The sequence below is a fragment of the Bacillus sp. UNC125MFCrub1.1 genome (assembly GCF_000701305.1).
GTDB lineage: Bacteria > Bacillota > Bacilli > Bacillales > Bacillaceae > Bacillus > Bacillus altitudinis.
In genome coordinates this window covers 115344-230686 of record NZ_JNIG01000013.1, presented here as the reverse complement: position 1 = coordinate 230686, position 115343 = coordinate 115344, and the positions used below count along the sequence as shown (strand labels likewise).

At 41.9% G+C, this 115343-nt stretch carries 105 protein-coding genes and 2 riboswitches (2 of these 107 cut by a window edge); of the genes, 76 read left to right on the top strand and 29 right to left on the bottom strand.

What is annotated here, in order from left to right; genetic code table 11:
• The 21 genes from N521_RS11850 to ablB all read left to right on the top strand — a co-directional run.
• A protein-coding gene (locus N521_RS11850) for a LysR family transcriptional regulator (RefSeq protein ID WP_035391454.1) crosses the window boundary here: on the top strand, positions 1 to 16 show its 3' end. Its footprint begins 863 nt before the window's first position; the window shows 16 of its 879 coding nt (coding positions 864-879); its start codon lies beyond the left edge, outside the window; its stop codon occupies positions 14 to 16.
• A gap of 126 nt (positions 17 to 142) precedes the next feature.
• Positions 143 to 244: riboswitch (purine riboswitch) on the top strand.
• Between the two features lie 145 nt (positions 245 to 389).
• Positions 390 to 1715: an NCS2 family permease gene (locus N521_RS11845; RefSeq protein WP_024719393.1), complete on the top strand. Its 1326-nt coding sequence runs from the start codon at positions 390 to 392 to the stop codon at positions 1713 to 1715.
• 206 nt (positions 1716 to 1921) lie between these two features.
• Positions 1922 to 2083 carry a hypothetical protein gene (locus N521_RS19685; protein ID WP_008344307.1) on the top strand — a complete coding sequence of 54 codons (162 nt, stop codon included), beginning with the start codon at positions 1922 to 1924 and terminating at the stop codon, positions 2081 to 2083.
• 18 nt (positions 2084 to 2101) lie between these two features.
• A complete protein-coding gene (locus N521_RS11840; RefSeq protein ID WP_025206857.1) occupies positions 2102 to 2284 on the top strand; it encodes a YezD family protein in 183 nt (60 codons plus the stop codon).
• Between the two features lie 217 nt (positions 2285 to 2501).
• Positions 2502 to 3299 (top strand): hypothetical protein, encoded by a 798-nt coding sequence (locus tag N521_RS11835; protein WP_035391452.1) that lies wholly within the window; start codon positions 2502 to 2504, stop codon positions 3297 to 3299.
• 305 nt (positions 3300 to 3604) lie between these two features.
• On the top strand, positions 3605 to 4159 hold the full coding sequence (locus tag N521_RS11830) for a DUF2179 domain-containing protein (protein ID WP_008344300.1): 555 nt from the start codon (positions 3605 to 3607) through the stop codon (positions 4157 to 4159).
• Positions 4156 to 4356 (top strand): NETI motif-containing protein, encoded by a 201-nt coding sequence (locus tag N521_RS11825; protein WP_008344299.1) that lies wholly within the window; start codon positions 4156 to 4158, stop codon positions 4354 to 4356. Before N521_RS11830 ends, N521_RS11825 begins: the two co-directional genes overlap by 4 nt.
• A 79-nt stretch (positions 4357 to 4435) precedes the next feature.
• A riboswitch (purine riboswitch) is annotated at positions 4436 to 4537 on the top strand.
• 169 nt (positions 4538 to 4706) lie between these two features.
• The gene (gene purE, locus N521_RS11820; protein WP_017359824.1) at positions 4707 to 5195 is read left to right on the top strand and encodes a 5-(carboxyamino)imidazole ribonucleotide mutase; all 489 of its coding nucleotides are present in this window, start codon (positions 4707 to 4709) and stop codon (positions 5193 to 5195) included.
• The gene (purK, locus tag N521_RS11815; RefSeq protein WP_035391450.1) at positions 5188 to 6330 is read left to right on the top strand and encodes a 5-(carboxyamino)imidazole ribonucleotide synthase; all 1143 of its coding nucleotides are present in this window, start codon (positions 5188 to 5190) and stop codon (positions 6328 to 6330) included. Before purE ends, purK begins: the two co-directional genes overlap by 8 nt.
• The gene (purB, locus tag N521_RS11810) at positions 6327 to 7622 is read left to right on the top strand and encodes an adenylosuccinate lyase (RefSeq protein ID WP_008344295.1); all 1296 of its coding nucleotides are present in this window, start codon (positions 6327 to 6329) and stop codon (positions 7620 to 7622) included. Before purK ends, purB begins: the two co-directional genes overlap by 4 nt.
• A 72-nt stretch (positions 7623 to 7694) precedes the next feature.
• Positions 7695 to 8417, top strand: a complete 723-nt coding sequence (gene purC, locus N521_RS11805) for a phosphoribosylaminoimidazolesuccinocarboxamide synthase (protein ID WP_007496901.1) — start codon at positions 7695 to 7697, stop codon at positions 8415 to 8417.
• The gene (gene purS / locus N521_RS11800; protein ID WP_003214349.1) at positions 8410 to 8664 is read left to right on the top strand and encodes a phosphoribosylformylglycinamidine synthase subunit PurS; all 255 of its coding nucleotides are present in this window, start codon (positions 8410 to 8412) and stop codon (positions 8662 to 8664) included. Before purC ends, purS begins: the two co-directional genes overlap by 8 nt.
• Positions 8661 to 9344, top strand: a complete 684-nt coding sequence (gene purQ, locus N521_RS11795; protein WP_017359821.1) for a phosphoribosylformylglycinamidine synthase subunit PurQ — start codon at positions 8661 to 8663, stop codon at positions 9342 to 9344. The genes purS and purQ overlap by 4 nt, the downstream gene beginning before the upstream one ends.
• On the top strand, positions 9328 to 11559 hold the full coding sequence (gene purL / locus N521_RS11790) for a phosphoribosylformylglycinamidine synthase subunit PurL (protein ID WP_008344291.1): 2232 nt from the start codon (positions 9328 to 9330) through the stop codon (positions 11557 to 11559). The genes purQ and purL overlap by 17 nt, the downstream gene beginning before the upstream one ends.
• Positions 11535 to 12965, top strand: coding sequence for an amidophosphoribosyltransferase (purF, locus tag N521_RS11785; RefSeq protein ID WP_017359819.1), 1431 nt, complete (start codon positions 11535 to 11537; stop codon positions 12963 to 12965). The genes purL and purF overlap by 25 nt, the downstream gene beginning before the upstream one ends.
• Before the next feature lie 96 nt (positions 12966 to 13061).
• Positions 13062 to 14102 (top strand): phosphoribosylformylglycinamidine cyclo-ligase, encoded by a 1041-nt coding sequence (gene purM / locus N521_RS11780; RefSeq protein WP_035391448.1) that lies wholly within the window; start codon positions 13062 to 13064, stop codon positions 14100 to 14102.
• Complete coding sequence (gene purN, locus N521_RS11775) at positions 14099 to 14668, top strand: phosphoribosylglycinamide formyltransferase (RefSeq protein WP_008344288.1); 570 nt, start codon at positions 14099 to 14101, stop codon at positions 14666 to 14668. Before purM ends, purN begins: the two co-directional genes overlap by 4 nt.
• A 15-nt stretch (positions 14669 to 14683) precedes the next feature.
• Complete coding sequence (purH, locus tag N521_RS11770) at positions 14684 to 16222, top strand: bifunctional phosphoribosylaminoimidazolecarboxamide formyltransferase/IMP cyclohydrolase (protein WP_007496894.1); 1539 nt, start codon at positions 14684 to 14686, stop codon at positions 16220 to 16222.
• A 12-nt stretch (positions 16223 to 16234) separates the two neighbouring features.
• Entirely contained in the window at positions 16235 to 17509 is a 1275-nt protein-coding gene (purD, locus tag N521_RS11765; protein WP_024719399.1) for a phosphoribosylamine--glycine ligase, read from the top strand.
• Positions 17510 to 17629: 120 nt separating this feature from the next.
• Positions 17630 to 17821: a hypothetical protein gene (locus tag N521_RS11760; protein WP_017359816.1), complete on the top strand. Its 192-nt coding sequence runs from the start codon at positions 17630 to 17632 to the stop codon at positions 17819 to 17821.
• Positions 17822 to 17840: 19 nt separating this feature from the next.
• Positions 17841 to 18686 carry a putative beta-lysine N-acetyltransferase gene (ablB, locus tag N521_RS11755; RefSeq protein ID WP_035391446.1) on the top strand — a complete coding sequence of 282 codons (846 nt, stop codon included), beginning with the start codon at positions 17841 to 17843 and terminating at the stop codon, positions 18684 to 18686.
• Here ablB and N521_RS11750 read toward each other — a convergent pair.
• Positions 18681 to 20339, bottom strand: a complete 1659-nt coding sequence (locus tag N521_RS11750) for a PucR family transcriptional regulator (RefSeq protein ID WP_035391444.1) — start codon at positions 20337 to 20339, stop codon at positions 18681 to 18683. The genes ablB and N521_RS11750 overlap by 6 nt on opposite strands.
• Positions 20340 to 20530: 191 nt before the next feature.
• Between N521_RS11750 and N521_RS11745 the strand changes: the two genes are divergently transcribed.
• The 4 genes from N521_RS11745 to N521_RS11730 are packed head-to-tail and all read left to right on the top strand — an operon-like array spanning position 20531 to position 24515.
• On the top strand, positions 20531 to 21895 hold the full coding sequence (locus N521_RS11745) for an aspartate aminotransferase family protein (RefSeq protein WP_019743752.1): 1365 nt from the start codon (positions 20531 to 20533) through the stop codon (positions 21893 to 21895).
• Positions 21896 to 21907: 12 nt separating this feature from the next.
• The gene (locus N521_RS11740) at positions 21908 to 22594 is read left to right on the top strand and encodes a CoA transferase subunit A (RefSeq protein WP_008344277.1); all 687 of its coding nucleotides are present in this window, start codon (positions 21908 to 21910) and stop codon (positions 22592 to 22594) included.
• A complete protein-coding gene (locus N521_RS11735; RefSeq protein ID WP_035391442.1) occupies positions 22570 to 23235 on the top strand; it encodes a 3-oxoacid CoA-transferase subunit B in 666 nt (221 codons plus the stop codon). The genes N521_RS11740 and N521_RS11735 overlap by 25 nt, the downstream gene beginning before the upstream one ends.
• Before the next feature lie 14 nt (positions 23236 to 23249).
• Complete coding sequence (locus N521_RS11730; RefSeq protein WP_035391440.1) at positions 23250 to 24515, top strand: peptidase; 1266 nt, start codon at positions 23250 to 23252, stop codon at positions 24513 to 24515.
• 195 nt (positions 24516 to 24710) lie between these two features.
• Here N521_RS11730 and N521_RS11725 read toward each other — a convergent pair whose 3' ends face one another.
• On the bottom strand, positions 24711 to 24932 hold the full coding sequence (locus tag N521_RS11725) for a YgaP family membrane protein (protein ID WP_008344274.1): 222 nt from the start codon (positions 24930 to 24932) through the stop codon (positions 24711 to 24713).
• 125 nt (positions 24933 to 25057) lie between these two features.
• On the opposite strand from N521_RS11725, the gene N521_RS11720 reads away from it, so the two are divergent.
• Positions 25058 to 26800, top strand: a complete 1743-nt coding sequence (locus tag N521_RS11720) for an adenine deaminase C-terminal domain-containing protein (RefSeq protein ID WP_007496880.1) — start codon at positions 25058 to 25060, stop codon at positions 26798 to 26800.
• A gap of 531 nt (positions 26801 to 27331) precedes the next feature.
• Positions 27332 to 27646, top strand: coding sequence for a YerC/YecD family TrpR-related protein (locus N521_RS11715; RefSeq protein ID WP_007496879.1), 315 nt, complete (start codon positions 27332 to 27334; stop codon positions 27644 to 27646).
• A gap of 80 nt (positions 27647 to 27726) precedes the next feature.
• Here N521_RS11715 and N521_RS11710 read toward each other — a convergent pair whose 3' ends face one another.
• Together N521_RS11710 and N521_RS11705 are read right to left on the bottom strand one after the other, a co-directional pair.
• Positions 27727 to 28242, bottom strand: a complete 516-nt coding sequence (locus N521_RS11710) for a DUF3916 domain-containing protein (RefSeq protein ID WP_035391438.1) — start codon at positions 28240 to 28242, stop codon at positions 27727 to 27729.
• Between the two features lie 93 nt (positions 28243 to 28335).
• On the bottom strand, positions 28336 to 29916 hold the full coding sequence (locus N521_RS11705; protein ID WP_035391436.1) for an FMN-binding glutamate synthase family protein: 1581 nt from the start codon (positions 29914 to 29916) through the stop codon (positions 28336 to 28338).
• A 139-nt stretch (positions 29917 to 30055) separates the two neighbouring features.
• Between N521_RS11705 and N521_RS11700 the strand changes: the two genes are divergently transcribed.
• Positions 30056 to 30286: a hypothetical protein gene (locus N521_RS11700; protein WP_035391434.1), complete on the top strand. Its 231-nt coding sequence runs from the start codon at positions 30056 to 30058 to the stop codon at positions 30284 to 30286.
• Between the two features lies 1 nt (position 30287).
• Here N521_RS11700 and N521_RS11695 read toward each other — a convergent pair whose 3' ends face one another.
• Entirely contained in the window at positions 30288 to 30680 is a 393-nt protein-coding gene (locus N521_RS11695) for a DUF2283 domain-containing protein (RefSeq protein ID WP_035391433.1), read from the bottom strand.
• 281 nt (positions 30681 to 30961) lie between these two features.
• On the opposite strand from N521_RS11695, the gene N521_RS11690 reads away from it, so the two are divergent.
• From N521_RS11690 to N521_RS11670, 5 genes are all read left to right on the top strand, one after another.
• Positions 30962 to 31654: a heptaprenylglyceryl phosphate synthase gene (locus tag N521_RS11690; RefSeq protein ID WP_035391431.1), complete on the top strand. Its 693-nt coding sequence runs from the start codon at positions 30962 to 30964 to the stop codon at positions 31652 to 31654.
• Positions 31655 to 31711: 57 nt separating this feature from the next.
• Positions 31712 to 33934 carry a DNA helicase PcrA gene (gene pcrA, locus N521_RS11685; protein WP_017366764.1) on the top strand — a complete coding sequence of 741 codons (2223 nt, stop codon included), beginning with the start codon at positions 31712 to 31714 and terminating at the stop codon, positions 33932 to 33934.
• 44 nt (positions 33935 to 33978) lie between these two features.
• Positions 33979 to 35985, top strand: coding sequence for an NAD-dependent DNA ligase LigA (gene ligA / locus N521_RS11680; RefSeq protein WP_017359803.1), 2007 nt, complete (start codon positions 33979 to 33981; stop codon positions 35983 to 35985).
• Between the two features lie 15 nt (positions 35986 to 36000).
• On the top strand, positions 36001 to 37188 hold the full coding sequence (locus N521_RS11675; RefSeq protein WP_017359802.1) for a CamS family sex pheromone protein: 1188 nt from the start codon (positions 36001 to 36003) through the stop codon (positions 37186 to 37188).
• A gap of 272 nt (positions 37189 to 37460) precedes the next feature.
• Complete coding sequence (locus N521_RS11670; RefSeq protein WP_035391429.1) at positions 37461 to 38468, top strand: phosphotransferase enzyme family protein; 1008 nt, start codon at positions 37461 to 37463, stop codon at positions 38466 to 38468.
• Between the two features lie 44 nt (positions 38469 to 38512).
• Here the strand turns inward: N521_RS11670 and N521_RS11665 are convergent, their stop codons facing one another.
• Both N521_RS11665 and putP read right to left on the bottom strand, forming a co-directional pair.
• Positions 38513 to 39205: an MgtC/SapB family protein gene (locus N521_RS11665; protein ID WP_008344247.1), complete on the bottom strand. Its 693-nt coding sequence runs from the start codon at positions 39203 to 39205 to the stop codon at positions 38513 to 38515.
• A gap of 168 nt (positions 39206 to 39373) precedes the next feature.
• On the bottom strand, positions 39374 to 40855 hold the full coding sequence (gene putP / locus N521_RS11660) for a sodium/proline symporter PutP (RefSeq protein WP_035391427.1): 1482 nt from the start codon (positions 40853 to 40855) through the stop codon (positions 39374 to 39376).
• Between the two features lie 412 nt (positions 40856 to 41267).
• Here putP and gatC point away from each other — a divergent pair, with 412 nt between their 5' ends.
• Genes gatC through gatB form a run of 3 tightly spaced genes read left to right on the top strand, consistent with a single transcriptional unit; the run spans position 41268 to position 44474 of the window.
• Positions 41268 to 41558, top strand: a complete 291-nt coding sequence (gene gatC, locus N521_RS11655; protein ID WP_003213898.1) for an Asp-tRNA(Asn)/Glu-tRNA(Gln) amidotransferase subunit GatC — start codon at positions 41268 to 41270, stop codon at positions 41556 to 41558.
• Between the two features lie 14 nt (positions 41559 to 41572).
• Positions 41573 to 43030, top strand: coding sequence for an Asp-tRNA(Asn)/Glu-tRNA(Gln) amidotransferase subunit GatA (gene gatA, locus N521_RS11650; protein ID WP_035391425.1), 1458 nt, complete (start codon positions 41573 to 41575; stop codon positions 43028 to 43030).
• A gap of 13 nt (positions 43031 to 43043) precedes the next feature.
• Entirely contained in the window at positions 43044 to 44474 is a 1431-nt protein-coding gene (gene gatB, locus N521_RS11645; RefSeq protein WP_007496855.1) for an Asp-tRNA(Asn)/Glu-tRNA(Gln) amidotransferase subunit GatB, read from the top strand.
• Positions 44475 to 44656: 182 nt separating this feature from the next.
• Here the strand turns inward: gatB and N521_RS11640 are convergent, their stop codons facing one another.
• Positions 44657 to 45502, bottom strand: a complete 846-nt coding sequence (locus tag N521_RS11640; protein WP_035391424.1) for a TetR/AcrR family transcriptional regulator — start codon at positions 45500 to 45502, stop codon at positions 44657 to 44659.
• A 131-nt stretch (positions 45503 to 45633) separates the two neighbouring features.
• Here N521_RS11640 and N521_RS11635 point away from each other — a divergent pair, with 131 nt between their 5' ends.
• Positions 45634 to 48855, top strand: a complete 3222-nt coding sequence (locus tag N521_RS11635; protein ID WP_035391423.1) for an efflux RND transporter permease subunit — start codon at positions 45634 to 45636, stop codon at positions 48853 to 48855.
• A 227-nt stretch (positions 48856 to 49082) separates the two neighbouring features.
• Here N521_RS11635 and N521_RS11630 read toward each other — a convergent pair whose 3' ends face one another.
• Complete coding sequence (locus N521_RS11630) at positions 49083 to 50036, bottom strand: nucleoside hydrolase (RefSeq protein ID WP_035391422.1); 954 nt, start codon at positions 50034 to 50036, stop codon at positions 49083 to 49085.
• 181 nt (positions 50037 to 50217) lie between these two features.
• On the opposite strand from N521_RS11630, the gene N521_RS11625 reads away from it, so the two are divergent.
• The 3 genes from N521_RS11625 to N521_RS11615 all read left to right on the top strand — a co-directional run bounded on the left by N521_RS11625 (position 50218) and on the right by N521_RS11615 (position 57200).
• Positions 50218 to 51126 (top strand): diacylglycerol kinase, encoded by a 909-nt coding sequence (locus N521_RS11625; RefSeq protein ID WP_007496845.1) that lies wholly within the window; start codon positions 50218 to 50220, stop codon positions 51124 to 51126.
• 61 nt (positions 51127 to 51187) lie between these two features.
• A complete protein-coding gene (gene rlmD / locus N521_RS11620) occupies positions 51188 to 52573 on the top strand; it encodes a 23S rRNA (uracil(1939)-C(5))-methyltransferase RlmD (RefSeq protein ID WP_035391523.1) in 1386 nt (461 codons plus the stop codon).
• Positions 52574 to 52814: 241 nt separating this feature from the next.
• Complete coding sequence (locus tag N521_RS11615; RefSeq protein ID WP_051632383.1) at positions 52815 to 57200, top strand: hypothetical protein; 4386 nt, start codon at positions 52815 to 52817, stop codon at positions 57198 to 57200.
• A gap of 169 nt (positions 57201 to 57369) precedes the next feature.
• On the opposite strand, the gene N521_RS11610 is transcribed toward N521_RS11615, so the two are convergent.
• Together N521_RS11610 and N521_RS11605 are read right to left on the bottom strand one after the other, a co-directional pair.
• The gene (locus N521_RS11610; protein WP_035391420.1) at positions 57370 to 57942 is read right to left on the bottom strand and encodes a hypothetical protein; all 573 of its coding nucleotides are present in this window, start codon (positions 57940 to 57942) and stop codon (positions 57370 to 57372) included.
• A 54-nt stretch (positions 57943 to 57996) separates the two neighbouring features.
• Positions 57997 to 58479: a hypothetical protein gene (locus N521_RS11605; protein WP_035391418.1), complete on the bottom strand. Its 483-nt coding sequence runs from the start codon at positions 58477 to 58479 to the stop codon at positions 57997 to 57999.
• Positions 58480 to 58827: 348 nt separating this feature from the next.
• On the opposite strand from N521_RS11605, the gene N521_RS11600 reads away from it, so the two are divergent.
• The 3 genes from N521_RS11600 to N521_RS11590 all read left to right on the top strand — a co-directional run bounded on the left by N521_RS11600 (position 58828) and on the right by N521_RS11590 (position 62306).
• Positions 58828 to 59964 carry a Rap family tetratricopeptide repeat protein gene (locus tag N521_RS11600; RefSeq protein WP_206677502.1) on the top strand — a complete coding sequence of 379 codons (1137 nt, stop codon included), beginning with the start codon at positions 58828 to 58830 and terminating at the stop codon, positions 59962 to 59964.
• Positions 59965 to 60367: 403 nt separating this feature from the next.
• A complete protein-coding gene (locus N521_RS11595) occupies positions 60368 to 61342 on the top strand; it encodes a tRNA dihydrouridine synthase (protein WP_035391414.1) in 975 nt (324 codons plus the stop codon).
• A 106-nt stretch (positions 61343 to 61448) separates the two neighbouring features.
• Positions 61449 to 62306, top strand: a complete 858-nt coding sequence (locus N521_RS11590; protein ID WP_035391412.1) for an SMI1/KNR4 family protein — start codon at positions 61449 to 61451, stop codon at positions 62304 to 62306.
• A 90-nt stretch (positions 62307 to 62396) separates the two neighbouring features.
• On the opposite strand, the gene N521_RS11585 is transcribed toward N521_RS11590, so the two are convergent.
• Entirely contained in the window at positions 62397 to 62768 is a 372-nt protein-coding gene (locus tag N521_RS11585) for a hypothetical protein (protein ID WP_035391410.1), read from the bottom strand.
• A 181-nt stretch (positions 62769 to 62949) separates the two neighbouring features.
• On the opposite strand from N521_RS11585, the gene N521_RS11580 reads away from it, so the two are divergent.
• Both N521_RS11580 and N521_RS11575 read left to right on the top strand, forming a co-directional pair.
• The gene (locus tag N521_RS11580; protein ID WP_017366776.1) at positions 62950 to 63387 is read left to right on the top strand and encodes an Rrf2 family transcriptional regulator; all 438 of its coding nucleotides are present in this window, start codon (positions 62950 to 62952) and stop codon (positions 63385 to 63387) included.
• Positions 63388 to 63452: 65 nt separating this feature from the next.
• A complete protein-coding gene (locus N521_RS11575; protein ID WP_035391408.1) occupies positions 63453 to 64367 on the top strand; it encodes an NAD(P)/FAD-dependent oxidoreductase in 915 nt (304 codons plus the stop codon).
• Between the two features lie 10 nt (positions 64368 to 64377).
• Here the strand turns inward: N521_RS11575 and N521_RS11570 are convergent, their stop codons facing one another.
• Complete coding sequence (locus N521_RS11570) at positions 64378 to 64578, bottom strand: hypothetical protein (RefSeq protein WP_017360433.1); 201 nt, start codon at positions 64576 to 64578, stop codon at positions 64378 to 64380.
• A 113-nt stretch (positions 64579 to 64691) separates the two neighbouring features.
• On the opposite strand from N521_RS11570, the gene N521_RS11565 reads away from it, so the two are divergent.
• On the top strand, positions 64692 to 65339 hold the full coding sequence (locus tag N521_RS11565; RefSeq protein ID WP_025206888.1) for a DUF3885 domain-containing protein: 648 nt from the start codon (positions 64692 to 64694) through the stop codon (positions 65337 to 65339).
• Between the two features lie 34 nt (positions 65340 to 65373).
• Here N521_RS11565 and N521_RS11560 read toward each other — a convergent pair whose 3' ends face one another.
• Positions 65374 to 66702 (bottom strand): 6-phospho-beta-glucosidase, encoded by a 1329-nt coding sequence (locus N521_RS11560; RefSeq protein ID WP_017366779.1) that lies wholly within the window; start codon positions 66700 to 66702, stop codon positions 65374 to 65376.
• A gap of 204 nt (positions 66703 to 66906) precedes the next feature.
• Here N521_RS11560 and N521_RS11555 point away from each other — a divergent pair, with 204 nt between their 5' ends.
• On the top strand, positions 66907 to 67638 hold the full coding sequence (locus N521_RS11555) for a MurR/RpiR family transcriptional regulator (protein WP_017366780.1): 732 nt from the start codon (positions 66907 to 66909) through the stop codon (positions 67636 to 67638).
• Between the two features lie 13 nt (positions 67639 to 67651).
• Here the strand turns inward: N521_RS11555 and N521_RS11550 are convergent, their stop codons facing one another.
• Entirely contained in the window at positions 67652 to 68854 is a 1203-nt protein-coding gene (locus N521_RS11550) for an MFS transporter (RefSeq protein WP_035391406.1), read from the bottom strand.
• A 146-nt stretch (positions 68855 to 69000) separates the two neighbouring features.
• Between N521_RS11550 and N521_RS11545 the strand changes: the two genes are divergently transcribed.
• On the top strand, positions 69001 to 69480 hold the full coding sequence (locus N521_RS11545; protein ID WP_025206890.1) for an aminoacyl-tRNA deacylase: 480 nt from the start codon (positions 69001 to 69003) through the stop codon (positions 69478 to 69480).
• 32 nt (positions 69481 to 69512) lie between these two features.
• Here the strand turns inward: N521_RS11545 and N521_RS11540 are convergent, their stop codons facing one another.
• Positions 69513 to 70421: a LysR family transcriptional regulator gene (locus N521_RS11540; RefSeq protein WP_025206891.1), complete on the bottom strand. Its 909-nt coding sequence runs from the start codon at positions 70419 to 70421 to the stop codon at positions 69513 to 69515.
• Positions 70422 to 70524: 103 nt separating this feature from the next.
• Between N521_RS11540 and N521_RS11535 the strand changes: the two genes are divergently transcribed.
• The gene (locus N521_RS11535) at positions 70525 to 71724 is read left to right on the top strand and encodes an MFS transporter (protein WP_035391404.1); all 1200 of its coding nucleotides are present in this window, start codon (positions 70525 to 70527) and stop codon (positions 71722 to 71724) included.
• Between the two features lie 63 nt (positions 71725 to 71787).
• On the opposite strand, the gene N521_RS11530 is transcribed toward N521_RS11535, so the two are convergent.
• Together N521_RS11530 and N521_RS19280 are read right to left on the bottom strand one after the other, a co-directional pair.
• Positions 71788 to 72867, bottom strand: a complete 1080-nt coding sequence (locus N521_RS11530) for a DUF3900 domain-containing protein (protein WP_017360425.1) — start codon at positions 72865 to 72867, stop codon at positions 71788 to 71790.
• 200 nt (positions 72868 to 73067) lie between these two features.
• Positions 73068 to 73217: a DUF1540 domain-containing protein gene (locus tag N521_RS19280; RefSeq protein WP_008344201.1), complete on the bottom strand. Its 150-nt coding sequence runs from the start codon at positions 73215 to 73217 to the stop codon at positions 73068 to 73070.
• Between the two features lie 354 nt (positions 73218 to 73571).
• On the opposite strand from N521_RS19280, the gene rfbF reads away from it, so the two are divergent.
• Genes rfbF through N521_RS11505 form a run of 5 tightly spaced genes read left to right on the top strand, consistent with a single transcriptional unit; the run spans position 73572 to position 78353 of the window.
• Positions 73572 to 74336: a glucose-1-phosphate cytidylyltransferase gene (rfbF, locus tag N521_RS11525; RefSeq protein WP_019743935.1), complete on the top strand. Its 765-nt coding sequence runs from the start codon at positions 73572 to 73574 to the stop codon at positions 74334 to 74336.
• A 4-nt stretch (positions 74337 to 74340) separates the two neighbouring features.
• A complete protein-coding gene (locus tag N521_RS11520) occupies positions 74341 to 75312 on the top strand; it encodes a GDP-mannose 4,6-dehydratase (protein ID WP_017360423.1) in 972 nt (323 codons plus the stop codon).
• A gap of 12 nt (positions 75313 to 75324) precedes the next feature.
• On the top strand, positions 75325 to 76236 hold the full coding sequence (locus tag N521_RS11515; RefSeq protein WP_035391402.1) for a putative nucleotide-diphospho-sugar transferase: 912 nt from the start codon (positions 75325 to 75327) through the stop codon (positions 76234 to 76236).
• Positions 76233 to 77423, top strand: coding sequence for a glycosyltransferase family 2 protein (locus N521_RS11510; protein ID WP_035391401.1), 1191 nt, complete (start codon positions 76233 to 76235; stop codon positions 77421 to 77423). The genes N521_RS11515 and N521_RS11510 overlap by 4 nt, the downstream gene beginning before the upstream one ends.
• Positions 77424 to 78353, top strand: a complete 930-nt coding sequence (locus N521_RS11505) for a putative nucleotide-diphospho-sugar transferase (protein WP_007496806.1) — start codon at positions 77424 to 77426, stop codon at positions 78351 to 78353.
• A gap of 34 nt (positions 78354 to 78387) precedes the next feature.
• Here N521_RS11505 and N521_RS11500 read toward each other — a convergent pair whose 3' ends face one another.
• Entirely contained in the window at positions 78388 to 79626 is a 1239-nt protein-coding gene (locus N521_RS11500; protein WP_035391398.1) for an MFS transporter, read from the bottom strand.
• Between the two features lie 145 nt (positions 79627 to 79771).
• On the bottom strand, positions 79772 to 81811 hold the full coding sequence (gene pbp4 / locus N521_RS11495; protein ID WP_035391396.1) for a penicillin-binding protein PBP4(5): 2040 nt from the start codon (positions 81809 to 81811) through the stop codon (positions 79772 to 79774).
• A gap of 232 nt (positions 81812 to 82043) precedes the next feature.
• Here pbp4 and N521_RS11490 point away from each other — a divergent pair, with 232 nt between their 5' ends.
• A complete protein-coding gene (locus N521_RS11490; protein ID WP_035391394.1) occupies positions 82044 to 83474 on the top strand; it encodes an SLC13 family permease in 1431 nt (476 codons plus the stop codon).
• Here N521_RS11490 and N521_RS11485 read toward each other — a convergent pair.
• Positions 83406 to 83819 carry a hypothetical protein gene (locus tag N521_RS11485; RefSeq protein WP_231493311.1) on the bottom strand — a complete coding sequence of 138 codons (414 nt, stop codon included), beginning with the start codon at positions 83817 to 83819 and terminating at the stop codon, positions 83406 to 83408. The two genes, N521_RS11490 and N521_RS11485, sit on opposite strands and share 69 nt — an antisense overlap.
• An 82-nt stretch (positions 83820 to 83901) precedes the next feature.
• On the opposite strand from N521_RS11485, the gene N521_RS11480 reads away from it, so the two are divergent.
• Positions 83902 to 84129 carry a hypothetical protein gene (locus N521_RS11480; protein WP_017360415.1) on the top strand — a complete coding sequence of 76 codons (228 nt, stop codon included), beginning with the start codon at positions 83902 to 83904 and terminating at the stop codon, positions 84127 to 84129.
• Here N521_RS11480 and N521_RS11475 read toward each other — a convergent pair.
• Positions 84110 to 84589 carry an Hsp20/alpha crystallin family protein gene (locus N521_RS11475; RefSeq protein WP_008344182.1) on the bottom strand — a complete coding sequence of 160 codons (480 nt, stop codon included), beginning with the start codon at positions 84587 to 84589 and terminating at the stop codon, positions 84110 to 84112. The genes N521_RS11480 and N521_RS11475 overlap by 20 nt on opposite strands.
• A 65-nt stretch (positions 84590 to 84654) precedes the next feature.
• Between N521_RS11475 and N521_RS11470 the strand changes: the two genes are divergently transcribed.
• Together N521_RS11470 and N521_RS11465 are read left to right on the top strand one after the other, a co-directional pair.
• On the top strand, positions 84655 to 84912 hold the full coding sequence (locus N521_RS11470; protein WP_008344180.1) for a hypothetical protein: 258 nt from the start codon (positions 84655 to 84657) through the stop codon (positions 84910 to 84912).
• Between the two features lie 6 nt (positions 84913 to 84918).
• Positions 84919 to 85152, top strand: a complete 234-nt coding sequence (locus N521_RS11465; protein ID WP_008344178.1) for a hypothetical protein — start codon at positions 84919 to 84921, stop codon at positions 85150 to 85152.
• A 35-nt stretch (positions 85153 to 85187) separates the two neighbouring features.
• Here N521_RS11465 and N521_RS11460 read toward each other — a convergent pair whose 3' ends face one another.
• Together N521_RS11460 and N521_RS11455 are read right to left on the bottom strand one after the other, a co-directional pair.
• Positions 85188 to 86579, bottom strand: coding sequence for a branched-chain amino acid transporter BcaP (locus N521_RS11460; RefSeq protein ID WP_008344176.1), 1392 nt, complete (start codon positions 86577 to 86579; stop codon positions 85188 to 85190).
• 178 nt (positions 86580 to 86757) lie between these two features.
• Positions 86758 to 87831, bottom strand: a complete 1074-nt coding sequence (locus N521_RS11455) for a tetratricopeptide repeat-containing glycosyltransferase family 2 protein (RefSeq protein ID WP_017360413.1) — start codon at positions 87829 to 87831, stop codon at positions 86758 to 86760.
• 133 nt (positions 87832 to 87964) lie between these two features.
• Between N521_RS11455 and N521_RS11450 the strand changes: the two genes are divergently transcribed.
• Complete coding sequence (locus N521_RS11450; RefSeq protein WP_025206900.1) at positions 87965 to 89857, top strand: ABC-F family ATP-binding cassette domain-containing protein; 1893 nt, start codon at positions 87965 to 87967, stop codon at positions 89855 to 89857.
• A 28-nt stretch (positions 89858 to 89885) separates the two neighbouring features.
• Here N521_RS11450 and folE2 read toward each other — a convergent pair whose 3' ends face one another.
• Positions 89886 to 90782, bottom strand: a complete 897-nt coding sequence (folE2, locus tag N521_RS11445; protein ID WP_035391391.1) for a GTP cyclohydrolase FolE2 — start codon at positions 90780 to 90782, stop codon at positions 89886 to 89888.
• 143 nt (positions 90783 to 90925) lie between these two features.
• Between folE2 and N521_RS11440 the strand changes: the two genes are divergently transcribed.
• Together N521_RS11440 and N521_RS11435 are read left to right on the top strand one after the other, a co-directional pair.
• Positions 90926 to 91351 carry a MerR family transcriptional regulator gene (locus N521_RS11440; RefSeq protein WP_017366797.1) on the top strand — a complete coding sequence of 142 codons (426 nt, stop codon included), beginning with the start codon at positions 90926 to 90928 and terminating at the stop codon, positions 91349 to 91351.
• Positions 91352 to 91610: 259 nt separating this feature from the next.
• Complete coding sequence (locus N521_RS11435; protein ID WP_035391389.1) at positions 91611 to 92801, top strand: MFS transporter; 1191 nt, start codon at positions 91611 to 91613, stop codon at positions 92799 to 92801.
• Positions 92802 to 92848: 47 nt separating this feature from the next.
• On the opposite strand, the gene N521_RS11430 is transcribed toward N521_RS11435, so the two are convergent.
• Positions 92849 to 94402, bottom strand: coding sequence for an ABC-F family ATP-binding cassette domain-containing protein (locus N521_RS11430; protein WP_007496783.1), 1554 nt, complete (start codon positions 94400 to 94402; stop codon positions 92849 to 92851).
• Between the two features lie 152 nt (positions 94403 to 94554).
• On the opposite strand from N521_RS11430, the gene N521_RS11425 reads away from it, so the two are divergent.
• The gene (locus tag N521_RS11425; RefSeq protein ID WP_035391387.1) at positions 94555 to 95697 is read left to right on the top strand and encodes a DEAD/DEAH box helicase; all 1143 of its coding nucleotides are present in this window, start codon (positions 94555 to 94557) and stop codon (positions 95695 to 95697) included.
• 37 nt (positions 95698 to 95734) lie between these two features.
• On the opposite strand, the gene N521_RS11420 is transcribed toward N521_RS11425, so the two are convergent.
• Together N521_RS11420 and N521_RS11415 are read right to left on the bottom strand one after the other, a co-directional pair.
• Positions 95735 to 96739: an NADP-dependent oxidoreductase gene (locus tag N521_RS11420; RefSeq protein WP_035391385.1), complete on the bottom strand. Its 1005-nt coding sequence runs from the start codon at positions 96737 to 96739 to the stop codon at positions 95735 to 95737.
• Positions 96740 to 96860: 121 nt separating this feature from the next.
• A complete protein-coding gene (locus N521_RS11415) occupies positions 96861 to 97238 on the bottom strand; it encodes a YfmB family protein (RefSeq protein WP_017366799.1) in 378 nt (125 codons plus the stop codon).
• 222 nt (positions 97239 to 97460) lie between these two features.
• On the opposite strand from N521_RS11415, the gene N521_RS11410 reads away from it, so the two are divergent.
• The 12 genes from N521_RS11410 (at position 97461) to N521_RS11355 (ending at position 113520) form a co-directional block, all read left to right on the top strand.
• A complete protein-coding gene (locus N521_RS11410; RefSeq protein ID WP_035391383.1) occupies positions 97461 to 97808 on the top strand; it encodes a YflT domain-containing protein in 348 nt (115 codons plus the stop codon).
• Between the two features lie 1140 nt (positions 97809 to 98948).
• On the top strand, positions 98949 to 99605 hold the full coding sequence (locus tag N521_RS11405) for a class I SAM-dependent methyltransferase (RefSeq protein ID WP_035391380.1): 657 nt from the start codon (positions 98949 to 98951) through the stop codon (positions 99603 to 99605).
• Positions 99606 to 100122: 517 nt separating this feature from the next.
• Positions 100123 to 100848: a GTP cyclohydrolase II gene (locus tag N521_RS11400; protein WP_017360404.1), complete on the top strand. Its 726-nt coding sequence runs from the start codon at positions 100123 to 100125 to the stop codon at positions 100846 to 100848.
• Positions 100849 to 100880: 32 nt separating this feature from the next.
• Positions 100881 to 101684: a formylglycine-generating enzyme family protein gene (locus tag N521_RS11395; protein WP_024718589.1), complete on the top strand. Its 804-nt coding sequence runs from the start codon at positions 100881 to 100883 to the stop codon at positions 101682 to 101684.
• Between the two features lie 4 nt (positions 101685 to 101688).
• A complete protein-coding gene (locus N521_RS11390) occupies positions 101689 to 103446 on the top strand; it encodes a WD40 repeat domain-containing protein (RefSeq protein WP_035391378.1) in 1758 nt (585 codons plus the stop codon).
• A gap of 281 nt (positions 103447 to 103727) precedes the next feature.
• Positions 103728 to 104810 carry a bifunctional diaminohydroxyphosphoribosylaminopyrimidine deaminase/5-amino-6-(5-phosphoribosylamino)uracil reductase RibD gene (gene ribD / locus N521_RS11385; RefSeq protein ID WP_035391375.1) on the top strand — a complete coding sequence of 361 codons (1083 nt, stop codon included), beginning with the start codon at positions 103728 to 103730 and terminating at the stop codon, positions 104808 to 104810.
• A gap of 116 nt (positions 104811 to 104926) precedes the next feature.
• Complete coding sequence (locus N521_RS11380) at positions 104927 to 106798, top strand: exosporium glycoprotein BclB-related protein (protein WP_081832192.1); 1872 nt, start codon at positions 104927 to 104929, stop codon at positions 106796 to 106798.
• Positions 106799 to 106939: 141 nt separating this feature from the next.
• On the top strand, positions 106940 to 108535 hold the full coding sequence (locus tag N521_RS11375) for a sensor histidine kinase (protein ID WP_035391373.1): 1596 nt from the start codon (positions 106940 to 106942) through the stop codon (positions 108533 to 108535).
• A gap of 3 nt (positions 108536 to 108538) precedes the next feature.
• The gene (locus N521_RS11370) at positions 108539 to 109237 is read left to right on the top strand and encodes a response regulator (RefSeq protein ID WP_025206910.1); all 699 of its coding nucleotides are present in this window, start codon (positions 108539 to 108541) and stop codon (positions 109235 to 109237) included.
• A 2-nt stretch (positions 109238 to 109239) separates the two neighbouring features.
• Positions 109240 to 110217, top strand: a complete 978-nt coding sequence (locus tag N521_RS11365) for a tripartite tricarboxylate transporter substrate-binding protein (RefSeq protein WP_025206911.1) — start codon at positions 109240 to 109242, stop codon at positions 110215 to 110217.
• 191 nt (positions 110218 to 110408) lie between these two features.
• A complete protein-coding gene (locus N521_RS11360) occupies positions 110409 to 111707 on the top strand; it encodes an Mg(2+)/citrate complex secondary transporter CitM (RefSeq protein ID WP_008341779.1) in 1299 nt (432 codons plus the stop codon).
• A 181-nt stretch (positions 111708 to 111888) separates the two neighbouring features.
• On the top strand, positions 111889 to 113520 hold the full coding sequence (locus N521_RS11355; protein WP_035391370.1) for a M14 family metallopeptidase: 1632 nt from the start codon (positions 111889 to 111891) through the stop codon (positions 113518 to 113520).
• Positions 113521 to 113592: 72 nt separating this feature from the next.
• On the opposite strand, the gene N521_RS11350 is transcribed toward N521_RS11355, so the two are convergent.
• Positions 113593 to 114078 carry a phenolic acid decarboxylase gene (locus tag N521_RS11350; RefSeq protein WP_008341777.1) on the bottom strand — a complete coding sequence of 162 codons (486 nt, stop codon included), beginning with the start codon at positions 114076 to 114078 and terminating at the stop codon, positions 113593 to 113595.
• Positions 114079 to 114191: 113 nt separating this feature from the next.
• Between N521_RS11350 and N521_RS11345 the strand changes: the two genes are divergently transcribed.
• Together N521_RS11345 and N521_RS11340 are read left to right on the top strand one after the other, a co-directional pair.
• Positions 114192 to 114749 (top strand): PadR family transcriptional regulator, encoded by a 558-nt coding sequence (locus N521_RS11345; protein WP_019743519.1) that lies wholly within the window; start codon positions 114192 to 114194, stop codon positions 114747 to 114749.
• 104 nt (positions 114750 to 114853) lie between these two features.
• A protein-coding gene (locus N521_RS11340; protein ID WP_035391368.1) for a nitric oxide synthase oxygenase crosses the window boundary here: on the top strand, positions 114854 to 115343 show its start. It continues 617 nt past the right edge of the window; only the first 490 of its 1107 coding nucleotides appear in the window; its start codon is at positions 114854 to 114856; the stop codon falls past the right edge of the window.

Sequence of the window (115343 nt, the reverse complement as noted above, 5' to 3'; positions counted from 1 at the left end):
TGCCAGAATTCAGTGATGGGTGTATAAAGAACTAGATGTGATTTTCCAAATTCGTGTAATAAGACGAATGAAGCGGACATTTCTTTGAAAAATGTTCGCTTTTCGTATTGTGTTTTAAAAATGAAGTTGGTACAATAGACACAGAAATCAAATAGATAGAAGTCGTATAATGGCGGGGATATGGCCCGCAAGTTTCTACCAAGCTACCGTAAATGGCTTGACTACGTCAATTCACACTCGTTTGATATAAATCATGCATTGTTCTTGTTTGATGTCACGGTCTGAATTCACATTGTAGTCAAGCGTCCCAAAAACTGTTGGGGCGTTTTTTATTTGACTTGTGAATGGGACAGACTAAAGCAAAAGGACATGAAGGGAGTCAGTTGGCTTTGAAACAGTTTTTTCAGTTTGATGAGTTAGGTACGAATTATCGCAGAGAGATCATCGGCGGTTTAACGACATTTTTGTCGATGGCTTACATCTTGTTTGTCAATCCGATCACACTTGCTTTAGTAGCAGTACCGGATTTTCCAGATAAATTACGAATTGATCAGGGGGCTGTCTTTACAGCTACAGCGTTAGCTTCTGCGGCAGGTTGTTTCCTGATGGGATTGATCGCCAGGTACCCGATTGCAATTGCACCAGGTATGGGACTGAATGCGTTCTTCGCTTTCTCAGTTGTTCTTGGTATGGGAATCTCATGGCAGGCAGCACTTTCCGGTGTGTTTGTTTCAGGATTGATTTTCGTTGCTCTTTCTTTAACAGGTTTCCGTGAAAAAATCATCAATGCTATTCCGAGTGAGCTGAAGCTGGCTGTTGGTGCAGGGATTGGTTTGTTCATTACATTTGTAGGGCTTCAAGGCTCTGGCATTATTGCCAATAACGATAATACGCTCGTTTCGATTGGAAACATTCATAGTGGTCCTGTATTGTTGACGGTATTTGGAATCGTTGTGACTGTCATTTTAATGGTTCTTCGAGTGAATGCAGGTGTCTTCATTGGGATGCTTGTGACAGCCATTGCTGGAATGATCTTTGGTCTTGTGCCAGTTCCATCTCAAATTATCGGAAGCATTCCAAGTTTGTCTCCAACCTTTGGTCAAGCTTTGATTCACTTACCAGACATCTTCTCCATTCAAATGCTTGTGGTCATTTTAACGTTCCTATTCGTTGGGTTCTTTGATACAGCTGGTACACTTGTGGCTGTGGCGACACAAGCTGGTTTAATGAAAAATAATGAGCTGCCGCGTGCAGGAAGAGCGCTTCTGGCGGATTCTTCTTCTATCGTCGTCGGTTCTGTTCTTGGTACATCAACGACGACGTCTTATGTTGAATCTAGTTCAGGTGTTGCTGCGGGTGCCCGCTCTGGGTTTGCAGCCGTCGTGACAGGTATTTTCTTCTTACTTGCGATGTTCTTCTCGCCACTATTATCTGTCGTGACATCAAATGTAACGGCACCTGCTTTAATCATTGTCGGTGCACTGATGGTAGCACCTCTTGCGAAGATCGCATGGGATCGTTTTGAAATTGCGGTACCGGCTTTCTTAACCATGATTATGATGCCACTGACATATAGTATTGCGACAGGGATTGCAATTGGTTTCATTTTCTACCCGATCACCATGATCTTTAAAGGAAAAGCAAAAGAAGTGCATCCAATTATGTACGGACTGTTTGTCATCTTTATTCTATATTTTGCTTTCTTAAATCATTAATCGTTTGTCTGAAACAGCAGCTCATGGAGGCTGCTGTTTTTTGTAGGGAAATTTTAAAACCGTAGTTGACTTATAGGAATTATATGTTTATGATAAAAAGACATAATTCGCTGATTGGATCACCAAAGGCGCTTTGATTTCCTTTTTTCTATAGAAGGGTTCAGAGTGCCTTTTTTCTTGCATTCATCATAACGGGAGGGGATGACTTGTCACGCTGGCTTAGGCAGGTGATTGAGCGGAAAAAGCAGGTATTGATTGAGCAGCTCCTATTATGGGGGCATGAAGAAAAACATGAAGCGCTCATGCATTATACGATTCATGAGCTGGAAAATGAGGTTCTCTATTTAAAAGAGCGCAAGCAAAATTAGTGGGATGGGGGATGAGCGATGGATGAACAAAAGCTGAATTTTATTTTATCTGCCTTAAAAGGGATTGAATACGGGTCGGTGGTGATCACCATTCATAATGGACAAATTACACAAGTCGATACGACAGAAAAGACTCGTTTCCCCGCACACCAAGAGAATCTTCGGATTCAGAAAGCAAAGCAGGCGCGCTATCGTTCATGAAAAGTGATGAAAGATGATGAAAAGCTGATCCACTCATCAGCTTTTTTGTTTTGTCTTATTTTCTCTCCATTTAAAACCTCTTCATTCTTTTATCCGTCTATTCGTATGAACGTCAAGGAATCTTGACTGAATAGAGAGACTCCGCTACTTTAATAGGAGTCATCCGGACAGGTCACCTGAGCCTGTGCGGATTGTCTGAGATAGGAGTTGATATGGGATGTTAGAGAAAGATCAAGAGCAGGTTACATCTGAAATAAAAAACGAAAACGAAGAGCCATCAATAGATCAAGAAACGAGGCAGTCCCGCCTCAGCCGCAGTGCTGCAAAACGAGGAAGAACGGCTAAGCCAGCTAATGAAGAGCGTTCAGCCATTCAGCGCATTGCAAGAGGTGTAGGCGGTGCGTTTAAGCGCTATGGCTCATATGGGCTCGCGATGTTAAAATCACCGAGTCGTGCGATCCATCAAGCGGACACTTTACGCATGAAGTACGCCTGGATTTCAATTGTGTTATTCAGTGTGTTTTTTGCTTTAGGCAACTACGTTCAATTAAAGGCGTCAAAGACCCGTTTATTAGGTTTTGGTATTCATTATTCTTTTGGTGACGCCTTTTTGAAGGTAGCGGTCTTTACACTCATTCTGTTGACACTGATGATGCTGACGGTTTGGGTGCTCGGTAAGTACATGCTGAAAGGAAACATCTCGCTGAAAGAAGTGATCATGAAGTTCGGTGCCGTGCTTGTGCCGGTTTTGGTTTTATCTATCCTTTGGCTTGTATTTGCCATGCTGAATATTCCATATGTAACGGTGATTTTATCCGTCATGATGTTTTTCGGTCTTCAGCTGATTGCCATTGTGCTCTTCCGCTCCATTCAATCAGATCAAGAAGCTGTGCGGGGAGACTTGATGTATGCCGGCTGGGTCTTTTTGTTGATTGAGCTCGTCATCATTGCCCTTTTATGGGGCATTGTCGGAGAGTATTTGATCCCATCACTTGTTCCAGTTCGGTTTGGATAAAACACGTTTCAGCGTGTACTCGGTCTTTTTAAAATTCAAAGGTTTTCTATCACGCTGAAAAGAAGACAAAGGGTTAAAATAAAGTATATTTCAGCCCTTTATCAACCATCTAAAGCCTCCTTTTGAAAAAGGAGGTTTTTCATGTTGAGAAGAGGAAAAAACGGGTAAACTCTTGGTAACAAAGACCACCCCTTGTTGTCGAAAGATATATGTGTTTTTCTCGCGCAAATTTGATTGTATCAAGGTTTGTTCTCTAGTAGAATATGGGGTGCTTTATTTGATTTTTAGTGCAGGGGGTTCGAATCGTGCTTCAACAACTTTTATCCAATGCGTTCACCATGGTTTTGATTATTTTAGTGATTAACATTGTCTATGTCTCTTTTTCCACTATGCGTTTAATTTTAACAATGAAAGGCAGAAGGTATGCAGCCGCTTTTGCTGGTACTGTCGAGATGCTGATTTATGTCATTGGTTTGAGTATCGTGTTAGATAACTTAGATCAAGTACAAAATGTCATTGCGTATGCGCTAGGTTATGGAATTGGAATCATTGTCGGGATGAAAATTGAAGAGAAGCTGGCACTTGGCTACATTACTGTGAACGTGATTACAAAAGAAATCGATCTAGATCTCCCAAAACAATTGAGAGAAAAAGGATATGGCGTCACCAACTGGGTAGTAGGAGGTCTTGAAGGAGACCGGTCAGCGATGCAAATTTTAACACCGAGAAAATATGAACTGCAATTATATGAAACGATTAAAACGCTTGATTCAAAGGCGTTTATCATTTCGTATGAGCCCAAAACGATTCATGGCGGCTTCTGGGTGAAGGCTGTGAAGAAAAGGAGAATTAAAGAATGACCGCAAAACCAAAGAAAAAGAAATTCTACGTGGAAGACAACATGACGATTGATCAAGTGTTGTCCCAGATGGCGGAGGAAGGCTACTCACCTGTCCGACGAATGGAGGAGCCCATCTTTCAGGAAAAGAAGGAAAATGGGTCGATTCAGATCATTCCGATTGGGAAAAAAATCGTATTTGAGGGAAAAATACTCTAAATCCGAACATTAAAACGACGACTTCATAGATTGTTCGATAAATCCGTTGACATCATGAACATCCGTTGTTAAGATAAACATGAAATCAAAACACGAGCCTCATATAATCTTGGGAATATGGCCCATAAGTTTCTACCCAGTTACCGTAAATGACTGGACTATGCAGGATAGTGAACAAAACTGACATGGCGTTTTAAAAGCGAACAGCGCTTACCATGGCCCGGTTTGTGTTGCTTCCTAACAATGCAATACAAACCGGGTCTTTTTGTTCGGCGTTTGACAAGCTACTTAGGTTTGGGAAGCGTGTCAAACGATACAAAATCGAATAATAGCTTAAAGGTGGGGACAAAATGAAGCCGCTTGTAGGTGTCATCATGGGAAGTACATCTGATTGGGAAACAATGAAACATGCGTGCGATATCTTAGAGGAATTGAACATTCCGTATGAAAAACAGGTTGTATCCGCACATCGGACACCTGATTTGATGTTTGAATATGCGACTGAAGCAAGAGGTAAAGGACTCAAGGTCATTATTGCCGGTGCTGGAGGCGCAGCACATTTACCGGGGATGGTCGCAGCAAAAACGACACTGCCGGTCATTGGTGTGCCCGTACAATCAAAAGCATTAAACGGACTGGATTCCTTATTATCCATCGTTCAAATGCCAGGCGGTGTACCTGTTGCTACAGTGGCAATCGGCAAAGCCGGTGCAACAAATGCAGGGCTTCTAGCCGCACAAATGATTTCAGCATTCGATGAAGCCGTTGCAGCACGCCTTGAAGAAAGAAGAGAGCAAACAAAACAAACTGTATTAGAAAGCAGTGATCAGCTTGGCTAAGCAGACCATTTTTCCAAACGCAACCATTGGTATCATCGGCGGCGGACAGCTTGGCAGATACATGGCCGTCAGTGCAAAGCAAATGGGCTACCGTGCAGCAGTCCTTGACCCTGTCACACTTTCTCCTTGCGGACAGGTTGCTGATACAGAAATTACAGCCGCATACAGTGACCTTGAAGCGATCAGGCAGCTGGCGGACATCAGTGATGTGGTCACATATGAATTTGAAAACATTGATTATGATGCACTCAATCAGCTGAAGGAAGAGGCGTATTTACCGCAAGGAAGCGAACTCCTTCTTTTAACCCAAAACCGTGAAACGGAGAAAAAAGGGATTGTAGATGCAGGCTGTGAAGTCGCCCCTTATCGCATCGTTCATGATGAGAAGGAGCTGGAAGACGCAGTAAATGCGCTTGGTTTGCCAGCTGTGCTGAAAACATGCAGAGGCGGTTACGACGGTAAAGGACAGTACGTGATCAAAGAGAAGGATCAGCTTCATGAAGCGGCTGCACTTCTCACTCATGGGACATGTATTTTAGAAAGCTGGGTTCCTTTCCAAATGGAACTGTCCGTGATTGTGACGCGGTCTGTTCATGGGGAAATTGCGACATTCCCAGTCGCTGAGAACATTCATAAGCACAATATTTTATTCCAAAGCATCGTGCCTGCACGGGTAGATGGCAGCATTCAGGAGAAAGCAAAAGAGCTGGCAACAACGCTTGCTGAAAAGCTAGGGCTGGTCGGTACGCTTGCTGTTGAACTGTTCCTGACAAATGAAGGGAAGCTGCTCGTCAATGAACTGGCACCGCGCCCGCATAACTCTGGACATTACACATTGGATTTATGTGAGACGAGTCAGTTTGAACAGCACATTCGCGCCATATGCGGTTTGCCGCTTGGCGGAACAGCTCTTTTATCAGAGGGCATGATGGTGAATTTGCTGGGCGATGAAGTGGACATCCCAAAAGAACATCCTGAGCTTTTAAAGGAAGCGAAGCTTTATCTATATGGCAAACATGAAGTAAAAGCCGGCCGTAAAATGGGGCATATGACATTTATGAAACAGCTTGATGATGAATGGATGGCAAACATCACAAAGATATGGACTGAAAGAGATGGAGGAAACGGGAAATGATCGAACGTTACGCACGACCAGAAATGTCAGCAATCTGGACAGAGGAAAACAAATTTAATGCATGGCTTGAAGTAGAAATTCTCGCTTGTGAAGCTTGGGCAGAACTTGGCATCATTCCGAAAGAAGACGTTGTGACAATGCGCAAGAATGCAAGCTTTGATATTGGACGTATTTTGGAGATTGAACAAGACACGCGCCACGACGTGGTTGCCTTTACGCGTGCTGTATCTGAATCTCTAGGAGAAGAAAGAAAGTGGGTTCATTACGGGTTAACATCTACAGACGTAGTGGATACGGCGCTTTCATATCTATTAAAACAGGCGAACGATATTTTGCTCAAGGACATTGAGAGATTTGTTGACATACTAAAAGAAAAAGCAAAAGAGCACAAATATACAGTCATGATGGGCCGTACGCACGGTGTACATGCTGAACCGACAACATTTGGCTTGAAGCTTGCTCTTTGGTACGAGGAAATGAAGCGTAACTTAGAACGTTTTAAACAAGCAAAAGCCGGCATCGAATACGGCAAAATCTCTGGTGCTGTTGGCACATATGCGAACATCGACCCGTTTGTTGAGCAATATGTATGTGAGAAACTTGGCATCAAAGCTGCACCAATTTCAACCCAAACCTTGCAGCGTGATCGTCATGCAGATTACATGGCAACCCTTGCTTTAGTTGCAACAAGCATTGAGAAATTTGCTGTTGAAATTCGTGGTCTTCAAAAGAGTGAAACACGTGAAGTAGAAGAATTCTTTGCAAAAGGACAAAAGGGATCATCAGCGATGCCGCATAAACGAAACCCAATCGGTTCTGAAAATATGACGGGAATTGCCCGCGTCATCCGTGGTTATATGCTGACTGCTTATGAAAATGTACCGCTTTGGCATGAGCGTGATATTTCTCATTCATCTGCTGAACGCATCATTTTACCAGATGCAACGATTGCACTGAACTATATGCTGAACCGTTTCTCTAATATTGTGAAGAACTTGACGGTCTTCCCTGAGAATATGAAACGCAACATGGACCGCACACTTGGCTTGATCTACTCTCAGCGTGTTCTTCTTGCACTTATTGATACAGGTATGGCACGTGAAGAAGCATATGACACGGTTCAGCCAAAGGCGATGGAAGCTTGGGAAAAACAAGTACCATTCCGTTCATTAGTAGAAGCAGAAGAGAAAATCACCTCACGCTTAACACCTGAACAAATCGCTGACTGCTTCGATTACAACTATCACTTGAAAAATGTCGATATGATTTTCGAACGTCTAGGTCTTGCGTAAGAAATGGGCCGCCTGCTAGTCAGGCGCCTAATCCTGAAAATTGCCAACATTCAAATTAGGAGGCCAATCTGAATGACTGTGAAACAAGAACTTCTCTACGAAGGCAAAGCGAAAAGAATCTATCAGACCGATGACGAGCATATTTTATATGTTGAATATAAAGACTCAGCTACAGCATTTAACGGTGAAAAGAAAGCGGAAATTGAAGGCAAAGGCAGACTGAATAACGAAATTTCCAGCTTGATTTTTCAAATGCTACATGAGAAAGGGATCAACAATCACTTTGTGAAACGCCTATCTGAAACAGAACAGCTCATTCAAAAGGTAGACATCGTACCGCTTGAAGTCGTTGTGCGAAACGTGGTGGCAGGCAGTATGTCAAAACGTCTTGGGATTCCAGAGGGAACGAAACTGGACACACCTTTGATCGAGTTTTACTACAAAGATGATGCACTCGGCGATCCGCTCATTACAGAAGATCATATTCGCATTTTACATGCAGCGACACCTGAACAGGTCGAGGAAATGAAACAAATCACAAGACAAGTGAATGAAGAATTGAAGCAAATCTTCTCAGATTGCCATGTGAATTTAATTGATTTCAAGCTTGAATTCGGAATAGATCACGAGAATCGTATTTTGCTAGCTGATGAGATTTCACCTGATACGTGCAGGCTTTGGGATAAAGACACAAACGAAAAGCTTGATAAAGACGTGTTCAGACGAAACCTGGGCGGCTTAACAAATGCATACGAAGAAATTTTCAAAAGACTTGGAGGCCATAAACATGTATAAAGTGAAAATTTTTGTCAGCTTAAAAGAGAGCGTTCTTGATCCACAAGGAAGTGCCGTGCAGCACGCTTTGCACAGCATGTCTTATCAGGAAGTAAAGGATGTCCGTATCGGGAAATATATGGAGCTAGTCATTGAGAAATCAGATCGTGACTTAGATACAGTGGTCAAAGAAATGTGTGAAAAATTGCTTGCCAACACGGTGATTGAAGATTACCGCTATGAGGTGGAGGAGGTTGTCGCACAGTGAAGTTTGCAGTGATCGTCTTGCCTGGCTCTAACTGTGATATCGATATGTACCATGCGATTCAAGATGAGTTAGGTGAACAAGTTGAATATGTATGGCACGACGAAACGAGTCTTGATGGTTTTGACGGTGTACTCGTACCAGGCGGTTTTTCTTATGGGGATTACTTAAGATGCGGTGCGATTGCTCGTTTTTCTAACATCATGCCGGCTGTGAAAAAAGCAGCTGCGGAAGGAAAACCTGTTCTTGGTGTTTGTAACGGGTTCCAAATTCTTCAGGAGCTTGGCATTTTGCCAGGTGCAATGAGACGGAATAAAGATCTAAAATTTATCTGTCGTCCAGTTGAACTCATTGTAGAGAACAACGAAACGCAATTTACAAGCGGTTATCAAAAAGGTGAATCGATTACGATTCCTGTAGCACACGGAGAAGGCAACTTCTACTGTGACGAAGACACGTTAGCGAAGCTGATTGAACAAGGCCAAATCGCTTTCACTTACGGTGACGATATTAACGGCAGTGTGAATCGAATTGCAGGTGTAACGAATGAACAGGGCAATGTACTCGGCATGATGCCGCACCCTGAGCGCGCGGTTGATTCATTACTAGGCAGCGCAGACGGACTTAAATTGTTTCAATCTATCGTGAAAAATTGGAGGGACACTCATGTCACTACTGCTTGAACCAAGTCACAAGCAAATTAAAGAAGAGAAATTGTATCAGCAAATGGGATTGAGTGATGAAGAATTCGCTTTAATCGAATCCATTATTGGCAGGCTGCCAAACTACACAGAAACGGGTATCTTTTCTGTCATGTGGTCAGAGCATTGCAGTTATAAAAACTCAAAGCCTGTTTTAAGCAAATTCCCGACAAAAGGAGAGCATGTTCTTCAAGGTCCTGGGGAAGGCGCTGGAATCGTTGATATTGGAGACAACCAAGCGGTTGTATTTAAAATCGAATCACATAACCATCCATCTGCAATTGAACCGTATCAAGGAGCGGCAACAGGTGTCGGCGGAATCATCCGTGATGTATTCTCCATGGGTGCTCGTCCAATTGCGGTATTAAACTCTCTTCGTTTTGGTGAACTGACTTCACCGCGCGTGAAGTACTTGTTTGAAGAAGTAGTGGCAGGGATTGCAGGCTATGGAAACTGTATCGGTATTCCAACAGTCGGCGGAGAAGTTCATTTTGATCAAAGTTATGAAGGCAATCCGCTCGTTAACGCGATGTGTGTAGGGTTAATCAACCATGAAGACATCAAGAAAGGGCAGGCAAAAGGTGTTGGCAATACAGTCATGTACGTTGGTGCTAAAACGGGACGTGACGGGATTCACGGTGCAACATTTGCGTCTGAAGAATTTTCTGATGAATCAGAAGAAAAACGTTCAGCGGTTCAAGTCGGCGATCCGTTCATGGAAAAGCTTTTGCTTGAAGCATGTCTTGAAGTCATCAAAAATGATGCGCTTGTGGGCATTCAAGATATGGGAGCGGCTGGCTTAACTAGCTCAAGTGCAGAGATGGCAAGTAAAGCCGGTTCAGGTATCGAAATGAACCTAGACCTGATCCCTCAGCGTGAAACAGGCATGTCAGCGTATGAAATGATGCTGTCTGAATCCCAAGAGAGAATGCTGTTGGTCATTGAAAAAGGCCGTGAGCAAGAAATCATTGATATTTTTGAAAAATATGATCTTGAAGCAGTCTCAGTCGGTCATGTGACAGACGATAAAATGCTTCGTTTACTCCATCAAGGAGAAGTAGTGTGTGAGCTTCCAGTTGATGCACTTGCAGAAGAAGCACCGGTTTATCACAAGCCGTCAAGTGAGCCTGCATACTATCGCGAGTTTTTAGAAACAAAAGTGGAAGCTCCAGCGATCACAGATGCAGCAGATACATTGAAACAGCTGTTAAAGCAGCCAACGATTGCGAGTAAAGAATGGGTTTACGATCAATACGACTATATGGTTCGTACAAATACAGTCGTTGCACCAGGCTCTGATGCGGGCGTTTTAAGAATCCGTGGAACGAAAAAAGCCCTTGCGATGACAACAGATTGTAACGCACGTTATCTCTACCTTGATCCAGAGGTTGGCGGGAAGATTGCCGTTGCAGAAGCCGCGCGTAACATTGTCTGCTCAGGCGCTCGTCCGCTTGCAGTAACAGATAACTTGAACTTCGGTAACCCGGAGAAACCAGAAATCTTCTGGCAGATTGAAAAGTCTGCTGATGGCATTAGCGAAGCTTGCCGTACATTAAGCACACCGGTCATCGGCGGTAACGTCTCTTTATATAACGAGTCAAATGGAACAGCCATTTACCCAACGCCAGTCATTGGCATGGTTGGTTTGATTGAAGATACAGCTCATATTACGACTCAATCGTTCCAGCAGGCAGGTGATGTGATTTTCGTCATTGGTGAAACGAAGGAAGAATTCGCAGGCAGTGAGCTTCAAAAAATGACAGAAGGCCGTATCTACGGAAAAGCACCAGAAATTGATTTGGATGTAGAACTGGCGCGTCAAGAAGCCCTATTAGCAGCGATTCAAAACGGACTTGTTCAGTCAGCACATGATGTGTCTGAAGGCGGTCTTGGTGTAGCACTAGCTGAAAGTACATTTGGAACAGATGGTCTTGGCGCTGATATCCAGATCGATCTAAACAGCGCAGCATCACTATTCAGTGAATCACAGTCACGTTTTGTCGTCACAGTGAAACCAGAAAATCGCGAAGCGTTTGCTGCGGCTGTGCAAGATGCAAAAGAAGTCGGAACGGTCACAAATGATGGTGTATTCACTGTCAAAAATCAAGAAGGACAACAATGGATTCATGCGGCAGTCAACGAGCTTGAACGCGCATGGAAAGGAGCGATCCCATGCTTGCTGAAATCAGAGGCTTAAACGAAGAATGTGGCGTCTTTGGGGTTTGGGGACACGAAGAAGCCCCGCAAATCACCTATTACGGATTGCATAGCCTTCAGCACCGAGGACAAGAAGGTGCAGGAATTATTGCAACAGACGGTGAAAACCTGACGTCACACAAAGGCCTTGGACTGATTACGGAAGTGTTCCAAAACGGTGAGCTTAAGGATTTAAAGGGAAAAGGTGCGATCGGACACGTTCGGTATGCGACAGCAGGCGGAGGCGGCTTTGAGAATGTGCAGCCCCTCTTCTTCCGCTCGCAAAACAATGGCAGTCTTGCCCTTGCTCATAATGGAAACTTGGTCAATGCAACGCAATTAAAGCAGCAGCTAGAGAACCAAGGAAGTATTTTTCAAACGTCTTCTGATACCGAAGTGCTCGCTCACTTAATTAAGCGTAGCGGATATATGGATTTGAAGGATCAAATCAAAAATGCTCTGTCCATGTTAAAAGGAGCATATGCTTTCTTAATCATGACGGAAACAGAAATGATCGTAGCCCTTGATCCGAACGGGTTACGCCCACTTTCACTTGGTATGCTTGGAGATGCTTATGTTGTCGCTTCTGAAACATGTGCCTTTGATGTCGTTGGTGCTACGTATTTACGTGATGTAGAGCCTGGCGAAATGCTGATCATTAATGATGAAGGCTTAAAATCTGAGCGCTTCTCAATGAACATTAACCGCAGCATGTGCAGCATGGAATACATTTATTTCTCAAGACCGGACAGCAATATCAATGGCATCAACGTGCATAGTGCGAGAAAGAATCTTGGCAAGAAGCTTGCAGAAGAAGCACATGTCGAAGCAGATGTCGTGACAGGTGTACCAGACTCCAGTATTTCTGCAGCGATTGGCTATGCCGAAGCAACAGGTATTCCATATGAGCTAGGTTTAATTAAAAACCGTTATGTCGGCCGGACATTTATTCAGCCGTCTCAAGCATTGCGTGAGCAGGGCGTGCGAATGAAGCTGTCTGCTGTGCGTGGGGTGGTCGAAGGCAAACGTGTCGTCATGGTGGATGATTCCATCGTACGAGGAACAACAAGTCGCCGGATTGTGACGATGCTAAGAGAAGCAGGTGCGACGGAAGTGCATGTACGCATTAGTTCACCGCCAATCGCTCATCCGTGTTTTTATGGAATTGATACGTCTACACACGAAGAGCTGATTGCGTCATCTCATTCAGTGGAAGAAATTAGACAGGAAATCGGTGCAGACACCATTGCATTTTTATCTGTAGACGGTTTAATGGACGGGATTGGCAGAAAGTATGATGATCCGCAGCGCGGTCAGTGTTTAGCATGCTTTACTGGAAAATACCCGACCGAAATTTATGAAGATACTGTCCTTCCTCATGTGAAGGAAACAGTCCTGACGAAATAATCGAATAATGGAGCAGCAGTCAACGTGATTTGATATGCTGCTCTTTCATTCTGCCGAAAATATATGAAAGACAAGCAGATAAAAGGAGTGAATGGGATGTCAGAAGCATATAAAAACGCCGGTGTCGACATCGAAGCAGGATACGAAGCCGTTAAACGAATGAAAACACATGTAGAACGTACAAAAAGAGCAGGTGTCATGGGTGCTCTAGGCGGATTTGGTGGGATGTTTGATTTATCTGAACTGCCATACAAAAAGCCCGTTCTTGTCTCAGGAACAGATGGTGTTGGTACGAAATTAAAGCTAGCATTTTTAATGGATAAACACGATACGATCGGTGTAGATGCTGTCGCTATGTGTGTGAACGATGTACTTGCACAAGGGGCAGAGCCGCTCTTTTTCTTAGATTACTTAGCAGTTGGAAAAGCAGATCCTTTGAAAATTGAATCCATCGTCAAAGGTGTAGCTGACGGATGCGAGCAGTCTGGCTCAGCGCTTGTCGGCGGAGAGACAGCAGAAATGCCGGGTCTTTACACAGAAGAAGAATATGATATTGCTGGATTTTCTGTAGGTGTCGTTGAAAAAGATGAAATCGTCACAGGAGAGAACATCAAGGAAGGGCATTTGCTGATTGGACTCAGCTCTAGCGGAATTCATAGCAATGGCTATTCTCTTGTACGAAAAGTATTGCTTGAAGATGCGGGTCTAGATCTTCACCAAACGTATGAACCTTTTACAAGACCACTTGGAGAAGAGCTGCTTGAACCGACGAAGATTTATGTCAAGCCTGTTCTTAAACAAGTGAAAGCTGGCAAGGTTGACGGTATGGCACATGTGACAGGCGGCGGCTTTATTGAGAATTTACCACGTATGCTACCTGAAGGACTTGGTGTTGAGATTGATAACGGCTCATGGCCAGTTCCACCTATTTTCTCCTTTATTCAAGAAAAAGGGCAATTAAAAGCAGAAGAGATGTTCAATGTATTTAATATGGGCATCGGCTTTGTCCTAGCCGTCAAAGAGGATGATCTTGTGGATGTGATCAGCGGACTTGAACAAGACGGAGAGAAAGCCTTTCTTATCGGACGAGTTCAAAAAGGAGAAGGCGTCACTTTCGGTGGTGGAAGCCTCTCATGAAAAAGTTTGCGATCTTCGCCTCTGGAAGCGGGACAAATTTTCAAGCCATTATTGATACGTTAAAAGAAGAACAGTGGCCGGCAAAAGCCGCCATTGTGATCTGTGATAAACCGGGTGCGAAGGTGCTGGAGCGGGCAGAGAAAGAGGGCATTCCGTCCTTTTCTTTTACACCGAAGGCTTTCCCGAGTAAAGCCGCTTTTGAGCAAACCATCATTGAACAGCTGAAGCTGCATGAAGTGGAATGGATTTTCCTCGCTGGGTATATGCGACTGATCGGTCCGACATTGCTTGATGCATTTAGAGGGAAAATCGTGAATATCCACCCTTCTTTATTGCCAGCATTTCCTGGACTCGATGCGATTGGACAAGCCTATCAAGCAGGAGTCAAAGTGGCTGGCATCACGGTTCATTATGTCGATGAAGGCATGGATACCGGCCCGATTATTGACCAAGCAGCCATTCATATTGAACAAGGGGAAGACCTTGAATCCATTGAAAAAAGAATGCATGAATTAGAACATACACTATATCCAAAAGTGATCAAATCACTTTTAGAATTATCTTAATGAGGTGACAAAGGCATGACGATCAAACGCGCATTAATCAGTGTTTCCGATAAAACAAATCTTGTACCTTTTGTGAAAGAACTAACAGAACTTGGCGTTGAAGTGATTTCAACTGGTGGTACACACAAACTTCTTCAAGAGAACGGCATTAATGTCATTGGTATTTCTGAAGTGACTGGCTTCCCAGAAATCATGGACGGACGACTCAAAACGCTTCATCCGAACATTCATGGTGGACTGTTAGCAGTGAGAGAAAACGATGAGCATATGGCACAGATTGAAAAGCACGGCATTCAGCCGATTGATCTTGTCGTTGTGAATCTATATCCATTCAAAGAGACCATTTCCAAAGACGATGTCACGTATGAAGAAGCGATTGAAAACATTGATATTGGCGGACCGGGTATGCTTCGTGCTGCTTCTAAAAACCATCAGGATGTCACGGTGATTGTAGACCCGCGTGATTATGATTCTGTCGTTCAACAAATCAAAGAAGGCGGCGTCTCACTAGAGAAAAAACGTGAGCTTGCAGCAAAAGTATTCCGTCATACAGCTGCTTACGATGCCCTGATTGCGGATTATTTAACGAACTTTGTTGGTGAAACAGAGCCAGAACAGTTCACAGTTACATTTGAGAAAAAACAATCTCTTCGTTATGGAGAAAACCCGCACCAAGCGGCGACGTTCTATGAAAATGCGCTTCCAAGCAAAGGCTCTTTAGCTACGGCAACGCAATTACATGGAAAAGAACTTTCCTACAACAACATCAAAGATGCAGATGCAGCTCTTCAAATTGTACGTGAATTTACGGAGCCAGCGGCTGTGGCTGTAAAGCATATGAACCCATGTGGTGTTGGGACAGGTGAAACGATTGCAGAAGCATTTGACCGTGCATTTAAAGCAGATGAAACATCTATTTTCGGCGGCATTGTGGCGCTTAATCGTGAAGTAGACAAGCAAACGGCTGAGGTGCTCCATACGATTTTCTTAGAAATCGTCATTGCTCCATCGTTTAGCCAAGAAGCACTTGACGTGTTAACAGCGAAAAAGAACCTTCGTCTACTAACATTAGATGTAGAAGCAGATCTTGGGAAAAAAGAAAAGCAGCTCACAAGTGTTCATGGTGGATTGCTCGTTCAGGATATCGACACATACGGCTTAGAGGAAGCAACGATCTCTATCCCAACGAAAAGAGAGCCGACTGAAGACGAATGGAAAGACTTAAAGCTCGCTTGGAAAGTCGTCAAGCATGTGAAATCAAATGCCATCGTTCTAGCGAAGGATCAAATGACAGCAGGCATCGGCGCTGGTCAAATGAACCGTGTTGGCTCGGCTAATATTGCGATTGAGCAAGCAGGTGAAAAGGCAAAAGGCAGTGCACTAGGTTCTGATGCATTTTTCCCAATGGGCGATACAGTGGAAGCTGCTGCAAAGGCAGGCGTTACAGCGATCATCCAGCCAGGTGGATCTATTCGTGATGAAGAATCGATTCAAAAGGCAGATGAATACGGCATCGCCATGGTCTTCACTGGCGTTAGACATTTCAAACATTAAGGGGATGACAGTGTGAACGTATTAATTATCGGCAGAGGTGGAAGAGAGCATACCATCGCATGGAAAGTGAATCAAAGTGAACTTGTCAGCCAAGTATTTGTCGCACCCGGCAATGATGGAATGACAGACGCTGCGAAGCTTGTACCGATCGACGAAGGTGATCATGAGGCGTTAATTCGTTTTGCAAAAGACAATAACATCGGTTTAACAATTGTCGGTCCAGAGGTTCCTTTAATTGCAGGTGTCGTCGATGCATTTGAAGAAGCAGGTCTAAAGGTATTTGGACCGAATGCAAAAGCCGCAGTCATTGAAGGCTCAAAAGAATTTGCAAAAGACTTAATGAAAAATTATGAGATTCCGACGGCCGCTTACGCCACTTTTACATCGTTTGAAGAAGCGAAGGCATATGTGGAAGAAAAGGGTGCCCCAATTGTCATTAAAGCAGATGGGCTTGCCGCAGGAAAAGGCGTGACAGTGGCAATGACGCTTGAAGAGGCAATCAACTGCCTGCATGACTTTTTAGAGGATGAAAAGTTTGGCGATGCGAGTGCATCGGTTGTCATTGAAGAATTTTTAACAGGTGAAGAGTTTTCTCTGATGGCCTTTGTCAATGGAGAAAAGGTGTATCCGATGGTGATCGCACAGGATCATAAACGGGCATTTGAAGATGACAAAGGACCAAACACCGGCGGGATGGGCGCTTATTCACCGGTTCCACAAATTTCTGATGAAGTGGTACAAAAAGCGGTGGAAGACGTCGTCAAACCAGCAGCTCGCGCGATGGTGCAGGAAGAGCGTTCGTTTACAGGCATTTTATATGCAGGCTTAATGCTAACACCAGAAGGCTCAAAAGTCATTGAGTTCAATGCACGCTTTGGCGATCCTGAAACGCAAGTAGTACTCCCTCGTCTTGAATCAGATCTAGTCCAAGTCTTCCTCGACATTCTAGATGGAAAAGATGTGGACTTGCAGTGGAAAGACACAGCCGCTGTCAGTGTGGTTCTTGCTTCAGAAGGATACCCGGAAGACTACGCAAAAGGCACACCAATCGGTGCTTTGCAAACAACGGTCTCTGATGTTGTGACCTTCCACGCAGGAACAAAAAAAGAAAACGATCAATTTGTCACAAATGGCGGCCGAGTAGCAAATGTGACCGCATTTGACGACACATTTGAAGCAGCAAGATCAAGAGTGTATGAAGCGGTTGAAGAAATCATTCAGCCAGGTTTATTTTATCGCCGTGACATTGGCGCCCGTGCGCTGAAGGCAGCGGGGAAAAACGTTTAATCAAAACACCTTTCTATCTGACGAGATGGAAAGGTGTTTTTTCTTCTTCTGTTCATAGGAGGGATGCGGGCAGATGATGAAGAAGTAGTATGGGATTACGAATAGATTTAGGGAGGAAACATGGAAATCAAAGCATTTATCATCTTTGCAAACGTCATGCTTGTTTTATATCTCATAACTATAAATAACATCATGGTGACTGCCATTAAGCAGAATAAATTGAAAAAAGGCTTTGCCATTAGTTATATGATCCTATCCATTTTTTCTGGTATTGCTATTTCTTCATTTTTAATTTGGAAGTTTTTTTATTAGCTAAGAGGGGAATGAGTATATGGTGCAATTGAAGAAGCTTGCAAACGATCGTTTTTCTGCTTTGATCTGTATGGATTCATTTAACGAGAGAATTCGTTTGGATGATTATAGCGGCAGGGTGCGTGATGTGATTCAGTCCGTGCTTCAGGAAGCGGCGGACTGCAAGGCGTCTAAGGTCATTGTAAAAGTAAGGCGTGAGCATATGCCTCTTTTTTTAGAAAAAGGCTTTCGGCTTGAAGGCGTGTTTTCTCATTATTTCCTCGGAAGTGATGCATACGGCATGTCGCTCTTTCTGACCGAAGATCGAATGAACAGCCCATTTTGGTTGAAGGAAGATGAAATCGTTGCGTCTATTCAAGAAAAGCCGATTAAAAAAGACCAAGGCGTGTGGCAGGATGAGTATGTGATGAGGAAAGCCGGTCCAGAGGATGTGCACAAGCTGGCAGCGCTCTATGATACGGTCTTTGAAACGTACCCCACGCCAATGAATGAGCCAGATTACATCCGAAAGGTAATGGAGGAAGGGACGGTTTTTTATGCCGTTGAACATGACGGTCAACTTGTAAGTGCCGCTTCTGCTGAAATCAATGTACCGTATGGTCATGCAGAACTAACAGATTGTGCAACCCTTCCCACATACAGAAAACTAGGATTCATGCATCATTTGATTCTAGCCCTCGAACAAGAGCTTCAATCCATGCACATTTATGTCTTTTATTCTCTTGCCCGTGCACTGTCCTATGGAATGAATCAAGTATTTTATCAGCTCGGGTATACATACACCGGACGCTTTCAAAACAACTGCTATATTTTTGACAAAATTGAAGATATGAATCTATGGGTCAAAACGCCAAATGAATCATGAAATGGTTCTCATCTGATCAAGCAGACCAGATAGGCGGTACGCCATGATACTGAGCTGCAGCTTCATCCGATCATCAGTGGATTTGAGGCTGCAGCCTGTTCTCGTTTCAATTTGTTTCAACCGGTAGCTTAACGTATGCCGGTGAATAAACAATTCCCCCGCTGACTTTTGAATATTTTCATTGTGTGCCAAATACACTTCGAGTGTATGAATGAGGTCAGCCCCTTGTTTTTTTGTATAAAGCAGCGGGCTTAACAGCTCCACATAAAAGTCATGCAAATTCATTCCGGCTTCGTTCATTTCAAGCAACATCCCATATAGACCGAGCTTCTGATAATGAATGATGCTGTCATCTGTTTTCAAAAGAGGAAGAAGCCTTGCTGCATACTGGGCTTCTTTTGCACTTTTGGAAAAGAGACTGATCTGGTCGTAGGCTCTTCCAATGCCAATCACAATCGGATGGACGGGGAAAAAATAAGACCAAGTACTGCGGCATTCTTCTGATGCGCGATACCAATTTGTTTCTTGATACGTGTTTTTTCCTGCGGGTGTCAGAACGAAAATGGAATCAAGCCTTGCCTTTAATAAAAAAGGAATTTGTCTGCGTTCAAAAATGGATGTGAGCAATTGGGATAGGCGCTGCACCATTTGATGGTCGAGCTGTGTGTGCTGATGCTGAAATTGAAAGTAGATGACGACTTGTTCTTCGCTCATATCATATTGCAGCTTTCTTGCTTGTTCGATGACATAGCTTTCTTCTGTGTATTGCTGTTGCAGCATATCATCCAATAAATGCCCCTGCATTTGGTTTTCTGTATCTTGAATGGCTTTTTGTTTCAACCATTCAATCGCATACACCGCACCGGCATGCTCAATGGCGATGGCATCGAGATGGTGCCACGTCTCTTTTTTCTTTAACGCCACAATGAACCCGAAAATATCCCCCATTGCAATCACAGGGCATGCAGCTAGAACAAACGCACCATATGTGTCATAGACAAGCCGGCCTTTTTCCTCTGCCTGCTTGAGCAGAGAAGAGGTTTCAATCGGTTCGTCATCTGTTAGAAAGCCAAAAGCATGAGAATAGGTCACTTCGTCTGTTTCGAGATGAGCTGCTGTTTGGTGCAAAAACACATCCAACACGACGATATTTGCTGCTGTGAGATGTGCCAGTTCATCTGTAATTTGCGTGACATTTTTATTGCTCACATTTAAATGGGTCAGTCTTTGATGAATCGCGGAAGAATATTTGAGCTGATGGAGCTGACTGCTGACGATTTGTTCTAGAACGGCTTTTGTGATGTCTGAAAAATTGACATGGGGCGGAATCTCGATGAGCGGAATACCGCTATTTTCGGCGGCTTCAATGAGTGATGCGGGAATTTCCGTTAAGTACACGCCTTTATAAATGGCAATGGCTGAAAGACGATGAGATTGAATCAATTTTTCAAGCCGGATGCGTCTTTCTTTATTTTCTGTCAGCCCAAATCCAGTTGTAACAAGTAATTCTCCTTCGGAAAGTCTAGACGTGTCCTCAATAATTTCCACAATGGTCACCCACTGGATAAGACGATCCAGTCCATTTTCTCCAGCAAGCAGTTTGGTTTCTTTCATCATATCGAGCGAGAGTGCATCTTTGACGAGAATCGCCATAGACTCATGACCTCCTTTTGACCACTCTTATACACCATGTATAAAAAACACGTGTGAAATTCGGGCATATGGCGAATGGAGGATGACTGCCCTCTTGATTAAGCTAATCTTATACCAAGTATACAAAATTTTCTTGCGATTCATGTAAAAAGAAAAGTGCAGCTGCTGACAAGAGAGGGAGGAATGACAAAGTGGAGACCCGGGATTACTTAATCAAACCGATGTTAAATCAGCAATATCCTGTGGCTGTGAGAGGAGAGGGGATTTACTTATATGATCGGGACGGAAAAAAATATATAGATGGCTCATCAGGGGCAGTCACGGCAAGTATTGGACATGGCATACAAGACATTATTGATGCGATGACGGAGCAAGCGAACAAGGTGAGCTTTACGTACAGGTCACAATTTACGAATGAACCAGCGGAAGAACTAGCGTATGAATTGAGTACACTTTGCCCAGGTGATCTGAACTGGTCTTTTTTTGTAGGGAGTGGTTCAGAAGCAACGGAGACTGCTATGAAAATGGCGATACAGCATTGGCAGGAGCAGGGGAAGACGGAAAAAAATCATATCATCTCAAGATGGATGAGTTACCACGGCATTACATTAGGGGCGCTGTCGATGTCAGGTCATATTGCAAGGAGAGAGCGTTTTGAACCACTGCTTGAAAAGCACCCAGTGCTGTCTCCGCCCTATAGCTACCGGTCATGGCTGCCAAAGGAAGACAGCAAGCAGGTCGAGTGGTATGTCCAGGAATTTAAAACCGTCATCCAGCGTATAGGAAAAGAGAGGATTGCCGCATTGATCGCCGAACCGATTGTTGGCGCAGCGGGAGCGGCGCTCCTGCCGCCAGACGGTTATTTCGAAGCGATGAAGCGTGTCTGTGAAGAAAACGACATTTTAATGATCGCGGATGAAGTCATGACGGGCTTTGGACGAACTGGAAAAATGTTTGCGATGGAACATTGGGGCACGGTACCAGATATCATGGTTCTTGGAAAGGGAATGAGCGCAGGTTATTCTCCAATCGCAGCAGTTGTCTCAACGGATCGTGTGATGGCACCGATTATCAGCGGCTCCGGCTCTGTCATGGCAGGGCACACATATAGTGCCAATCCGCTTTCAGCAGCCGTTTCATTAGCGGTCATTCGATATATGAAAAAACATCAGCTTCCCGACCGGGCTGACCTTTCTGGGCGATATCTGATGAATGCTTTAAAAGATCTGCAAGTCAATCATTCCATCATAGGAGATGTGAGAGGGAAGGGATTGCTTATTGGCATTGAGTTTGTCGCAGATCGTTTATCCAAAACGCCATTTCCTGCACATGCTCAGATAACCAACCTCGTCGTTGAAACGGCAAAACAAAATGGACTGCTGGTGTATCCAGCAAGCGCTGGAGAGGATGGAGTTGGAGGCGCAGCAGTTATGATCGCACCGCCGCTTTCCATCACACAGCAGGAAATGGATGAACTCATTGATTTATTCGGGCAGACCATCACACAAGTCGAACAAGAAGTGATCAATCGAGGGTTTTTCCCATCTGCTATGTAAGGAGGAACGAACATGAACAAAACTGTGGGTTTGGATGAAGTGATGACGCGATTAAAAGATGGCATGACCATCATGTTTGGCGGATTTGGCGGCGTGGGTTCACCACCATCGTTGATTGATGCCATTTTGGAAGCAAATATTCAAGATCTGACATTGATCGGAAATGATGCAGGTTTCCCGCAAATTGGTGTGGGCCGGCTCATCACAGAAGGAAGAGTGAAAAAAATCATCGCCTCTCATATCGGCTCAAATCCCATTGCCGGACAGAAAATGCAGGCTGGTACATTAGACGTTCATTTTTATCCGCAGGGCATTCTTGCAGAAAAAATCAGAGCAGGCGGAATGGGTCTGGCGGGCATTGTGACAGATGTTGGGATGGATAGCCTGAATCTCGATGAGAAACAATTGGTTGAGCTGAATGGGAAGAATTATATGTTGGAGCCTGCGCTCACAGCGGATATTGCCATCGTCAATGCCTACAAAGCAGATGAAGTGGGAAACCTGATTTTTGATAAAAGCGCACGGAATACAAACCCGATTGTGGCGATGGCAGGAGACTGGACCATTGCGGAGGCAGAAGAAATTGTGGCAGCGGGGCAGCTCGATCCAGAAGAAATCGTGACGCCAGGCGTATTTGTGAATCAAATCGTGCAATCAAAAGGAGTGAACTGGACATGGGCATGGGAGACATCGATTTAAGACACCGCATTGCCAAAAGAGCAGCACAAGAAATTGAAGATGGCATGATTGTGAATCTTGGGATCGGCATTCCGACCCTAGCAGCAGATTACATTCCATCACATTACGAGGTGTGGCTGCATGCAGAAAACGGCATTATGGGTGCAGGAGCCTCGCCTTTGCAAGGGGAAGAAGATCCGAATTTATGCAATGCGGGCGGTTTTCCCATTACGTTAACAAAGGGCGGCTCGTACATGGACAGTACGACTGCTTTTGGCATCATCCGAAAAGGAATGCTGGATATGACGATTTTGGGTGCACTTGAAGTAAGCAGCCAAGGGGATCTTGCCAATTGGATTGTACCGGGGAAAAGAGTACCGGGTATGGGCGGAGCGATTGAGCTGGCGCAAAAAGCGAAAAAAGTGGTAGTGGTGATGAGCCATCTGGATAAACACGGTCGATCTAAAGTGAAATCGACTTGTACATTGCCCTTAACCGCTAAAGCGTGTGTCGATTTGATTATTACGGATATGGCGGTCATTGAGGTCAAGTCTCAGCTGCTCATTTTACGTGAAGTCATGCCGCCATTTCAGCCGGAAGATGTCATAAGGGCGACTGAAGCGCCATTAATTTTAGCGCCTGATGTCAAATCTGTTGTGTAGAAAGGATGAACGACTTGCAGCCAATGACACGTATCAGAAACTGGATGAAAGAGCATCAGGATGAGGCCATTACGCTTCTTCAGCAAATGGTGCAATGTGACAGCACCCAAGGAAATGAAGAAGAGGTTCAGCAGATCGTGGCCAATAAACTGTCCGCCGTTGGCTTTGATGTAGACGTTTGGGAAATTGGCGGCGATGAATTACTAGAGCATCCTTATTTTTATTCCCCGCGCCGATCTTTTCAAGGGAGTCCCAACGTTGCTGGGCGATTGAAAGGAAAAGGTGGCGGCAAATCGATTTTATTAAACGGGCATGTAGATGTGGTTCCGGCAGGAGATAAGAATCAATGGACATATCCGCCTTACAGCGGGCATATCATAAACGGGAGACTTTATGGACGCGGGGCAACAGATATGAAAGGCGGAAACGTTTCTTTACTCTTTGCGCTTGAGGCACTGCATGCGCTTCAGATTCCCCTGAAAGGAGATGTGGTGTTTCATAGTGTCGTCGAAGAGGAAAGCGGCGGAGCAGGCACACTTGCAGCGATATTGAAAGGGTACACAGCGGATGCTGCCATCATTCCGGAGCCAAGTCATATGAACATTTTTCCGATTCAGCAAGGGTCAAAGTGGTTCAGGTTGCATATTAAAGGAAGGGCAGCTCATGGCGGAACAAGGTATCACGGTGTTTCTGCTATTGAAAAGAGCACGGTGGTTCTTTCTCATATAGCGGCACTAGAAAAAGAAAGAAATCAGCGAGTGACGGAGCCGCTGTTTCAGCACATCCCGATTCCAATTCCGATCAACATTGGAAAAATTCAAGGCGGTGATTGGCCGTCCTCTGTCGCCGATCTTGTCACAATGGAAGGCAGGCTTGGTGTGATGCCAGGTGAGACAGTTGAGCAGGCAGAGAAGGAATTAGAAAATTGGATGACTGGACTCGCTGAAAAGGATGATTGGTTTCAAGAACATCCTGTGGAGGTGGACTGGTTTGGTGCTAGATGGCTTCCGGGGTCAATCGACTCTGATCACCCGCTTTTAGGTCTATTGAAGGAACAATATGAAGAGGTCATGCAGCACCCGCCAAAGGTGGAAGCAGCCCCTTGGGGGACAGACGGCGGATTACTGTCACAAGCAGCGGATATCCCAATCATTGTGTTTGGACCGGGAACGACAGAGCTTGCCCACTTCCCAAATGAATCTATTGAGATCAAACATGTCATTGAAGCAGCAGAAATCATTGCTGGTACATTGGTCAAATGGTGCGAAGCAGCGGAATGATTCACACACAAAAAAAGAAGGCTGTCTACTCAGCCTTCTCCAGCGTTTAGATAAACCCTGGCATTCGCCCGCTGGTCTGTGCGCCGGTGCTCGCCCTTCCTAGACTTCAAAGGTTTTCATGTCACGCTGAAAGGAAGACAAAGAGCTAAAATAAAATTCATTTTAGCTCTTTGTCAACAATCTGAAGAAGGCTGTCTACTCAGCCTTCTCTTTATGTGTATTCTGCTGTTCACACATATAGGTCACTGGACAAAAACGAAGAATACCAGAGCCCAATTTTAATCCGCCGAGCATGATGCCAAAAAGCAGCATTTTACTCCATGGTTTTCGAGCATATAAGGATCCAGCTACAGTACATATCGTCATTCCGCAGGCAATTCTCATGAGCGCTTCCATTAAGCCAAGATTAGGTTTCATTGCAAGTGATTCTCCTTTTTTAAATTATTTTAAGTGTGATTTCAAGAAATTGTAACGTTTCATTAATGCGTAACGTGGTTCGTTATGTTACGATAGGGCTAATACAAATGAAGGAGAGTATGTGAATGTCCGAACGTACTTTTAATTGGAGAAACAATGACATCCGCACACAAATCGATGTAGTCGACTCAAAAATAGTTCCAACACTCCTTTTAACGAATGGACTCGTGCTAAACCCGTTTTTGAAGCAATGGGTGAAGGCAAATATTTGGATACATGATGATCGAATTGTTTATGTCGGAGCAGAGCTTCCTCAAAATAAATCAGCTAAACGTGTGATTGATTGTGAAGGTAAATACATTGTGCCGGGGTATATTGAACCTCACGCGCATCCGTTCCATATTTATAATCCCCAATCACTTGCAGAATATGTGTCTCAATTTGGCACAACAACGATGGTCAGCGATAACTTATTTCTTCTTTTGCAAAGCAATGAAAAGAAAGCGCTTTCCACTCTATGCGAATTAAAAAAGCAGCCATTTCAGTATTTCTGGTGGTCCAGATACGATCTTCAAACCGAGGTCAGGTATGAAGATGAGATGCTTCCTATTAACTATCGGAAAGAATGGATTGATCATCCCGACGTCCTACAAGGCGGCGAATTAACGAGCTGGCCAAGATTAATGGACGGTGATGATCTCATTTTATATTGCATGCAAGAAACGAAGAAGCAGAGAAAACGAATTGAAGGGCATTTCCCTGGGGCTTCTGAGAAAACGCTAACAAAAATGAAGCTGTTTGGAGCGGACAGTGATCATGAAGCAATGAATGCAGACGATGTGCTCAAACGCTTGTCTCTTGGCTATCATGTGTCGTTGCGTCATTCTTCCATCCGCCCAGATTTAGTGAACATTTTAAGAGAGTTGCATGAGCGTGACTTTAGGCACTACGATCACTTTTTCTATACAACAGATGGATCAGCGCCTCACTTTTATGAAGAAGGCATGATCAATCGTCTCATTTCCATTGCCCTTGAAGAAGGCGTGCCTACTATTGATGCGTACAATATGGCGACCTTTAACATTGCGAAATACTATCAAATTGATGACTTATTAGGCGTGGTCGGTCCTGGTCGATTGGCTTCTTTGAATATTTTAGATGATCCGATGAATCCAAATCCAGAAACGGTGATTTCTAAAGGGGTGATCCTTAAATTAGAGGGGGAGAACCAGCATCAATTCCAAGAGACAAAATGGGAAAATGGCGGGCTTGAACCATTAGATTTAAGCTATGACCTGACAATGAGTGACTTGCAATTCTCAATGCCGCTTGGTGTCAAAATGCGAAATGCTGTCATTATGGAGCCTTATACAGTGGAGATTGATAACTCTGTCAATCAGCTGTCCTGTGACCATGATCAAAGCTTCTTCAGTCTGATTGATCGAAAAGGCGAGTGGCGCGTGAACACAATGTTAAAAGGATTTGCAAACAAGGTGCAAGGGTTTGTCAGCTCATTTTCAACCACTGGTGACATTTTAGTGATTGGGAAAAATAAAGATGATATGATGCTTGCTCATAAGCGAATGAAAGAAATTGGCGGGGGAATTGTGCTCGCAGAAAACGGAAAGATTTTGCATGAAATCCCGTTGCAATTATCAGGCTGTGCATCAGCTGAATCGTTTGAAACGGTTCTTCAGCAGGAGCAAACGTTACGCGAGCTACTCATTGAGCGCGGGTATCCATTTGACTGCCCGATTGATACACTTGTCTTTTTCCAAAGCACACACTTGCCGTATATTCGGGTGACACCAAGAGGAATATTTGATGTCATGAAAAAAACTGTACTCTTTCCGTCTATAATGCGTTAAAATATAACAGAGTGGAGCTGTATCATATTTGCTAGATTTCTGACCGCTGTTATAGGGCAGGAGTGAGCAAAAGATCTCTTCGCTGCTAGATATGGTGACAAAGCATAGGGCTTTGACATGACGAATGAAGTGCCCAATTGTAAAATGAATCTGTCGGTTACGCTGGCCGACCAACATATTTTGAATAATCAAGCAAGGCGGGGCGCAGGTTTGTCGTCTCGCCAAGCTTTCTACACATACTGTTTTTTAGGGAAAGACCTAACAGAGCAGAAGTGTTCTAGATATCGGAGGCAAACAAGTTTGTCAGATTGTCGCACAAGGAATATGACAAAACTTGTCGAATTTGTTTACGATAAAGAAGCTTCGGCTTACGAAAGAACCTGATGGCATTTTCAGCGTAGAACCAAACCTGTCATGATTCGTTCAAAGCTCATTGCTGAGGTTGAAAAAAATGAGTCAGGAAAGATACCGCTTTCTCGGAAAAGTCAGTGCGGAGCGGTGTGCCAATAGTAAAGGAGAAGATGTATAAAGATGCAAATTGATAAATTAAGGGGCAAAAGCTTAGATCAGCTATTCAACTCCATCTTATCCCTTAAAGACCTGGAAGAATGTTATCGATTTTTTGATGATTTGTGCACCATCAATGAAATCCAATCTTTATCACAGCGTCTTGAAGTAGCGCGTATGCTTCGCGAGGGAAATACGTATCATAAAATTGAGACGGAAACAGGTGCAAGTACAGCCACTATCTCACGTGTCAAACGCTGCTTGAACTACGGAAATGATGCCTATACGATGGCACTTGACCGCGTAGCAGAGCAACAAGCAACGGACGAAACAAAATAAAGCAGCTTTCACTGCAAACATTCTTTATGATTTGTCGTTTTGAAGTTGAACAAGTAAGAGCCATTTCATTTGAAATGGCTCTATTTGATGTCATCAAGTTCCCCCATAAACCATCGTTCACCTTCATAGGACACTTCATCGTCATCAGTGATTACTTCCTTAAAACCGATAGTTCGCATATTTTGCGGAACAGATAAATCCCAATCTTTTTGAATATTTCTCTGATCAGAAAGGGGAAGCCATGTCTGATACTCATCTTGTCTGTTGAAGAAATCTTTCACATAAGAATCCCCTTTAAACACAATGATTTGTGAATGCCATAATCCAGGCAGATCGACTGCGACCACGACACGATATATGTCCCCGTCGTTTGGTTTCAAATCAATGAGATGCTCAGCTCTATTCAATAGAGTTTGAATGCATAGACGTTTGATCTTTTTCGGTGTTCTGTTGGAAGTCATAAAATCATAAGCCGCTGGTAGAGGCAGGTGCCAGTAGTCAGAAACATTCTCCGGAAACGACTGCGTATTTGCGTTCATTTCTTTTATGATCTGTTGAGTCTTTCGTTTCATACCGCGGACCTTTTTTTCACGCATACTCTTTCTCCTTATCAAAGATCTATTAAGTTCTTTATACGTGATTGAGCAAGAATGTCAACGAAAAAAGGTGCGGAAACGCACCTTTTTAAGCTAGACAGACTGCTCTGTGCCTGAGAACATAGGGACTTCACTTGTCTGACCGTTTTCTTGTCTAAAAATAATATGTTTTTCGTTAAAATGAATAGGTGATTCAATTCCAGCTGCTGCGCATAAATTAAACAAACCTTCTCTAAGGGACAGGATATAATTGCAGACGCGGTATTTCTTTTCTTCAATGGATAAACCTTTTTGCAGCTTTGGATCTGTCGTGGCAACCCCAACTGGGCATTTATTCGTGTGGCATACTTGCGCCCGAATACAGCCAACCGAGAACATCAAGCCCCGTGCGATATTCACAAAATCTGCTCCCATGGAAAGGGCAATCGCAATTTTATCAGGGGAGAGAAGTTTGCCAGAAGCAAAGAGTTTTACCTGATCTCTGACACCGTATTCTTTCAATATTTGATGAACCATTGGGAGTGCCGTAAAAATCGGCAGCCCTGCGGAATCTGCCAATTCATGAAAGGAAGCACCAGTGCCGCCTTCTCCGCCATCTACTGTAATGAAATCAGGATGCTTTCCGCTTTTTTTCATGTACGCTGCAAGTTCCTCAATGTTTTCTTTATGTCCGACCACAAGCTTGATGCCGACAGGCTTTCCGCCTATACTTCGCAACTGTTCAATGAAATCAAACATATCAGGAATGGAGTGGAACATCTCAAATCGATTTGGACTGTCAATGGATTGGTGGGGCGGCAATTTACGGATGCTTGCAATTTCTTCGGTGACCTTTTCACCGTCAATATGTCCGCCGCGTGTTTTAGCTCCTTGAGCCAGCTTCAGCTCAAAGGCTTTGACTTCCTCGTGCTCGCTTTTTTTCTTAAACTCTTCAAAGGAAAAAGCGCCATCCTCTGTTCTCACGCCAAATAGACCAGGCCCAATCTGGCATATAATATCAGCTCCGCCTTTGAGGTGATAGGGAGAAAGCCCGCCTTCACCTGTGTTCATCCACGTACCGCCAGCCATCTTTAATCCTGAGGATAATGCTGTAATGGCCCTGTCGCCTAAAGATCCGTAGCTCATGGCTGACTGACCAATCAGGCCTTTTACACGGAAAGGCTTTTGACATGTGTGCTCGCCTATCACTTGTACATCGTCTTGATGGAGATAGTAAGGTTTTGCTTCGATCTCTTTGGTATGTTCACTTCTTCTCAACAAATTGTCTTGATCGATCTGATACACTTTTGTTTGGATTTTTTCAGATTGATCGATGCGTAACTCATCTCGCTGCTTTGGAAATAGGACGTTGCGAATATAGTAACCAGGCTTGTCAAAATCACGTTTTGATCCAAAGCCCATTGTCCGGCTTTTGTACTTCCCAGACATGACAGCTTGCTCGTATTCTCTTCTTGAGAAAGGAAGCTCCTCTCGATCATTTAGAAACAGATATTGACGAAGCTCAGGTCCTATTTTTTCAAAAATAAACCGTAGCTTTCCAATGACCGGATAATTTCGTAGGACAGAATGCTCTTCCTGTTTTTCATCTCGCATCCAAATCCAGATGAATAAAATGATTGGTATGATGAAAAAAATCACTAATAATGCGCCAATGACGATGAAAGTTGTTGTCACGAAAATCCCCTCTTTTCTCTATCATTATTGTTGTTATTCCACTTTTCATTGAAAGAGAAACCACTTCAACAGATTGTGACGTTTAGAAATGAAGAGGCGGGGTAACTTACAAATAAGATCATAAGGGGAGGGAACATACATGAATAAGCGTCCGAATGCGTATGTACTTGCAGGATTAGGGGTTGGTGGTGCAGTGTTATTAGCAGTGAAAAATAAACAGCATCTCAAAAAATGGGCAAGGATGTTCCGATCAGATGAAAAGGTTCCTGAAAAAGCTGGTCACCCTGATCCGTTAGATATTCAAGACAACAAGATGGTCGATGAAGGGGCCATGACATCTGTTCATTATTTTAATGAAGTGAGACAATAGTTTAGAAAAACCGTTTTGACCATTCAAAACGGTTTTTTCTTGTCTTTTTTTTGATGTGATATCGAAGAGGATCGACAATCGTAAAACCGATCAACCCTTTGTGATCAGGCGTCGAGAAAAGAAATTCAATGCCCGATAAATGATAGGTTGAGAGAACTTCCTGATCCGTAAAACGTAACGAAAGCTCGTCCTCATAAACGGGTGTGTGCTTCAACACCTTGGCTTCTTCTGCAAATAACTCCAGCCCAGCCACTCGGCCCTCTTTGTCGATGTCTACGTTCACACATTCATTCACGTCTAATTCAATGGTTTCTTTGATTGTCCCGATTCGAGGCGGGATGAGATAGATGTATCCGATGTCGATCGTTTGATCATATGTGATGGTTCTTTTCAAATCATTCACCTGCTTGGTCGATAGTAAAATGTTCCTTTCGTGTATAATATCATGTGATGAGATGAAGTAGCTCTCATTTCAGTTCAGCATCCATCTATTGATCTCCCTCAGCTCCTCTTGAAGTGGAGTTTTCATATAGTCTCCATTCACCTCGCCTAAAGTGAAAATCGACTATTTTCAAAAGAATGAAACTTTTAGCTGAAGGAGGTTACCCATTTTTTGCGGTGTCTGATTTTGTTATAATATTTAAATGGAATGAAACGAATGGAGGAACGTTTTTCATGTATGATGTTACCGAGTGGAAGCATGTCTTTAAACTCGATCCAAATAAAGAGATTTCCGATGAACAACTTGAAGCGATTTGTGAATCCGGTACGGATGCCATTTTGATTGGCGGCAGTGACAACGTGACAGAAGACAACGTGCTGCAACTGATGTCAAAGGTGCGCCGCTTTCTTGTGCCATGTGTCCTTGAAATCTCGACACATGAGATGATTGTGCCTGGCTTTGACTTGTATTTTATCCCCACTGTGTTAAACAGCGCTCATCCTGATTGGATTGTTGGTCTGCATAAGGATGCGATGAAGGAATACGGTGATTTGATGTCAATGGAAGAGATTGTGCCGGAAGGATATGTCATCTTAAACGAAGAGTGTAAAGCGGCTAAGCTGACAGAGGCAAATACGGCACTGGATATAGATGACGTAAGGGCATATGCGAGAGTGGCAGAGCACTTGATGAAACTGCCCATCTTTTACTTAGAATACAGCGGGACGCTTGGAGACATAGAGCTTGTGAAAGAAACCAAAGCAGTGCTACATGAAACGGTTCTATTTTATGGCGGCGGTATTGAAAGCAAAGAGCAGGCGAAAGACTTTGCACAGCATGCAGACGTTGTCGTAGTGGGAAACGTCATTTATGACAATTTTCAAGAAGCGTTAAAGACAGTCGACGCAGTGAAAAAGTCATCATAGTCAAACAAGACGAAACGGGTTAAAATAGAACATAAGTTCGAATTGGCGGTGAATGAAATGAATGAAATATCGAATCATCTATTAGAAGGGCTGAATGACGCGCAGAAAGAAGCGGTCAAAGCAACAGACGGGCCGCTGCTACTGATGGCAGGAGCAGGTAGTGGAAAAACACGAGTGCTCACGCATCGAATTGCGTATTTAATGGCAGAAAAGCATGTGGCACCGTGGAATATTTTAGCGATTACCTTTACAAATAAAGCAGCAAGAGAAATGCGTGAGCGTGTACAAGCCATTTTAGGGCCTGGTGCGGATGACATTTGGATCTCTACGTTCCACAGCATGTGTGTGCGCATTTTACGACGCGATATTGACCGTATTGGTGTGAATCGCAACTTTTCTATATTAGACACATCTGATCAGCTTTCAGTCATTAAAAACATTTTAAAAGAACGAAATATCGATCCTAAAAAGTTTGATCCACGTAGCATTTTAGGTTCAATCAGTAGTGCAAAAAACGAACTCATTGACGCAGAGGAATACGCAAAAACAGCCGGTGACTTTTACGATCAAGTGGTCAGCGACGTCTACACAGATTATCAAAAACGATTACTCAAAAACCAATCACTCGATTTTGATGATCTTATTATGATGACGATTCGTCTGTTTGAGCGGATCCCTGAAGTATTAGAACACTATCAGCGAAAATTCCAATACATTCATGTCGATGAGTATCAGGATACAAACAGAGCGCAGTACATGCTTGTGAAATTGCTCGCTCAGCGTTTTCAAAATATATGTGTGGTCGGTGACTCGGATCAGTCCATCTACCGCTGGCGTGGAGCGGATATTACAAACATTCTTTCCTTTGAAAAAGATTATCCGTCCAGTGAAGTGATTTTGCTTGAGCAAAATTACAGATCGACTAAACGTATTCTGAATGCTGCAAACACGGTCATTCAAAACAATTCAAACCGTAAGCCAAAAAACCTTTGGACAGAAAATGACGAAGGAGCGAAGATTGCCTATTACCGTGCAGATAATGAATTCGGTGAAGGTCAATTTGTCGCTGGCAAGATACGTCAGCTCCATCAGAGCGGCAAGCGTAAGTTATCTGATTTTGCGATCCTCTATCGAACGAACGCTCAGTCACGTGTCATAGAGGAAACGTTAATGAAGGCGAACATTCAATACAACATCGTCGGCGGCACGAAGTTCTATGACAGAAAAGAGATCAAGGACATTTTGGCATACTTACGCCTTGTGGCAAATCCAGATGACGACATTAGTTTTGCGCGCATTGTCAACGTACCAAAGCGTGGAATTGGGGCGACTTCTGTTGATAAAATTGCCGCATACGCAGAAATGAATGATCTCTCTATGTTTGAAGCACTTGGTCAGGTGGATTTCATTGGACTCAGTGCAAGAGCAGCCAATGCACTTGATGAGTTCAAACAGCTCATTGACCAAATGACAAACATGCAGGATTATTTATCTGTCACTGAATTAACGGAAGAGATCCTAGAGAAAACAGGTTACCGTGAAGCGCTGAAGATCGAAAAAACGATTGAAGCACAAAGCCGTTTAGAAAATATTGACGAGTTTCTATCGGTCACTAAAAACTTTGAAGAACAAAATGAAGATAAATCACTTGTCACCTTCCTGACAGACCTCGCCCTCGTCGCAGACATTGATAAGCTGGATGAGGCTGAGGAAGAAGATCAGGATGCGGTCATTTTAATGACCCTCCACGCAGCAAAAGGACTTGAATTCCCTGTTGTGTTCTTAATGGGTATGGAAGAAGGCGTCTTCCCGCACAGCCGTTCACTAATGGAAGATGCCGAGATGGAAGAAGAGCGCCGTCTTGCTTATGTAGGGATCACACGGGCCGAAGAAGAGCTTTATTTATCAAGTGCGAAGATGAGAACGTTATTCGGCCGGACGAACATGAATCTGGAATCACGATTTATCAGAGAAATACCAGCTGATTTATTGGACAACCTAAATGAGAAAAAAGAAACGAAAACACCGTTTGGCCAAACGAGAGAAAGACCGCAAAGACGAGGGCCTGTCTCACGTCCCCAAACGCAAACCATTCAAAACACAGGCGGCGGCAGCATTGGCTGGGCTGTCGGTGATAAAGCCGCTCATAAAAAATGGGGCGTTGGCACGGTTGTGAGTGTAAAAGGTAGTGGAGATAGTACAGAGCTTGATATTGCCTTCCCAAGCCCTACAGGCATTAAGCGTCTCCTTGCCGCATTTGCGCCAATCGAAAAGCAATAAACTGATAGGACTGACAAAACGGATGAAGTGAAAGGAAGAAGCAGATGGATAAAGAAGCAGCGAAACGCCGGATCGAGGAACTACACCAGATTTTGAATCAATACAACTACGAATATCACACACTGGATCGTCCAAGTGTTCCTGACGCTGAATATGATGCGCGGATGCGTGAGCTGATTTCTCTGGAGGAAGAATACCCTGATTTAAAAGCAGCGGATTCACCCTCGCAAAGAGTAGGAGGAGCTGTTTTAGACGCCTTCCAAAAAGTACGTCACGGCACACCGATGCTCAGTCTCGGCAATGCGTTTCATGAACAGGACCTTCTTGATTTTGACCGCCGGGTTCGTCAAGCAGTCGGTGACGACGTCGCTTACAATGTCGAGCTGAAAATTGACGGACTCGCTGTTTCTCTCCGTTATGAAAATGGCGTGTTTGTCCGGGGTGCCACGCGGGGTGATGGCACAACAGGTGAGGATATTACCGAGAACCTCAAAACCATTCGTTCCATCCCGCTCAAAATCAATCGGCCTCTGTCGATTGAAGTGAGAGGCGAGGCATTTATGCCAAAACCTTCTTTTGAAGCCCTTAACGAAAAAAGATTACAAAACGAAGAAGAGCCGTTTGCGAACCCGCGTAATGCGGCTGCTGGCTCACTTCGTCAGCTCGATACGAAAATTGCAGCGAAACGAAACCTTGATATCTTCGTCTACAGTATAGCGGAGCTTGATGAAATTGGTGTTGAAACGCAAAGCGCAGGACTTGATCTTCTCGATGAGCTTGGCTTTAAAACGAACAAAGAAAGACGGATGTGCCAAACCATTGAAGAAGTGATCGACCTCATTGAAACACTGAAAACAAAGCGTGCTGATTTCTCATACGAAATCGATGGCATTGTCATTAAAGTCAATTCATTGGCTCAGCAAGAAGAACTAGGCTTCACAGCAAAAAGTCCACGCTGGGCTGTTGCGTACAAATTTCCGGCCGAAGAAGTCGTGACGAAGCTGATTGATATTGAACTAAGTGTGGGGCGTACTGGCGTCATCACCCCAACAGCGATTCTTGAGCCTGTAAAAGTGGCAGGGACGACAGTGCAACGTGCATCTCTTCATAATGAAGATTTAATCAAAGAGAAGGATATCCGCCTTTTTGATCAAGTGATTGTCAAAAAAGCGGGCGATATTATCCCAGAGGTTGCAGGGGTTCTTGTTGATCAGCGAACAGGAGAAGAAGAGCCGTTTCACATGCCGACTGAATGTCCAGAGTGTCATAGTGAGCTGGTCAGAATTGAAGGAGAAGTGGCGCTTCGGTGCATCAATCCACAATGCCCCGCTCAAATACGTGAAGGACTCATTCACTTTGTGTCTCGTAATGCGATGAATATTGATGGGCTAGGCGAGCGAGTCATTACACAACTTTTCAAAGAACAGCTTGTCTCTCGTGTATCAGACCTTTACCGTTTAACAAAAGAAGAGTTGATTCAGCTAGAACGAATGGGCGAAAAGTCAGTCGATAACTTACTGCGTTCGATCGAGCAATCGAAAGAAAACTCTCTTGAACGGTTATTATTTGGACTCGGTATTCGATTTATTGGTTCTAAAGCAGCGAAGACGTTGGCCATGCACTTTGAGGATATCGATCAGTTAAAACAAGCAACGAAAGAACAATTACTTGAAGTAGATGAAATTGGTGAAAAAATGGCCGATGCAGTCGTCACGTACTTTGAGAAAGAAGAAATACTAGATCTGCTAAATGAACTAAAAGAACTTGGGGTCAATATGACCTACACAGGGCCAAAACCGGTGAAAGTAGAAGAAAGTGATTCCTACTTTGCAGGAAAAACGATTGTGCTGACGGGAAAATTAGAAGAAATGTCGCGAAATGATGCAAAGGCAGCGATCGAAGCATTAGGCGGCAAGTTAGCAGGTAGCGTAAGTAAAAAAACAGACTTAGTCATTGCCGGCGAAGCAGCTGGAAGCAAGCTGACAAAGGCAGAAGAACTCAATATTGAAATTTGGGACGAAGCCAAAATGCTCGAGGAGCTAAAGAAATAAGAGGAGTGTTTTCTATTGAAAAAGTTGCTATTGCTGCTGACAATGCTCACACTGGTATTGTCAGCGTGTGCACCTTTTGGGGGAAAGGATGAGGAAGAGGTTACACAAAAAACGGATGAAACGAAAGAAACAGCGATCATCCCAATGTACAACATCTCTGATTCCTATTACAAAATGGTGCTGCCGTTTAAACAAGGAGCGGCAAGAGGACTAACTGCAGAGCGTCTCAATACACGCTTAGACATTGATGAATTTGAAACAGGACTCATGCGCCTGGCAACAGAATCATTCAATACAAACGACTATCTGTTCCAAGAAGGACAGCATTTAGATGAAGATACTGTTCTCAGCTGGCTTGCCCGCAAAAAAACAGGCAGTGATCTGAAAAAAGCTGAAAAAGAAGACAAAGACTTTAAGAACTTAGGCTTAAACCCTGCTCTTCCAAACTCAGGTTCAACAAAGTCAAAAAATGAAAATAGTCCAATCTACTTAGCTTCCATGCTAGAACATAATTACTTAATCAGAAAAGATAAAAATAGCTTACAGCTTGGCGGGGTTGTTATCGGTCTTGCGCTTAACTCTGTCTATTATTATCGCGAAAATATCGGAGATCCTCAGCAAGAGGTGACCATCGATTCATCGAAGAATTCAAAGAAACTTTTAGCAGAGGGCGAAAAAATTGCGGAACAAGTCATTAAACGAATTCGTCAAATGGACGGACTGCAAAAAGTCCCAGTCATGATTGCTCTTTATAAACAAGCACCAAAATCATCTATTGTTCCAGGAAACTTCATCGCTAAAACTGATGTAAAAGCAGGATCAGCTGATATTGGCAGTTGGGATACGATTAAAGAAGAGAATGTCTTCTTCCCTTCAGATAATGCCAAGAGCAGCTACAAAGATGATTCAGAGCGATTTGACCGCTTCAAGACAAAGGTAGAAGACTACTTCCCGAATTACACAGGTGTGGTAGGCAAAGGTTTCTATAAAAACGGGAACTTGCAAAAAATGAAAGTAGAAATTCCAATGCAATTCTACGGCAAAACAGAAGTCGTGGCATTCACGCAATACTTAACAGGTGAAGTCATGGATTACTATAAGAGCACCAATATAGAAATCAACATCACCTCTTCTGATCAGCAAGAAGCCCTCATCACAAAAAATGCTGAAGACAAAGAACCAACGGTCCATATATATGACTAAATAAAAACCGCCTTTTGGCGGTTTTTAGCGTGTAGACAAATCTCACATTCTTTGTCAGTCCTGAGTGCTGGTGCTCACGAATGTGACATTCGCTCCGCGCCAGTACTCGTCCTTCCTAGGACTGCAAAGGTTTTTTATTTCTAATTAGAGGAATCTTTCAACTTTTGTCAAAGTATGTGAGGAAATCAAAAGGAAAGGCAGGTATGTTGATGCTCGTATAAATGCTGATTACCGTCATGTATAAGTAAAAAGACGATAAAAGGAGAATCAGCATGCATAAAGAAGTAAAAGCACGATACGATGAACAAATGGTCTTAAAGAAAGCGGCTCTACTCTATCATTTTCAGCCAGAACAGGTCACATTTCTAGCCGATGCAGAAAATTATGTGTATGAATATACGGATGAAAAAGGGTCGAGTTATATATTGAAAATTACCCATACCATACGCCGCTCTCGCACATATATTTTAGGAGAAATGGACTGGATTCGGTATTTATCTCAACATGGAATCTCAGTAGCTAAACCGGTTTTATCCGCAAGAGGAAAAGATGTTGAAGCGATTCCCGATCAAGCAGGAGGCGCTTTTTTGCTGAGAGTGTACGAAAAGGCGCCTGGCAGAAAAGTGACCGAAGCAGATTGGAATGGACAGTTGTTTCAAGCGTTAGGAGCCTATACAGGGCGTATGCATCAAACGACTAAACAATATCAAGTGAAAGATCCTCGCTATAAGCGTCAAGAGTGGTATGAGGAGGAGCAATTAAAGCTTGAAACGTATATTCCCTCTGATCAAACGGTTGTGTTGCAGAGAAAAGATGAACTGATGCAAAAGCTTCACCAGCTCCGAATATCCAAGGATGTCTATGGACTGGTGCATGCGGATTTACATCACGGGAACTTCCATTATCATCAGGGAGAAATCATTGCATTTGATTTTGATGATTGTGGGTATCACTGGTTTATCAACGATATGAGCATTTTGCTATACAACGTTCTTTGGTATCCGGTGATTCCGTATGAGGATAAAGCTGAATTTACGGGTGAATTTATGAGCCATTTTCTCAAAGGCTATCGACAGGAGAATGAGCTTGATGACGCATGGTTGGCGACAATACCAGATTTCCTTATGCTGCGTCATATGCTTATTTATGGGCTTTTACATCAAGCATTTGATCTCCGAACACTAAGCGCTGACGAAAGTGCCATACTGGCGCGTTTTCGAAAGGAAATTGAGGACAAAACCCCAATTACGCCTTTTGACTTTCATCAGCTAACAACATAAATCAAAAGCCCCTTGCTGTTTCACATAGCAAGGGGCTTTTTATCCTACACTGTATCACACTTCACACCAACAACGCCTTCTAAATCTTTAATATCAAAGTACACATCGGTTGTATAGCGGTCTTTATGTACGCGAACACGTACTTCCATGATCGGATAGTCTTTTTCCTTTAAATCATCAATACGTACAGAATGAATACGAATATTGAGTGCTTTCATTTCTTTTAAAATCTCTGTCATGCGGTTTCGATCAGAAAGTGACATTCTGATGCGGATTTCTTTTTCCTGTAAGCGAATGGGTCCAATCCGCTGGAAGAGCCAAGGTAAAAATTCCACACTGACAAGAATAAAGAAAAGACTGAGGAAGGCTTCTTTATAAAAACCTGCACCTGTTGCAACCCCAAGTCCTGCTGCTCCCCAAATCATCGCAGATGTCGTAAGACCTGAGATGACGTCATTGCTTTTGCGAAGAATCACACCTGCTCCAATAAAACCAACACCAGATATAATTTGCGCCGGTAACCTGAGTGGGTCCATTTGAAGCTTAGAGACTCGAGGGAAATTGTAGGCTGCATCAATGCTGATGATGGTTAATACGCAGGAGCTGACAGCAATGACAATACACGTTTTCAGCCCAAGCGGCTTTTTCTTAAGTTCGCGTTCAAGACCGATGATCAAACCGATTAAGGTGGCAACGGCTAATTTCAAGACCGTATCCCATTCAATTGTCCAAAACATGCGTATCGCTCCTTTCACTTCATGTACGTTTCACATCATGTATATGATCTTCTCACAGCCCATATGGCTGCACAACTTCTATTTTATTCAGAAACGGGAGAAAGAAAAGCATTTTATTGAAAAATAAAGAGAGTCATCCGCATAATGCAGATGACTCCTCATGTCTGGTTATTTTGTTTCTTCTTCGAGATGGTCTTCCATTTTGTTAAATAGCTTTTTAGAAGCTTTAGACGGTTTATTTGTTAAGAGGCTGACAATAATAGCAGTCAAACCACTTAAAATAAATCCAGGAACCATTTCATACAATCCAGTCGTGTTGTTTAAGCCTGTTGAAATCCAAACGAGAACGACAACAGCCCCAACAATCATTCCGGCTAAAGCGCCATGATGATTCATTCGTTTCCAGTATAGACATAACAAGATGACTGGACCGAATGAAGATCCAAATCCAGCCCAAGCATAACCGACAAGGTCAAGAATCGTATCACTTGGGTTTAGAGAGAGACCAATGGCAACAATCGCTACGACTAGTACAGAGATACGTCCAATCATCACAAGTTCTTTGTCAGAGGCTTTTCTTCTAAAGAATGTACGGTATAAATCCTCTGTCATCGCACTTGCAGTGACAAGCAGCTGAGAAGAAATTGAACTCATAATTGCAGCTAAAATGGCAGAAAGTAAAAATCCAGTAATATATGGATGGAATAACACTTTAGAAAACACAATAAAGATGGTTTCTGGGTCTGCCAAAGTGGTGCTTGTTTCATGAACATACGCCACGCCGACTAAACCGACAGATAGTGAACCAATGACAGACACAATCATCCAGCTCATACCGATACGACGTGCTGGCTTTAAATCTTTTACAGTCGTAATCGCCATAAAGCGAACAATAATGTGCGGCTGTCCAAAGTAACCGAGTCCCCAAGCGAGGAAGGAAATAATGCCAATGACGCTCGTTCCTCTAAAAATATCAAGCAATTTAGGGTCAATCTGTTGAATATCATTGAATGTGGCAACAGGTCCACCTAATTGAGTAAAGGCAACGATCGGCACGAGCACTAATGCTAAAAACATAATAGCTCCTTGAACAAAATCAGTTAAACTAACTGCCAAAAAGCCGCCGAATAGTGTGTACAAAATCACGATACTAGAAGTTAAGATTAAACCAAACATATAATCAGCACCAAACGCTGATTCAAATAAGCGTCCGCCTGATACCATACCTGATGAGGTGTAAAGCGTAAAGAAAATCATAATGATGACAGCTGAGACAGCTTTCAATAAAGTAGATGAGTCTTTAAACCGTTTGTCAAAAAAGTCTGGAATGGTAATTGCATCATCAGCAACTTCTGTATATGATCTCAATCGTGGCGCTAGGAATAGATAGTTTAAGTAAGCCCCACTAATTAAACCAACAGCAAGCCATCCAGATGAAAGGCCAGTTGTATACATAGCGCCTGGAAGCCCCATCAGCATCCACCCACTCATATCAGCTGCACCAGCAGATAGAGCCGTTACATAAGGACCTAACCCGCGTCCGCCTAACATATAATCATTCAAGTCATTTGTTTTTCTGAATGCATACCAGCCAATAGCAAGCATTCCAATAAAATAAATAGATAGAGAAATTACAATCTCAATACTCATGTTTCCATATCACCTTTTTCGTATTAATTTGACATCACCTCAATCAAAATATACAAAGAACAGCCTATTGAACTGTCTGCTCACTGCTATGGTTACTTAACCTATCAGAGTATTCCCAAGTGATCAACCTTCTTAAACATCCCCATCAGACAAAAAAAATACGTGAATGCGTGATAAGCGTCTATATGTAAGCGCTTACTAAATTAAATAAAAGAAAAAATTTTCTGAAAAATAAAAAGTCAACTTGATGAATATTTTAGACACTGGCTGCATCACAATGACATATTAGTGGACAAAGCCTTTCTGGGCGTCCTCGTAAAGTTGCTTTAGAACAGTAAAATTTGATATGATAAAGTGTATATGACTTATGATCATGACCACGAACACGTATCATTTTTGGAGGTGAACCTGCATGTCAAGAATTTCAATAGAAGAAGTAAAGCATGTTGCGCATTTGGCACGGCTTGCAATTACAGAAGAAGAAGCTGAGATGTTTACAGAACAGCTTGATAGCATCATTTCATTTGCAGAGCAGTTAAACGAGGTAGATACGGAAAACGTTGAACCAACAACACACGTATTAAAAATGAAAAACGTCATGAGAGAAGATGTTCCGAATAAAGGTCTTTCCATTGAGGCAGTCATTAAAAACGCGCCTGATCATAAAGACGGCTATATTCGTGTGCCATCAATTTTGGACTAAAGGAGGCCTGAGGCATGTCACTGTTTGACCACAAAATTTCTGAATTAAAAGAGCTTTTACATAAAAAGGAACTGTCTGTTTCTGATTTAGTGGACGAGTCTTATAAACGAATCCATGAAGTAGACGGGAAAGTACAAGCATTCCTAGCGCTGGACGAAGAGAAAGCACGTGCGTACGCAAAAGAATTGGACGAGGCCGTTGGTGAAAAGGACGAGCTTGGTCTATTGTTCGGTATGCCGATCGGTGTCAAAGATAACATCGTGACGAAAGATTTACGTACAACGGCATCAAGTAAAATCTTGCAAAACTTCGATCCTATTTACGATGCAACCGTTGTGAACCGCTTAAGAGAAGCGGAAGCTGTCACAATCGGTAAATTAAACATGGACGAATTTGCGATGGGATCTTCTACGGAGAACTCTGGCTTCAAAGCAACGAAAAACCCGTGGAATTTAAACACAGTTCCAGGTGGGTCAAGTGGTGGCTCAGCAGCATCAGTTGCAGCTGGAGAAGTACCATTCTCTCTAGGATCAGATACAGGCGGCTCCATTCGTCAGCCGGCATCATTCTGTGGTGTTGTTGGTCTTAAACCAACGTATGGCCGTGTATCTAGATACGGTTTAATCGCATTTGCTTCATCATTAGATCAAATTGGGCCAATTACGCGTAATGTTGAGGACAATGCATATGTTCTTCAAGCGATTTCTGGTGTTGATCAAATGGACGCAACGAGTGCAAATGTCGATGTCCCAGATTTTCTTTCTTCATTAACTGGCGACATCAAAGGCTTGAAAATCGCTGTGCCAAAAGAATATCTTGGCGAAGGTGTTGGCGAAGATGCAAAAGAGTCTGTTCTTCAAGCGTTGAAAGTATTAGAAGGACTTGGTGCCACATGGGAAGAAGTGTCTCTTCCTCATTCTAAATATGCGCTTGCGACTTACTACTTGCTTTCATCTTCAGAAGCATCTGCAAACCTTGCTCGTTTTGACGGTATTCGATATGGCTACCGTACAGACAATGCAGACAACCTGATTGATTTATATAAAAATACCCGTTCTGAAGGCTTTGGAGACGAAGTCAAACGCCGCATCATGCTTGGCACATTCGCTCTAAGCTCAGGGTATTACGATGCATACTATAAAAAGGCACAAAAAGTCCGTACGCTGATCAAAAAAGACTTTGAAGATGTTTTCGAAAAGTATGATGTCATTGTAGGACCAACAACACCAACTCCGGCATTTAACATTGGTGAAAAGACAAGCGATCCACTCACGATGTATGCAAACGACATTTTAACGATCCCTGTTAACCTTGCAGGCGTCCCAGGAATCAGTGTGCCTTGTGGATTTGCAAATGGTCTTCCGTTAGGACTGCAAATCATCGGTAAACACTTTGATGAAGGAACCGTTTACCGCGTGGCTCACGCTTTCGAACAAGCAACAGATCATCATAAAGCAAAACCTGAACTGTAAGGGGTGAATCAGAATGAACTTTGAAACGGTAATTGGACTTGAAGTCCACGTAGAGCTCAAAACACAATCAAAAATTTTCTCAAGCTCACCGACGCCTTTTGGTGCGGCTGCCAATACGCAAACAAGTGTCATCGATCTTGGTTATCCAGGCGTACTGCCTGTGCTGAACAAAGAAGCGGTGAACTTTGCGATGAAAGCAGCAATGGCACTGAACTGTGAGATTGCAACTGATACAAAATTTGACCGTAAAAACTATTTCTATCCTGATAACCCAAAGGCGTATCAAATTTCTCAATTTGATAAACCGATCGGTGAAAACGGCTGGATTGAAATTGAAGTAGACGGCAAAACAAAACGAATTGGTATTACACGTCTTCATTTGGAAGAGGATGCAGGAAAACTGACGCACACAGGCGACGGTTATTCACTCGTCGATTTCAACCGTCAAGGTACACCACTTGTTGAAATCGTATCTGAGCCTGATATTCGTACGCCAGAAGAAGCGTATGCTTACTTAGAAAAATTAAAATCCATTATTCAATATACAGGCGTCTCTGACTGTAAGATGGAAGAAGGCTCACTGCGCTGTGATGCCAACATTTCTCTTCGTCCAATCGGCCGTGAAGAGTTTGGAACGAAAACAGAGCTCAAGAACTTGAACTCATTCGCATTCGTCCAAAAAGGTCTTGAATTCGAAGAAAAACGTCAAGAGCAAGTATTGCTTTCTGGCGGCTTGATCGAACAAGAAACTCGCCGCTATGACGAAGCGTCTAAAAAGACGATCCTCATGCGTGTCAAAGAAGGTTCTGATGATTACCGCTACTTCCCAGAACCAGATTTGGTGGAGCTATACATTGATGACGAGTGGAAAGAACGTGTAAGAGCATCGATTCCAGAGCTTCCAGACGAGCGCCGCAAACGCTACATTGATGAACTTGGACTTCCTGCATATGATGCAATGGTACTGACGCTGACAAAAGAAATGTCTGATTTCTTTGAAGCGACCATTTCAGAAGGTGCTGAAGCGAAGCAAGCATCAAACTGGCTCATGGGTGAAGTATCTGCCTACTTGAACTCGGCTCAAAAAGAGCTGGAAGATACGAAGCTAACGCCGCAAGGACTGGCTGGTATGATCAAGCTTATCGAAAAAGGAACGATTTCTTCTAAAATTGCCAAAAAGGTATTCAAAGAACTTATCGAAAATGGGGGCGACGCAGAAACAATCGTCAAAGAAAAAGGACTTGTCCAAATTTCTGACGAAGGTGCACTGCTCAAACTTGTCACAGAAGCTCTTGATAACAACCCGCAATCCATTGAAGACTTCAAAAATGGAAAAGACCGTGCGATTGGTTTCTTAGTCGGACAAATCATGAAAGCATCGAAGGGACAAGCAAACCCACCGATGGTCAACAAGATTCTTCTTGAAGAAATCAAAAAACGCTAAATTGCAAAAACCGCCTCATGGAAGAGGCGGTTTTTTTGTTGATGGATATGACAGGGTCTTATCACAGATTCAGACCACCGCCGTATATCAATTCATTGGTTCTTTTTTTATAATGAAGCATAAGCTTTAGCACATATTCGAAGGGGATAAAGGTGAACTAAAGTGAACATCGCCACGTATTGTCATTGGAGGAATAGCTTCAATTGTTCCACAGCTCTTTGGACAGCGGAGTCCTCACACGTTTCTAAATTTGTCAGCATCCCTTGAATGACCGGCTTGCGAGGCTCATTTTTGGCCAATTCTTCTTCAATAACTTCAATGGATACAAGGGTATCATCCGAAAGCAGATGCTCAGATTTTAACAATCGAAGCTCTTCTTGAAGAGTAGCGGCATTTGGCGCTTCATCATCCCAAATGTTTTGCTTTAGAATCGGCTTCGCATGAGAATGGAGAAGCCCATGCACCAAATCATCAAATCGGTCGAGAATAAAGGATGAGAGCTCATCACATGATAATTGCATCTGATCTTGTAAAAGCAGTACCTGCACATAAGATTGGATGATTCCTTGAATCATGACTGACAGGTCAGTTATGTATGGTTCGATCTCCTGTCCATACGTGGTCAAAATAGAAATTTGGATTTCATCATTCATCTGCTTTTTAACCGTTTTGGAATACTTTTTAATTTGCTGGTTTTCCGGAATAATGTTCTCGCTGAGGATCAAAATGATAAAATCCTTGTTCTCAGCAAAGTGCTGGAACTGTTCAGCGATTTGTTTCTGAAAGATATCTCTAGGCGCAAGATGCTGATTTTCTTTTCGAATCTTTTCAATACTTTGCATAGACGTGTCGATATAATATTCAAACGCTCTGTTGAAAAGCTGTTCTTTTGATTTGAAATGCAAATAAAATGCACCTTTAGAAATTCCGCATTCATCTGCAATTTCCTGAATGGTCGTAGAAGAAAAACCTTTTTTCGCAAACAACTGAATGCTTGCTTTAATGATTTTTTCTTTTTTTTCGTTCATGAAATAAGGCCCCTTCAGCTTTAGAATGTTACGTCAAACGCAAGTGAAATGGTTGACGGCATTGTATATCACCGTTTATTATGATATAGAATGACCAGTCAGTCAATACATAAAGGAAAATGGAGGACATAATGAATTCGATCATCAATTTTGTATTAAAGAACAAGTTCGCTGTATGGCTCATGACGATTATCGTAACAGTTGCTGGTCTATATGCCGGATTGAATATGAAACAAGAATCAATCCCGAATATCAACACTCCAGTCATTACGGTTTCTACAACGTATCCTGGCGCAACGCCGGACGAAGTATCAGATAAGGTGACAGACCCAATTGAGAAGTCGATACAAAATCTCAATGGGGTGAATGTGGTCACTTCTAATTCTTTTGAAAATGCCTCATCGATTCAAATCGAGTACGATTACAATAAAGATATGGATGAAGCAAAGAAGGAAATTGAAGATGCCATTAGCAATATCAATTTTCCAGAAAATGCAGAAAAACCAAAAATCACACGTTTTAGCATCAATGCGATTCCAATCTTAGCTCTAAGTGTCTCCGGTGATAAAGAATCATTACAAGACCTGACACAAAAAGTGGAAAATGATCTTATTCCTTCTCTTCAAAGCTTAGAGGGTGTCTCGTCTGTCGAAGCTTCTGGACAACAAATCAAAGAAGTAGAATTTTCTTTTAAACAAAAGAAATTGAAGGAATATGGTTTAGATGAAGAAACTGTCCAAAACATGATCAAAGGCTCTGATGTCAATGTACCTTTAGGGTTATACACATTTGGCAACAAGCAAAAATCAGTCGTAGTGGATGGCAATATTTTAAGTGTTAAAGATTTGAAAAACATGCGAATTCCTGTCACACCAAGTGCAAGCGGCGGTGCGGGAAGCGCAGGAGCTGGAGCGTCTTCTAGCGGCTCAGAAAATGCAGGAGCTCAAGGTGCTGATCAACAGGCTGGAAGTGCAAGTCAGCAGCAAGCAGCAGCAGCTCAGCAACAAACTGGTGCAGCAAGCGGTCAATCTGTAGAACTGCCGACAATCAAACTTTCTGAGATAGCAGATATTAAAGTCGTGAAAGATGCAGAATCGATTTCTAGAACGAACGGAAAAGATAGTATCGGTTTGCAAATTGTCAAAGGCTCTGATGCCAACACAGTGAGTGTAGCAGAAGCAGTCACAAAAGAACTTGATACATTCAAAAAAGACAATAAAGGAATCAAAGTCAGCACGACATATGATCAAGCAGAGCCGATTAAAGAATCTGTCAGCACAATGCTGAACAAGGCGATCATCGGAGCAATCTTTGCGATCATTATCATCATGTTGTTCCTTCGAGATATCAAATCAACATTAATTTCGGTCATCTCTATTCCGTTATCCCTGTTGATTGCTGTTTTATTATTAAATCAGCTAGATATCACATTAAATATCATGACACTTGGTGCCATGACAGTCGCCATTGGGCGTGTTGTCGATGACTCGATTGTTGTCATAGAAAACATCTATCGACGAATGGCGTTAAAAGATGAACCGTTAAAAGGCAAAGCACTCGTTAGAGAAGCCACAAAAGAAATGTTTATTCCGATTATGTCTTCGACGATTGTCACAATTGCGGTATTCTTGCCATTAGCGCTAGTGGGTGGAATGATTGGTGAACTATTCATCCCGTTTGCATTAACCATTGTGTTTGCTCTAATGGCTTCACTACTTGTCGCCATTACAATCGTTCCAATGATGGCTCACAGCCTATTTAGAAAGAACCTGTATGGCAAAGCGAAAAAGGTGAAAGAACACAAACCAAGCAAACTTGCTGGTGGTTATAGACGTGTACTCAATTGGACATTGAACCATAAATGGATCACGTCAGGAATTGCGATTCTGATGCTGGTCGGAAGCTTATTCCTCGCACCACTTGTCGGTGTCAGCTTCTTACCACAGGAAGCAGAAAAAACGGCAATGGTGACATACACGCCAGAGCCTGGACAAACAAGAGAACAAGCCATTGCTGAAACGAAAAAGGCAGAAGATTACTTAATGAAACGTGATCATGTCAATACGGTTCAATATTCATTAGGCTCTTCAAATGCAATGACAGCAAGTGTTGGCGGAAACTCTAACGGTGCATTATTCTTCGTACAATACGACGAGGACACACCGAACTTTGATAAAGAAAAAGATCGTATGGTTAAAGCCCTTCAAGACAAAACGTCTAAAGGGGAATGGAAATCACAAGACTTCTCATCTGCTGGCGCAAGCAATACAGTGACGTACTATGTGTACGGTGACAAAGCAAGTGATATTGAAGGCACAGTCAAAGATGTCGAGAACATTTTAAAAGATGAAAAGAACTTGAAAAACGTCAGCACAAGCTTATCTGAGAAATATGACGAATATACGTTTAATGCAGATCAAGAAAAACTGGCGAAACTAGGCTTAACCGCTTCACAAATCGCACAGGCGATCGCTCCTCAAAGTAATGAAACAACGTTGACGAAAGTAACAGAGGACGGCAAAGAACTAGATGTGAAGCTTCAAACGGAAAAAGATGAATACAAGAGTAAAAAAGATCTAGAGAATAAAAAGATCACAACACCAACAGGACAACAAGTCCGAATTGGCGATGTGGTGAAAGTGAAAGATGGCACAACAGCAAACACTGTGACAAAGCGTGATGGGAAGATTTATGCTGAAGTATCTGGTGACATGACAACAGACGACGTATCAAGTGTGACACAAGATGTCCAGAAGAAAGTTGACAAGCTTGATTTGAAATCTGGCGTTACGATTGATACAGGCGGTGTAAGTGCGGATATTGAGGAATCCTTTACACAGCTAGGACTCGCAATGCTTGCAGCGATTGCGATTGTATACCTCGTTCTCGTCATTACATTTGGCGGAGGTCTTGCACCATTTGCGATTCTGTTCTCACTTCCATTTACAGTTATTGGTGCACTCGTTGGATTGTTTGTAGCGAAAGAAACCATCAGTTTAAATGCCATGATTGGATTGCTGATGCTAATCGGAATCGTTGTAACAAATGCCATTGTCTTGATTGACCGAGTGATTCATAAAGAAAAAGAAGGCCTTTCAACAAGAGAAGCTTTACTTGAAGCAGGTACAACAAGATTACGCCCAATCTTAATGACGGCACTTGCGACAATTGGTGCATTGCTGCCACTCGCATTAGGTTTTGAAGGCGGAAGTCAGATCGTATCAAAAGGACTTGGCGTCACCGTTATTGGCGGTTTAACAAGTTCTACACTTCTCACATTGGTCATCGTGCCAATCGTGTATGAAATCTTAAGCAAGTTTAGACGTAAGAAAAAGTACGCTGAAGAAGAGTAAGAGGAAGCCCCGCTCATGAGCGGGGCTTTCAGCGTGTAGACAAACCCTCGCATTCTTTGTCAGTCCTGCGTGCCGGTGCTCACGAATGTCAAATTCGCTCCGCGCCGGTACTCGTCCTTCCTAGAATTCAAAGGTTTTCTATCACGCTGAAAAGAAGACACAGGGCTAAAAAAGTACATTTTAGTCCTTTGTCAACAATCTGAGCCCCGCTAATAAGCGGGGCTTTTTTATGATGAAATCTGACAAACCGCTTTTCTCATCAGCTCTTCAAATGCCTCGAAAAAGGCATCCCGATCGACGTGGTCAATGACTTGAATCAATTTTCCATCTGGATGTTCTTCAGTACGTCCTTGTCTTGGTGTTTCGGTATAAACAATTGCATTCATTTCTTTTGAACGGGTAAATGAGGTGGATGCAAGAGTGATCGTTGTCAGCACATCCCATAAGTAGTAAGTCGAGTTCGTTTCGTGATGAATGAGAGGCGGACAAAAGGCATAACATTGTCCAATAAAGTCAATCCCGATGTGAGAGCGAAGGGAAGCCCATCGTTGACGGACATCGAGTGTGAGCGGAACCTGATTTGTACTTTCCAGTGCGACCATTTCAATTGGAAAACGCTCTTGAAATACGGTGCTCACAGCATAAGGGTCCCAAAAAGCATTCCATTCTGCTGTTCCATCATGCTCTGGTTCTTCGACATTGCCTTTTTCAAGGAATGTGCCACCCATCCACACCAGTTTCTCAATTTTATTTGAGATGGAAGGATCTTCTTCTAAGGCCCGTGCAAGGTCTGTGAGCGGTCCTGTAAAGAGCAGCGTAACAGGTTCGGTTGACTTTTTCACCATTTCAATCAGGTGAAGATGTGCAGGAAGCTTAGATACTTTTGTATCAATAGCGCCTTTTTCATTTAAAATCGGCAGGGCATCTACATAAAAAGCATGCATACGCCATTCCTTTGGAAATGGATTGACACCTCTAGAATTGGAAGCGGCTACTTCAATCTCATATGGGCTAAAACGATCAATAATTTTCTGAGAAGCGCTCAGCGCAGGCTCTAAATAACAATCAGCAGGAATCACAGACATCCCGATCACTTTCAGGTGTTCCATTTGAAGAAGTAGAAATAAGGACACAAGATCATCAACACCGCCGTCATGGTTGAAATAGACAGGCTTTTTCATGGCATACCATCCTTTTCATCGTTTTCTTTTATCTTATCAGAATGCTGATCTGCTGAGGGAAACGTACCGTGAGATTTCAAATATTAGGGGGTTGTTCTGTTGCCATTTTCAAATCTCATAGTATAATTAAAGGTTGTTAGTGGTGAAAATAGATTGCATAATGATAATAGGATGATGATGAATGAAACGTGCTCGAATTATATACAATCCGACATCTGGACGTGAACTCTTTAAGAAGAATTTACCGCAGGTTTTGCAAAAATTTGAACAGGCTGGCTATGAAACATCTTGTCATGCGACGACATGTGCAGGAGATGCAACACAAGCAGCCGAAAAAGCCGCACAGAGAGATTTTGATTTAATTGTAGCAGCTGGTGGAGACGGCACGATTAATGAAGTCGTCAATGGATTAGCACCGCTTGAAAAAAGACCAAAATTAGGAATCATTCCAGTTGGAACGACCAATGACTTCGCAAGAGCACTTGGCATTCCAAGAGAAGATATTTTAAAAGCGACAGATGCCATCATTGATGGTGTAGCAAAGCCGCTTGATATTGGTAAAGTGAATGGACAGTATTTCATTAATATTGCGGGAGGCGGCCGATTAACAGAGCTGACCTATGAAGTGCCTAGTAAGCTGAAAACCATGCTAGGACAACTTGCGTATTATTTGAAAGGCATGGAGATGCTTCCTTCCATTCGCCCGACAGAAGTCGAAATTGAATATGACGGCAAATTGTTTCATGGAGAAATCATGCTGTTTCTTGTTTCACTAACAAACTCAGTAGGCGGCTTTGAAAAGCTGGCACCAGATTCCATTTTAGATGATGGGATGTTTGATCTGATTATTTTAAAGAAGGTCAACCTAGCAGAAGCCATTCGAGTGGTCAGTCTTGCACTTCGAGGCGAGCATATTCATGATAACAATGTCATCTACGCAAAAGCGAATCGCGTGAAGGTAGATGTAAAAGATAAAATGCAATTGAATTTAGATGGTGAATACGGCGGCATGCTGCCAGGTGAATTTGAAAACCTGTATCGCCATATTGAATTTATTGTGCCAAAAGCAACAGCTGAAAAAATAGGGTGAAGACTGAACTTGGTTCCTTATGGCGACCAAGTTTTTCTTTGCAAATGAGGTGATAAAATTGGTGAAAATGAAACCGCCTGTTCAAAAAAATGAATACTACAATGTAACCTTCGAAGATTTAACGCACGAAGGTGCAGGTGTAGCGAAAGTTGAGGGTTTCCCTGTGTTTGTACCGAATGCCCTTCCTGACGAACAAGGGAAAATCAAAGTCACACGTGTCAAAAAAGGATTTGCTTTTGGACGACTCATGGAGCTGACAAAGGAAAGTCAGCACAGGCAAGATGCGCCATGTCCTATCTATAAGCAGTGCGGAGGCTGTCAAATTCAGCACATGAGCTATGAAGGCCAGCTGCTTTTTAAACAGAAACAAGTAAAGGACGTATTGGAGCGGATCGGCAAGCTTGATATGAGCCGTGTAAAAGTTCATCCTGTACTCGGCATGGAAGACCATTGGAACTACCGAAACAAAGCACAAGTACCAGTTGGCGAACGGGAAGGCGGACTTGTTGCTGGATTTTATCAGCAGCGTACCCATGAAATCATTGATATGGAAAAATGCTTGATCCAGCAATCAGAAAATGACGAAGTGGTACAGGCAGTAAAAGACATCTGCAATGCGTTTGGCATCAAAGCATATAACGAAGAGCGGCATAAAGGCTGGCTGCGTCATGTCATGGTTCGCTACGGCATGGCAACAGGTGAAATGATGGTTGTGTTTGTCACAAGAACGGCTGATTTTCCGCAAAAGCAACAGGTGATTGAGCAGATTATAGCACGCTTCCCACATGTTCGGTCAATTGTGCAAAATGTGAATTCAAAGAAGACAAATGTCATTTTCGGAGACGAAACGACCGTTTTATGGGGAGAAGAATACATTTATGACACGATTGGCGACATCAAATTTGCTATTTCAGCCCGCTCGTTTTATCAAGTGAATCCAGCTCAAACAAAGGTGCTTTACGATAAAGCCCTTGAATATGCGGAGCTGCAAGGAGAAGAAACCGTGATCGATGCGTATTGCGGAATCGGTACAATTTCCTTATTTCTCGCACAAAAAGCAGGCAGAGTCTATGGCGTAGAAATTGTGCCAGAAGCAATTGAAGACGCAAAACGCAACGCTGACTTAAACGGAATCAACAACGTTGAATTCGCAGTCGGCGAAGCAGAAACTGTTATCCCAAACTGGTACCAAGAAGGCATCAAAGCAGATACGTTAGTTGTCGATCCGCCAAGAAAAGGCTGTGATGAAGCACTGCTTGATACGATTTTAAAGATGAAACCGAACCGTGTTGTGTATGTGTCCTGTAATCCTGGGACGCTAGCTCGTGATTTGCGTATTCTTGAAGATGGTGGGTATGTGACGGAGGAAGTGCAGCCGGTAGATATGTTTCCGCATACCTCACATGTGGAATGTGTGGCGCAACTTATTTTAAAAGAAGGCAACTAACCTGTATGGGGGTTGTCTTTTTTTTTATAGTAGGGGATTAAAAAAGTTTTAGTTGAAGTTCTCTCAAACTCTTTGTCGGTAACTACTGGTACTTAATCAGCCAATTCACAGAAAATTTTTTAACTATTTGATATAATAAAAATATGAATAAAATGTAAAATAGGTAATTAAAAGGATGATGAGAAGGTTTGTTATTGGAATATAAGAAAAATCATGGTCGTCGATTAGGGGGGGAATAATAGTGAGCATTTTAGCATATATAGCTGGAACTTTGATTGTCCCAAACATTGCTGGTTATCTTTTGACAAAAGGCTTAACAAATCGAGATGAAAAGAGATTAATTAAAGACATAGAAGATACAGTTACTGAATTTAATCGTAAGTTTGATAATACTGAGGTTGATAGTAACTATTTTATAGAATTTCTTGAACAGAACAGGACTGTTGAAACAATAATACAGAGAGTATTTTATGCATATAACACTTCAAAGGAAGATTACCAAGATATATTTAAGAAACTAGCAAAAGAAGCGGTTGAATTTGTCAATATTAAAAAAGATGAATTTAAGCATACGCCTATTAAGAAACCGACCGATTTTGAAGAGTACTTCTCTGATTTGTTTGATATACTAGTAAATTTTCGAGAATCGTTATTAGATATTAAAGACAGTGCGATTGTATCAATGGTTAATGAGTCAATTGGTAAATCAAAAGGGGAAATTATCAGAACAATTGAGGAGATAAGAGACAATTATTTGTTAGGAAGGAATAAACATCTTTCGTCTAATGAACAAATCAAGCGTAGGCTAGAGGAGTTGAATCGCGAATATAAATCAACTTTTATTCCGTTGGACAATAGTCTTATAAAGAGAAAAGAATTTTCTATATGTAGGCAAGCATTAGATTCAGAGAAATCTTTAATAATACATGGAAAGGCTGGAAGAGGGAAAAGTGGATGTACAGAAGATGTTATCATTTATTGTGAAGAAAATGAGATACCATATTTGGCAATTAAATTAGATAAACGAGTTCCAAGTATGACTGCGGAGAAGTGGGGAGAAGATTTAGGATTACCTGCATCAATCACTCATTGTATCCACAGTGTTTCTAAAAATAAAAGGGCAGTAATTATTTTGGATCAGTTAGATGCCCTGCGTTGGACTCTGGCGCATTCTAGAGATGCTTTATTAGTATGCTCTCAGATTATTAATCAAATAGAGGTATTGAATAATGATAGAGCAAACAAGATATCTGTTGTTTTTGTGTGTCGAACTCATGATTTGGAAAACGATAATAATATTAGAGCATTATTTAAAAAAGATGATTCAAAAGAGAACGTTATTCAATGGGATAGGGTTCAGGTTAATGAGTTGGACGAGGATTTAGTTGAAGGTATTGTTGGAAAGCGTTATGAGCAACTAACAAGTAAACTGAAAGAGATACTAAGAATTCCAAGTAATTTATATATTTGGAAACAGCTAGATCCTGGTAAAGTATATGAAGAATGTTCTACAGCAAGCCATTTGATCTCTGAATGGTGGGGGCAGCTATCAAATAAATGTTTTGAATTTGGATTGAGAGAAGACAATCTATTTCAGATTAAAGATAAAATAGTAACATTTCTAGAGAGATCTAGTAAAATATTTATTCCTTTAAGTATATTAAACGAAAATAAATCATCTTTAGAATTTTTATCTTCAAATTCTTTCTTAATTATTCAAGGAAAGAAAGTTTCGTTTGCCCATCAATCTATATTAGACAGTTTTTTAGCAGAAAAGATGCTTCAGAGATATTATGATGGTGAAGATATTGTAGATATTATTGGTACTAAAAATAAACAAACACCTGGTAAAAGATATCAAGTGCAAATGTTTATGCAAAATTTATTTGAAATTGATAGCCATGATTTTATTACTGTTGGACAAAAAATGTTTGAAGCAAAACAAATCAGGTATTTTGTCAAATTTGTTTTTTTCGAGGTGCTAAATCAGATAGATAAAATAGATGAAAATATACAAAACTTTATAGTGAATAACTGTGATAATGAAAGTTACGGCAATCACATTATTAATAACGTTATATTTTCAAAGCCCAATTATATTAAGTTGCTTAGACAATGTGGCATTTTAGAGAAATGGTTTAACACCCCATCTAAGAAAGATATGGTTATCAATTTCTTTGTAAGTATAAGCCCAAATTTTGAGTCTGAGGATATTACGTTTATTGAAAAATATTCATTTAATTCACAGGAAGACGATAATAAATTCTCTAAATGTTTTTTGCGCGATATAAATCAAGATACGGATGAGTTATTTGAATTAAGAATGAAATTTTATAAGCGATATCCGCGAATGGCTGATAACTATCTTGATTTTAAGTCGATGCTCAAAAATAGTGAATTAAGAACAATACGGCTACTAGCTTTTTTATTGGAAAATAAAATTAAAAGCAAAGGGAAACAAATTTATTATTACGAAGAAACATTTCTCTATGAAGACTCTGAAATTCTAATCAATAATGGAGAAGAGGTTCTTAATTTATTATTACCACTCGTTCCAATAGATAAAGACGTAAGCTTTATTTATAGTGGTTGGTCTGGGGAATATATTCATAAAAGAGGGCTAGAAAGGGCTTGTATCCAAATTATAAAGAAAGCGAATGCCGCAATAATTTCTCAACAACCGAAAAAATTCTTTGATCGCTATAAAGAGTTCATGGGAAAAGGTAATGATTTATTTAATGAAATTATATTGGATGGATTATCCAGAGTATCAGAAAGTTATAGCGATGTTGTTATTAATTATTTGTGCAGTGATTTCAACAGTAACGTATTCGATAATACAAGTGGCAATGGTGATAAATTACTTCTTGCCAAACAAATATTAGAAAAACATACGAGATACTGTAGTGAGGATATTTTCAATTTATTAGAAGAGAGAGTTCTAAGTTATCTTTCTCCGCAAGCTAAAGACTTATATCGTCGTAGAATTAATTATAATAGAGAAAAAAATGGTCGTACAGTTTATTTGAGTTTTTGGGGTGATTTTCAAAAAGAAATTTTAGAAGTTCTTCCCTATAATCGATTGAGCATTCAAGCAAAAAATTTGTTGCGTATTTTAAGACGTAAATTCCCTAAAGGGTCAACTTTATATAAATATTCAGATGGACACAGCGGATCGATAAGCTCACCCGTGGCGGGGAAAAAATTAAATAACAAAAAGTGGATAGAGATTTTAACTAATAAAAAACTTATTCAAAAAGATTCTTCCAGATGGATAGAGGTTCCAGAAGGTTTTATTAGTTCTTCTATTGAAGAATTTGCAAGTAGTTTTAGTAAAGCTGTTTCTGAGGAACCTGAAAGAATGATAAATCTAGTTCTTTCGAATAAAGAGAAAGTTCTGGAATCATACGTAGATTCCTTATTTAGTGGCGTTGCATCTAGTAAGGCATTGGGGGATGTGCCGATAGAGTTATTGGAAAAAATGATTTTGACCTATCCATATGATTATACCTCATATCGGGCGAACGATATTTGCTCAATCATTAGAGACAGGAAAAACGTAAATTGGTCTCAGGAGATTTTGGATATTCTAAAGGATATTGCGATTAACCATAATAACCCAGAATTAGGAATTGTGAATGTAACTAATAATGAGGATAAAGAAATGCGTAGCTATGCCATGCTACAAAGTAATGCGATTAACTGTGTAAGGGGTAACGCAGCTCAAGCAATAGCTGAGTTATTATGGAATGAAAGAACTTTGTTTAAACAGTTTAAAGATACAATTGAAAGATTGGTATTTGATGAAAATCCGGCAGTGAAGTTAGCTAGTTTATTCGCATTATGGCCTGCCTATAATATTGAAAGAAAGTGGGCATCAGAGATAATATTAAATCAATATGATAAAGATTACAGGTTAGCAGGTTTCTATGATACGAAAAATATGCTCTTTTTGCTTTATCCTAAATATCGTGAACAAGTACTGAAAACTATAAAAAAATGCTACGAATCCGAAGATAAAGACCTAATTGATATGGGTGCAAATTGTCTTTCAGAAATGTTTATTCGTAATAATGAATTTTCCGAAATAATTAATAACGTAGATGCAATGAGTGAAGCACAAGCAAAAGCCATACTTTCTATGGCTACTAACTATTTTAACAAAGGTGAATTTAATTCAATAGTAAAAGATTTGATACGTAAATTTAAGGCAAGTGCATTAGATCTCGAGATGCCAATTTCACGATTATTTTATGATGATCTCATTGATTTAAATAGAGATAAGGATTTTTTGATTGAAATAATGAATTCTAGTTTAAACCGTAGAATGGTACATGCATTTGTTCGTTATCTTGAAGAAAAATCAAAATCAATTGTTGATTACAAAGATATTATATTTTCAATGAGTTACCACTTACTTGGAAACGATGTTGGTAAGTTTGAAGATATTTGGGGGATAGAAGATGAAATTTCTAAATTAATCATTGGATTATATGACGAAACCTCTAATTCAACTATCCCTGAGATAAAAGATATTGCAAATGAATGTCTTAATATGTGGGATTTGATGTTCGAGAATCAATTTGGTCAAATTAGATCCTTGAGCCAAAAACTAATGGAAAGGTAAGAAGATGTTGTATAACTCCTATGTATATCAGTTTTACACCTTTTGACCTCTTAAGTACTTCATTTTTTTCACGTAATTCAAAAGAAAAAATTCAGATATCTTGAGTAATCTATATTCGTCCCTTATGTTAATTAGATAAATTCTATACATCAATAAACCCCCTTCTCCATTATAGGATAGGGGGTTCTTCTTCTATATTCTGATTTTTTTGATCTAGTGCGGAGGATATGATATCAAGTCCGATGTATAAAAAGCTAACAAAGAAAGATAAAATTAATACACCATTCCCCCATATAGAAACTTCAATTATCTTTAAATTGAGTACATATTTAATCGTGAAGTAAATAAGAGCCCACGAAGCAAAAAATTCTAAAATATAAGTTATCCATTTTGGGACCTTCAACAAAAAAATAATTCCTTTCCCTATAAATAAAACTATAAATGACCAAAAAATTACGATGATGCTAACTAACAAAGAAAAGGTCACCAAAGAGAAAAATGAATCATAAATTATGTATTCGCCGAAAAGAAAATTTACTCCCAATGATACTAGGTAAAGCATGAAAGTCGGAATAGCAATAACGAAACCAAGGGAAAAACATATTAGTAAAATAAGAAGAACGGCAGCAATAGCACCTGGGGGTTCATCTACAACATTTTTTTTCCTTAAAAAAGTATAAAATATGATAGAAACTAAAAGGAGTATTAAAAAAGTCAATGAAATCACATAAGAAAAAGACAATATATACCCTCCATAAAAAGCGCTATTAGAAAACTAATAGCACTTATTGTTTATTTAAATAAGAGTAATGATGAATTTTGCCAAAGTTTTAGCAACATCTTTAGGTGCACCCATTTTAACAAAAGCTTTTACAAACTGTTTTTCTGTCCACTTTTCCCCTTTATCCATTACCTTTGCGATCTTAGCAGATTTCTTTCTGATCCAAGCAGCAACCTTTGGATTAAAGGGTTTCAATGCTTTTGATAGTAACCATCCACCAGAACGTAAAGCACCTCGGAATGCTTTATATGACCATGAAACAGCCCCTTGAGTAGAAACTTCCCCGTTTGCGGCTGTTTGAGTTGTTAAAGCATTTGACTGAATAGGGCTAGTGCTGTTATTTGTTGCGGCTTGTTGTAAAGATGTTTTATATACCTTTGTATGTACTGGTGCTATTGATTTAGTTGGCTCCGCTGCAAACGCAGTAGTCGCACCAAGACCGGAAGTTAATAAAGTTGCGCTTAATAGTACAGGAACAAATTTTTTTCTAAAAGTCATAGTAATTTCGCCTCCGAAAATTTAATGAAGAGGCTGTTTATAGTGCTAAAAAAATCTTGTTGTTCGAGCCTCAATTATAAAATACATCTTGAGAAAAAACAGTGGCATATGTCTTGAAATTCTTATAGGACTTTGATATAAGATAATCACTCCTTTTTTTGATTTACATAAAAATTGTAACAACAACCAAATTAAGGGTAAATGGTATTTCAATACTGTATTTTTTCAATATTATACATTTGTGTGTCTATATAATTGTATTTTATGGAGAAATTGCGGTTTCTTTTCGGTGTGGAATTATTTTGAAAATGATAATATATGTAATTATAGGGAATAGCAAGAAAGGGGATGGTAGGAGTGGAGAAAATTCTTTCTTCTCAAGTTGGTATATTAATAAATGATTGGTATAGATTTATAAGGACATTCAGCGTGCCGGATGCAGAGATTTTAAAAGAACAGGTTGAAAGAGAAATAGAGCACATGGAAGAGGATCAAGATTTACTGCTATATTATCAATTAATGGAGTTTAGGCATCGACTCATGCTTGAAAGTCTTGTGCCTATTGAAATGAATCAACAACGCCCCACTTTACCCGATTTACTCAGAGAAATAGAGAACAAACAGCCCCACGTCAAAGGAACGCTTGACTACTATTCAAACTTCTTTAGAGGTATGCACGAATTCCACCAAAAAAATTATGTTGCTGCTATAAATTTTTACAAGACTGCTGAAGAACATTTAAAGAATGTTCCCGATGATATAGAAAGAGCCGAATTTCATTACAAACTAGCTGATGCATATTATCGCATTGATCAACATTTCGTATCGTTAAACCATTTGGAAAAAGCAAAAGAAATGTATTCAACAAGCGAGTTTTACAAAGCGAAAGTAGTCGGTTGTAATATCAAATTTGGAGCGAATATGTACGACTTATACCGCTTAGATGAGGCAGAATCTTATTATAGGGAAGCCTTGAGCTTGGCTCAAGAGCTTAATGAGGAAACAGCCCAACGGATTATTGGTGTAATACATCATAATTTAGGTTTAGTGAAAAAAAGAGCCGGAGAAATTGAAACCGCAGAAAATGAATTTCTAAATTCAATTCAAATAAAAGAACATGCCGAAACGATCTCGGGAATTAGAACACTTTATATGTTGTCCTGGGTATTCTATGAACAAGATAAAAAAGATAGAGGAAACCAATATTTCACCATTGGCTTAAATAGAGCTAACTTTGCAGACGACCAAGAATATATAGCTAAATTAAAAATCATTTATGCGCTTTTTGAAGAATATAATGAATCGGAGGTAAATGAAAGCCACAGTTATTTAGAAAGCAAAAGTTTGTGGCAAGATGTAGCGGAGTTATCAGAAAAACTCGCAGATTATCATTATCAAAAAGGGAATTTTGAATTGAATAGAGAATATCTAAAAAAGACCATTAAAGCACAACAACAAATACTAAAAATGGCGGAGGCGTTATGATGAAAAAGTTATTTATCAGTTTAACAATTTTTTCTGTGTTATTCGCTGCCGGTTGGTCACTTGATAAAATCATTACTTCTAACACTTATCATGTAACAGAAAAGGCAATTACAATTTAAAAAGCCCCTGCATAGGGCTTTTTTATTTGAATATCTTTTCATTAGTTTGCCGGATGCTGTTCCTGCTGCCCGTCGCGTGACACGTTTCCCAGAAGTAGCTTTTGAACGGCGTTTACGACTCCTCAAATTTTTGATATTTTATAAAGTGCTGATAGTATTTTGTTCATTTTATACTCCTTTTGCGTTGAATCCTTACAAAAGTATATAATGATAAAAATTGCTGAAAGAATTTACAGAAGGACATGCCCTTTAGGTGCTATGTCATGAGAGGAATTGGATGAAAGATGAGTAAAAATTTCTGGCGTGATTTACCACGGCCATTTTTTATATTAGCACCAATGGAAGAAGTGACAGATGTTGTGTTTCGTCATGTTGTGAGTGAGGCGGCGAGACCGGATGTGTTTTTTACAGAGTTTACGAACAGTGAGAGCTACTGCCACCCTGATGGCATTCAAAGTGTGAAAGGCCGTTTAACGTTTACAGAGGATGAGCAGCCGATTGTTGCTCATATTTGGGGAGACAAGCCTGAGAACTTTAGACAAATGAGCATTGGAATGGCGGAGTTAGGATTTCAAGGGCTTGATATTAATATGGGCTGTCCTGTCCCTAATGTTACGCAAAACGGAAAGGGCAGTGGATTGATTCTTCGTCCAGACGTTGCGGCAGAGCTGATTCAAGCGGCAAAAGCAGGGGGATTACCTGTTAGTGTGAAAACAAGACTAGGGTTTACAGAGGTCGATGAATGGCGTGGCTGGCTCAGACACATTTTGGAGCAAGACATTGTGAATTTATCGATTCACCTTCGCACAAGAAAGGAAATGAGCCAGGTGGATGCGCATTGGGAGCTCATTCCTGAGATTAAGAAATTGCGTGATGAAGTAGCACCTGATACGCTTTTGACGATCAATGGTGATATTCCTGACCGTCAAACTGGCTTAAAGCTAGCTGAGCAATATGGAATAGACGGAGTGATGATTGGACGTGGGATTTTCCATAACCCATTTGCTTTTGAAAAAGAGCCGAAAGAGCATACGAGTGACGAACTGTTAGGTCTTTTAAGATTACACCTTGATCTTCATGATCAATATTCTTCATTAGGTTTGCGTCCATTCAAGGCACTGCATCGTTTCTTTAAGATTTATGTAAAAGGATTCAGAGGAGCGAGCTTCCTAAGAAACCAATTAATGAACACATCATCAACAGATGAAGTGCGTGCAATGCTAGATGAATTTGAAGCGAGAAATCAGGAACAATCATAATCAACAAGAGGAGGGGGAACCCTTCTCTTTTTTTATGAATAGGACTATTAAACTAGGTTTCTTAAATGGTAAAATGAGATAGAAATAACAATTGGAGGTATTTTATTTGAAACCATTTTGGGACACAGACAGAGAAAGTGAAGAGACATTTAAGAAAATCAATGAAAAAGGCATTGCAAAAGCGGAAAAGAAACTAGGCATCATCTTGCCTGATACATATAAGAAACTGATTCTCGAACAAAATGGCGGTTATACCTTGCATAATGCTTTTCCAACAGATCAGCCGAATGGATGGGCAGAGGATCATGTGTCATTTGATCATTTAAGAGGAATTGCCAAAGGCGAAGGCATCATGGATAGTAATTATTTAATAGAAGAATGGGAATTGCCTGAGGGACTTGTGCTTATTTGTGGGGATGGTCATACGTGGATCGCATTGGATTATAGAGAAACAAAGGAACATCCGCCAATTCATTACTTTGATCTAGAATATGAAACGGATTTTAAATTAACGGATTCGTTTGATGAATTGATTGCGGGGCATTATACCGCAGAGGATAGTGAAGAAGATGGGATGTCAGATGAAGAGTGGCAGGCTGAATATGAAAAGCAGAATCCGCCATTATCAAAAGAAGAAGTGAAAGACATATTGAAGACTCGAGACCCTGAGGCACTTCATAAAATTGTATTTTTTCATTTAGACCAAATTGATGATATCAAGTGGTTTTTTTCAGAAGTAGAAACTTTTATGAATTCCATTCAAGACGAAAATATGTTAGTAACTGCTGGCTGGGCGCTCAGCACAATCCTTACACTGAATGATGTGGTGGTTAAGCAGAATGACGATATTTTTCAAAGGGCACGTCGTTTTGCGGAGCAATTGAATCAATCAAAAATAGAAGAAATGCATGAAATCGCTTTTAATATATCATTATGGTTGGAATTTGATTTAGAAGAGCAATAAGAATATCTATTTCATGTGAAAAATATCAGAAATAGAAATCTTTTAAATTATTAAAAAGACCCCCTCACCAAAAGGGGGTCACCAATTCCTTTACTCCGCACTCTCCTCAACCTCACGGCTATCTTCTGTTTCACCAATATAAATAGGACCGTTTGCATGGTCGATTCGGATTGGCCATTCGTATGGGACTTGCAGGCGTCGTGCGATGGCTCTCCAAAACTTTGCAGAATCAAATTCTAGTTCTTGAAAGTCTTTAAGCAATTCTTTATAAGAAGAACCATCAAATTGAATGTACGAGTCTTGCAGACGCATAAAGGCGAAATGTCTCACTTCTAATGCTGCCGCAGCTTCCATTTCTTCTTCTGTTGCTTCGCCAATGATTGTTCCTGCGGGTGGAAGCATGTCGTATACGTTAAATTCCTCTTCTTCTTCGTGTGCTGCATTGTGCTGTTGATCTGACATTTTTTTCACTCCTTCTAGTCTTCATCAAGCTTTTATTCGTGCTTACTTCTATTATCGGAAGGAAATGCGAAATGTGGAATGAAAAAAGAAGCAGATCCACAATACTTGCTTTTTCTTCTTGAATCTTTTATGATCAATTACAGATATAAAAGGTCTACAATAGATAGAAAGGAATGTTTCTATGAAATATTCTAAAGCGACCAACTATGCGCTGCATACGATGGTCTTTTTAACCCTTGCACCAAAGGGGAAAGCAATAGGCGTTGAACCTCTCGCCAAGATGCAAGATCTTTCACCCACTTATTTATCCAAAATTTTAACAAAGCTTGTGAAGGCGGGATTAATTGAATCAACACCTGGCGCAAAAGGTGGTTACACCATTCTGAAAAAGAAAGAAGACATTTCGTTTTTAGACGTCATTCAGGCGGTAGAAGGACAAACCCATTTATTTCGTTGTTCTTTAGAACATGATTCTTTCATGCCTCACGATGGCTGTTTGATTGAACAAGTCATGCAGGATGTTGAAATGAAAATGCAGGAGACGTTAAGTCAAAAGCGGTTAGTTGATATTGCAAGCCAAATAGAGCAGACAGAAAAAAATCCATTTTTCAAGATGTGATTTTTTTTGAGTAAATTATAGATATTAAGAGTCTTTAAAGTCTTTTATAAAAAGGAGAGATTGACATGTTATTAGATTGTGCCATTATCGGAGGCGGACCAGCCGGATTAAATGCAGCTCTTGTTGTGGGGCGGGGCAGAAAACAGGTCATGGTATTCGATGATGAGATGCCAAGAAATCGAGTGACTCAGGAATCACATGGATTTATTACAAACGATGGAATGACACCGTTTGAGATCAGACAAGCAGGAGAAGCGGATCTCCAAAACTACCCCAATATCCAAATCAAACGAAGCACAATTGTGGAGATACAAAATCATGAGGACAACTTCGCGTTACTGACACAAGAAGGAGAAAGATTCGAAGCGAAAAAAATCATTTTGGCAACTGGACTTCAGGATATATTGCCAAAGATCAACGGGATTCATGATGTGTATGGAAAGACGTTGTTTAGCTGTCCTTTCTGCGATGGCTGGGAGCTGAAGGACAAGCCACTTGCCCTGATTGCAGAGAACCAGCGTGCTTTGCATATGGCGAAACTTCTTTCCAATTGGACAAAGGATTTGATTGTGTTTACAAATGGACAGCAAGTGTTAGCTGAAGAGGAGAAAGCACTGTTATCAGCACATTCTATTCAAGTTATTGATGTGCCAATTGTAGCGATCCATCATGACAATGGTCAGCTACGCTCTCTTCAGCTTGCAAATGGAGAGATAGTGATAAGAGAAGGCGGATTTGTCGCAAGTGATTTCAAGCAGTCAACCCCTTTTGCTGAAAAACTAGGCTGTCAAATGACGAAAAATGGGGGCATTGAAGCAGATATTCTTGGGCGTACAACCGTCAGCGGTATTTTTGCATGTGGTGATAATTTAGGCGGGCCTGCTCAGCTTGTTCTTGCAGCAGCAGCCGGAAGTCAGGCAGGAATGGGCGTGATTCATGAACTTGTGCAGGAAGAGTTTCAACAAAAAACATCTCTGTAAAAAGAGATGTTCAGCGATGAGCGATTTTCCGTTTTGCTAAGACGTGAGCAGTCCATTCAAAAAGTGCGTAGATGACAAAGAAGATTAGGATCCAGCTACTGACATCGACCCATACATTGGTGATTTGAATGATGTTCGCCTGATCAAGTCCAGTCTGTATCCACATCGTGATCAATGCGGTGAGGAACACCTGTAAAAACCATTTTTTCAATTGGCCACACCTCCATCTCTTTCTATCATATAAGAAATGACAGTTTATTTCCAATTGAATTTCCATTAGTTTCAACGGTAAAATAAGAAATAAAACCAATGGAAGGACATGAGATGAGCGATCAAACCAATCGTTTTTTAAAAAGTCATTTTCCTGAACTTGTCCTCACACCGCCTCTTTTTTATAAGTGGCCTTTTGGTCTTCGCTTTGAAGTGGCAGATTGGTCATTAGGAGAAGAATCGGTTGTATTAGAAAAAGCAGGCAATCGGGCTTTGAAAATCGTTAGATATGCTTTTGATCCAGAAGACGATATTCTACTTGTCACGGATGTCTATACGCAGCATGAACATGAATTAACGAGGCAAAAGCTCCTTGTTTATCAAAAATATGCCGACCGACAAGTGCGTCACCGATTGCGTCACGAGCGTTTGACCTATATACAACCAAAACAAGAAGAAACAATGAAAATAGAGAGATTTACACTCAAGTGTCAGCTGCAAGATATTCGATTGCGCCCGCTTCTACAAGCCATATGCGAAGAGGATTTCTACAAACCGAATCAAATCTTGAAAGGAAAGCTTGGTTATGACATTTATCTCATCAATCTCTCAAAACAGATGATTTTCCACTTATATGATGATCGAGGCTGTGATCTTATTGCGGCAGATCCAGAACATCTGCGTCCAGTTTATGAAGGTTTAAAGCACTGGCTATTAGACTATGACCGTGCTCAGATGGATCAGTTGTTTGCCGGGAAATAAGAAAAACCGCACTTTTGACAAGTGCGGCTTCTTTTTATGCTTCAACTTTATTGAAAAACTGTGGTAAGTAGTCTTTGTGTGCTTCTAGCATTTCATCTAGGATGCTTTTTGCAATGGCATCTGATGGGACGAGCGGATTGATGGTCATGGCAACAAGGGCTGTGTTGTAGTCACCTGTTACAGCTGCTTCAGCGGCTACACGTTCAAAGGATTTAATTTGAGAAATAAGTCCTTTGACAGCAACCGGCATTTCACCAACAGCGATTGGTTTTGGGCCGTCTTTTGTGATGACACAGTTCAGTTCAACGGCAGAATCATTTGGAATGTCACTGATGGCGCCATTGTTGATTGTGTTTACAGGCTGAATGTCGTGCTTGTCGTTATAAATGGATGCGATTAAGTTACATGCTGCATCACTGTAATAAGCACCGCCTCGTTTTTCAAGCTGTGGCGGCTTAATATCAAGATCAGGATCTTTGTAAAGTTCGAACAGGTCATTTTCTAGTGCACGAACGACTTCTGCACGAGTTCCTTCATTTTCTGCTGCTTTCTTTTCTTCAGCCAACATATCACTTGTTTTGTAATAGTAGCGGTGGTACGGACAAGGAATCACACCAAGCCCTTTTAAGAAATCTGCATCCCACGGAATCGCTTGAATGTTGTTCATGGACATGGTGGAGTTTGGATCTGCCATGTCTTCGATCACTTGATCCATGATGCTTTTGCCATCTAAGAACACGTTCAATCCAAAGACCATATGGTTTAATCCAGCAAAGCTGACTTCGACTCTGCTTGCGTCGACATCAAGTCCTTTGGCGATGCCCATGCGAATGCCGATTGGTACGTTACATAGTCCAACGACTTTGCGGTGGTTTGAATAGCGAAGTACGGCTTCTGTGACCATACCAGCTGGATTTGTGAAATTCACAAGCCAAGCATCCGGGCATAATTCTTCAATATCTTTCACAATCTCAAGAATGACAGGGATGGTGCGCAGGCCTTTGAATAGACCGCCTGGACCGTTGGTTTCTTGACCAATGACATCATATTTTAAAGGAATGCGTTCATCCTTCATACGTGCTTCCAGTAATCCGACGCGGAATTGTGTTGTGACGAAATCAGCGTCTACCAGTGCTTTCCGGCGATCTAAAGTTAAATGAACCTCGATTGGAAGTCCCGCTTTTTTCACCATGCGTTTTGCAAGATTTCCGACGATCTCAAGCTTTTCTTTACCTGCTTCGATATCGACGAGCCAAAGTTCGCTTATTGGAAATTCCTCGTACCGTTTAATGAATCCTTCGACAAGTTCTGGTGTATAGCTTGATCCTCCGCCGATTGTGACAACCTTTAATCCTTTTGCCATGTTCTGCACCTCCGAATAATGTAACGCACAATGTTATAATAGAGTGAATCAATCTTTTATCATTTGTTTGTACATCTATAGCTTATCGTGAGAGTACCTTGTGCGTAAACGGTTTCAGCGTCTTTAGGCAAGGGTGCCCTATTTAGAGATTTGTTACATAAAAGAAACGTGTTGTGTCATGTTGTTGGAGAAAGGGGAAGTCAGATGTTTTCAAGTGAGGTCATTTCCAGCTTTAATGAACTAGAAAGCGCTTTATACCGATACATTATGGAAAACAGTGAAAAAGTCGTCTATATGAGAATTCGTGATTTGGCAGATGCCGCACATATATCGACCTCATCTGTCCTTCGCTTTTGTCGAAAAGTGAATTGTGAAGGCTTTTCAGAGTTTAAGGTGAAGCTCAAAATGTATTTAGAAGCAGAACAAACACCTTCTTTGAAAAGCACACAGCATTTCCTGTATGAATTTATCGAACGGACACTTAAAGGAGATTTTGAGGAGAAAATTAAAGAGGCAGCGAAGCTCATTGCGGATGCAAAGAATGTGCTGTTTATTGGGACGGGCAGTTCTGGTATTTTGGCGCAGTATGGGGCAAGGTACTTTTCAAGTCTGGAGAAATTTTCGTTTTATATCAACGATCCGTTTTTCCCGATGAATATGCAGTATTTAGACAATAGTGTCACCATTGTGCTGTCGGTATCAGGAGAGAACAGTATTACGATTGATCATATTTCGAAACTAAAAAGAGAAGGCAGCACGATCATTAGTATTACAAACAATCAGCACTGTACAATTTCTCGTATTTCTGACTTAAATATTGCTTATTACGTCACAGATGAACGAGTCCATAGAGCCAACATCACCACACAGACACCCGTTGTGTATATCCTAGAGGCAATGGCGCGTGACATGTTTGCGATGTTAAAAGAAAAGTAAAAGAGCCGCTGCCTCAAACAGTGGCTCTTTTTTTCTGCATCATGAAAGCGGTGATGGCAATGCTTGAGCAGATGAGTACAAACAGTCCGCCTAACAAATACACAAATCTCGCTCCGAATGTATCCGCAATTAATCCAACAAAGAAAATAGATAAACTGACAGACATAGAAGAGAGAACGTATTGAGCCGAATACACCTTTGATAACTCATGGACTGGCGTTTCCGTTTGGAGGATGGTTTGCTGCGAAACATCCCGAATTTGATAGGCAGGCCCCATTAAAATACAGAGCAGCAATGCAAGCCATGGCAGGCTGTTTAGCGAAAATAGGATCGTCAGCACTGCATAAATAAAAGAGCCCGCTGCCATAAAGAGGAGAAGTTGTTTTTGAATAAACTGACTTAGCCATGCGGCCATGAGTCCGCCTATAATGGCACCTATATAATATGCGGCATTGATATATCCCCACCATTCCGCACCTTCATTTAAAACAAGTGTGACAAAGGCAAGCGTAACCGGTCCGACCCACAAAGCACCTGCAATATTTTCACTAACATCCATGAAAGTCAGGATGCGAACCGTTTTGTTTGTCCAAATGATCTTCCAGCCATCCTTGAACCCGTTCATCTTATTTTCTTTTTGAACCGTGTCTTCTTGCTTGAGTAGAGGAAAAACAGGGATGATCAATAGATAGGACAACACAATCATGAAACAAGAGGCCCACATTAAATAAAATGGACCAATCAACAGGACGAGCATTCCAGTAAACGAATAGCCGGCGATTTGAACAGATTGATAAAAAACGGAGGCTGTACTGTTCGCTTTCACAAGCTGATTTGCTGATACAAGCATCGGCATGATGGCCTGTAATAAAGGGCTGATGAACCCGCCTGTGATGGAAATCAATACGAACGCACTAAACAGCCAGATCAGGTGCTGCTGAAAGAAATCAAATTGGGTCGTGAATACGACGAGCATTCCAATACGTAAAAGAGGGACCCATTTCAATAGACGCTTGGCTTGAAAGAGTTCTGTCAAAACAGGAGAGAGGAGCCCAGCCAATAGCTGACATAGTGTTCTTATGAGCGGAAATACAGCCGCATAGGCGACAGATTGTGTATCTTGATAAATAACCAATGTGACTGTCATCAAAAATAGAATATCACTTAGCATGAGAAGGCTTTTACTGCCTGTATAAAACCAAAACTTATTTCCCATATCCAACCGACTCCTTTTCAAAAACAAGTTCAGTATAGCATGTTGGCGAAGTGTGCAGAGGTTTTCCATTGAAAAATACATCTTAAGGATGAGAGGATTGTGATAAGCTAAATGAAAGAACATCGTAAGGAAAGGGGTTCAATCCATTGAAAAAATTACCAGCACATGACTTTTTGGACAAGTATGGCATCCCGTATGACATCAAAACATTTTCTGCCGACACAGAGAAGGGCGCAGCGAATGTAGCGGCTGCTCTTGGTTTTAGAGAAAGACAAATGATCAAGACATTGATCTTTGAAACAGGGGAAGGGGAGCAGCTGCTTGTAATGGTGGGTGCTGACCAGCACATCAAATCAGGGAAACTAAAGAAAGCCGCAGGCTCTCGCAATATCAAAATGGCTTCACCAGACACAGTGCTTGAAGTGACGGGCTATCGGATTGGCTCGATTCCGCCATTTTGTTGGCAGCCTGAAGGGTTCCGCACGATTATCGAAGCATCGCTATTAGAAGAAGAGATATTAGGCGTTGGAGCGGGAGAATGGGGAAATGAAATCCTCATCACACCAGAACAATTAGTGATAGCCTCAAAAGCGGTCCCATTTGATCTTGTTCAGCCATCCGAGTAGAAAAAGTGCCTGTTTTTGAAGCAGGCACTTTTTTAATTGGAGGCAGGTGCTATAAAGGGTCCGATGTCTTTCATTTGCAGAAAAGCATTCACCGTCCTATTTTCCTCAAGGTCATTCGCCCGTTTGCAGACCACAACAGGTCTGATAATGTCAATTCCTTCGATATACACGCGCCCAATCTCTCCACGTTCTAAGCTTCGCTGAACAGCGTCACGAGGAACAAGGGTGATGCCATAGCCAGCTTTGATCATTTGAATGGCTTCGTGGACACCACTGAATTGTAAATCAACGGTCGGTTTTTTAATTCCTTTAGCGGTAAAAAGGGAAAAAAGCTTGTCTCTCGTCGAACTGCCTTCTTCTCGCATTAAAAAGGGTTCGTGGCTTAGGCGTTCTAGGGGGACGGTTTGTCCATTTAACGGATGATCCACAGGCACGATAAAGTCATAACTTAAATCAGTTAAGTGAGAGGTGTGAAGATCTTCGTGGTGCAGATCCTCTATTACGGCGATCGCCACATCTGATTGATATTGAAGCAGGCTTTCGATCACTTGAGCGGAGTTTCCGCTTTTTAATTCAATATCTGTCTGTGGCGATGCTGTTTTAAAAGAGGCAAGCCAATCAGGCAGTAAAAAGTTAAGTGGTACGTAGGTAGAAGCAATTCTGAGTCTTCCTTTTTTTCCGTTTTGCAGAAGAGTAATCTGATATTCTACTTCTTTTTCCGCCTCGAATACTTGCCGGGCATATGGATACAGGATCTTCCCCATCTCCGTCAGGGTAATCCCCCGGCCGTTTCGTTTGAAAAGACGAAAGCCGATCTCTCGTTCAATGCTTCGTAATTGTGCTGTCACAGCCGGCTGCGTCAAAGACAGCACGTCTGCCGTTTGTGTGACACTTTTTGTTTCGGCTACCTTTGCAAAAATACGGAGGGCATGTAAATTCATCTTTGCACCGCCTATCAATTATTTTGATGATTCAATCAAAAACATTCATTAGATTTATTATAAGGTATCCCTTATCGTAAAGGTAGCGAAGGGGGAAGAAAAAATGGATCGTCGTCAAAAGCAAGTGGTGTCAATTGCACTCATCACAGCATTTGCCCTTATTGGGGATTCAATGCTCTATATTGTTCTCCCGGTCTATTGGAAAGAGATTGGTTTATCATCCATTTGGGAGGTGGGGTTACTGCTGTCTATCAACCGATTCATTCGTATCCCGCTAGCACCTGTCGTATGGTGGCTTTATCGATATATTCCAATGAAGACCGGTGTACTGATCGCAATATTGATCGCGTCAGTGACCACGATATTATATGGTATGAGTGGATTTTGGCTGCTATTGATTTGCCGCTGTGCATGGGGTCTCGCTTGGACGTTACTCCGTATGAGTGGGATGAGGGTCCTAGCTGAAATGGACGAAGGCTCACAAGGACATTTGACGGGTCTTTATAATGGGCTTTACCGGCTTGGCAGTTTATTTGGCATGTTATTTGGGGGAATCCTTGCCAGCTTGATCGGTTTTCAGTCCATGACGCTTGTCTTTGGCTTACTCACATTAATGGGCTGCATTTTTTATGTATCGTTGGATGAAATTGAAAAGAGAGAAGGCACGCAGGTGTATCATGGCATCAAACAGAAGTGGTTTACACGAGATGTGGTAAAAGTACTGATAACAGGCATGCTGATCGCACTGATCATCCAAGGTTTATTCGCATCCACCCTGAGTCATGTCATTGAAGCAAAGATTGCCCAAGATGAATTGACTCTGTTTGGCTTTGTCATCGGAGCTTCGGCTTTAAGCGGTGTTATTCAAGCACTCAGGTGGGGATGGGAACCATTTCTCGCACCGAGAACGGGCAAATGGTTTGATCGTCTTGTGATGAAGGAACGAATGTTATGCTGGATGTTTCTTTCATTTGGAGGGCTCAGTTTTCTTGTGATCATGTTGAAGGTAAGCGGCTGGTTCCTATTGATGCTGCTTTTGATTCAACTAATGGCAACAATTGTCACAACGTTCACCGATACACTTGCCTTTCAAAAAGCTTCTGCTCAAACAGATAAGAACCGCTTTCTCGCCAGCTATTCTTTTGTTCAAGATATGGGGGCTGCTTTAGGACCTTTGTGTGGGTATACGTTGATCCAGTTTTTCGGAACAAACAGCGTCTTTTGGCTGATGCTTATCATAAGCTTAATGCTCGTCAGCATGTGGATAAGAAGCGGGCAGCATGTTTCTTCTAGTGCAGTGTAAAAAATAAAGCTTTATATAAAAAACTGCCTCATGCAGCTGATCGCAGGAGGCAGTCATATTCTCTTATTCTAAGTCTGAATCATAGGCTTTTTGCGTGAGTTGGCTGACGACCTCTTTCAATCCATTGGGTTTATGGAATTCAACAGGTGTGCTTCCTTTTTCAAATACAATTTGATCTGCTTCAACGAGCACGACATATCGATTGTTGACCTTTGCGATATGAATCGAGTGGCCGAAGTCGGCTAAAAGTCCTTTAATTTCTGTTTCGCCTAGACGCATCTTCATTGTGATATCAGGGGTTTGTTCAACAATATGCGAAGCCGCTAGTGTGACCTGTTCTGTATCGAGTGTTTCCCGAATCTCCCGTTTTTCACTTGCTTCCCATATTTCAAGGTCCTCTTCAAATTGTTTTAATTCTTCACTTTCATCCTGAAATGTTTCAAATACATGTTCCTGCACCATATTCATGACCTGTGATTTCATGATTTCAGGCATCGATTCTCCGTATTCGACGAATTTCAGAAAGTCTTCAAAATAACGAGCGTGTGAGGATTGGTGAATTTTCACTTCGGCTTCCTCTGTCATGCCCTCTTCTGGCATAAACGGGTATTGAATCGATTTCATGTTTTTTGTTGTAATCGCCATTTCTACTTTTTTGATCAAGGTAGATGTATCAGCAATAGAAGCGACTTTCTGTTCAAAATCGCATTTCATGATAAAGACAAAAGAGTCATCGAAATATTTTTTAGGAACCGCAGATGCAACCAAAAACACGCCGCCTCTGACAGCACTTGTATCTAAATAGGTGCGAACAAATTGTTCACTGCATTCGTTAAATACTTCTTTTGTATCTGCAAATCTCGTCTGATGAAATAAATTGTAGTTTGGATTTGAATCGAGTTCATGCCCGGGTTCGACAATAAATCGGCCAATTTTAGTCGGTACTTGCTCAGACTTAGGGTGTCTGTCCACTTTTCGTTTGACGATTTTTTTAAGCTCACCGTCTAGAAAGTCTTTCAGCTCACTTTGTTCAAATTCCTCTTGGTCTAATGTTTGGTAATGTTTAAACCGTTTATTTGCTTGTTCCTCTTTGCCTTCTATTTCAACCACATAGAATGATAGAAAACGTATCGTAAAATCCACTGATTGGTCACCACTTTTTCTTCTTTGGATATGTTGAGTATAGAAAAAGGAGTGAAAATCGTCAACGAATGGAGAAATATCGTGTCATTATTTCCCGAGAAATGTTTCGTGAAAAACGCTTGATAATAATTATCATTCTTGATAGAATGATAAAAGAAAAGAAGGAACCTGCCAGTTCCTTCATCTCAGAAAATCATGTATTATTTTGTTTCAAATGTTTCGCAATCTGTTTCAGCATTGCGAGTCACGTCAGTCATTGTGCTTTTACCAATTTTAATTGTAGAGGCTGTACAGCTGTTGTCAGCCCAAAAACGGCAAGAGTTCACTTCACAAAGTACATTTTGTGCCATGGGAATTCACCTCCGTGATTCATATTAAGAATGAAGCAAGCTGCCACTTGAGTTCATTCAATCTAGTAGTCTCTTTATTGAAAGAGGCTGTTTGTGCTGTATATGCACATGTTTATCATACCATCTACCCTGAAAATATACAATTTAAACTTTGAAAGAGCGAGAATGCAAATCTCGCTCTTTTTTGTTTGTAAAAATAGTTAAATGCTAGGTGGCACCCTCTCTTATTCCAACATATGAATAGAGTAGATTCAAAACCTGATGTCGGACAAAGTATAAGGGTACATGTACTGATTTTCCGCATGAAGATAGGGTTTTCAATCAAAAATTTTCATAGAGAGATGAGGGGAGAAGATGAAAGCAGTCATTCTCTGCGGAGGAAAGGGAACGAGAATGAGTGAGGTCACACAAGCGCTTCCTAAACCACTTGCTATGATCGGAGATCGGCCTATTCTATGGCATATTATGAAAATCTATCAGTATTACGGTGTAGACGAGTTTATCTTATTGCTTGGATATAAAGGAGAGAAAATCAAAGAGTATTTTCTCAACTACGACTGGCGGCATCACAGCATGCAGCTGGATATGTCGACAGGGGAAATGAAGCTTTTAGGGAATTCGGAGAATTGGAAAATCACCTTTTTAGATACGGGTGAGAATACGATGACAGGCGGGCGGTTAAAGCAGGTACAGGATTATATTGGTGATGAGACATTTATGATGACGTACGGTGACGGACTTGCCAATATCAATATGTTTCATTTGCTCAAGCGCCATCAAGAGCTTGGAGCAGCTGCCACTGTCACAGGAATTGAAAAGAAATCACAGTACGGCACGCTGAAGGTGTATAACGGGATGGCACAATCCTTCTCTGAGAAGACAGACAGTATCGGGATGATCAATGGAGGATTTTTTGTGTTGTCTCCAAAGGTTTTTGATTATTTAACAGATGATGATCAGTGCGTCTTTGAAGCAGAGCCTCTTCAGAACTTGGCGAATGATGGCGAGCTTGCAGTCTATGAGCACCACGGATTTTGGACAGCAATTGATACGTATAAAAACTTGAAAGAAATCAACGGCATGTGGACTGAAGGAAAACAACCATGGAAGGTTTGGTGACAGCATGAGCGGATTTTGGAATGGGAAAAACGTATTTGTGACCGGGTGTACGGGATTGTTAGGGAGTTACCTCGTCAAGGAATTGATAGATCAAGGAGCAAACGTAACAGGGCTTGTACGTGATCAGGTGCCAAGATCGAACTTATATCAAGGCAGTCAATTTGAAAAGATGAATGTCGTCCAAGGCGCACTTGAGGACATGCAAACGATAGAACGTGCGTTAGGAGAATATGAGATTGATACGGTCTTTCATTTGGCCGCCCAAGCGATTGTTGGGGTCGCAAATCGTCACCCGGTCTCTACATTTGAAGCCAATATTTTAGGAACATGGAATGTGCTGGAGGCATGCAGAAGGCAGCCGCTTATCAAACGAGTGATTGTGGCATCGAGTGATAAAGCATACGGGGATCAAGAGCAGCTTCCTTATGATGAAGACATGCCGCTTAACGGCAAGCATCCATATGATGTGTCAAAAAGCTGTGCAGATTTAATTTCTCACACGTACTACAACACATATGGTCTTCCGGTTTGTATTACGCGCTGCGGTAATTTATATGGAGGCGGGGATTTGAATTTTAACCGAATCATTCCGCAAACCATCCAGCTTGTGTTAGAGGGAAAGGCGCCAGAAATTAGAAGTGACGGAACCTTTATCCGTGATTATTTCTATATTGAAGATGCGGTCAAGGCTTATTTACTGCTAGCTGAAAAAATGGAGGAAAAAGGGCTTGCAGGAGAAGCATTTAACTTTAGTAATGAAATTCAGCTGACCGTGCTTGAGCTCGTTGATAAAATCTTAAAGGCGATGGGCAGTGAACTGAAGCCGTGTATTTTGAATCAAGGAACGCATGAGATTAAGCATCAATATTTATCAGCAGAAAAGGCGAGAAAGCTGCTTGATTGGAAGCCTGATTACTCCATTGATGAAGGGTTAGAAAAGACAATTGAATGGTATCGCGAATTCTTTCAAAAATAGAGGTGTATACAGATGAACAGCATATATTGTACGGTTCTATCAAGTGGAAGACTTTATCAAGCCATTGCGTTTTTCTTATCGTTGAAGCAAGTAGAAGATGATGCTGTCATCAAGACGTTATGTATGGATGATGCTGCATTTGATTTGCTTCATCAAATGAATTTCAAGCATGTCGATCTTGTTCATGTGCGTGAGCTTGAAACGCCGGAGCTTCTAGAGATCAAAAAGGAACGAAATGATTCGGAATATTGCTGGACATTAAAACCGATTTGGATTGAGTGGCTATTTAAGCAGGGCCAGGCGGAGGAAGTGACGTATCTTGATGCGGATTTGTTCTTTTATGAGCGTCCACAAGTGATTTTTCAAAATCAGCCTGATGCGTCTGTGCTGCTATCAAGAGGGGATATTGTCATTCCAAGCTTTGATCCAGAGGAAGTGAAGATGCTTCAGAAGCTTTTAGGGCGTTATAACTCAGGCTTCCTGCATTTTAAAGGAGATGAAGCCGGCCGAAAGTGCCTTAGCTGGTGGAAAGAAGAATGTCTAAAGGAATGCAAAAATGCGCCTGGAGAAGGAAAATTTGGCGATCAAGGGTATTTGGATCATATGCCGATGCTGTTTGAAAAAGTAGAAGATATTCAAACAAAGGGTGTGAATATTGGTCACTGGAATTATGGCCAGCATTCTTATCAGGAAGAGAATGGACGTATTTTGCTTGAGGATGGAAGCCCACTCATTTGCTATCATTTCAGTGGTTTTCGGATCTTAAGCAAAGATGATATGCAGCAAATCCATGAAAAAGGAAGAGATGATTTGCCATTTTTCCAAGAAGCCTATCGAGAAGTGCTGCGTCATGTGATTGAATCGGTAGAACAAGTCAATCCGATGTTTAACGGCTATGCCAAACTGGAGGAGGATGGCGCATGAATGAAAAGCCGAAGGTCAGCGTCATTATTCCGAGTTATAATGCGAAAGAGCGTTTAGAAGGGAGCCTCTTTTCCTTAACGCTTCAGGAAACCGATATTCCATTTGAGGTCATTGTTGCTGATAATGGGTCAACGGACGGCACGATGGAAATGCTCGAAAACATTGAGGTGAACTTTCCATTCAAAAAGGTGCGTATTCCTGTCAATCAAGGAATTGCCAAGGGGCGCAATCATGCCATTCGTGAGGCAGAGGGAGACCTCTTAATATTCCATGACAGCGATATGTTGGCAGAGCCCCAATTTATTCAAAAGCACGCAGAGGCACATGCTGATCATGAGGACCGTGTCATTTGCGGTGTATGCTGGAAGCGAATCTACCGTTATTTTTACACCGGTTTTGATAAAGATCATGTGAAACGATTAAAAAAACAAGGGCTGTATCAGCGGAAAATGAAAGACAAAACGTCTCTTGTGTCGATGGAGGAAATAAAAAACGGAGCATTTCTAGAGAGAAGCTTCGACTTGCAGTCCGAATTTATTGATATTCTGAAAGACATTTTAAACACGTACGACTATGATTTAAGTTCTTATCAATTGCCGTGGCGATTTTTTATCACAAATAACTCTTCCGTCAAGCGAAAGCATGTCATGGAACTAGGGATGTTTGATGAAAAAATCGTTCGATACGGGTTTGAGGATTATGATTTAGGCATTCGTCTGCATCAGCTTGGCCTCTCATTTGAGCTGCGTGAGGATATTTTAAGTGTGCATCAGGAACATCCAAGTAATTTAACGTCATTCGATGACATCAAATATAACATTTTGTATATGTGCGAGAAGTACAACAATATTGATTCGATTGATGTTCATTTGGCTTTCTCTGGACCATTTTCTCATACCGTGACAAATGATATCGTGAAAGACATTCGCCAGCTGCGTAAGAATGAAGCATATGATGATCTGCTCGCTTATTTTTTGGAGCTGCTTCATATGATCACAGAGCGGAATGTAGGCATTAAACGTGATCAAAAGGACGTGCTGACGGCAAAGCATTTCCCTTTGAAAAAGCTGTCAGAGGCGGCCCAGCTTGCCAAGCAGGAACATGGCTGCACGGTGCTGGCAGAAGCCATTCAAGGGCTCACAAAAGAGCTGCTGCATGTTGACTTGTTCCAAGTGGATGTGTTGTAGATGGCATCCTATCATTTCACAACCATTGTGTCCAATACCCATGTATTTAAGCTGCTGGCGCTGATTCATTCACTTGAGCAGACGGCTCAATCATACAAACTTTCTGTCTTATGTGCTGATCCTTTGGCTTACAAGGTGTTAAGTCAATTTCCTCATCCACATGTCCAATATGAACAGCTTGAAGATGTGGAAGATGATTCGCTGCGAAAAGCAAAGGCGGATCGTACGTTCCACGAGTATTGCTGGACGCTTAAGCCTGCGTTTCTACTCAAAATTCTTGAGTCCTCTGATGCAGATTATCTCGCTCATTTGGATACGGATTTGTATTTTTATCATGATCCAGAGGCGATATTTGCAGAAAATCCACTCGCTCATGTATTTTTGACAGATCATATGAATTCCAAGCGATTCTATCGTTATTACGAGTTGTCTGGCCGCTTTAATACTGGGTTTGTAGGCTGTCGTAACACAGATATTGCCAAACAGGCAGTCACGCAGTGGAAAGAGAACTGCATTGCGCACTGTACAGTAGAAATGGATACGGAAAAAAAGACATATGGTGATCAGCGGTATGTTGAAAGATGGGTCGATGATTTTGAGGGTGTCCATGTGGTGGCATCTAAAGGTGCCAATGCAGCAATTTGGAATATTGAAAACTATAAGCTTTCCGTTGTGAAAGGAGATATGTATCTCGACGAATGTCCACTGCTGTTCTATCATTTTTCTGCCTTTACGATCATTGATGAAAAAAACTTTAATCTGAATTGGTATTACTATATGACAGAACACACTCTTGTGGATCATTTGTATATTCCGTATGCGGATTTGATTCATCTGAAAATTAAACAGGTGCAAAAGGTCTTTCCAGACTTTCAGCAGGGGTTTATTGCAAAGAAGCATGTTCCTGACACGCATTTTTATAAGATATGAAAAAACCGCTCATTTATTGAGCGGTTTTTACCTTTTATGATTCATTCCATTTCGCTATGGTCTGATCGCTTGGCAGTAAAAAGGCTAGGATGCCTAATATCGGTAAAAAGGCGACACCGATCATGGTAGGCGTTAAACCGACTGCATCAATTAATGAGCCGAGGGCAACGGATCCGATCGCTCCCATACCAAACGCAAGCCCAACAGTTAAACCAGACATTGTGCCAATTTTCCCGGGAAATAGTTCTTGGGCATAGACTACGGTGACAGAGAAGCTTGAAGTCAGAATGATCCCAATAAGTCCAAGTAAAACATAAGCAACAACCGGTCCGGCAAATGGGAGAAGTAGGGCAAGCGGAAAGGATGCCAATAAGGAAATTAAAATCACGGTTTTCTTGCCAAAACGGTCTGCAAGCGGTCCGCCTAAAAATGTCCCAATCGCACCTAATATAAGAAATAAGAAAATATAAGTTTGTGATTCTTTAATCGTCAAACCATATTGTTCAATCGCATAAAACGCATAGAAATTCGAGATCGCATTTCCATACCAAGAACGCGCGAAAATAAGAAAGACGATAATGCCAAGTGCTGTGAGCGCTGACTTGCGGTGAAGTTCAGATCTTGCTGCTTTTGCAGGCGCTTTTTTCGCTTGTGCTCGTATGGTTTGAAGTCTTCCTGCGTACCATCTTGAAATATAAAGAAGGAAACCGACAGCAATCATTCCAACAATCGTAAACCAAGCCACACCTGGCTGACCGAGAGGGACGAGCATGAATGCAGCGATTAGCGGAGCAAAGGCTTGACCTGTATTTCCACCGACTTGATAGATGGATTGAGCAAGACCCCGTCTAGGACCAGCTGCCATGTTGGCAACCCGTGAGCCCTCTGGATGGAAAATCGCAGAGCCGAGTCCAATAAAGACGACGCACAGTAGGATGGTTGCAAATGATGGCGCAAACGCAAGGCCGAGAATGCCGACAGCACTTGAAAATAATGCGATAGGCAGTGCATAGGGCATCGGCCGTTTATCTGTGTACCACCCGATCGCAGGCTGCATGACAGAGGAGACCATATTTAATGTAAAGGCGATTAGCCCTAATTGAGTAAAGGTCAGCCCCATTGAGCGTTCTAAAATAGGGAACATGGCAGGAATCACGGCTTGCAATGTGTCGTTGAGCATATGGCAAATACCAATAATCAATAAAATAGGATAAACCGTTGAACCGGTGACCGCTTTTTGAGGTTTATCCTTTGTTTGAGCAGCAATAGCCAATGAGACTTCCTCCTTTCATTCAACTTGTTTCTTTTTTTCATTCTCCTCATTTTATTCATAAGGTGAACTATAAAACAATAGCAAATTGTCATGATTTAGAAAAAAAGAGACACATGCGCTTGATGGAGCGTGTGTCTCTAAAGGGTTATTTATAGAAAGAAGCGATGACAGGCTTCATTTTTTGAATGACAAGTCCACTGCCTCCACGGTTTTTCACACCTTCAATCATGCCGACGAGGACGTAATCTTCTTTTTTAGGATTAAACGCAAGTAAAAATCCATTTTCAGTACCGTCTGTCGCACCTTGTTTGCTCTTGAGTTCCGCTGTTCCCGTTTTAGCGGCTATATCAGCCCCTTTTATTTGCAACGAGTGAGCGGTTCCGTTTGAATTGGTGACGACTTGAGTCAGTGCGTCCTTCACCGTATTTGCAGTATCTTCTTTGATGATCTGTTTTGGTGATGCTGTTTTTTCATCCTGAATGACTCGAGGGTACACAAGCTTTCCTCCTGTTGCAAATGGAGAATAGGCATGTACTTGTTCAATTGGTGACATGAGTAATTCTCCTTGGCCATATGCTGAGTCGGCAAGTAAGATGTCTGATTTGATTCCGTCGTTAGACACTTGTGCCGGTTTCATTGTAAACGGCATGTTTAAATCATCACCAAACCCAAATGTTTTCACTTTTTTCTCGTAAGTATCTTTGCCGATTTCAAGGGCTTCCTGTCCAAAATAAATATTATCTGAGTACACGAGGGCATCGACCATATTGACTTGTTCTTTGTCATGAACCCGTGTAATGCGATAATTTCCCCATGATTGATCCTTTTGCCATTTCAGTCCATGAATGGTGCGCACTTTATTAGGTTTTGTGACACCTGTTTCCAGTCCAATCGCTGCTGTAATGGTTTTGAAAGTAGATCCTGGTGCATATCTGCTCGCATATCGAGCTTGGAATGGGAGATCAGGATTTTCACTGTATGCTTGATATTGTTTAGGCGTGATCCCGTTGGTCATTAAATTGACATCGTAAGAAGGGGTGCTAACAAGCGCTAATAAATCACCTGATGATGGGTTCATAATGGTGACAGCCCCTTTTTCACCTTTCAGCTGTTGATAGGCTTTTTTCTGTAAAGATGCATCAATGGTCAGCTTGACTGTTTTTCCGTCTTTTCGGTCTGTTTTTTGTAATGTTTCTTCAATACCTGTTTCATCATGGATAATGAGGATGCTTCCGCCATCTTGTCCTCTTAAGTTCTTGTCAAATGTGAATTCAAGGCCGGTTTTGCCGATGATTTGATCCGCCTTTAAAGCTGGATTTCTTTTGATATCATCCGCATTTGCTTTTCCCACATAGCCTGTCAGATGGGCAGCGGCTTCGTTATATGGATAGTAGCGCATTTCCTTCGTTTGATAGGTGACGCCATTTATGTCTTTTGGAATCGGCTTTTGCTCTAACATAGACTTTAGCGGGACAAATGTGTCATCTGTAACCCATGCTTGTTTCAGCTGATTTTGAATCAGCTCTTCATCTATATCAAAAGCGCTGCTGATTTTTTTGATGTTGCTTTCTTTTTCCGTGCCTGTCCCGAGTTTTCCAGGGATGATGCCAAGTGCGTGTCCACCAGTTGTTTCGGCTAACGTGCGCCCTTTTCGATCTACAATATTTCCGCGTACCGCAGGATCCGTTGTCACTTTGATGGTGTCACCCGTTTCCATTTGCGGGAAGATGAGATTTGGTTTCCAGTCTACTTTCCACTCGTTATCCTCTTCGGAGAGAACGCCCTTGTAAGAGAGTTTGTTCAGTTTTCCAAGTGACGTTTTCATCGTGACTTCATAGGTGAATTGATACCCATTTCCTTTGTCCTGTTTTTCTACGTTGACGTTTGAGACGTTTAGATCACTTGCACCAATGCCGCTAAAGATCTTATCGTATTTTTCGGCAAGTTGTTTTTTAGAAAAGTCACTGGCTTTCAGAGAGCCACTTGTGACCTCATCTGCTAGTTTCGTGAATTCTTTTTTCTCCAGATGTTTCGTAAAGGATTCAGCGGCTTTCAGCGCCTCTTTTTCTTTTGAGAAAAGCGTATCTTTTAAGAAAAAGAGAGCAGCAGCAATCGCGATGATGCTAAGAAGGGGAATGATGACTTTTTTCTGTTTCCAAAATGATTTTCGTTGATCTGTATACAATGAAAACACCTCAATTTTTGATTAGATCCTCTATAGTTTACAGTTACTGTGTAGGATTTGTATAGTTTCTCCTATGAAAATAGCCCAAGATATGAAGTGGAAATATGAAATCAAGACACAGTTGCTGCTTAAGGATATCTTCATTTTTTCTTATGATTTAAAGGATTTTTTATGTGATCATCGAATGTGAAAAATTAGAAAAAATTAAAAGCGTTTTCATGAAGGAGGAATTGTGATCGTTTATAAAAAAGTGAATCTAACTGGACTTGTTCTTGGACCGATCTTCTTTTTGCTTATTTTTTTGCTCATTCCAGAAAGTGAATTGACCTATGCAGCGAGAGTGGTACTTGGCATTACAGCATGGACTGCGACATGGTGGGTCACAGAAGCTTTGCCTATACCGGCGACCTCTTTATTGCCCATCATCCTTTTGCCAACACTTGGCGGGCTATCGATGGAGCAAACATCAAGAGCTTATGGAGACCCGATTGTTTTTATGTACATGGGCGGATTTATGATTGCCATTGCTATTGAAAAATGGAATTTACATAGAAGAATGGCCTTACATATTTTAAACATCATTGGCACAAGAAGTGACCGCATTGTATTAGGGGTTATGATAGCAACGGCTTTTCTATCTATGTGGATTTCAAATGCAGCCACAGCACTGATGATGCTGCCTGTGGCACTGGCTGTGATTAAAGAGGTGAAGGCGAACGATATTTTGTCTGGTGCATCTCTTGACCGATTCAGTAAAAGCATCCTATTATCGGTCGCTTATTCAGCCTCTATTGGCGGACTGGCGACACTCGTTGGGTCTGTGCCAAATGCTGTTTTTGCGGCGATGTCAAAAAAGCTGTTAGATCGAGAAATTATGTTTTTTGAATGGTTTTTGTTTGGTTTTCCGGTGGCGGCTGTTCTGCTCATTCTCTTATTTCTGTATTTGACCAAGATACAGTTTAAGGTAGAGCACACAGGGGAAATGGGAGCAGCGTTTATACGGAAGGGTTTAGAGGATTTAGGCAAAATGAAACAAGAAGAAAAATGGGTTTTTGCTATTTTTCTTATGACGGCTTTTTTATGGATTTTTAAAATCTTTTTGTTTGGCGGGCTTCCTGTCTCGGATACGTCGATCGCAATTTTTGGGGCGATGCTGTTATTTCTCATTCCAGCGACAAATGGAGAGAGAATACTAGAATGGCAGGATATGAAGCAGTTGCCATGGGGGCTTTTGCTTTTGTTTGGAGGCGGGCTTTCGCTCGCTACAGGATTTGCGGAAACGAATCTAACAGGATGGATCGGGGAAAATTTACAGCATTTAAATGGGCTGTCTTACCTCATGCTGCTAATTATTTTAACGGCTTCAATTTTATTTATGACCGAAATTATGTCTAATACAGCAGTTGCGAACATGATCATTCCAATTACAGTAGGGCTTGGACTTGCAATTGGCATGGAGCCGTATGGCTTAATGGCTGCGGCTGCGTTAGCTTCCTCATGTGCATTTATGCTGCCAATCTCCACACCGCCAAATGCGGCTGTCTTTAGTGCAGATGTGCTGAAAATATCTGATATGGTCAAGGCTGGCTTTTGGCTAAATGTGATCAGTATTGTAGCGATTGTGCTTGCGGTTTATTTCTGGCTTCCGGTCGTGCTGAGATGAAGACTTTGATCGAATGGAGACTTTTGGTGTTTTTGTTTCTTTTGGCTTCGGTACTGAAGCTGCCTTTTTGAGGTGCGGGTCCTTTGGCGTGTAATAGGTGGCTCCAATGTTGAGTCTGCCTTTAAGCTGATCAATGGAAAGCTCACCAAACTCTAAATGGTAGTCAATTTTGTCCACATGCAGTGATTCAATGTGAATGTGCGTATCCTCAGAGACAGGCGGAGCAGGTGCAGACATTTTCTGCTCAAGAGCGGTGAGTCTTTTTTCCAGCTCGACGACAGAGGGGGATGGACTGGCCTCGGTTTTTTTTAAGAGTGATTGAATGAAATGTTTCAAGTGGACCACAACCTTTTCTTTCGCCTTGCTCTAGTCTATGGAAAAGCTGCCCGGTATATACTTATAGAGATACATGAAAGGGGAGAAGGGCATGCTGCCTACACGCATTCAGATTACCCATATGAAGACGAATACGATTGGTACAGGGTCCTCGATGACATTCGGTTCGACGATCGTACGAAATCACTGCTCGACGATCAAAAGAAACAATGGTTTTGGTGAACAAAATGCCGATGGCGTGATCACGATCTTGCCGATTGAAACGATTGATGATCGTGATCTAATAGACGCAGTCAGTATCAATATTCGTCATCTATGATAATCGCAGTTGCTTTACCTTCATCTTTTTGCAGGCGAATGTATAGCACGCCGTCTTTAAAGGCCGCATTCATTTGACCAAGAATCATATCTGGGAGCCGAATTTTTCTTTCAAACGGACCATACTTTCCTTGTTTTTGGCGAAAATCCTGTTCGTTAAAAAAGGAAAAACGCTGTCCTTTTACAACCAAATATTCACCATATGACAGCACCTGAACATCTTCCTTCCGGTAGCCAGGCAGATAAATTAAGTACTGAAATTCAGTAGGGGTTTCCACAATGTCGACTGGTGGAAACGATGCATCTGTTCCTCGCTGATCTTGCTGCGAGAATGTAAATGGAGACGGACCATTTGCCATAAAGGGAGATCTTTGCTCATCATCGAATATCATTTTCCAAAAATCATCTCCATGCATTTGCTGGGCAATGTCCATCCACTGCTTCATTTTTTCGAAGTCCATGTGAAGACCTCCTGTTAACATACTTGATGGGTGCTCGCATATACCTATAAAAAGGAGGTTTATCTGTGGTTCAACCAACTCCGTATATCAATATTAATATTTTCATGTTAAAAATTAATTCCTTTGAAAATGCGTCGGCGGTGAATGTCGGACAAAATTTGTTAGCAGAGTGGCAAAACTCAGATAAAAAAAATCAGGGGTACGGACAGAATTTTGGAGATGCTAGCGGTTTTGTCGGAACAAAGAGCCATGTAGATGATCGAGATCAAGTGGACTCACCTGCCTCTTTTTCGCCAGCAGCTAAACCTATTCCAAGGAAGTGATGTGTGATGTTATTCTCACCCTCAGTCGTCAATGTCGGTGCTTTTAAAATCAATGCAATGGATCGGGGGGCATCACTGACGCTAGGACCTTATCAGCAGATCGATTATTTTCTCTCGATGAAATTGAACCAGGGTTTTGGTGAGGACAATGGAGATTGTTCACCGCTTGTCATTCCAATTTCAAGCGTATTAGATCCAGATATGGTGGACTCGAATTCAGTGAAAAACAGTGTGATTTAAACAAAAAAGAGACCGGGATTCCCCGTGTCTCTTTTCTATTGTGTTTGATTCAGATGGCTTTTTCGTCTTGCGTAGGTAAAATACACAACGACACCAATGGCTACCCAGATGAGGAAGGCTCGCCATGTCTCCCATTTCAGTGTGGCAGCCAATATCATACAAATGACCGCACTAATGATGGGAAGGACAGGGACAAAGGGTACTTTAAACGCTGTCTTCATATTCGGATGTTTTTTCCGGAGTATGATCACAGCGATCGAGATCACCGTAAAGGCCGCAAGTGTACCGATGCTGACTAAATTAGCAAGTGTTGATAAGTTGACGAATCCAACGATACATGCCGCAACAGCGCCTGTCAGCCAAGTGTTGGCAACCGGTGTCTTCGATTTTGGATGAACGTTTGAAAAGATTTTCGGCATGAGTCCATCTCGGCTCATAGCAAAGGTTAAACGCACCTGAGCGTAGACAAGTGCAATTAACACGGTCGTAATCCCGATAATAGCACCTGCCGATATAATACCAGCGACACTATTCAGGCCAACCACTTGAAGCGCAAAAGCGACAGGGTCACTGACATTCAGCTTCGTGTAGTGAACCATGCCTGTTAAGACAAATGAAACCCCGATGTATAAAATCGTACAAACGCCGAGCGCACCGATGATTCCGATCGGCATCGCTTTTTGCGGGTTTTTGACTTCTTCTGATGCATTAGCGATTGCATCAAATCCAAGGTAAGCAAAAAAGACAGTGGCCGCTCCAGCAATCACGCCATGGAAGCCCATTGGCATAAAAGGTGTCCAATTTTCAGGTTTAACGTAAGCAAAGCCTGAAATGATAAAGAGGAGGACAATGGCAATTTTGATGAGCACAATGATGTTATTCAGCTTCGTGCTCTCTTTTACGCCTCTTGAGACAATAAAGGTAATGAGTAAAATAATGAGTGCGCCTGGCAGGTTGAAGATGGCCCCATCAGCGGCTCCGGGTGCAGCCGATAAAGCCTTCGGTATGTGCAGACCAAATCCACTGAGCAGTGATTGAAAATAGGATGACCATCCGCTTGCCACAGCAGAGAGCGCAACAACATATTCAAGCATTAAATCCCAGCCCATTAAAAAGGCGAGGAATTCTCCAAGTGTTGCGTAAGAATACGTATAGACACTTCCTGACACTGGAATGGACGAGGAAAATTCAGCGTAGCAAAAAGCAGCAAGGGCGCATGCGATCGCAGCCAAAATAAAAGATATAATAATCGCAGGTCCCGCATCTTTCGCAGCCGCAACCCCCGTTATCACAAAAATTCCAGTCCCGACCACACAGCCAATGCCAAGCAAGATTAAATCAAATGTATTCAAAGAACGGCTCAGCCGCTTCGTTTGACTTTCAAGCATGAGCTGGTCGAGAGACTTTTTTCTAAATAAAGAACTCATGTTGACCTCCTAATGGATAAATCTTTTCGTAAGACGAATGTTAGTATATGCGTAAATGACAATTTAGTCAATTGGTTGAAAAACGCTTTAAATCACTAAAGTGTTAAATGTCACAAAAGTCTAATGTGTATCAAAAGACATCCGCCGTCATTGACAGGCGGATGTGATAACAGGAGATTTACGTTTCTTCAGCAAATATTTTTTCATTGTACAGCACACTAGGATGGGTTGGGTAATGGGCTGAGGATGCAAGATGATGGGTTTTGGCTTGAGCCAAATCACCGAGCTGATAATAACAATAGCAAAGCTGAAGGTGAGGATACCATGTTTTATATTGTGTCAGTGTAAAGGCTGTTTCGATTTCAGGTGCCTTCAGTGCCTGCTCATACCAATAGATGGCCGCTTTGTATTTATTTTGTGCTTTGAAATGATCCCCAATCCGGCAGCAAAATTCTGGACGGGGCTGATCATATAAGAAGGATCGCAATAAGGAGGATAGGGCGGCTTCCTCAAAACCGACTGCATAATAGCAGTCAGCTAAATTTTGGCATGTGCGAATTTCATCCTCAATCCAGCATTGTTTTGTGGCTAAAAATTTGTGATAAAAGCGAATCGCCTTCACATGCTGCTTGTTATCTCGTAATTCATTGGCGAAGTAAAAGAGATCACGAGGTGTCATCTCTTCGCCTTTTGCAAGCATGTTTTCATAAATGCGCAGATTGCGTCCAGGCTCTCCGGCGGTTGTTTTCTTACGCTTTTGATGGGTGACGGCGATATCAGCGGGAAAAATGTTGCCATACACTTGAAGGAATTCATGAACGGCCCCATACCACTGAAAGTTCAAGGCACGCTTGACGAGCCGATTTCTTCTATATTTAAAATTCACCTGACCGTCCTCACTAAATCCAACGTGGTAAAACATCGAGACGGCATCTACTGCGGGATCTAGCGTCTGTTTGAGCTGAAGCAGTTTTTGCCGGTCCTCTTCAAGCAGGACATCGTCGGCATCCAGCCATAAGATATACTCTTTTGTTGCATGGGAAAAAGCGAAATTGCGTGCTTTTGCAAAATGCTGGACCCATTCAAAGTCGAGTACCTTTGCTGAAAAGGAGTGAGCAATGTCCTTTGTTTGATCCGTTGATCCTGTATCAACAATGATCATCTCATCTACAATGTCTTGAACAGAAGACAGGCAGTCAGCCAAAACCTCCTCTTCATTTTTCACAATCATACATAAACTAATGGTTATCATCTTTTGATCACCTCTTCATAGTGTATCGAGCATCAAAAGGAAACATTCTTTTCAGCAGCGGGTTTTTTTAAAACTAGTTTTCTGCTACTGGCTGATTTAAAATAAAGGAAGAATCTATGTAAGGGCTGATAAAATGAGTTTATTGAATGTAGAAGGATTATATAAAACCTATGGCGAAAAAACGCTGTTTGATCATATCTCTTTTCATATAGAACCAAAGGAACGCATCGGGTTAATTGGACCTAATGGAACAGGGAAGTCAACGCTTTTAAAAGTCATTGCAGGACTTGAATCATTTGAGGAAGGCGACATTACAAAGGCAGGGACACTTGATATCGAATTTCTTGAGCAAGATCCTGAAATGAGCGGAGATGAAACGATTCTCGACTATATTTTTTCAGGAACAGCACCAATGATTCAAACGATGAAAGCCTATGAACAGGCGCTGGCTGATTTAGAGCATGATCCACAAAACGAGGCAAAACAAGAAGCGCTTATGCGTATGCAAAATAAAATGGATCAGGACGACGCATGGGATGCGAACCTTTCGGCGAAAACGATTTTGACAAAGCTTGGTGTCAAAGATGTGAGCCGTTCTGTTCATGCGTTATCAGGCGGACAGAAAAAGCGTGTGGCGATCGCCAAAAATTTAATTCAGCCTGCGGGTTTGCTGATTTTAGATGAGCCGACAAACCATCTAGACAACGCAACCATTGAATGGCTTGAGGGATATTTGAGTCAATACAGCGGGGCTGTCATTCTTGTGACCCATGATCGTTATTTCTTAAACCGCGTCGCCAATCGGATTTATGAATTAAATCAGGGGCAGCTTTACACATATAAAGGAAATTATGAAGTCTTTTTAGAAAAAAGAGCGGAACGAGAAGCAGAAGCTCAAGTAAAAGAAACGAAACGTCAAAACCTGCTTAGACGTGAGCTTGCATGGTTGAGAAGAGGGGCAAAGGCTCGAACGACAAAGCAAAAAGCGCGTATCGGCAGAGTGGAAGAGCTGAAGGATCAAAAGGGACCTGATGCAAAAGGAGAGCTTGATTTTGCGATCGGTTCTCACCGGCTTGGAAAACAAGTGATTGAGGCAGAAGAGATCAGCATCACATTTGCTGGTCAAACCCTTGTGGACCAGTTCAGCGATTTAGTCGTGCCAGGGGATCGCATCGGATTTATCGGACCGAATGGAGTGGGCAAAACGACTTTACTCAATTGCCTGGCGGGTAAAATCGAACCGACGAACGGACAATTGACCATTGGACAAACAGTCCGCATTGGCTATTACACGCAGGACCATAACGAAATGAATGAAGAGCTGAATATCATTGATTACATCAAAGAAACAGCTGAAATTGTCAAAACGGCAGATGGCGTCATTGTGACAGCAGAGCAGATGTTGGAGAGATTTTTATTCCCTAGATCCATGCAGCGTACGTTTATCCGCAAGCTGTCAGGGGGAGAGCGCCGCAGATTGTATTTATTGAAGGTATTGATGGAAGAGCCGAATGTTCTCTTTTTAGATGAGCCGACGAACGACTTGGATACAGAGACACTGAGCATTTTAGAGGATTATTTGGAGCAGTTCCCAGGCGTAGTCATCACCGTGTCGCATGATCGTTATTTCTTAGACCGAGTCGTCCATCGTCTGCTTGTGTTTGAAGGAAATGGACGCATTTCACACTTCCAAGGTGCTTACAGCGATTACATGGAGCAAGAAAAAGAACAGAAGCGAACAGAGACAAAACCTGCTGAAAAACAAGTAGAAGCTGCACCGAAAAAGAGGAAAAAACTATCCTATAAGGACCAGCTTGAATGGGATGGCATTGAAGATCGGATACAAGCTTTAGAGGACAAACACCAACAGCTCGAAGCCAGCATTGCAGAGGCTGGCAGTGATTTTGGGAAAATTCAAGAGCTGATGGACAAGCAAAAAGCCGTCGCTGAAGAATTAGAACAAGCGATGGATCGCTGGACAGAACTGTCGATGATGATTGAAGAATTAGAAAGTAATGAAAAATAAAGGTTGGCAAAAAAACTGTAGAGACGATCTACAGTTTTTTTTGATAAGAACATTTGGCATAAGCATCTTGCTGATGAATGGATTCTTCATTTCGACACTCAATTTGAAACCCTTTGATCCAGTTTTGTTCGTACAACTCTGCCGCAATTAATCTCGCAACATCCTCTACAAAACGTGGATTTTCATAGGCCTCTTCTGTCACGTGTTTTTCATCTGGTCTTTTGAGTACAGGGTAAAGGGGCGCACTCGCATTAGACTCGATGATCTGCAGTAGATCTGCTTTCATGTCATCAGGGAGTTGACCTTGTTCAAACAGCTCTACCTGAATCGATACAGTGCCGCGCTGATTATGTGCGCCGTATTCACTGATTTCTTTTGAACAAGGACATAGCGTTGTCACCTGAGCGGTACAGCCAATATAACAAATCCATCCGTCTTCTTCATGAAAGTGGATGTCATATTGCACGTCTGCATGCATCAAACCGGACTTTCCGCTGATGGGACTCTTTTTTTCCATGTACCACGGAAAGGAAACTTGAATCGAGGCAGATGGCTGATTCATATGCTTGGCAAGCTGTGCCGCCAATTCTTTTAAGGAATCCACATCAACCGGCTTTCCGCTCTCATAAAATGAGTGAAGCTGCTCGGTGAGACGGCTCATATGAATGCCTTTTTGATGAGCTGGCAAATATGTACTCAGCGTAAAATCAGCGGAAGAGGTTTGGTGCTGTGGAGCCGTTTTAGACAAAATATGTACAGGGTACGACACACGGCAAATTCCGACCTGTTCCAGATCAAAATAAAAGTCCTGTTCGGTTTGTTGGATGTCTATCATGTCCTCTTTTTGACAAGGTTTTGTTCTAGCGCTTGGCGGGACAGAACCGAATTGGGCGTGTCGTTCTTTTTTGGATGGAAATGAACGCATATGGTACCTCCTTTAAAACGTAATGATTCTTATTTATTTTGCATCAAACAACAATAGAAATCAAGTGATTAAACATTAACGTTTACGTTAAGGTCATAAAGGTGTATAATAAAACATGAATTGATGAGCAGGAGGCACTGGCGATGGAATGGATGAAAATTGATCAAGTGGCGAAAAGAAGCGGTCTGACGAAACGGACCATTCGTTTCTATGAAGAGATTGGTTTATTATCAGCACCAAAGCGGACAGAGGGCGGTGTCAGACTTTACTCAGAGGATGACATGGAAGAACTGGAGAAAGTGATGCAGGCCAAAGAAGTACTTGGCTTTTCTTTACAAGAGCTTCAATCGTTTATGGAAATAGGAAAACAGTTAGAGCTGAATAAAGAAGGCTACTTGCTGTCACTTGACCCGAAGGAACGATTAGAGAAACTGTTAGATATTGATGCGCAGCTGACTGTGCAGCATCAATTGATTACAAAAAAGCTAGAAACGATTCAATCCTTTAAAAAGGATCTTGAAATGATGAAAGAAAGAGCGGCTCATGCCATTGAGCAATTACAAAAATAAACACCTCAGCGTGTTTATTTCAGCGTGTAGACAAACCCTCGCATTCTTTGTCAGTCCTGCGTGCTGGTGCTCACGAATGTCAAATTCGCTCCGCTCCAGTACTCGTCCTTCCTAGACTGCAAAGGTTTTCTATCACGCTGAAAAAGAAGACAAAGAGCTAAAATAAAGTTCATTTTAGCTCTTTGTCAACAAAATAAAATAAACACCTCAGCGTGTTTATTTTATTTTGTTAAACAACTGTAGGAAAGGTTCTGATGGAATGAAGGAAGAAGAAGTTTTGAAACAGCGTACGAGTCTGCTTAGACAGCCGAAGGCCGTCTGGGCGGTGGCCTTTGCTTGTGTGATTTCATTTATGGGCATAGGGCTTGTAGACCCGATTTTGCCAGCCATTGCATCACAATTACATGCATCTCCAAGTCAGGTGTCTCTTTTATTTACGAGCTATTTGCTTGTCACCGGCTTTGTGATGTTTTTTACCGGTTTTATTTCTAGTCGTATTGGTGCCAAATGGACGTTATTATTAGGACTCATCTTTATTATTGTCTTTTCTGCTTTAGGCGGTACTTCTTCAACCATTAATGAATTAATTGGTTTTAGAGGCGGATGGGGCATTGGGAATGCCTTATTTATTTCAACGGCATTATCAGTGATTGTCGGTGTGTCTGTTGGAGGAAGTGCGAAAGCCATCATTTTATATGAGGCGGCACTAGGTCTTGGGATTTCTGTCGGGCCGCTCCTTGGCGGTGAGCTTGGAACGATCTCTTGGCGCGGGCCATTCTTTGGTGTGGCAGTGTTAATGCTCGTTGCTCTTTTAGCCATTACCTTTATGCTTCCACCTATGCAAAAGCCGCAGAAAAAGGTGAAGTTATTTGAAGCTGTTGGAGCCTTGAAATATAAGGGGCTTTTAACGATGGCATCTGCTGCTTTCTTATATAACTTTGGATTCTTTGTTCTTCTAGCTTATTCGCCATTTGTGCTTCATCTTGATGAGCATGGTCTTGGCTATGTCTTTTTTGGATGGGGATTATTTTTGGCTGTGACATCTGTCTTCTCAGCGCCGGTCATTCATCGCAAATTGGGTACATTGACAGCTCTTGTTGTTCTCTTTGCTTCGTTTGCTGTGATTTTATTCGGCATTGGAATATGGACATCGCATGTGGTCGTGGTCATTTGCGGTATCGTGATTGCTGGGGGAATCCTCGGCATGATCAATACGGTGCTGACGACGGCTGTGATGGGATCAGCTCCTGTTGAGCGTTCAATTGCATCATCTTCATACAGTGCTGTACGATTTATTGGTGGTGCGATTGCGCCTTGGATTGCGGGAGTTCTCGCTGAAACTTACACAGCAAGTACCCCTTATTATGTAGGGGCGGCAGTTGTTCTCTTAGGAATGGTCATCCTGCTTCTTGGCCGTAAGCATTTGGTGAATATCCAGGCAGGTCATTAAAGAATAAGCCTCATATCTTTTGAAAAGATATGAGGCTTTTTTTATCGTTATAATACTTTGGTTGTCCAGGATTCACAATTCCAAGTTTCAGTGGCCACATCTTGATAAAATTCAGGTTCGTGGGAAATCAATAGGACGCTGCCTTTATATTCTTTTAACGCACGCTTTAATTCTTCTTTGGCATCGACATCCAAGTGGTTTGTCGGCTCATCGAGAACAAGCAAATTGGTTTCTTCGTTAATGAGCTTGCAAAGGCGGACCTTCGCTTTTTCACCACCACTTAAAACAGACACACGGCTTTCAATATGTTTTGTCGTTAAACCGCATTTGGCAAGGGCAGCTCTGACTTCATATTGTGTGTACGATGGGAAGGTGCTCCACACCTCTTCGATACAAGTATTGCTGTTTTGCTCTTTTACTTCTTGCTCAAAGTAGCCAATATGCAAGAATTCTCCACGTTCCACCTCACCAGAAATGGGGGAGATTTCTCCAAGCAGGCTTCGGAGCAGTGTCGTTTTTCCGATACCGTTGGCACCGTATAACGCAATTTTTTGCCCGCGTTCCATTTTTAAATTCAATGGACGAGAGAGCGGTTCGTCATACCCAATGACTAAATCCTTCGTTTCAAAAATCAATTTCCCTGATGTACGTGCAGGTTTAAAGTGGAATTCTGGTTTTGGTTTTTCTGCCGCTAATTCAATCATGTCCATCTTATCGAGTTTCTTTTGACGAGACATCGCCATATTTCGAGTACTGACACGTGCTTTATTTCTCGCGACAAAATCCTTTAATTCAGCCACTTCTTGCTGCTGCCTTTTATACGCTGCCTCTAGTTGCTGCTTTTTCACTTCGTACACTTGTTTAAATTGATCATAATCACCAACGTAGCGCGTGAGTTCTTGATTTTCGACATGATAAATCAAGTTAATGACACTGTTTAGGAACGGAATATCATGTGAAATGAGGATAAACGCATTTTCATATTCCTGCAAATAGCGCTTCAGCCACTCAATATGCTGTTCATCTAAATAGTTGGTCGGCTCGTCAAGAAGAAGAATTTCAGGCTTCTCTAACAGCAATTTCGCAAGCAGTACTTTTGTACGCTGTCCGCCGCTCAGCTCTGTCACATCACGATCGAGCCCGAGATCTGTCAACCCAAGACCTCTTGCAATTTCCTCTACCTTGGAATCAATGATATAAAAATCATTGTTCGTCAGGGCATCCTGAATGACGCCTACTTCTTCTAAAAGCTTTTCTAGCTCATCAGGATCTGCTTCACCCATTTTTTCGTAAATGTCATTCATTGAGGCTTCCATCGAGAATAAATAATGGAATGCATCTTGAAGGACTTCACGAATGGTTCTTCCTTTTTCAAGCACGGTATGCTGATCGAGGTAGCCGACACGGACATTTTTTGCCCATTCGACCTTTCCTGCATCTGGCTCAAGCTTGCCAGTAATAATATTCATAAACGTTGACTTTCCTTCACCGTTGGCGCCGATCAAGCCGACATGCTCGCCTTTTAATAACCGGAAGGAGACTTCGTGGAAAATGGCTCTGTCGCCAAAGCCATGACTTAAATCTTTAACAGATAATATCATTTTTTACACCTCAAATAGATTCAAAACGGCTAGTGCCTCTCATGATTATATCGAACTGTCCGGCTCGATAAAAGCATCAAAAGAAAAATTGCGTTTCAAAGCTGATTTTGAGATACTAAAGGATAGATTGAATGAGGATAAAGGAGATCAACATGACGGAAAATTGGGCATTTTTGAAAGAAGCAAAGCCATTTATTCAAAAGAACTTTGAAGCGGCTGGCTTTGAGAAGCCAACAGCGATACAAGAACAAACAGCAGAGTGGATTACGGAAAAACGCGATGTGATCGCAGAATCACCGACTGGAACAGGGAAGACCCTTGCGTATGTTCTGCCGCTTTTAAATAAAATTGATGTGAGTATCAAACACCCGCAAGTCTTAATCTTGGCACCTTCAAGAGAGCTTGTGATGCAAATTTTTGATGTCGTGCAAGAGTTCAAACAAGGTTCAGACATCAAAGCTATTTCCTTAATAGGCGGGGCAAATATCAAGAAGCAGCAGGAAAAGCTAAAAAAACACCCGAATATCGTGGTGGCGACACCGGGTCGCGTACAAGAGTTAATCAAAATCAAGAAACTGAAAATGCACGAAGTCAAAACGATTGTATTAGACGAAGCAGATCAGCTTCTTGTGCCAGAGCATATGAAAACGATCCAAGGGATCATTAAGTCCACATTAAAAGAAAGACAAATCCTTTGTTTTTCTGCAACATTGAAAGAAGAAACCGTTCAGCTGATCAAAGAAATGACATCTGAACCAGAAGTATTGAAAATTGCTAGAAGCGAGGAAGAAGCACAGAAAGTGGGTCACTATTATCTGTTATGTGATCAGCGTGACAAAGTGAAACTGCTGCAAAAGCTATCACGGCTTGAGGACATGCAGGCGCTTGTCTTTGTGCGAGATATTACGAATTTGAGCATTTATGCAGAAAAATTAGCGTATCACCATGTCGACCTTGGTGTGCTTCACAGTGAAGCGAAAAAAGCAGAGCGTGCTGTCATCTTAAAGGCTTTTGAACAGCGTGAATTCCCGCTCCTCCTTGCAACAGATATTGCAGCAAGAGGAATCGATATTGATGATCTGCCATATGTGATTCATGCAGATCTGCCAAATGAAGAAGGCTACATTCACCGTTCAGGCAGAACCGGACGCGCAGGAAAAGAAGGCGCAGTCATCAGTCTTGTCACACCTCAAGAGCAATCAATGCTGAAAAAAATGGCGAAAAAGCTGAATCTTTCGCTTGAAGAAATCGTGTATAAGCAAGGCCAGCTGCACCTTGCACCCAAGCAGGCATAAGAAAAGGACCCTCCATAATTGGCAGGGTCCTTTTTTGTTATGAAATTTTGACAAGTTGTTTTCCGACATTTTCCCCTTTGAATAGTCCAAGGAATGCATCTGGAATGTTGTCAAAGCCTTCAATGATTGTTTCTTTATATGTGAGTTTTTCTTCTTTTACCCATTGTGCGAGATCTTTTGCCGCCTCTTCAAAACGATCAGAGTAGTTGGCAACAATGAAGCCCTGCATCAATGCGCTTGTTTTAATGAGTTTTGTTTGCACACGAGGGCCAATGTCTTCGCTTGCACTAATGTTATAAGAAGAAATGGCGCCGCAGACTGGAATACGTGCAAAACGGTTCAAATGATTCATTACAGCATCAGAGATGTCGCCGCCCACATTGTCAAAATACACATCGACACCGTTTGGGCAGGCTTTTGCAATGGCGTCATCTAAATCATTTGTTGTTTTATAATTAATGGTTTCATCAAAGCCCAGTTCTTTTAAATAAGCCAGCTTATCATCAGATCCGGCAATTCCAACAACGTGGGCACCTTTGATTTTAGCGATCTGTCCGACAACAGAACCAACGGCACCTGCGGCTCCAGAAATGACAACCGTTTCGCCTTCTTTTGGCTGACCAATCGCAAGAAGTCCAAAATAGGCGGTTTGTCCTGGCATGCCCAAAATCCCTAAGTAATAAGATAACGGCGCAATGGATGGATCAATTTTTGTCAGAGACTCTGCTTTGGCAGTAGAATATTCCTGCCAGCCAAGGAATCCAAGTACAAAATCACCTTTCTCAAATTGAGGAGATTTGGACTCGACGACTTCTCCGACCACACCACCTTGAATGACTTCATTCAGCTTGAACGGAGGTGTATAGGATTTTGTATCTTGCATTCGTCCTCTCATGTAAGGATCTACAGACACATATTTCGTTTGAATCAAGACTTCGCCATCTTGCGGCGTTGGTATATCAACTGTTTCAAAATGAAAAACATCTTTAGTAGGTAACCCTTTTGGACGTTTTGCTAATTGAATTTGTTTTTGTTGACTCATGTCAAATCCTCCCTTTCACTTGCAACCTAGATTTACATTAACATGATGCTTCTTTTCGTTCAAAACATACGGTCTTTTCCAAGCACATACAAAAAAGCAGCCACCATCTAAAAGAAGGGGACTACTTTTTTTGAAGAGAGACAGAAAGGAGCGGCGGGAGACAACCAAACAGTTGATACTCATCCGCATCACGTTCTTTTAATAAATATTCATTTGCATTTTGCATGGAGGCTTTCATCATATCGTGCGTCACAAAAGGAAAAAGGATATTTAAATATGAGGACAACAGGTCTTGTGGATCTTGTTCGATTGACTCGATATCTCCAATGTTAATAATAATAGAAAAGAGATAATCGATGCAGATGTGAAAGTGCTGTTCAGCAAACAAAGTAAGCGGCTTTGCTTTTGATTCTTCAGGATTCCATTTTTGAAAAAGCTGTTTCACCAAATCACTGACAACCCATGCATTAAACTGCTGCTCAGCTGAAAAATAATACATCAGCTCCACCCCATTTCTAGCCTCCAGTATAAGAATTGTACAACAAATGACAAGGAAAGCATATAATTTTTCAGAAAATTTAGTCATTTTTACAGTCTTTTTGTCAAAAATAAGTCCATAGACGCATGAAGTTCACAGAGTAAAAATGGATGTGCTGGAGGAAGGTTTAATGACAAAAGTGACGGGTAAAAGATTCGTAAGACGTTAAAGGAGGAATAATAAATGAAACCTGTTGTAAGAGAGTATTCAAATGATGAAACACTTCAAAGAGATGTGGAGCAATTAAAACAACTCGGTGTTGCAAGAGAGGACATTTATGTTCTGTCCCATGACGATGATCGAACTGAGCGTATTGCAAGCAATGCAGATGCCAATACGATAGGTCCAAAAGAAGTTGGACTCAAGCATGCGGTTGGAAACATCTTTAGCAAAAAGGGAGATGAACTCCGCAATAAGATTCACGAAATTGGTTTCTCAAAAGATGAAGCTGAGACATTTGAAGAACATTTAGACGAAGGAAAAGTTCTTCTCTTTGTGACTGACCATGAAAAAGTGAAAAATTGGGCATAAACGCCATCGTAAAAAGCCTCTTACTTTTGTAAGGGGCTTTTTTCAGATTTTTGACAAAGGGCTAAAATGAACTTGATTTTAGTCCTTTGTCTTCTTTTCAGCGTGATAGAAAACCTTTGCAGTCTAGGAAGGACGAGTACTGGCGCGGAGCGAATTTGATATTCGTGAGCACCAGCACGCAGGACTGACAAAGAATGCGAGGGTTTGTCTACACGCTGAAAGCCTCTTACTTTTGTAAGGGGCTTTTTTTCATACTGCGGTAATTAAAATCTACCATCTGTCTTTTTCACTATAATAAGACAGGTTGAAAAATTGGGATAAACAGTAAAATGCCTAATTGAAAATATAGAAATATCAAAGGATACCATCAAAAAAAAGAAAAAAGTAGTGAAAATATCACAAAAAACCATTCGGGAAATAATTATGATATCTTTATTTTTATCTCAAAATGAAATAAAAATCTTGTGTAATTTAGTAGATAAATTTCTTAGTTCTATTGGTTTAAGTTGTATTTTTGTGTAGAAATAAGTGTTTTAAGGTCAAAAAACCACGAAATATACCTGTATTTTCAATTAGAAAATCATTCTAATGTTTAGGAAATAATTTGTTGACAAAATAATCTAAAAACAATATATTTGGCTTAATCAAGTCATTATGGAAGTAGTTGTTAAATTTTCGATAGGTGGATTTCAGGATCAATTCTGTAAATGATGATGCATTAAGACCTAAGGGAGAGCGCTTCTGAGGCAGAGCGATACGGAAGAAATATCTATTAGACAAAAAAGAATAGATGAAAGATAGCTTAGAATAGTAGATTCGTCTTTCTACTATGCCTATTTCTCAATAATATTGTTCAAGGTATTCAGAGGATCATCATAAAGAAAGCGCTTTCTAAACGATGTTAAGGAGGTGAACCCATATGAAGAAAATGTATAACAAACTGAGGCGCTGTAACAGTTGAATGGCTGTGGTTGTATGTGAAGATGAGTGCTGAAAAAGAAGAGTGACATGTGGGATGCTTCTCTCCTTTTTCAGAAAACAGATTTCCTAAAAAATCCATCTTTCATTTTATCATAAGGCTTTTTGCTTGAAAACCACCTTTGTTAGGAAAGGTGATTGTGAATTGAAGGAGGTCACGTGATGAAAAAGGCTTTGTATCATGAAGACAGCGGGTTGTATTTAGAAAAAATGCGTATGGCTTTTCAAGAACACTATGAGCAAAGAACAGATATGTGGTCCACTGATCCATCGTTAACAGATGCTGCTGTGATGTCTCTGAAGGCATGGCGTTCCAGGGAAAAGGATGCACTTGCTTCTGTGCTGGATATCGGCTGCGGGAACGGCAGGGTTCTTGAACATTTACAAGGACTGTCGGCATATACCGGCATTGATCTTTATGAGCATGAGGAATGGCAAGGATTAAAGAAGAGAAAAGAGGTTCCTGTCCATTTTTATCATCAAGATTTTATGTCCTGGTCGATGAATCAAGGGCGCGAGCTGACGTTTGATCTGATTTTAGATCATGGCTGCTTTCACCATCAGCACCCTGATGACCACGAACGATACTTAAAGCAGATTTCCTCGCTGCTTCATGAAGGTGGTGTGTTTTCCCTTGTTGTATGGGGAGAAGAGTGGAAAACAGGCTTAATCGGAGAAGATGGACGCTTCCATTTTTCATTCTCAGATACTCAGCTTGGAGAAAAGATTTGTACATCAGGACTTGAGCTCGTTTCGATTACACCATTACAAGCGAAGGCTGGGATCAGCCAGCATCATGTCATTGCTGTCAAAATCTAGTGCAAAGGAGGATAAACGCGATGTTTGATGTGATGGTTCTTGGTGCATACCTAGGCGGGTGTCATGCTTCAATCAATGTAGCTGAATTGAAGTACGGACTATTCATCCAATCAAAGGGTACAACCGGATGACGTGCATTTGAAGAACCAGAGCTTCTAGTAAAGGAGAAAGCAGCTCGAAGCTAGCAGAGATATTCTTTTAGAGAAAGAGCATGTCAGTTTCCATTCAAGAATCATCCAATGGTGTTGCTCTCTTACAGAGAATACAGCGTATGAAGCTCGATTTCTGCTCCTTTGTACTGGACAAGTGACAGTCTAAAAAGAGTCTTTATGAAAGGTACTGATGGATGATTGGCATCGCACATCTATTCAGCCAGTATGACAGGAAATTTCTCCTGAGCCATGATTCTAGCTGGAACCGGTGCTCAGGATGCAAAGGGAGTGCATACACATATTCATCACGCCATCACTGCGCTGAGAGAGTTCAATGGGGTGCAGTGATGAATAGGGGGAGACAAATGAACAAGTTTGTAGCTGAACTACAATCAATGATTCATCATTTTACATTTCAAGAAAAACACTATTTGCTCGTGGGGCCAGTGAACCTGCCGATCTCTATTGAACATGAAGAAGTGCAGTTTACATGGTATGCCTTTGCGTCTGTAGAAGCTGATACAACGCCAACGGTTGAGTCTATTGTACAAATGAGTACCGAGCAGCAAACATTTTCCTCTTGTCTCCTTTTTGGCGACTTTGAAAATGAAGTGCCGCCGCTTGTGCGAATTCATAGTGTCTGCCAAACAGGGGATGTGTTTGGGTCACTGAAATGTGATTGCGGTCCACAGCTTGCATCATCGCTAAAAAAAATCACCGATTACGGAAAAGGCATGCTTGTGTATATGGCCAATCAAGAAGGGCGCTCTATTGGGTTAATGGCCAAAGCCTTCACGTATAAATTACAGGAAATGAAACTAGATACATTTGAGGCGAACAGGTTGATCGGCTGCGGAGATGATGATCGGCATTACGAGGAAGCAGCGGCTGTCTTGCACTATTTAAACAAAGGGAAACCATTGCATCTCTTAACCAATAATCCAGATAAAGTCGATTCCATTGCTGCTTACGGTCTTCCGGTTTTACGGTTTGATCATACGGTAGAAGCCTCTCTCTATAATGAAGCATATTTAAAGGCAAAAGCAGCATCAGGGCATATGGTCGATGAGAAGAAATTAATTAATCAGTAGATGAGTTTATTTAAAGAAGGCGGGAGAAAAGCGTGAAACCTGATATCAATTGGATTCAAATCCCAAGCGGCTATGCGACGATTGGAAGTAATGAAGAAGATATGAAAAAGGCATCAGAATTTTGGAAGGACAAACTTCTGAATCCAGCCTATGGCCGTGAGAAAAAATTTCAAAAATGGTTGTACAAAGAATTTCCATCTTATCAGCCGTATATGAGCGAATTTTTCATTTCAGATACGGTCGTCACAAATGAATGGTATCAAAGCTATTGCGACGAGACAGGAAAGCCTTATCCAGAGAGCTTGACGAACCTAGAACTTGGCGGGGGAAAAGACCATCCAGCTTGGGGCATGGACATCGAGGAAGCTTTCTCATTTTGTCAGTGGCTGAGCGGGAAGCTTGGATATGAGGTATCGATCCCTACTGAGGAAGAATGGGAATATGCTGCCCGGGGCAATACGAGACATCAATATCCTTGGGGAGATGAGTTTGACCCCTCTTATTGTAATACGCACGAATCAAATATTGAAAAAACGACACCTGTCCGTCATTACGAAAAAGGAAGATCTCTATTTGGACTATATGATATGGGTGGCAATGTCGAAGAATGGGTCAACACCAAGTATCACATATATGAAGGCGGAATTGAGGTTGTAGATGATTTAACCGAGACACTCGGCAGTGATTACTACATTTTAAAAGGTGGCTCCTTCGCAAGAGGCGGAGATTTATGCAGAGTCGCAAGAAGACACGGGAAACACCCAGACCCTGTTTTTCGATTTACTGGTTTTCGTGTAGTTACTCGTCAAAAACAACATATAAAGGTGGGAGTGTAAAACCATGCATAGAGGACCGATTACATCCGTTTTATCAACTCAGCATGACCAAATTGTCTACACAGGTGGCTATGACCGCTGTATTTATAAATGGGACCGTGCCACGGGAGAAGGAACATTTATTGGCAGTCACGAGCATATCATCAACTCTTTATCCCTTTCGGAAAATGGAACGTATTTAGCGAGTGCATCGTCAGACTATACCATTCAATTATATGATACTAGCACACATACAAGAATTCGTACGCTATATGGTCATGCGGATGATGTGGAAGCTGTCGCATTTGCAAAACAGGATACGCTTCTTGTATCGGTGTCCAGAGACAGAAGATGCTTAGTTTGGGATATTGAAACGGGAGCCATTTTAAGAGAATTTCATGGACATAGCAAGGATGTATTAGCTGTATGGATTCATGAGGATAAAGCTTATACAACTGGTGACGATGGCTATGTCCTTGTATGGCTCTATGAAACAGGAGAAATTGTAGGTGAAATTGGCCCGTTTGATTATGAGCTGGATACCATCAGCGGCAGCAATCAAAAAGAAGTATTCGCCCTTGGCAGAGATGATGGCACAGTTATCATTTATGATGCCGCTACATTACAGGAGAAAAAAATCATTAAAGCTCATTTACAAGGTGTGAAACGTGTGAATTTTTCACCGAGCGGTAACTACTTGCTTACAGCGGGTTATGACCATCTAATTAAGCTGTGGAATTATGAAACCGGTGATTTAATTGATACGTTGCTGCCTCATAAATATCAATGGGAGCGCTCGCTTGTTTGGACAGAAGACGAGCAAGCCATTTTAGGAGCCAGCTTTGGGAAAACGTATTGTGAATGGTCCATTCAAGAAGGAAAAGTGATCTCTGATGAGCAGGAATTGGCGACACCTTCTATTAATGATATTGCGTTGACTGAAGCGGGTGATATTATCACTGCATCAGATGACGGAAAATTCAGAAAGAATGGAATCGAAATCGCAAAATCAACAGGTGTTCTCACAAATGGAGTGGCTGTTGCACGGGATGGAAGCTATTATGCATGGGGCGATCATGCGAGTCAGGTGCATATTGTACACGAGTCATTGCAGCAAATGGTCTCTTTTGATCTCAACACAGGTCCTGTCAATAGTGTGTATTTCCATGAGGAGGATCGTCAATTTTATATTGGCACTTATGGCGGTTATGTGCATGTCATTTCGACAGAACACTTAAAGGAAATCGGCCGTTCTAAAGCACATGATTGCGCAGTCAAAGCATTAAAGGTAGAAGGAGATCATATCATCACAGCGGCAGTTGAAGGAACCATCTGTCTTCTCGATAAAAAGAGTTTGTCCTTAACAGCAGAATATATCGGGGCGACAGAGCTGTTAAATGATGTATTTATTGATAGCAAAAGAGATCGTATTGCCATTGTCAGCCGTGATAAAAACGTCCGATTGTTTGATTTGCATACAGGCAGAATTTTAAATCAGCACAACGAGCATCAATATTCCATTAAATCCATCACTGTGACAGACTCTGGCTATATTGTGAGCGGAGACTATTGGGGGTATATTGTGGTCTGGAATCCAGAGCTAGATGTCAATACAGGTCCGATTCGAATTGCTAAGAATGGTATTAGTGCCATTAGACAACTAGGAAATGATGTGTATGCAAGCTCATATGACGGTGGTATTTATCATATTCGAGAAGATGGCACACATACGGAAGTACTGCGCTTATTTGAACAATTTCCGAAAGAAGTAATCTCTCATTAAGAAAAAGAATGTAAGCGGGGGATTCTCATGATAAGTGTTTGCAAGGAACATATGAAAAAAGGTCTGACTGTACTCAATTGTCCGCATGTGCTCCTCATTAATAAATATGAATGTCGCAAATGCTGTTTTTGTAAACAACGAGCATCATATAAACTGTTTTATTCCTTGCCTTACTATGATCGATCTGAAAAGAAACGGCTTGAGAAAGTATAGCACATGAGAATAGAACTCCTTCATTTTCTGAAGGAGTTCTTTCCCTTGAGAGAAGAAAGGAGCCCGAGATGAAAGACGATGTTTTTTATATGAAGCTGGCGATTGCCAACGCGAAGGCGATGAAAGGACAAACCTCACCCAATCCGCTTGTTGGTGCAGTGATTGTTCAGAGCGGTGAGATTGTTGGGATTGGTGCGCACATGAAGGCTGGCGAGCCTCATGCTGAAATTCATGCTCTACAAATGGCAGGAGAAAAGGCGAAGGGAGCTGACATGTATGTGACACTCGAACCTTGTACACATCACGGAAAAACAGGCCCTTGCACCGAAGCGATCATTAGCAGTGGTGTGAAGAAAGTGTTGATTGCCACTCAAGATCCGAATCCGGTTGTTGCAGGAAAAGGAATTGCCTTTTTGAAAAAGGCTGGAATTGAAGTGGAGCAAGGTATATGTAAACACGAAGCAGATCGTTTAAATGCTCCTTTTTTTCATTTGATGCAAACAAACCTTCCTTATGTCATCTTAAAATCAGCTATTTCGATAGATGGGAAAATTGCCACGGCTGATCAAGAAAGCAAATGGATCACTGGAATAGAAGCGAGAACAGAAGTGCAGCGCTTACGTCAAGAAGTAGATGCGGTGCTGACAGGAGTGGAAACGATTATTCAAGATGATGCCGGCTTAATTGTAAAGGATTCATTCAACCATCAGCCCATTCGTGTCATTTTAGATTCAACATTAAGGATACCGCTTCATGCCAAATGCTTAACAGATCATAGGGCAGAAACCATAATTTGTACATCACAAGATTATGATCATCAAAAGTATCAACAGTTGATACAAAAAGGTCATCAAGTATTTGTCACAAGCGGAGAACACCGGACAGATCTTCAGGATGTGTTACACCTGTTGAAGAAGCGCTCTGTGATGTCAGTGCTTGTAGAGGCAGGGGGCAGTGTGAGTGCGTCATTTTTAAAAGCATCACTTGTGAACGAAGCTGTTATCTATATGGCACCTTTATTAATCGGAGGGAAAGATGCACCTACTTTTTTTGAAGGAGAAGGTGTGAAAAAACTAAAAAAGGCGATCCGTCCAGCGGATATTGAATATAGTATGGTAGGAAAAGATTTAAAAATGACGATGACATTTTAACGATGGAGAGAGGTCCTTGCACGCAGAGTGCAAGACCTTTCAAATTTTTTGATAAAAATAAAATTGTACATACACCTTTATCGATCATGATGAATACGATGGATGGGGGTGATTCTATGAGAAAATGTAGACAATGCGGAAAGATATACCCAACTCATTCGACAGACCACTACCAAAAAGGAAGCTGGTATGATGCGTATAAGGATGATGGCTGGGAATGTGATAGTTGTAAGAAAGGTAAATCAGACAAACCAAGGAAACCAGTAAAAAATCCATGCTGTGGAAAAGATCCTTGTGTGTGTGTCATTCAAGGACCGCCAGGGGGAAGAGGAAGGAGAGGCCCAGCAGGTCCGGCGGGTCCAGTGGGTCCAGTAGGCCCAGCGGGTCCAGCCGGCCCGGCAGGTCCACAAGGCCCAACAGGCGTTGGGTTAACAGGGATTGTAGCATTTGATCCAGCGGTAGCCCCGGCGTATCCAGTAGGTCAAGTGGTGACATATGATGGCAGTACGTATGTGGTAAATTCAGCACCACCAACAGGTACGCCTGATACATCGCCGGATTATACGCTTTTAGCAGCTGCGGGCGCAACAGGTACAGGACCAACAGGTGTCACCGGAGATCCAGGTCCGACGGGTGCAACAGGAGCCACTGGTGTAGGTCTAACTGGAGTCGTTCCTTTTGATGCGGCAGCGGCACCAGGATATCCATTGGGTCAAGTAGTGACATATGAAGGTGGAACGTATCTTGCAAACACAGCATCACCAACGGGTACACCGGATACATCACCAGATTATACGCTTCTAGCCGCTGCGGGTGCGACAGGAGATACGGGTGCAACCGGAGCAACAGGAACAGGAGCAACAGGAGATACAGGCGCAACTGGAGCGACCGGAGCCACAGGAGATACGGGTGCCACAGGAGCAACAGGAACAGGAGCGACTGGCGCTACTGGAGATACAGGCGCAACCGGAGCGACCGGAGCCACAGGAGATACGGGTGCCACAGGGGCAACAGGAACAGGAGCGACCGGCGCTACTGGAGATACAGGTGCTACTGGAGCGACCGGAGCCACAGGAGATACGGGTGCCACGGGAGCAACAGGAACAGGAGCGACTGGCGCTACTGGAGATACAGGCGCAACCGGAGTAGGGTTAGCTGGTATTTTGGCATTTGACCCAGCAACAGCTCCAACCTATCCAGTAGGTCAAGTGGTGACATATGAAGGTGGAACTTATGTCGTAAATACAGCACCACCAACTGGCACACCAGATACGTCTCCAGATTACACGTTATTGGCAGCCGCAGGTGTGACAGGCGCCACGGGAGCAACCGGTGCCACCGGAGATACAGGTCCGACAGGAGCAACCGGAGTCACAGGCGCCACAGGTGTAACAGGAGATACGGGTGCAACAGGGGCTACAGGAACAGGTGCCACGGGCGCAACCGGTGCAACAGGCGCCACAGGTGCGACAGGATCAAGTGCGATTATTCCATTTGCATCTGGTACGCCAGCTGTTTTAACCACAATCGCAGGCGGTCTAGTTGGAACATCTAGCTTGGTCGGATTCGGTAACTCGGCGACAGGTGTCAGTATTGTAGGCGGAATCATTGATTTAACCGGAGCAGCAGGAACATTGTTAAACATGGCATTCTCCGTTCCAAGAGCTGGAACCATTACGTCATTTGCCGGCTATTTTAGCACGACTGCAGCCCTTTCTCTAGTTGGCACAAATATTACTGTGACGGCTAGTCTGTTTGCTTCACCAACACCAGATAACAGCTTCACTCAAGTAGCGAGCGTTACATTGGCACCGGCGTTAACCGGTATTTTAACGATAGGGGCTATTTCAAACGGTATCGCTACTGGTTTAAGTGTACCAGTCACACCGCAAACAAGATTGCTTGTCGTATTCTCGGCAACAGCTACTGGTCTTTCCTTAGTGAATACTGTAGCAGGCTATGCAAGTGCTGGTTTATCCATCACGTAATAGGCACACAGGGATGACTCAATACTGAGTCATCCTTTTTTGTCTGTGTGAATTTTCTCTTAACTTCATGAGAAAAAATGATATGATTTTCTTAGAGTCTATTCGGGTGAATCTACTGAATTAGGGGTTGTGGCGGTGAGGATGGGCAAAAGGAAAGTCACTTTACAAACAAAAATTTTGGGGTTAATTATTGGTCTTTTACTTGTTGTTATTGCCTTATTGACCATTTGTTTTGGTTTTTTGCAGACATCAGAAAGGCAGAGCCAAGCTGAACAGCTGGCGGTGCAAACTGCTAGAACGATATCTTATATGCCGCCTATTAAAACATCGGTGGCCACGGGAGATTCGCAAAATGAAGAACAGGCTGTGCTTGAGCAAATGAAGGAGCAAGTAAGAGCGCATGCCATTTTTATCACCAATCAAAAAGGAAAGGTTCTTTTTCATACGAATCATGAGGATGTAGGGAAAACCATCAGTGTGTCGGAAGGAAGAAGTACACTGCTATTTGGAGGAACTTCCATATCAATGGGTGATTCTGATGGTGAAACCGTTGTCAGAGGAAGTGCTCCGATTATGAAAGAAACTGGCAGTCATGAAGAAATTATTGGGACCGTCAGCGTCGAATTTTTAAAAAGAGATATCGATCAAGCGACAGCTCATCAACTCTTCAAATTAAGTTATATTGCCCTTCTTGTGCTCTTGCCTGGGGTTTTTGGAGCGATTTTTTTAACAAGGAGTATTCGAAAAGATATATTAGGGCTTGAACCGCATGAAATTGCTTCATTATATCGAGAAAGAGAAGCGATGCTGCATGCGATTAAAGAGGGAATCATTGCATTTGACCGTAAAGGTGCCATTACGATGATGAATACGTCAGCTGAACAGATGCTACGCGTCTCTTCAACGCTGCCTCTTCATATTGATCAAGTGTTGCCAAATGCCAATCTTCTTTCCTATCTAAAGGTAGAGACGATTGAACCTAACATAGAATCAGTCGTCAATGATAAAACCTTCGTGCTAAATGTCAAAAAAGTGGTGCAGGACAATCGAGTATTTGGAGGAATTGTGAGCTTCAGGGAGAAAACCGAGCTGACAAAGCTGCTGGATACATTGACAGAGGTCAGTCAATATTCAGAAGACCTTAGAGCACAAACACACGAATTTTCGAATAAGCTGTACGCTATTTTAGGCTTGCTTGAGTTGAAACAAGTGGATGAAGCCATTGAGTTAATTAAAGAAGAGTATACACTTCAAAATCGCCAGCATGATTTACTCATGAAGCAAATTCGCTCTCCGAAGATACAAGCCATTTTACTTGGGAAGTTAGGAAAGGCATCTGAGAAAAAGGTCCATTTTCACATTGATGAAAATAGTTCATTGGAGCCGCTCCCAGCCCATTTGAGTTTATCTCACTTTATTACCATCATTGGCAATCTCGTAGATAATGCGTTTGAGGCTGTATTGAATAAGGAGACAAGAGAAGTCAGCTTGTTCATCACAGATATTGGATTTGATATTATCATAGAGGTATCTGATTCAGGGGACGGTGTAGATGAAGGAGCCATTTCACAACTTTTCACAAGAGGACATTCATCAAAGGGAGAAGGGCGAGGTTATGGACTTGCCAATGTCAAAGAAGTGCTAGATGAACTTGGGGGCTGGATTGAAGTTGCGAACCAAAAAGAAGGTGGTGCCATCTTCACTGTTTACATACCGAAAGGCACAAAGGGGGAATAGGTTGTGATCAAGGTACTCATTGCGGAAGATGATTTTCGAATCGCTGCGATTCATGAATCTTATATACAAAAGGTACAAGGCTTTCAAGTGGCCGGCAAGGCAAAGAGTGCAAAGGATCTGTGGGAGGCACTTCAAAAAGAACAAGTGGATCTCATTTTACTTGATGTCTACATGCCTGATGAGCTCGGCACGAACCTTTTGCCGCTGTTAAGAGAGCGCCATCCTGAAGTGGATGTGATCATTATCACGGCTGCAACGGAAACGATGCTGTTAAGAGACGCCCTGCATTATGGAGTCGTTCATTATTTAATCAAACCAGTGACCGCCCAAAAATTCACGCAGGTGTTAACCGAATATAAAGAGAAGAGAGAGTTAATCAATTCAAAAGAGGAAGTCAATCAAACGATGATTGATCTGTTTTTTGGTCAAATACAGGAAGAATCGCAACAAAAGGATGAGCGAGACTTGCCAACAGGCATTAATTCACTGACTTTGGACAAAGTGAAAACATTCATGGCAGCAGAGATGAACGGAATTACAGCAGAAGAACTCGGAGAAAAAATGGGCGCATCACGCACAACAGCAAGACGATACGTAGAGTATCTTGTGACAACGGGAGAATGCCGGGCAGAGCTGGCATATGGAATCATTGGTAGACCAGAACGAAAATATTATCCCGCCAAAAAACAAACGGAGTCATAAAAATGAAAAAAGGAATACTCTTACTCATTTTGGTCTGTCTTTGTACAACGCTCACCTTTAATGAAAAAACAGCAAAAGATTCTTTCCTGGAGCACAGCCCATTATATATTGTGGTATCAGGTGTACCTGATGGCGGATTTGACCAAACGGCTCAAGTGATGAAAACCGTACTAGAACAAGAAAAGCTAGTGGAAGAGCCTGTGCATATTCTTTATCAAAGAGGCGGAACGGTTGATAAAGGCTGGACCTATATGATGGAGCGAGATGCCAATTATATCAGTTTAAATTCAAGCTTATTATTAAGCCGTAATTTGCTGGGCAGCAGTAACGTGACCATGAATGATTTTACCCCGCTCGCTATTCTTGCGGAAGAGTGGCAGGTAGTCGCAGTGCCAGTTGATTCTCCTTTCTCAAATGGAAAAGAGCTATTACACGCACTAAAAAAGAAACCGGATTCCTTAAAAATTGGGTTTGCCCCGGACTTTGGAAATGATGATCAAATCTCATTCGCACGGGCTGCCGAAATGGCAGGGATAGATCCGTACCGCATTCAGTTTTTAAAATTTGACAGTGCAGATGATTTATTTCAAGCACTCATTGACCATGAGGTAGATGCGGCGACTACAACCATTACAGAAGTTCGCCATGATTATGAAAAGAAAAGGTTGAAGCTCGTTGCAACCACAACGAATCAGCGTTTAGAAGGATTCAAAGACGTGCCCACTTGGAAAGAACAAGGGATTCCGCTCATCTTCTCTCATTGGCGTGGTGTGATGGGACCAAAGCAAATGAATCAGCACGACATTCGAGCATGGGATCAGCTTCTTCAAAAAATGACGCAAACGAAGTCATGGAAAAAGCAGTTAAAACAAAAAGGCTGGACAGGCCGTTATATGAATAGTAAAGAAGCAAAGGTCTATATGGAAGATCAATTAAGGCGTTATGAGCAATTTATACAAGGAGAAAAAGCGGTCAAATGAGACCGCTTTTTTTCATGGAACCAACAAACAACAACAATTGCACAAAATGAACAAAAAGCATTTATCGACCAAAAAAGAATTAAAATTCATAATATTTACTTCAATTAAGGCGTCAGATATCATGACAGAAAGGGTTGGAAATGGGATACCAACATTTAATGAAAGCGTATACAACATAAGGGGTGAACGAAATGTTAGCGATCTTAGGATTTCTTATGATGATTGTATTTATGGTTTTAATTATGACGAAACGTATGTCTGTTTTAACGGCATTGGTATTAACACCGATTGCATTTGCTCTTATTGCAGGTTTTCATTTTACAGAAATTTCAGACATGATTGTCAAAGGTGTACAGCAAGTTGCACCAACGGCGGTCATGATCATGTTTGCCATTTTGTACTTCGGGATTATGATTGATGCAGGTTTATTCGATCCAATGGTGGCGAAAATTTTAAAGATCGTCAAAGGCGATCCATTAAAAATTGTTGTCGGAACAGCCGTTCTGACGATGCTTGTCGCACTTGACGGTGATGGAACCACAACGTACATGATTACAACAACAGCCATGCTTCCACTATTTACACTGCTTGGCATTCGTCCGATTATTTTAGCGGGTATTGCCGGAGTCGGCATGGGGATTATGAATACGATTCCATGGGGAGGGGCAACACCTAGAGCGGCAAGTGCACTTGGCGTTGATCCATCACTTTTATTTGGCCCGATGATTCCAGTCATTGGTGCAGGGGTTTTGAGCATGATTGTGGTGGCATACTTTCTTGGGAAGTCTGAAAGAAAACGTCTTGGTGTTATTGAGCTCGAACAGCCGATTCATGCAAATGAAATGGCAGCAGCGCTGCAAGATGATATTAAGCGACCGAAACTTTGGTGGTTTAACCTGACACTGACTTTGCTTTTGGTTCTCTTGCTTGTGTCTGGAAAAGTAAGCTTAACGGTTCTGTTTGTTCTTGCCTTCTGTGTCGCCATTATCGTGAACTATCCGAATTTAGAGCAGCAGCGTGAGCGGATTGCGGCTCACTCAACCAACGTCTTAGCGATTGCTTCCATGATCTTTGCAGCAGGTGTTTTTACAGGTATCTTAACTGGGACGAAAATGGTTGATGAAATGGCGATTTCGATTGTTTCAGCTATTCCAGAGCAGCTTGGCGGGTTTATTCCAGTCATTGTCGCGCTAACGAGCGGGATCTTCACTTTCTTTATGCCAAATGATGCATACTTTTATGGGGTACTGCCGATCCTATCAGAAACAGCGGCAGCGTACGGTGTCGATAAAATTGAGATTGCGAGAGCATCTATCATTGGTCAGCCGATTCATATGTTAAGCCCACTTGTTCCATCGACTCATTTACTTGTGGGACTCGTTGGGGTATCACTAGATCAGCATCAGAAATTTGGCATGAAATGGGCGGTTCTTGCAGTCGTCGCCATGACAGTGATGGCGGTTCTAATTGGGGCCATTTCGATCTGGTAATGAGAAGAGTGTCTGCTGCTCATGCAGGCGCTCTTTTTTAGGTCCTATTGCAGGGCAACATCCATTCATTTGCCCTATATAAAGACATGCATGATTCCTCCAAAAGATATATTTTTGAAAAATGCTGACACTTTTGCTGTTTTTTTCTTTATAATGCAAATCAACGAAGGGAGAGGATAGCATGTCCAAACAGAAAAGTACCATTCTTTTTGCTGCTATATGCCTCATGGCAGGAAGTTTGTCGATGGTGACACCAGCTTCAGCGAATGCAGAGACCCCTTATTATGGAAAAAGCTATGAGCAGCCAGCCACGGTTCAAAAACTGTATCCTGAGCCTGACGAAACGTTTGATACCCCTGCCTTTCAGAAAAAAGGAGAAGCATTTACCACACAAGAAGAGCTTCAAGATTTTTTACGTGACATTGTCAGTAAAAGTCCTTACGCCACGCAGAAACAGATTGGAACATCCATTGAAGGCAGGTCCATTCCAGCCCTCTATTTTACAAAGGACCGCCACATCTCTCCACTGTCAAAAAAGCCAACGATCTGGCTTCAAGCACAAATACACGGAAATGAACCAGCCTCCGGTGAATCTGCCCTTGTCATCGCCAAACGACTAGCAGGTGATGAAGGAGAGCGTATACTGAGCCATGTCAACGTCATCATTGTTCCAAGAATCAATCCAGATGGTTCTTATGCATTTGACCGCAGGCTTGCAAACGGAATGGATGGCAACCGTGACCACATGACACTAGAATCTCCAGAGCTGACAGCCCTACATCAAGAATTTAATCGCTTTGCGCCCGAGGTCGTCATCGATGCCCATGAATATGATGTCGGTCAAAAGCAGTTTGAAGACATCGGTGCATCAGGTGCTCTCAAGTATCACGATTTGCTGATATTATCCGGTAAGAATTTGAACATTCCTGAAAGCATTCGTTTCACGTCAAATGAATTGTACGTCAACGGAGTGCGTGAAGCATTGACGAATAAAGGATTTTCCAACGATTTATATTATACAAACACAAGAGGGAAGGACGGAAAAATCGATCTTTATGAAGGCGGAACTGATGCACGAATTGGCCGAAATGCCCTAGCGCTTTCACCAGCTTTATCCTTTCTCGTAGAAAGCAGAGGGATTGGAATTGGCAGAGAGGACTTTACCCGGCGCGTGGCAGCACAAGTCACCACTCATGAAAAAATCATTGAGACAACAGTGAAGCATGCTAAGCAGGTGAAGCAGCAAATGGTGACGGAGCGGCTGAAACTTGTGAAAAAAGGTCTTCAACCAAACGATGATGATCAAGTAGTCATTCAAGATGCTTTCAAGGCGCCTGTGAACGATTCACTTGAAATGGTGGATATTGAGAAAGGACAAACCACCAATGTCCCGGTACGTTTTCATAGTGCAAGTGATGCGGTTCCTGTCTTAACAAGAGAACGGCCGACAGCTTATCTCATTCTCCCAGGACATGAAGGAGTAGATAGAAAGCTCAGGACTTTAGGGTTAAAAAGTGTGACACTTCCTGTTGGCATGAAAGTACCTGTACAAGCCTATCAGGTAACAAAACGAGTGGAAGCAAGCAAAACAGATATTCAGCTTGAAACGAGACTCGTTGAAAAGAAACGTCAACTGCCAAAAGGAACAAAGGTATATGTGACGGCACAGCCAGAGACCAATTTGTTGTCACTTGCCCTTGAACCAGAATCAAAAGACAGTTATATGTCATCAGGTTTTATTGCATCAAAAGTAGGCGATGAACTACCAGTTTACCGATTCTTGTTATCTCAAAAGACGTTAGGTATGAAATAAAAAGGACTAAAATCAAGTTCATTTTAGTCCTTTGTCAACCATCTAGAAGCGGCACAGTGCGTGCCGCTTTTTCTATTTTCGTCCAGCTCTGATCTCATCGGTCATGCCTTCATACGGTGCTTCTGCGATAATCGTTTCATCGTTTACCCCAGCATGGTGGATGTACGTAATGTCTGCGAATTCTGGTACGACATACTTCGGATAGGTTTCATATTTTTCACGGGATTCTTTCATGAGGTCGATATAGTCATTTTGATAGCAAACGGTGATATCTGGACGTTCATGCACCCATTTTGGGAAGAAAATGACCCCATGCATGCGTTTCTCCTCAGGCATAAAGTTTAAAGACACGTCTGTCCCAGTCGGTTCCGTCCAGGAAACTTTGTATACCCCTTTTGTCAGCTTCACAATATTCACTTCTTGATCACGAACCCAGCGGCCTCCAACCATTCCGCTATGAATGCGGTAATCAATGGTGTGATCATTTTTAATGTAAATCTCATATTCCCAGCCATTTTCATACGTATAAATCATATGAAGTCCAACGAATTGATCCATGTTTATTCCTTCTTTCAATTAAAATGATGTTGTTTCAAACATGTCATGATTTACATGTTTATTTTAGGGTGTATGGTATACTATTGTCAAAGAATATGCGTTGGAGGCATGTCATGAGAGTACTGAAATATGCCATTCTTGGCTTACTAGATCAGCGTGAGCTGACGGGATACGATATGAAGAAACACTTTGAAGATTCCCTTGGACAGTTTTGGAGTGCGAAGCATAGTCAAATATACCCTGAATTAAAGCGGCTAACAGAAGAGGGTTTTATTGAATTTGATATTCACATACAAGGAAAGAAGCTAGAGAAGAAGGTTTATCAAATCACTGATGCAGGAAAAAGAGAACTGCATGAGTGGTTAAGGAAAAAAGGCCCGATTCCAGACACAACAAAAGATGAATTTATGTTAAAAACGTTCTTTATCTCATCTATGGATCAAAAAGAAGCGGTCGGTCTCTTCTCACATCAGCTGCAGGAGCGAACAAAGAAAGTGGAGATGCTTGAACAGAAACTGAATATTTTAACAGAAGAAGATCCATCTGCCCAATCACTGCATTCAACACAATTCGGGCATTATTTAGTACTGACAAGAGCAATCGAAAGGGAAAAAGGGTATGTTCGCTGGCTCCAAAAGACCCTTGAAGTCATTGATTCATCCATTGTCTAAGGACAATCGTCGCACGATATGATAAAAAATGGTTTGAAACAAGTGAATTTATCAATAGAAACCGCTACAATGGATATATTCGTATTAAAGTGAGGCGAGTATGTTTGAGTAACCAAGAAGCGTTGTGGAATGAAGCAGAAGCTTTTATTTCTGTATGCTATGAAGAATTAGGCAAGTCAAATGAAGAAAAAGCAGCACGTCTGCATGAAATAAAACAAGAAATTGAGTCTGACGGCATGTATACTCATACGCAGGAAGAATTAGCTCACGGGGCAAAAATGGCATGGCGCAACAGCAACCGGTGCATTGGGCGCTTGTTTTGGTCAACACTGCATGTGCATGACTGCCGGCACGTGACAACAGAAGATGAGGTGAAAGAGGCACTCTTTCATCATATTGAGTATGCGACAAATGGAGGTAAAATCAAACCGTCCATTACCATCTTCCCACCAGAGAATAAGGGACGGAAGGAAGTCGTTATTTATAATCATCAGCTCGTTCGTTATGCGGGATATGAGTCGGAATATGGCATCATTGGGGACGAGGCATCACTTGAATTAACCAAGTTGTGTGAAGCGCATGGCTGGAAAGGCG

Coding starts and splice junctions, on each gene's coding strand:
- N521_RS11840 (WP_025206857.1), top strand. CDS start 2,102: ATGGATGAACAAAAGCTGAATTTTATTTTATCTGCCTTAAAAGGGATT.
- N521_RS11835 (WP_035391452.1), top strand. CDS start 2,502: ATGTTAGAGAAAGATCAAGAGCAGGTTACATCTGAAATAAAAAACGAA.
- N521_RS11825 (WP_008344299.1), top strand. CDS start 4,156: ATGACCGCAAAACCAAAGAAAAAGAAATTCTACGTGGAAGACAACATG.
- purE (WP_017359824.1), top strand. CDS start 4,707: ATGAAGCCGCTTGTAGGTGTCATCATGGGAAGTACATCTGATTGGGAA.
- purB (WP_008344295.1), top strand. CDS start 6,327: ATGATCGAACGTTACGCACGACCAGAAATGTCAGCAATCTGGACAGAG.
- purC (WP_007496901.1), top strand. CDS start 7,695: ATGACTGTGAAACAAGAACTTCTCTACGAAGGCAAAGCGAAAAGAATC.
- purS (WP_003214349.1), top strand. CDS start 8,410: ATGTATAAAGTGAAAATTTTTGTCAGCTTAAAAGAGAGCGTTCTTGAT.
- purL (WP_008344291.1), top strand. CDS start 9,328: ATGTCACTACTGCTTGAACCAAGTCACAAGCAAATTAAAGAAGAGAAA.
- purF (WP_017359819.1), top strand. CDS start 11,535: ATGCTTGCTGAAATCAGAGGCTTAAACGAAGAATGTGGCGTCTTTGGG.
- purM (WP_035391448.1), top strand. CDS start 13,062: ATGTCAGAAGCATATAAAAACGCCGGTGTCGACATCGAAGCAGGATAC.
- purN (WP_008344288.1), top strand. CDS start 14,099: ATGAAAAAGTTTGCGATCTTCGCCTCTGGAAGCGGGACAAATTTTCAA.
- purH (WP_007496894.1), top strand. CDS start 14,684: ATGACGATCAAACGCGCATTAATCAGTGTTTCCGATAAAACAAATCTT.
- N521_RS11760 (WP_017359816.1), top strand. CDS start 17,630: ATGGAAATCAAAGCATTTATCATCTTTGCAAACGTCATGCTTGTTTTA.
- ablB (WP_035391446.1), top strand. CDS start 17,841: ATGGTGCAATTGAAGAAGCTTGCAAACGATCGTTTTTCTGCTTTGATC.
- N521_RS11750 (WP_035391444.1), bottom strand. CDS start 20,339: ATGGCGATTCTCGTCAAAGATGCACTCTCGCTCGATATGATGAAAGAA.
- N521_RS11740 (WP_008344277.1), top strand. CDS start 21,908: ATGAACAAAACTGTGGGTTTGGATGAAGTGATGACGCGATTAAAAGAT.
- N521_RS11735 (WP_035391442.1), top strand. CDS start 22,570: ATGGGCATGGGAGACATCGATTTAAGACACCGCATTGCCAAAAGAGCA.
- N521_RS11725 (WP_008344274.1), bottom strand. CDS start 24,932: ATGAAACCTAATCTTGGCTTAATGGAAGCGCTCATGAGAATTGCCTGC.
- N521_RS11720 (WP_007496880.1), top strand. CDS start 25,058: ATGTCCGAACGTACTTTTAATTGGAGAAACAATGACATCCGCACACAA.
- N521_RS11715 (WP_007496879.1), top strand. CDS start 27,332: ATGCAAATTGATAAATTAAGGGGCAAAAGCTTAGATCAGCTATTCAAC.
- N521_RS11710 (WP_035391438.1), bottom strand. CDS start 28,242: ATGCGTGAAAAAAAGGTCCGCGGTATGAAACGAAAGACTCAACAGATC.
- N521_RS11700 (WP_035391434.1), top strand. CDS start 30,056: ATGAATAAGCGTCCGAATGCGTATGTACTTGCAGGATTAGGGGTTGGT.
- N521_RS11690 (WP_035391431.1), top strand. CDS start 30,962: ATGTATGATGTTACCGAGTGGAAGCATGTCTTTAAACTCGATCCAAAT.
- pcrA (WP_017366764.1), top strand. CDS start 31,712: ATGAATGAAATATCGAATCATCTATTAGAAGGGCTGAATGACGCGCAG.
- ligA (WP_017359803.1), top strand. CDS start 33,979: ATGGATAAAGAAGCAGCGAAACGCCGGATCGAGGAACTACACCAGATT.
- N521_RS11670 (WP_035391429.1), top strand. CDS start 37,461: ATGCATAAAGAAGTAAAAGCACGATACGATGAACAAATGGTCTTAAAG.
- N521_RS11665 (WP_008344247.1), bottom strand. CDS start 39,205: ATGTTTTGGACAATTGAATGGGATACGGTCTTGAAATTAGCCGTTGCC.
- putP (WP_035391427.1), bottom strand. CDS start 40,855: ATGAGTATTGAGATTGTAATTTCTCTATCTATTTATTTTATTGGAATG.
- gatC (WP_003213898.1), top strand. CDS start 41,268: ATGTCAAGAATTTCAATAGAAGAAGTAAAGCATGTTGCGCATTTGGCA.
- gatA (WP_035391425.1), top strand. CDS start 41,573: ATGTCACTGTTTGACCACAAAATTTCTGAATTAAAAGAGCTTTTACAT.
- gatB (WP_007496855.1), top strand. CDS start 43,044: ATGAACTTTGAAACGGTAATTGGACTTGAAGTCCACGTAGAGCTCAAA.
- N521_RS11640 (WP_035391424.1), bottom strand. CDS start 45,502: ATGAACGAAAAAAAAGAAAAAATCATTAAAGCAAGCATTCAGTTGTTT.
- N521_RS11635 (WP_035391423.1), top strand. CDS start 45,634: ATGAATTCGATCATCAATTTTGTATTAAAGAACAAGTTCGCTGTATGG.
- N521_RS11630 (WP_035391422.1), bottom strand. CDS start 50,036: ATGAAAAAGCCTGTCTATTTCAACCATGACGGCGGTGTTGATGATCTT.
- N521_RS11625 (WP_007496845.1), top strand. CDS start 50,218: ATGAAACGTGCTCGAATTATATACAATCCGACATCTGGACGTGAACTC.
- N521_RS11605 (WP_035391418.1), bottom strand. CDS start 58,479: ATGACTTTTAGAAAAAAATTTGTTCCTGTACTATTAAGCGCAACTTTA.
- N521_RS11600 (WP_206677502.1), top strand. CDS start 58,828: ATGGTAGGAGTGGAGAAAATTCTTTCTTCTCAAGTTGGTATATTAATA.
- N521_RS11595 (WP_035391414.1), top strand. CDS start 60,368: ATGAGTAAAAATTTCTGGCGTGATTTACCACGGCCATTTTTTATATTA.
- N521_RS11585 (WP_035391410.1), bottom strand. CDS start 62,768: ATGTCAGATCAACAGCACAATGCAGCACACGAAGAAGAAGAGGAATTT.
- N521_RS11580 (WP_017366776.1), top strand. CDS start 62,950: ATGAAATATTCTAAAGCGACCAACTATGCGCTGCATACGATGGTCTTT.
- N521_RS11575 (WP_035391408.1), top strand. CDS start 63,453: ATGTTATTAGATTGTGCCATTATCGGAGGCGGACCAGCCGGATTAAAT.
- N521_RS11565 (WP_025206888.1), top strand. CDS start 64,692: ATGAGCGATCAAACCAATCGTTTTTTAAAAAGTCATTTTCCTGAACTT.
- N521_RS11560 (WP_017366779.1), bottom strand. CDS start 66,702: ATGGCAAAAGGATTAAAGGTTGTCACAATCGGCGGAGGATCAAGCTAT.
- N521_RS11555 (WP_017366780.1), top strand. CDS start 66,907: ATGTTTTCAAGTGAGGTCATTTCCAGCTTTAATGAACTAGAAAGCGCT.
- N521_RS11550 (WP_035391406.1), bottom strand. CDS start 68,854: ATGGGAAATAAGTTTTGGTTTTATACAGGCAGTAAAAGCCTTCTCATG.
- N521_RS11540 (WP_025206891.1), bottom strand. CDS start 70,421: ATGAATTTACATGCCCTCCGTATTTTTGCAAAGGTAGCCGAAACAAAA.
- N521_RS11535 (WP_035391404.1), top strand. CDS start 70,525: ATGGATCGTCGTCAAAAGCAAGTGGTGTCAATTGCACTCATCACAGCA.
- N521_RS19280 (WP_008344201.1), bottom strand. CDS start 73,217: ATGGCACAAAATGTACTTTGTGAAGTGAACTCTTGCCGTTTTTGGGCT.
- rfbF (WP_019743935.1), top strand. CDS start 73,572: ATGAAAGCAGTCATTCTCTGCGGAGGAAAGGGAACGAGAATGAGTGAG.
- N521_RS11520 (WP_017360423.1), top strand. CDS start 74,341: ATGAGCGGATTTTGGAATGGGAAAAACGTATTTGTGACCGGGTGTACG.
- N521_RS11515 (WP_035391402.1), top strand. CDS start 75,325: ATGAACAGCATATATTGTACGGTTCTATCAAGTGGAAGACTTTATCAA.
- N521_RS11510 (WP_035391401.1), top strand. CDS start 76,233: ATGAATGAAAAGCCGAAGGTCAGCGTCATTATTCCGAGTTATAATGCG.
- N521_RS11505 (WP_007496806.1), top strand. CDS start 77,424: ATGGCATCCTATCATTTCACAACCATTGTGTCCAATACCCATGTATTT.
- N521_RS11480 (WP_017360415.1), top strand. CDS start 83,902: ATGCTGCCTACACGCATTCAGATTACCCATATGAAGACGAATACGATT.
- N521_RS11475 (WP_008344182.1), bottom strand. CDS start 84,589: ATGGACTTCGAAAAAATGAAGCAGTGGATGGACATTGCCCAGCAAATG.
- N521_RS11465 (WP_008344178.1), top strand. CDS start 84,919: ATGTTATTCTCACCCTCAGTCGTCAATGTCGGTGCTTTTAAAATCAAT.
- N521_RS11460 (WP_008344176.1), bottom strand. CDS start 86,579: ATGAGTTCTTTATTTAGAAAAAAGTCTCTCGACCAGCTCATGCTTGAA.
- N521_RS11455 (WP_017360413.1), bottom strand. CDS start 87,831: ATGATAACCATTAGTTTATGTATGATTGTGAAAAATGAAGAGGAGGTT.
- N521_RS11450 (WP_025206900.1), top strand. CDS start 87,965: ATGAGTTTATTGAATGTAGAAGGATTATATAAAACCTATGGCGAAAAA.
- folE2 (WP_035391391.1), bottom strand. CDS start 90,782: ATGCGTTCATTTCCATCCAAAAAAGAACGACACGCCCAATTCGGTTCT.
- N521_RS11440 (WP_017366797.1), top strand. CDS start 90,926: ATGGAATGGATGAAAATTGATCAAGTGGCGAAAAGAAGCGGTCTGACG.
- N521_RS11435 (WP_035391389.1), top strand. CDS start 91,611: ATGAAGGAAGAAGAAGTTTTGAAACAGCGTACGAGTCTGCTTAGACAG.
- N521_RS11430 (WP_007496783.1), bottom strand. CDS start 94,402: ATGATATTATCTGTTAAAGATTTAAGTCATGGCTTTGGCGACAGAGCC.
- N521_RS11425 (WP_035391387.1), top strand. CDS start 94,555: ATGACGGAAAATTGGGCATTTTTGAAAGAAGCAAAGCCATTTATTCAA.
- N521_RS11420 (WP_035391385.1), bottom strand. CDS start 96,739: ATGAGTCAACAAAAACAAATTCAATTAGCAAAACGTCCAAAAGGGTTA.
- N521_RS11415 (WP_017366799.1), bottom strand. CDS start 97,238: ATGTATTATTTTTCAGCTGAGCAGCAGTTTAATGCATGGGTTGTCAGT.
- N521_RS11410 (WP_035391383.1), top strand. CDS start 97,461: ATGAAACCTGTTGTAAGAGAGTATTCAAATGATGAAACACTTCAAAGA.
- N521_RS11405 (WP_035391380.1), top strand. CDS start 98,949: ATGAAAAAGGCTTTGTATCATGAAGACAGCGGGTTGTATTTAGAAAAA.
- N521_RS11400 (WP_017360404.1), top strand. CDS start 100,123: ATGAACAAGTTTGTAGCTGAACTACAATCAATGATTCATCATTTTACA.
- N521_RS11390 (WP_035391378.1), top strand. CDS start 101,689: ATGCATAGAGGACCGATTACATCCGTTTTATCAACTCAGCATGACCAA.
- ribD (WP_035391375.1), top strand. CDS start 103,728: ATGAAAGACGATGTTTTTTATATGAAGCTGGCGATTGCCAACGCGAAG.
- N521_RS11380 (WP_081832192.1), top strand. CDS start 104,927: ATGAGAAAATGTAGACAATGCGGAAAGATATACCCAACTCATTCGACA.
- N521_RS11375 (WP_035391373.1), top strand. CDS start 106,940: ATGGGCAAAAGGAAAGTCACTTTACAAACAAAAATTTTGGGGTTAATT.
- N521_RS11365 (WP_025206911.1), top strand. CDS start 109,240: ATGAAAAAAGGAATACTCTTACTCATTTTGGTCTGTCTTTGTACAACG.
- N521_RS11360 (WP_008341779.1), top strand. CDS start 110,409: ATGTTAGCGATCTTAGGATTTCTTATGATGATTGTATTTATGGTTTTA.
- N521_RS11355 (WP_035391370.1), top strand. CDS start 111,889: ATGTCCAAACAGAAAAGTACCATTCTTTTTGCTGCTATATGCCTCATG.
- N521_RS11350 (WP_008341777.1), bottom strand. CDS start 114,078: ATGGATCAATTCGTTGGACTTCATATGATTTATACGTATGAAAATGGC.
- N521_RS11345 (WP_019743519.1), top strand. CDS start 114,192: ATGAGAGTACTGAAATATGCCATTCTTGGCTTACTAGATCAGCGTGAG.